Origin of the sequence: Streptomyces sp. NPDC093225, from assembly GCF_044753805.1 — a bacterium.
Classification (GTDB): domain Bacteria; phylum Actinomycetota; class Actinomycetes; order Streptomycetales; family Streptomycetaceae; genus Streptomyces.
On record NZ_JBIVNX010000019.1, the window covers coordinates 1 to 110891 of the forward strand.

105 protein-coding genes and 1 pseudogene are annotated in these 110891 nt (G+C 73.7%); 58 read left to right on the forward strand and 48 right to left on the reverse strand.

Going from position 1 to position 110891, the window contains the following annotated elements:
• Positions 1-284: 284 nt before the first annotated feature.
• The 6 genes from ACIQCH_RS18855 to ACIQCH_RS18880 all read right to left on the reverse strand — a co-directional run bounded on the left by ACIQCH_RS18855 (position 285) and on the right by ACIQCH_RS18880 (position 6127).
• The gene (locus ACIQCH_RS18855; protein WP_402582170.1) at positions 285-632 is read right to left on the reverse strand and encodes a hypothetical protein; all 348 of its coding nucleotides are present in this window, start codon (positions 630-632) and stop codon (positions 285-287) included.
• Positions 633-1523: 891 nt separating this feature from the next.
• Positions 1524-2375, reverse strand: coding sequence for a nucleotidyltransferase domain-containing protein (locus tag ACIQCH_RS18860; RefSeq protein WP_402582172.1), 852 nt, complete (start codon positions 2373-2375; stop codon positions 1524-1526).
• A complete protein-coding gene (locus tag ACIQCH_RS18865; RefSeq protein ID WP_402582174.1) occupies positions 2372-2815 on the reverse strand; it encodes a hypothetical protein in 444 nt (147 codons plus the stop codon). The genes ACIQCH_RS18860 and ACIQCH_RS18865 overlap by 4 nt, the downstream gene beginning before the upstream one ends.
• 1076 nt (positions 2816-3891) lie before the next feature.
• Positions 3892-4134: a hypothetical protein gene (locus ACIQCH_RS18870; RefSeq protein ID WP_402582176.1), complete on the reverse strand. Its 243-nt coding sequence runs from the start codon at positions 4132-4134 to the stop codon at positions 3892-3894.
• A gap of 434 nt (positions 4135-4568) precedes the next feature.
• On the reverse strand, positions 4569-5135 hold the full coding sequence (locus ACIQCH_RS18875; protein WP_402582177.1) for a GNAT family N-acetyltransferase: 567 nt from the start codon (positions 5133-5135) through the stop codon (positions 4569-4571).
• A gap of 53 nt (positions 5136-5188) precedes the next feature.
• On the reverse strand, positions 5189-6127 hold the full coding sequence (locus ACIQCH_RS18880; RefSeq protein ID WP_402582179.1) for a MerR family transcriptional regulator: 939 nt from the start codon (positions 6125-6127) through the stop codon (positions 5189-5191).
• Positions 6128-6294: 167 nt separating this feature from the next.
• Between ACIQCH_RS18880 and ACIQCH_RS18885 the strand changes: the two genes are divergently transcribed.
• On the forward strand, positions 6295-6750 hold the full coding sequence (locus ACIQCH_RS18885; RefSeq protein ID WP_402582181.1) for a VOC family protein: 456 nt from the start codon (positions 6295-6297) through the stop codon (positions 6748-6750).
• A gap of 247 nt (positions 6751-6997) precedes the next feature.
• On the forward strand, positions 6998-7525 hold the full coding sequence (locus tag ACIQCH_RS18890; protein WP_402582182.1) for a VOC family protein: 528 nt from the start codon (positions 6998-7000) through the stop codon (positions 7523-7525).
• 44 nt (positions 7526-7569) lie between these two features.
• Here the strand turns inward: ACIQCH_RS18890 and ACIQCH_RS18895 are convergent, their stop codons facing one another.
• Complete coding sequence (locus ACIQCH_RS18895; RefSeq protein ID WP_402582184.1) at positions 7570-8418, reverse strand: SDR family NAD(P)-dependent oxidoreductase; 849 nt, start codon at positions 8416-8418, stop codon at positions 7570-7572.
• A gap of 102 nt (positions 8419-8520) precedes the next feature.
• Here ACIQCH_RS18895 and ACIQCH_RS18900 point away from each other — a divergent pair, with 102 nt between their 5' ends.
• Positions 8521-9126 (forward strand): CGNR zinc finger domain-containing protein, encoded by a 606-nt coding sequence (locus tag ACIQCH_RS18900; RefSeq protein ID WP_402582185.1) that lies wholly within the window; start codon positions 8521-8523, stop codon positions 9124-9126.
• Positions 9127-9343: 217 nt separating this feature from the next.
• On the opposite strand, the gene ACIQCH_RS18905 is transcribed toward ACIQCH_RS18900, so the two are convergent.
• The 4 genes from ACIQCH_RS18905 to ACIQCH_RS18920 all read right to left on the reverse strand — a co-directional run bounded on the left by ACIQCH_RS18905 (position 9344) and on the right by ACIQCH_RS18920 (position 12250).
• Complete coding sequence (locus tag ACIQCH_RS18905) at positions 9344-9808, reverse strand: YdeI/OmpD-associated family protein (protein ID WP_402582187.1); 465 nt, start codon at positions 9806-9808, stop codon at positions 9344-9346.
• A gap of 122 nt (positions 9809-9930) precedes the next feature.
• Positions 9931-10344 carry a VOC family protein gene (locus ACIQCH_RS18910; RefSeq protein WP_402582188.1) on the reverse strand — a complete coding sequence of 138 codons (414 nt, stop codon included), beginning with the start codon at positions 10342-10344 and terminating at the stop codon, positions 9931-9933.
• 322 nt (positions 10345-10666) lie between these two features.
• Complete coding sequence (locus ACIQCH_RS18915) at positions 10667-11521, reverse strand: SGNH/GDSL hydrolase family protein (protein ID WP_402582190.1); 855 nt, start codon at positions 11519-11521, stop codon at positions 10667-10669.
• Between the two features lie 3 nt (positions 11522-11524).
• Positions 11525-12250 carry a hypothetical protein gene (locus tag ACIQCH_RS18920; protein ID WP_402582192.1) on the reverse strand — a complete coding sequence of 242 codons (726 nt, stop codon included), beginning with the start codon at positions 12248-12250 and terminating at the stop codon, positions 11525-11527.
• Positions 12251-12319: 69 nt separating this feature from the next.
• Between ACIQCH_RS18920 and ACIQCH_RS18925 the strand changes: the two genes are divergently transcribed.
• The gene (locus tag ACIQCH_RS18925) at positions 12320-12814 is read left to right on the forward strand and encodes a MarR family winged helix-turn-helix transcriptional regulator (RefSeq protein WP_402582194.1); all 495 of its coding nucleotides are present in this window, start codon (positions 12320-12322) and stop codon (positions 12812-12814) included.
• Between the two features lie 266 nt (positions 12815-13080).
• On the opposite strand, the gene ACIQCH_RS18930 is transcribed toward ACIQCH_RS18925, so the two are convergent.
• Genes ACIQCH_RS18930 through ACIQCH_RS18940 form a run of 3 tightly spaced genes read right to left on the reverse strand, consistent with a single transcriptional unit; the run spans position 13081 to position 15034 of the window.
• On the reverse strand, positions 13081-13905 hold the full coding sequence (locus ACIQCH_RS18930; protein WP_402582196.1) for a hypothetical protein: 825 nt from the start codon (positions 13903-13905) through the stop codon (positions 13081-13083).
• Complete coding sequence (locus ACIQCH_RS18935) at positions 13902-14807, reverse strand: sigma-70 family RNA polymerase sigma factor (RefSeq protein WP_402582198.1); 906 nt, start codon at positions 14805-14807, stop codon at positions 13902-13904. Before ACIQCH_RS18935 ends, ACIQCH_RS18930 begins: the two co-directional genes overlap by 4 nt.
• A complete protein-coding gene (locus ACIQCH_RS18940) occupies positions 14804-15034 on the reverse strand; it encodes a hypothetical protein (protein ID WP_402582200.1) in 231 nt (76 codons plus the stop codon). Before ACIQCH_RS18940 ends, ACIQCH_RS18935 begins: the two co-directional genes overlap by 4 nt.
• A gap of 455 nt (positions 15035-15489) precedes the next feature.
• On the opposite strand from ACIQCH_RS18940, the gene ACIQCH_RS18945 reads away from it, so the two are divergent.
• Positions 15490-15996 (forward strand): GNAT family N-acetyltransferase, encoded by a 507-nt coding sequence (locus ACIQCH_RS18945; RefSeq protein ID WP_402582202.1) that lies wholly within the window; start codon positions 15490-15492, stop codon positions 15994-15996.
• Between the two features lie 94 nt (positions 15997-16090).
• On the opposite strand, the pseudogene ACIQCH_RS18950 reads toward ACIQCH_RS18945, so the two are convergent.
• A pseudogene (locus ACIQCH_RS18950) lies at positions 16091-16450 on the reverse strand (hypothetical protein); the annotation flags it as partial.
• A gap of 233 nt (positions 16451-16683) precedes the next feature.
• Positions 16684-18138: a PLP-dependent aminotransferase family protein gene (locus tag ACIQCH_RS18955; RefSeq protein WP_402582204.1), complete on the reverse strand. Its 1455-nt coding sequence runs from the start codon at positions 18136-18138 to the stop codon at positions 16684-16686.
• Positions 18139-18191: 53 nt separating this feature from the next.
• Between ACIQCH_RS18955 and ACIQCH_RS18960 the strand changes: the two genes are divergently transcribed.
• Together ACIQCH_RS18960 and ACIQCH_RS18965 are read left to right on the forward strand one after the other, a co-directional pair.
• The gene (locus tag ACIQCH_RS18960; protein WP_402582206.1) at positions 18192-19739 is read left to right on the forward strand and encodes a DUF885 family protein; all 1548 of its coding nucleotides are present in this window, start codon (positions 18192-18194) and stop codon (positions 19737-19739) included.
• Positions 19736-20449: a LysE family translocator gene (locus ACIQCH_RS18965; RefSeq protein WP_402582208.1), complete on the forward strand. Its 714-nt coding sequence runs from the start codon at positions 19736-19738 to the stop codon at positions 20447-20449. The genes ACIQCH_RS18960 and ACIQCH_RS18965 overlap by 4 nt, the downstream gene beginning before the upstream one ends.
• A gap of 64 nt (positions 20450-20513) precedes the next feature.
• Here ACIQCH_RS18965 and ACIQCH_RS18970 read toward each other — a convergent pair whose 3' ends face one another.
• From ACIQCH_RS18970 to ACIQCH_RS18980, 3 genes are all read right to left on the reverse strand, one after another.
• Entirely contained in the window at positions 20514-20954 is a 441-nt protein-coding gene (locus ACIQCH_RS18970; protein WP_402582210.1) for a hypothetical protein, read from the reverse strand.
• Positions 20955-21067: 113 nt separating this feature from the next.
• The gene (locus ACIQCH_RS18975; protein ID WP_402582211.1) at positions 21068-21733 is read right to left on the reverse strand and encodes a CE1759 family FMN reductase; all 666 of its coding nucleotides are present in this window, start codon (positions 21731-21733) and stop codon (positions 21068-21070) included.
• Positions 21730-22830 carry an LLM class flavin-dependent oxidoreductase gene (locus ACIQCH_RS18980; protein WP_402582213.1) on the reverse strand — a complete coding sequence of 367 codons (1101 nt, stop codon included), beginning with the start codon at positions 22828-22830 and terminating at the stop codon, positions 21730-21732. The genes ACIQCH_RS18975 and ACIQCH_RS18980 overlap by 4 nt, the downstream gene beginning before the upstream one ends.
• A gap of 317 nt (positions 22831-23147) precedes the next feature.
• On the opposite strand from ACIQCH_RS18980, the gene ACIQCH_RS18985 reads away from it, so the two are divergent.
• Complete coding sequence (locus tag ACIQCH_RS18985; RefSeq protein WP_402582214.1) at positions 23148-23522, forward strand: hypothetical protein; 375 nt, start codon at positions 23148-23150, stop codon at positions 23520-23522.
• A complete protein-coding gene (locus ACIQCH_RS18990) occupies positions 23519-24202 on the forward strand; it encodes a nucleotidyl transferase AbiEii/AbiGii toxin family protein (RefSeq protein WP_402582216.1) in 684 nt (227 codons plus the stop codon). The genes ACIQCH_RS18985 and ACIQCH_RS18990 overlap by 4 nt, the downstream gene beginning before the upstream one ends.
• Positions 24203-24275: 73 nt before the next feature.
• On the opposite strand, the gene ACIQCH_RS18995 is transcribed toward ACIQCH_RS18990, so the two are convergent.
• The 6 genes from ACIQCH_RS18995 to ACIQCH_RS19020 all read right to left on the reverse strand — a co-directional run bounded on the left by ACIQCH_RS18995 (position 24276) and on the right by ACIQCH_RS19020 (position 30084).
• Positions 24276-25067: an ABC transporter permease gene (locus ACIQCH_RS18995; protein ID WP_402582217.1), complete on the reverse strand. Its 792-nt coding sequence runs from the start codon at positions 25065-25067 to the stop codon at positions 24276-24278.
• Positions 25064-26053: an ATP-binding cassette domain-containing protein gene (locus ACIQCH_RS19000; protein ID WP_402582218.1), complete on the reverse strand. Its 990-nt coding sequence runs from the start codon at positions 26051-26053 to the stop codon at positions 25064-25066. Before ACIQCH_RS19000 ends, ACIQCH_RS18995 begins: the two co-directional genes overlap by 4 nt.
• A gap of 117 nt (positions 26054-26170) precedes the next feature.
• Complete coding sequence (locus ACIQCH_RS19005) at positions 26171-27016, reverse strand: DUF4097 family beta strand repeat-containing protein (RefSeq protein ID WP_402582220.1); 846 nt, start codon at positions 27014-27016, stop codon at positions 26171-26173.
• Positions 27017-27130: 114 nt separating this feature from the next.
• On the reverse strand, positions 27131-27649 hold the full coding sequence (locus ACIQCH_RS19010) for a toxin-antitoxin system HicB family antitoxin (RefSeq protein WP_402582222.1): 519 nt from the start codon (positions 27647-27649) through the stop codon (positions 27131-27133).
• Between the two features lie 320 nt (positions 27650-27969).
• The gene (locus tag ACIQCH_RS19015) at positions 27970-29229 is read right to left on the reverse strand and encodes a serine hydrolase domain-containing protein (protein WP_402582223.1); all 1260 of its coding nucleotides are present in this window, start codon (positions 29227-29229) and stop codon (positions 27970-27972) included.
• 339 nt (positions 29230-29568) lie between these two features.
• Positions 29569-30084, reverse strand: a complete 516-nt coding sequence (locus ACIQCH_RS19020) for a hypothetical protein (RefSeq protein ID WP_402582225.1) — start codon at positions 30082-30084, stop codon at positions 29569-29571.
• A 121-nt stretch (positions 30085-30205) separates the two neighbouring features.
• Here ACIQCH_RS19020 and ACIQCH_RS19025 point away from each other — a divergent pair, with 121 nt between their 5' ends.
• Positions 30206-30874 carry a TetR/AcrR family transcriptional regulator C-terminal domain-containing protein gene (locus ACIQCH_RS19025; RefSeq protein WP_402582227.1) on the forward strand — a complete coding sequence of 223 codons (669 nt, stop codon included), beginning with the start codon at positions 30206-30208 and terminating at the stop codon, positions 30872-30874.
• On the opposite strand, the gene ACIQCH_RS19030 is transcribed toward ACIQCH_RS19025, so the two are convergent.
• Positions 30871-31446: a TetR/AcrR family transcriptional regulator gene (locus tag ACIQCH_RS19030; protein WP_402582229.1), complete on the reverse strand. Its 576-nt coding sequence runs from the start codon at positions 31444-31446 to the stop codon at positions 30871-30873. The genes ACIQCH_RS19025 and ACIQCH_RS19030 overlap by 4 nt on opposite strands.
• Before the next feature lie 98 nt (positions 31447-31544).
• Between ACIQCH_RS19030 and ACIQCH_RS19035 the strand changes: the two genes are divergently transcribed.
• Positions 31545-31988 (forward strand): anthrone oxygenase family protein, encoded by a 444-nt coding sequence (locus ACIQCH_RS19035; protein ID WP_402582230.1) that lies wholly within the window; start codon positions 31545-31547, stop codon positions 31986-31988.
• Positions 31989-32093: 105 nt separating this feature from the next.
• Here ACIQCH_RS19035 and ACIQCH_RS19040 read toward each other — a convergent pair whose 3' ends face one another.
• Both ACIQCH_RS19040 and ACIQCH_RS19045 read right to left on the reverse strand, forming a co-directional pair.
• Entirely contained in the window at positions 32094-33278 is a 1185-nt protein-coding gene (locus ACIQCH_RS19040; protein ID WP_402582232.1) for a calcium-binding protein, read from the reverse strand.
• 310 nt (positions 33279-33588) lie between these two features.
• Positions 33589-34185, reverse strand: a complete 597-nt coding sequence (locus ACIQCH_RS19045; protein ID WP_402582233.1) for a TetR/AcrR family transcriptional regulator — start codon at positions 34183-34185, stop codon at positions 33589-33591.
• A gap of 134 nt (positions 34186-34319) precedes the next feature.
• On the opposite strand from ACIQCH_RS19045, the gene ACIQCH_RS19050 reads away from it, so the two are divergent.
• A complete protein-coding gene (locus ACIQCH_RS19050) occupies positions 34320-35129 on the forward strand; it encodes an alpha/beta fold hydrolase (protein ID WP_402582235.1) in 810 nt (269 codons plus the stop codon).
• Between the two features lie 69 nt (positions 35130-35198).
• Here ACIQCH_RS19050 and ACIQCH_RS19055 read toward each other — a convergent pair whose 3' ends face one another.
• From ACIQCH_RS19055 to ACIQCH_RS19080, 6 genes are all read right to left on the reverse strand, one after another.
• Positions 35199-35387 carry a DUF6059 family protein gene (locus ACIQCH_RS19055; RefSeq protein WP_402582237.1) on the reverse strand — a complete coding sequence of 63 codons (189 nt, stop codon included), beginning with the start codon at positions 35385-35387 and terminating at the stop codon, positions 35199-35201.
• A gap of 62 nt (positions 35388-35449) precedes the next feature.
• The gene (locus ACIQCH_RS19060; protein WP_402582239.1) at positions 35450-36676 is read right to left on the reverse strand and encodes an MFS transporter; all 1227 of its coding nucleotides are present in this window, start codon (positions 36674-36676) and stop codon (positions 35450-35452) included.
• Between the two features lie 161 nt (positions 36677-36837).
• Positions 36838-37392, reverse strand: coding sequence for a telomere-protecting terminal protein Tpg (tpg, locus tag ACIQCH_RS19065; protein WP_402582241.1), 555 nt, complete (start codon positions 37390-37392; stop codon positions 36838-36840).
• An 11-nt stretch (positions 37393-37403) separates the two neighbouring features.
• A complete protein-coding gene (gene tap / locus ACIQCH_RS19070) occupies positions 37404-39698 on the reverse strand; it encodes a telomere-associated protein Tap (RefSeq protein WP_402582243.1) in 2295 nt (764 codons plus the stop codon).
• 104 nt (positions 39699-39802) lie between these two features.
• Entirely contained in the window at positions 39803-40846 is a 1044-nt protein-coding gene (locus ACIQCH_RS19075) for a ParB/RepB/Spo0J family partition protein (RefSeq protein ID WP_402582245.1), read from the reverse strand.
• Positions 40843-42075 carry a ParA family protein gene (locus ACIQCH_RS19080; protein ID WP_402582246.1) on the reverse strand — a complete coding sequence of 411 codons (1233 nt, stop codon included), beginning with the start codon at positions 42073-42075 and terminating at the stop codon, positions 40843-40845. Before ACIQCH_RS19080 ends, ACIQCH_RS19075 begins: the two co-directional genes overlap by 4 nt.
• 1257 nt (positions 42076-43332) lie before the next feature.
• Between ACIQCH_RS19080 and ACIQCH_RS19085 the strand changes: the two genes are divergently transcribed.
• From ACIQCH_RS19085 to ACIQCH_RS19100, 4 genes are all read left to right on the forward strand, one after another.
• Complete coding sequence (locus ACIQCH_RS19085) at positions 43333-44337, forward strand: bifunctional DNA primase/polymerase (protein ID WP_402582248.1); 1005 nt, start codon at positions 43333-43335, stop codon at positions 44335-44337.
• A 509-nt stretch (positions 44338-44846) separates the two neighbouring features.
• Positions 44847-46436 (forward strand): phage/plasmid primase, P4 family, encoded by a 1590-nt coding sequence (locus ACIQCH_RS19090; RefSeq protein ID WP_402582401.1) that lies wholly within the window; start codon positions 44847-44849, stop codon positions 46434-46436.
• Positions 46433-46825 (forward strand): DUF6009 family protein, encoded by a 393-nt coding sequence (locus tag ACIQCH_RS19095; RefSeq protein WP_030209603.1) that lies wholly within the window; start codon positions 46433-46435, stop codon positions 46823-46825. The genes ACIQCH_RS19090 and ACIQCH_RS19095 overlap by 4 nt, the downstream gene beginning before the upstream one ends.
• A gap of 291 nt (positions 46826-47116) precedes the next feature.
• The gene (locus ACIQCH_RS19100; protein WP_402582250.1) at positions 47117-48679 is read left to right on the forward strand and encodes an FAD-dependent monooxygenase; all 1563 of its coding nucleotides are present in this window, start codon (positions 47117-47119) and stop codon (positions 48677-48679) included.
• A 6-nt stretch (positions 48680-48685) separates the two neighbouring features.
• Here ACIQCH_RS19100 and ACIQCH_RS19105 read toward each other — a convergent pair whose 3' ends face one another.
• Together ACIQCH_RS19105 and ACIQCH_RS19110 are read right to left on the reverse strand one after the other, a co-directional pair.
• Positions 48686-49351 (reverse strand): ScbR family autoregulator-binding transcription factor, encoded by a 666-nt coding sequence (locus ACIQCH_RS19105; RefSeq protein WP_402582252.1) that lies wholly within the window; start codon positions 49349-49351, stop codon positions 48686-48688.
• 215 nt (positions 49352-49566) lie between these two features.
• Positions 49567-50517, reverse strand: coding sequence for a ScbA/BarX family gamma-butyrolactone biosynthesis protein (locus tag ACIQCH_RS19110; RefSeq protein WP_402582254.1), 951 nt, complete (start codon positions 50515-50517; stop codon positions 49567-49569).
• Between the two features lie 303 nt (positions 50518-50820).
• Between ACIQCH_RS19110 and ACIQCH_RS19115 the strand changes: the two genes are divergently transcribed.
• The 4 genes from ACIQCH_RS19115 to ACIQCH_RS19130 all read left to right on the forward strand — a co-directional run bounded on the left by ACIQCH_RS19115 (position 50821) and on the right by ACIQCH_RS19130 (position 54738).
• Positions 50821-51027 (forward strand): acyl-CoA carboxylase subunit epsilon, encoded by a 207-nt coding sequence (locus ACIQCH_RS19115; RefSeq protein ID WP_402582256.1) that lies wholly within the window; start codon positions 50821-50823, stop codon positions 51025-51027.
• A gap of 122 nt (positions 51028-51149) precedes the next feature.
• A complete protein-coding gene (locus ACIQCH_RS19120; protein WP_402582258.1) occupies positions 51150-52742 on the forward strand; it encodes an acyl-CoA carboxylase subunit beta in 1593 nt (530 codons plus the stop codon).
• Positions 52743-52753: 11 nt separating this feature from the next.
• Positions 52754-53374 carry a ScbR family autoregulator-binding transcription factor gene (locus ACIQCH_RS19125; RefSeq protein WP_402582260.1) on the forward strand — a complete coding sequence of 207 codons (621 nt, stop codon included), beginning with the start codon at positions 52754-52756 and terminating at the stop codon, positions 53372-53374.
• A 536-nt stretch (positions 53375-53910) separates the two neighbouring features.
• Positions 53911-54738 carry a BTAD domain-containing putative transcriptional regulator gene (locus ACIQCH_RS19130; protein ID WP_402582262.1) on the forward strand — a complete coding sequence of 276 codons (828 nt, stop codon included), beginning with the start codon at positions 53911-53913 and terminating at the stop codon, positions 54736-54738.
• 173 nt (positions 54739-54911) lie between these two features.
• On the opposite strand, the gene ACIQCH_RS19135 is transcribed toward ACIQCH_RS19130, so the two are convergent.
• The gene (locus ACIQCH_RS19135) at positions 54912-55871 is read right to left on the reverse strand and encodes a BTAD domain-containing putative transcriptional regulator (RefSeq protein ID WP_402582264.1); all 960 of its coding nucleotides are present in this window, start codon (positions 55869-55871) and stop codon (positions 54912-54914) included.
• Positions 55872-56045: 174 nt separating this feature from the next.
• Positions 56046-56273, reverse strand: coding sequence for a hypothetical protein (locus ACIQCH_RS19140; protein ID WP_402582266.1), 228 nt, complete (start codon positions 56271-56273; stop codon positions 56046-56048).
• A gap of 306 nt (positions 56274-56579) precedes the next feature.
• On the opposite strand from ACIQCH_RS19140, the gene ACIQCH_RS19145 reads away from it, so the two are divergent.
• The 5 genes from ACIQCH_RS19145 to ACIQCH_RS19165 all read left to right on the forward strand — a co-directional run bounded on the left by ACIQCH_RS19145 (position 56580) and on the right by ACIQCH_RS19165 (position 61506).
• Entirely contained in the window at positions 56580-57401 is an 822-nt protein-coding gene (locus ACIQCH_RS19145; protein WP_402582267.1) for a BTAD domain-containing putative transcriptional regulator, read from the forward strand.
• Positions 57402-57664: 263 nt separating this feature from the next.
• Positions 57665-58483 carry a thioesterase II family protein gene (locus ACIQCH_RS19150; protein ID WP_402582269.1) on the forward strand — a complete coding sequence of 273 codons (819 nt, stop codon included), beginning with the start codon at positions 57665-57667 and terminating at the stop codon, positions 58481-58483.
• Entirely contained in the window at positions 58480-59754 is a 1275-nt protein-coding gene (locus ACIQCH_RS19155; RefSeq protein ID WP_402582271.1) for a beta-ketoacyl-[acyl-carrier-protein] synthase family protein, read from the forward strand. Before ACIQCH_RS19150 ends, ACIQCH_RS19155 begins: the two co-directional genes overlap by 4 nt.
• Positions 59755-59861: 107 nt before the next feature.
• The gene (locus ACIQCH_RS19160; RefSeq protein ID WP_402582403.1) at positions 59862-61091 is read left to right on the forward strand and encodes a beta-ketoacyl synthase N-terminal-like domain-containing protein; all 1230 of its coding nucleotides are present in this window, start codon (positions 59862-59864) and stop codon (positions 61089-61091) included.
• 100 nt (positions 61092-61191) lie between these two features.
• Entirely contained in the window at positions 61192-61506 is a 315-nt protein-coding gene (locus ACIQCH_RS19165) for an acyl carrier protein (RefSeq protein WP_402582273.1), read from the forward strand.
• Between the two features lie 121 nt (positions 61507-61627).
• Here the strand turns inward: ACIQCH_RS19165 and ACIQCH_RS19170 are convergent, their stop codons facing one another.
• Positions 61628-61852 carry a DUF6059 family protein gene (locus ACIQCH_RS19170; RefSeq protein WP_402582275.1) on the reverse strand — a complete coding sequence of 75 codons (225 nt, stop codon included), beginning with the start codon at positions 61850-61852 and terminating at the stop codon, positions 61628-61630.
• A gap of 368 nt (positions 61853-62220) precedes the next feature.
• On the opposite strand from ACIQCH_RS19170, the gene ACIQCH_RS19175 reads away from it, so the two are divergent.
• From ACIQCH_RS19175 to ACIQCH_RS19210, 8 genes are all read left to right on the forward strand, one after another.
• Positions 62221-63399, forward strand: coding sequence for a hypothetical protein (locus ACIQCH_RS19175; protein ID WP_402582277.1), 1179 nt, complete (start codon positions 62221-62223; stop codon positions 63397-63399).
• A 353-nt stretch (positions 63400-63752) separates the two neighbouring features.
• Positions 63753-64706, forward strand: coding sequence for an aromatase/cyclase (locus ACIQCH_RS19180; protein WP_402582279.1), 954 nt, complete (start codon positions 63753-63755; stop codon positions 64704-64706).
• Between the two features lie 26 nt (positions 64707-64732).
• Positions 64733-66538, forward strand: coding sequence for an acyl-CoA dehydrogenase (locus tag ACIQCH_RS19185; RefSeq protein ID WP_402582281.1), 1806 nt, complete (start codon positions 64733-64735; stop codon positions 66536-66538).
• Between the two features lie 184 nt (positions 66539-66722).
• On the forward strand, positions 66723-67532 hold the full coding sequence (locus tag ACIQCH_RS19190) for a 4'-phosphopantetheinyl transferase family protein (RefSeq protein ID WP_402582283.1): 810 nt from the start codon (positions 66723-66725) through the stop codon (positions 67530-67532).
• A 183-nt stretch (positions 67533-67715) separates the two neighbouring features.
• Entirely contained in the window at positions 67716-69317 is a 1602-nt protein-coding gene (locus ACIQCH_RS19195; RefSeq protein WP_402582285.1) for a condensation domain-containing protein, read from the forward strand.
• Positions 69318-69351: 34 nt separating this feature from the next.
• Positions 69352-69501, forward strand: a complete 150-nt coding sequence (locus tag ACIQCH_RS19200; protein WP_402582287.1) for a hypothetical protein — start codon at positions 69352-69354, stop codon at positions 69499-69501.
• A 3-nt stretch (positions 69502-69504) separates the two neighbouring features.
• A complete protein-coding gene (locus tag ACIQCH_RS19205; protein WP_402582289.1) occupies positions 69505-69969 on the forward strand; it encodes a hypothetical protein in 465 nt (154 codons plus the stop codon).
• A gap of 105 nt (positions 69970-70074) precedes the next feature.
• Positions 70075-70491, forward strand: coding sequence for a pyridoxamine 5'-phosphate oxidase family protein (locus ACIQCH_RS19210; RefSeq protein ID WP_402582291.1), 417 nt, complete (start codon positions 70075-70077; stop codon positions 70489-70491).
• A 114-nt stretch (positions 70492-70605) separates the two neighbouring features.
• On the opposite strand, the gene ACIQCH_RS19215 is transcribed toward ACIQCH_RS19210, so the two are convergent.
• Entirely contained in the window at positions 70606-71106 is a 501-nt protein-coding gene (locus tag ACIQCH_RS19215; protein WP_402582293.1) for a nuclear transport factor 2 family protein, read from the reverse strand.
• 166 nt (positions 71107-71272) lie between these two features.
• Here ACIQCH_RS19215 and ACIQCH_RS19220 point away from each other — a divergent pair, with 166 nt between their 5' ends.
• The 10 genes from ACIQCH_RS19220 (at position 71273) to ACIQCH_RS19265 (ending at position 82111) form a co-directional block, all read left to right on the forward strand.
• Positions 71273-72745, forward strand: a complete 1473-nt coding sequence (locus ACIQCH_RS19220; RefSeq protein ID WP_402582295.1) for an FAD-dependent monooxygenase — start codon at positions 71273-71275, stop codon at positions 72743-72745.
• A gap of 47 nt (positions 72746-72792) precedes the next feature.
• Positions 72793-73491 (forward strand): antibiotic biosynthesis monooxygenase family protein, encoded by a 699-nt coding sequence (locus tag ACIQCH_RS19225; RefSeq protein ID WP_402582297.1) that lies wholly within the window; start codon positions 72793-72795, stop codon positions 73489-73491.
• 343 nt (positions 73492-73834) lie between these two features.
• Positions 73835-74164: a TcmI family type II polyketide cyclase gene (locus ACIQCH_RS19230; RefSeq protein ID WP_402582299.1), complete on the forward strand. Its 330-nt coding sequence runs from the start codon at positions 73835-73837 to the stop codon at positions 74162-74164.
• Positions 74161-75432, forward strand: coding sequence for a beta-ketoacyl-[acyl-carrier-protein] synthase family protein (locus ACIQCH_RS19235; RefSeq protein ID WP_402582301.1), 1272 nt, complete (start codon positions 74161-74163; stop codon positions 75430-75432). The genes ACIQCH_RS19230 and ACIQCH_RS19235 overlap by 4 nt, the downstream gene beginning before the upstream one ends.
• A complete protein-coding gene (locus ACIQCH_RS19240) occupies positions 75429-76643 on the forward strand; it encodes a ketosynthase chain-length factor (RefSeq protein WP_402582303.1) in 1215 nt (404 codons plus the stop codon). The genes ACIQCH_RS19235 and ACIQCH_RS19240 overlap by 4 nt, the downstream gene beginning before the upstream one ends.
• Positions 76644-76753: 110 nt before the next feature.
• Complete coding sequence (locus ACIQCH_RS19245; protein ID WP_389189223.1) at positions 76754-77023, forward strand: acyl carrier protein; 270 nt, start codon at positions 76754-76756, stop codon at positions 77021-77023.
• A 12-nt stretch (positions 77024-77035) separates the two neighbouring features.
• Complete coding sequence (fabG, locus tag ACIQCH_RS19250) at positions 77036-77824, forward strand: 3-oxoacyl-ACP reductase FabG (RefSeq protein ID WP_402582304.1); 789 nt, start codon at positions 77036-77038, stop codon at positions 77822-77824.
• 50 nt (positions 77825-77874) lie between these two features.
• On the forward strand, positions 77875-78819 hold the full coding sequence (locus ACIQCH_RS19255) for an aromatase/cyclase (RefSeq protein WP_402582306.1): 945 nt from the start codon (positions 77875-77877) through the stop codon (positions 78817-78819).
• Between the two features lie 2 nt (positions 78820-78821).
• Positions 78822-80348, forward strand: coding sequence for an FAD-dependent oxidoreductase (locus tag ACIQCH_RS19260; RefSeq protein WP_402582307.1), 1527 nt, complete (start codon positions 78822-78824; stop codon positions 80346-80348).
• Positions 80349-80599: 251 nt separating this feature from the next.
• Positions 80600-82111 (forward strand): FAD-dependent monooxygenase, encoded by a 1512-nt coding sequence (locus tag ACIQCH_RS19265; RefSeq protein WP_402582309.1) that lies wholly within the window; start codon positions 80600-80602, stop codon positions 82109-82111.
• Positions 82112-82265: 154 nt separating this feature from the next.
• Here the strand turns inward: ACIQCH_RS19265 and ACIQCH_RS19270 are convergent, their stop codons facing one another.
• The gene (locus ACIQCH_RS19270; RefSeq protein ID WP_402582311.1) at positions 82266-83351 is read right to left on the reverse strand and encodes a methyltransferase; all 1086 of its coding nucleotides are present in this window, start codon (positions 83349-83351) and stop codon (positions 82266-82268) included.
• Positions 83352-83632: 281 nt separating this feature from the next.
• Here ACIQCH_RS19270 and ACIQCH_RS19275 point away from each other — a divergent pair, with 281 nt between their 5' ends.
• From ACIQCH_RS19275 to pcaB, 12 genes are all read left to right on the forward strand, one after another.
• Entirely contained in the window at positions 83633-84718 is a 1086-nt protein-coding gene (locus tag ACIQCH_RS19275; RefSeq protein ID WP_402582313.1) for a ScyD/ScyE family protein, read from the forward strand.
• Positions 84719-84988: 270 nt separating this feature from the next.
• Positions 84989-86137: an inositol-3-phosphate synthase gene (locus tag ACIQCH_RS19280; RefSeq protein ID WP_402582315.1), complete on the forward strand. Its 1149-nt coding sequence runs from the start codon at positions 84989-84991 to the stop codon at positions 86135-86137.
• On the forward strand, positions 86134-87573 hold the full coding sequence (locus ACIQCH_RS19285; RefSeq protein WP_402582317.1) for an SCO3242 family prenyltransferase: 1440 nt from the start codon (positions 86134-86136) through the stop codon (positions 87571-87573). Before ACIQCH_RS19280 ends, ACIQCH_RS19285 begins: the two co-directional genes overlap by 4 nt.
• The gene (locus ACIQCH_RS19290; protein WP_402582319.1) at positions 87570-88418 is read left to right on the forward strand and encodes a sugar phosphate isomerase/epimerase family protein; all 849 of its coding nucleotides are present in this window, start codon (positions 87570-87572) and stop codon (positions 88416-88418) included. Before ACIQCH_RS19285 ends, ACIQCH_RS19290 begins: the two co-directional genes overlap by 4 nt.
• A complete protein-coding gene (locus tag ACIQCH_RS19295) occupies positions 88415-89026 on the forward strand; it encodes an EboA domain-containing protein (RefSeq protein WP_402582321.1) in 612 nt (203 codons plus the stop codon). Before ACIQCH_RS19290 ends, ACIQCH_RS19295 begins: the two co-directional genes overlap by 4 nt.
• Position 89027: 1 nt before the next feature.
• The gene (locus ACIQCH_RS19300; RefSeq protein WP_402582323.1) at positions 89028-89978 is read left to right on the forward strand and encodes a TatD family hydrolase; all 951 of its coding nucleotides are present in this window, start codon (positions 89028-89030) and stop codon (positions 89976-89978) included.
• 4 nt (positions 89979-89982) lie between these two features.
• Positions 89983-91152 carry a metabolite traffic protein EboE gene (gene eboE, locus ACIQCH_RS19305; protein ID WP_402582325.1) on the forward strand — a complete coding sequence of 390 codons (1170 nt, stop codon included), beginning with the start codon at positions 89983-89985 and terminating at the stop codon, positions 91150-91152.
• Complete coding sequence (locus tag ACIQCH_RS19310) at positions 91149-92624, forward strand: nucleotide pyrophosphatase/phosphodiesterase family protein (protein ID WP_402582327.1); 1476 nt, start codon at positions 91149-91151, stop codon at positions 92622-92624. Before eboE ends, ACIQCH_RS19310 begins: the two co-directional genes overlap by 4 nt.
• 106 nt (positions 92625-92730) lie before the next feature.
• Positions 92731-94209 (forward strand): FAD-dependent monooxygenase, encoded by a 1479-nt coding sequence (locus ACIQCH_RS19315; RefSeq protein ID WP_402582328.1) that lies wholly within the window; start codon positions 92731-92733, stop codon positions 94207-94209.
• A 156-nt stretch (positions 94210-94365) separates the two neighbouring features.
• Entirely contained in the window at positions 94366-95838 is a 1473-nt protein-coding gene (locus tag ACIQCH_RS19320) for an FAD-dependent monooxygenase (RefSeq protein ID WP_402582329.1), read from the forward strand.
• Positions 95839-96122: 284 nt separating this feature from the next.
• Complete coding sequence (locus tag ACIQCH_RS19325; RefSeq protein WP_402582330.1) at positions 96123-98150, forward strand: FAD/NAD(P)-binding protein; 2028 nt, start codon at positions 96123-96125, stop codon at positions 98148-98150.
• The gene (gene pcaB / locus ACIQCH_RS19330; RefSeq protein WP_402582332.1) at positions 98147-99589 is read left to right on the forward strand and encodes a 3-carboxy-cis,cis-muconate cycloisomerase; all 1443 of its coding nucleotides are present in this window, start codon (positions 98147-98149) and stop codon (positions 99587-99589) included. Before ACIQCH_RS19325 ends, pcaB begins: the two co-directional genes overlap by 4 nt.
• A gap of 116 nt (positions 99590-99705) precedes the next feature.
• On the opposite strand, the gene ACIQCH_RS19335 is transcribed toward pcaB, so the two are convergent.
• The 7 genes from ACIQCH_RS19335 to ACIQCH_RS19365 form a co-directional block, all read right to left on the reverse strand.
• On the reverse strand, positions 99706-100632 hold the full coding sequence (locus tag ACIQCH_RS19335; RefSeq protein WP_402582334.1) for a response regulator transcription factor: 927 nt from the start codon (positions 100630-100632) through the stop codon (positions 99706-99708).
• Between the two features lie 142 nt (positions 100633-100774).
• The gene (locus ACIQCH_RS19340) at positions 100775-101818 is read right to left on the reverse strand and encodes a C45 family autoproteolytic acyltransferase/hydolase (RefSeq protein WP_402582336.1); all 1044 of its coding nucleotides are present in this window, start codon (positions 101816-101818) and stop codon (positions 100775-100777) included.
• Positions 101815-102423: a GNAT family N-acetyltransferase gene (locus ACIQCH_RS19345; RefSeq protein WP_402582338.1), complete on the reverse strand. Its 609-nt coding sequence runs from the start codon at positions 102421-102423 to the stop codon at positions 101815-101817. Before ACIQCH_RS19345 ends, ACIQCH_RS19340 begins: the two co-directional genes overlap by 4 nt.
• A 78-nt stretch (positions 102424-102501) precedes the next feature.
• A complete protein-coding gene (purB, locus tag ACIQCH_RS19350) occupies positions 102502-103788 on the reverse strand; it encodes an adenylosuccinate lyase (RefSeq protein WP_402582340.1) in 1287 nt (428 codons plus the stop codon).
• Between the two features lie 112 nt (positions 103789-103900).
• On the reverse strand, positions 103901-105427 hold the full coding sequence (locus ACIQCH_RS19355; protein WP_402582342.1) for a glutamine synthetase: 1527 nt from the start codon (positions 105425-105427) through the stop codon (positions 103901-103903).
• 103 nt (positions 105428-105530) lie between these two features.
• Entirely contained in the window at positions 105531-107456 is a 1926-nt protein-coding gene (locus ACIQCH_RS19360) for a hypothetical protein (RefSeq protein WP_402582344.1), read from the reverse strand.
• Positions 107453-107782, reverse strand: a complete 330-nt coding sequence (locus ACIQCH_RS19365) for an ATP-binding protein (protein WP_402582346.1) — start codon at positions 107780-107782, stop codon at positions 107453-107455. The genes ACIQCH_RS19360 and ACIQCH_RS19365 overlap by 4 nt, the downstream gene beginning before the upstream one ends.
• A gap of 175 nt (positions 107783-107957) precedes the next feature.
• Here ACIQCH_RS19365 and ACIQCH_RS19370 point away from each other — a divergent pair, with 175 nt between their 5' ends.
• The 3 genes from ACIQCH_RS19370 (at position 107958) to ACIQCH_RS19380 (ending at position 110891) form a co-directional block, all read left to right on the forward strand.
• The gene (locus ACIQCH_RS19370; protein ID WP_402582348.1) at positions 107958-108887 is read left to right on the forward strand and encodes a sigma factor-like helix-turn-helix DNA-binding protein; all 930 of its coding nucleotides are present in this window, start codon (positions 107958-107960) and stop codon (positions 108885-108887) included.
• Between the two features lie 58 nt (positions 108888-108945).
• Positions 108946-109911, forward strand: coding sequence for an AraC family transcriptional regulator (locus tag ACIQCH_RS19375; protein WP_402582350.1), 966 nt, complete (start codon positions 108946-108948; stop codon positions 109909-109911).
• A gap of 134 nt (positions 109912-110045) precedes the next feature.
• Positions 110046-110891 carry a helix-turn-helix transcriptional regulator gene (locus tag ACIQCH_RS19380; protein ID WP_402582351.1) on the forward strand — a complete coding sequence of 282 codons (846 nt, stop codon included), beginning with the start codon at positions 110046-110048 and terminating at the stop codon, positions 110889-110891.

Here is a 110891-nt window from a genome sequence, read left to right on the forward strand (position 1 = left end):
CAGGAGCAGACCCACCCCCTGACCAGCACAAACGACACCCCACCCACGATCACAACTACCGCCGCACCCCAGTGACAACCACCCGCGGCGCCGCAGTATCCGGTGAGTCGGAGCAGCTGCCGGGCATGGCCTGGTGGATTGCTCGATCGAGCGGCTTCAACTTTCAGCGTGGATGATGGAGTTGGCGCAATCCATAGTCCGGTGGCAGCCACCCACTCTTCCTTCTGGCGATGGTCTTGCGGGTGTGAGGAGGCGGGTATGGGCAACCGCGCATCAGGTCGGGTTCACGCATCGCCCCGGCCAGTCTGCAGTGTCCGGCGCGTGAGTTTCGGTGCGAGCTCGTACAGCGAGGCGTTGACGGCGAAGGACTTGCCGTGGCCGGCCTGGCCGTAGATGCAGATCATGGCCTGCGCTGCGATCGGGGCCCGGATGTTCTCCCGGGCCGCCAGCAGCGCGCGGGTGGAGACGACCTGCGCGCCCGGCAGACGCATGAAGTGGTCCTCACGCGCAGCCGGAAGCCGGGCACGGCGGGGGGACCTCGGCAACGAGACGAGGAGCATCTCCTCCACCGCACCGTTGAGGGCCTCCACCGTGCCCTTGCGGTAGGGCTTGTACGCTGGCAAATCATCCACCGCCACAGCGAAGCCGCCCAGAGCGCGCGACACCGCCTTCGACAGGAAGTCCTTGCCCCGGTTCCACCCGCACCCGTCCCGGCAGGCCCCCGAACGGCCCGTACGGCTCCTGGCGGCTGATCCCGGTGCGCAGCGCGGCCAGGACCGCGCCCCGGGCCGGCTGATGCGGGGTGACCGCCACCCCCACGATCACCTTCGACGCCACATCGATGAACCACGTCACCCACGGACACAGCACCAACCCGTCCAAGCTCACCCTGACCGGGATCCGCTTGTGATCCCCCTCCCAGCACGCGTTCCGGTGCGTCAACGGGCGCTTGCCGTACACGTCGTACCGGCGGCGTGCTGCCTCCCCGCCCTTCAGACCGGCCCGCTCCCCCGCCGACAAGTCCTGACGCACGGCACGCTGCAGAGTCCGAAGAGAAGGAACCGAGTCCGGGACACCAGCCTTCGTCCCCTCGGCGACCAGCTCGCGGTGCACCGCGGCCACATTCCCGCCCACACCGCCAAACGCGCACGCAGATCCGCACTCACACCCACCCGCGACGGAGCTCGAGCAGACAGCCGGCCCTCACGCCAAGCCACAGCCACCCAGCTCCACACCGTCCGAAGCGACACCCCAAGAGCCTCAGCGACCACACGCGCGTGCTCCGTGGCCAACTCACCCCGGGAATCAAGAGCCACCAACCGCGCCACGGCGTCTTCACGCCCGGCGCCCCGCCACCACGGCATGTCCTCGTCGGCGGAAATCTGATCGGACACCCGCACCCCCAGCCCGAACCCGCACCATGCGGCTGTCCACGACCAGGACCATCCATCCCGACACGCCGACCGGGCACACACGAACGGATGAAGCAGATGCTCCACTTCCCCACACGCCCGAGATCGCGGCTATGCAGACGCCGACCGCCGCTGCGGCTCGATGAGCAGTGCATCCATGGGCTTGCTTCGATGCGGACGCATGACTTCCAGCCAGGTCACTCCACCGCCCAGGAGACGGCCCATACGCCCGAAGCCGTTCCAGCCCAGATCGATGAAACAGCGCTCGGCCTTCTGCTCCCGGCCGAACAGCCGCTGACCGTGCAACGTCACCTCGCCCAGATCTACGCCACGCTGCTCCAACGCCACCAGGGCGCACGTCGCTGCGCGGCGCAGAGGGCTCGTCTCCACCCAACGCAGCCGTACATGCCGGGCGGCTTCAGGGTCTTCGAGCTGCCCGTCCACCAGCCTCAGCGGCGTAATGCTGATCTTTCCCTTCGTGTGCCGGCCGAACAGCTCGATCCTCGCCGGGCGTGGCACGAGGCGCTCCAGCCCTTCGAACTCCGCAAGCATGTGGTCCCTGGGCGCCGTCCCGGCTTCCGGATCCGCGGCCAGGGAGGCAAGGCGCTCGCGAGCCAGGGAGAACGGCTCGCCCTTACGCCAGAGCACGAACAGCTCGAAGCCCTCGTCCTGCAGACTGCTACGGCCACGGAACTGGAAGGAGATCCCCCGGGTACGGCCCCTCAGGGCCTGCCGCATCCCGATGTACGCGTCACGCCCATTGATCGAGGCCTCCAGCGACTCCCCGAGCCAGCGCTTGTCCGTACCGTGCTCAATGACCACGTCGACATCGTTCGGCTCCAGCGCACCGCGCGCGTACGACCCGAAGACGTACACCTCGTCCACAAGGCGCAGCGGCCAGTCGCCGCCCTCGAGCCGCGTGATCATGTCCGCCAGCAGACGCGTCGCGCGCTCGCGCTTCACCGGGTCGCTCCCTCGGCGTAGGCGGCACGGAACTCCTGGGCCACCACAAAAACAGAACCCGGAACCGCACGCGGCTTCCCGTCCTGCCATGTCCGCCCGATCACCTCCGCCGAGGCCCTCCCCCGCGCCAACTGATACCCCTCGACAGCTACGGCGAACTCCTCAGGAATCTCCCGCCGGTCCACCACACCCGCCACAGCGGCCTGCGGGAAGGAACCACCGAACGTCTGCAGCCGCGACCACCCCAACGACCGACCCGCCTTCCGCAACGCCGAACGGATCAGATCGACCCCACCCAACTCCTCCGCCTCGTCAACACCGAGATGCAGCTCGTACGACCCACCGAAGCCACCCCCACCCGGCGGACACGAACGCCGCAACAACGGCACCAACACAGCGACAAGACGCTCATGACGCGGATCACCCACAAACGACGGCATCCACCGAGCCTAGACAGACACGACCCGCCCCCACCCAGCGCTCCGCCACACCCACCCACACGGGCGACAAACACCCCACACACCAAACGACAACAGCCTTCACCAGCAAAACGACACCCCAGCACCGCCGCACCCCAACCCAGCAGTGAAAACCCATGACGCACACCCAGCACACAGCACACGACGCCCATCACCCGGGTCGTGGACGTGGACGGTGACCGGCAGGTGGTGAAGGCAGCGGTGAACACCGCCATGGCCAGCTCGGCCACAGATCCGGGTACGCACCCGCGCGGTGCAGACGCCAAGCGACCTCCCTCTCGGTGATCTGCGGGATCACCGGCGGGAAGAAGTCCTCACCGGCTGCAAGCGGTGCGCGGCAACGGCAAGGGCGGATCGGCTCGACCAAGGCCCGCAAGCGGTCAAGGCTGGCAGGGCCATCCAGCGGATCGCCAAGGCGCGCTGCGGCGGGGCCGGCGGGGGCGGCGGGGGCGGCGGGGGCGGCGGGGGCGAGCATCAGCATCGGGCAGGAAGGCTGTGGCGTCGGCAAGATGGTCGTGGCGGACGCCGGACAAGACCGGTCCAGGCCAGCGGGCAGCCGCATGGTGTGGACGACCAGCGCCACATGCAGGCCGTTACGACGGCGTAGGAACAACAGAGCCTCCAGACGACGCGAGGTCACGAAAAGCACGCGAAGGATGAGCAGGTGCGCAGAGCCCGTCGCGAGGATCCAAGCCACGACAAGAATCCAGGCCGGCTCGGTGTCATGCCCGCGATACCCAGCGAGGGGGACGTGCTTGCCCAGGGCTGTCAGGACGTCGTGGGCGAGTGCCAGCGTGGAGTCGGTACCCGGACCCCCACCCACCCCGAACCCACCTGACCTCACAACAACACCAGCACAATCAGCTGCCGATACACCAACCACCACCCCCTCCACGCCACGCGGCCTGGCGGGCGTCGGGGCGGCCCACCGTCCCGGGACGCGGACCGGGCGGTGGTGCTGACTGGTGGTTGCGGGGAGGGGTGCTACGTAACTGCCGTACGGCCGGCCCCGTGTCGGCCCGGGGCGGCCGAGTGGGTCAGTAGCGGACCCAGAGGGTGATGATGTTCGGGCGGTCAGGGCTGAAGGGCTCGCAGAAGAAGATCGGGCCCCAGATGTTGTAGCCGGCCCGGCCAGCGGCCACGCATTCGGTGTACGACGCATGGTTACTGCGGGCATAGAAACCGGGGCCGGGAACGGCCTCGGCGGCGCCCGCAGCACCGAGCGCGAGGGCCCCAGCAGTGACGGCGGTGGCCAGGACGGCTGCAGTGCGGCGGTACATGGCATGTCCTCCTGAAAAAGCCGGGAATGCCCGGCAGAGTGCCCGACGATGCGATGCGATGCGGTACGTACAGGCTGCGCAGCCGGACACGAACGTACCGTCACGAACCAGGCCACACAATAGGTCTAGGCCAATATGCCGCGATCCCGTCTACGATCTCTCGGATTCGCGTCAACACGCCACCTGCAAGAATGCCGCCCCGCGTCACGGAACCGAGAGATCGCACCTCGGCGGAGCCCGTCGTCGTGCAGCGTTGTGAACAGGCACACCCACGACAGCCGATCACCCTCACGATCGGCACCCGGCAGCAGCAGTCTGGTCACCTCATGACAGCCATGATCACTACGCCTGCCTAGCCTGACCTGCAAACACCAATCCCACCCCGGCTGACGCCCACCCGGTGCCACCGCCGCGCCCATTCACAGAAGTGGATCTCAGGCATCCCTGCACCGTGTGTGCAGATGACCGTCGAGAGGGAAGGACGGCGGCGCCGCAGGCAGGACGCTGTCGAACTCGTACCGGCTCTTCTGCGCGACCCGGCACGAAGCGGGGTTGTCCACCTGGTGCAGGAGTTCAAGACGCTTCAGCCCGCCGGCCCCCAGGGTGTCGAAGGCCCAGCGAGTGAGGGCCTCGAGGGCGCGGGGCGCCACACCTCGGCCGCGAGCGTGCGCCGTGGTCCAATAGCCCACCTCGGCCGAGGGTTTACCGGAGGCGACTTCCTTGAGGACCGCATTGCCGACCAACTGCCCATGGGGCGATTCGGGTTGCGCTTCAAGGACTGCGAAGCCGAACCGGTCGCCCACTGCCCACCCTTGCTGCTGGGCCCGCACCCACCGCACCGCGTCGGCGTCGTTCTCCACGGAAAAGCTTGTCCAGTGTCGCAATGCGGGATCTCGGTATGCCTCGACCAGCGCGGGAACGTCCTGCATGGACCAGGGGCGGAGAACGAGCGCGGGAGCGGATGGCACCGCATCCGCACGCAGTATGACGGAGTCGTTCACCGGCCGATCGTACGCGTCGGGGTTCGGCCCAGGCGCGGCCTGTCCGTGGCCCACTACCGCTGCGTCCGAACGCGCATGGCCTCGACGGACCAGTCGAGTACGGGTTTCAGGCTCTCCGGAGCGGGCCAGCCGTTGATCACTGCGAGTAGCTGGAAGTACCGTTCCCTGCGCGGGTCGTTCGCGCTCTCCAGTCGAAGCAGCAACCGACGGCGAAGCTCGGCGTCGTCAGGGCGGCCGCAGATGTGCGCGTAGTGAGCCACAACCGCCGCGATGATCGGATCAGCCCGGTGCGAGGCCGGGCCAATTCCCGCCACCAAGGCCGGGGCGACCAGGTCACGGACAACAGCGGCGAAGTCGCGGCACGGGCCCGTTGTGTCGTCTCGCGCCCGGTCGGCTGCCAGATCCTCGGCCATTCGGCGCACGCCGGCACGGAAATCCGGGTCCAGGGTCAGTTCGGCCCACTCCACCCACGCCCGGGACTGCTCCGGCTCGGGGCTTTCGGGCAGTTCGGGGGTCATCGAACGCATGACTCCCGCGAATGCGGAGTCGGCGCCGAGGCCGTCGAAGACGGCATCGAGGAAATCACCGATGAGATCTCGGCGTTCGTCCTCGGACAGCCGGGCGAGCTGGTGCATGAGATCGGTCTCCTCGGGAGTGAGCCCGCGCTCGGCCACCGCGGTCAGCACCGCGTGCCGCAGGCGCAGGATGCGAATCTGCACCGCCAGTGCTTCGGCGTGCGTCGCGGCGACCTCAGGGAGCGAGAGCTCCCGATCGACGACCTTGCGGATTGTGGGAAGGCCGAGCCCCAGCTCCCGCAGGGTCCGCACGAGGTCCAGGCGCGCGACGGCATCGACGTTGTACCGGCGGTAGCCGGCCGGGCTGCGGTCTGTCGGCGTCACGATTCCGCGATCGGAGTAGAACCGAATGGTCTTGACCGTGAGACCGGTCCGTCGGGCCAGCTCGCCGATCGGGTAAAGAGTGTCGCCGTCCATGCCCATACCCTGACGCCTCCCCCTACGGGAGACTCAAGCCCCCCCCACGGTCGGAGGCGCCTCTCGTAAACGGACACGCCCCACCCCAGCAGCAGACGCCACCCAACGACGCCAGGGCCCTGTTGCGACGTGGATCGTCTGTCAGATCTGCCTGGGATGCTCCGAGCATGGAGATGACAATGCAGCTGACGATCGACTGCTCCGATCCGCAGAGAATGGTGACCTTCTGGGCCGAGGCGCTCGGCTACGTGCCTGAGCCTCCGCCGGGCGGGCACACCACGTGGCGTGCTTACTGGGCGGCGGTGGGGGTGCCCGAGGCGGAGTTGCCGGCCGGTGCCGGGGATGTTCCGGAGTCGATCATCGATCCCGCGGGACGTGGACCGAGGGTGTGGTTCCAGCAGGTTCCGGAGCCCAAGGTCGCCAAGAACCGGTGGCACTTCGACCTGAAGGTCGGTGGGGGGCGTGACGTCCCACTGGACGTCCGCACACAACGGGTCACGGCTACGGTGGAACGGCTGGTCAAAGCTGGTGCCACCGTGCTGCGGATCAAGGACGAGCCGGGGACGGGGCTCTACGCCGCCGCCATGCAGGACCCCGAGGGCAACGAATTCGACGTTGTCTGAGGGCCGGTGCGACGGTGCTGGTCACAGCCATTCGTTCATGACTGCGACCAGCGCCGTCGCCTCGTAGCGGACGGAGAGCTCGTCGTACCTCGGTACCCCGCCTGACCTCAGGACCGCCCGCAGTGACCCTCATATCGGTGGGGGCGTGGCGGCCTGATGGACCAATGCGGTGCGACTAGGACAGGAGCTGGCCTGGTTCGCTCTTAGTGTCGTCACGTCACCAGGAACCGGCAGACAGGACGTCCCGATGAAGCACACGGCGCCCGAGGGCTACACCAGCGTCGCACCGTGGGTCGTCACCGACGACACCGGCGCGCTGCTCGACTTCATCACTGCGGCGTTCGAAGGCGAAGAGCTCGCTCGAGTACCCGTCGAGGACGGCTCCATCGGACACGGTGAGATCCGCGTCGGCGACACGGTCGTCCTCGCCTTCGACCGCCGACCCGACTGGCCCGCGATGCCCGCGCTCCTGCGCATCTACGTCCCCGACGCGGACACCGCCATGGATGCCGCCGTCGCGCACGGGGCAACCGTGGTCACCGAGGCCACCGACAACGCATGGGGCGACCGGGGCGGCCGGGTACGCGACCCGTTCGGCAACATCTGGTGGGTCATGAGCCGGACCGAGGACGTCGCACCCGACCAGGCCTGGGAACGACTGTCCCAGCCGAAGTACGCACGGTCGATGCGCATCGCCCAGGAAACCCTCGACGCCGAACTCAGCGGACGCGAATCCGGAGTGTCCAGCGCCCCACGACATCCTGCCGCCCCCTGACCTCCCCACCCCGCCACGGTGGTGAGGTCCGCCGGGGTTCGGGGTTAGTTGTCGACGGCGTCGGTGACGTGCTGCCAGTTGTCCAGGTCTGCGATGCGTGCCTTCAGAGCGGGGCGCATGGCCGTCGTGCTGGAGGTGCCGAGGGCCAGGCGTAGCGGAGGGGTGGGGCTGTCGACCGCGGTTCGGATGCCTGCGGCGATCCGCGCCGCGGGGGAGAAGGCGGATGCCGGCAGCTCTCCGATGCCCTTCTGGACCTCGCGGACGGTCTGGTCGTAGTCGGCCAGGCCGGCTGTGACGTCGAGGTTGGCGAGGAAGGGGGTCGCGGTCAGGCCGGGCTGGATGATCGTGACCTTGATGCCGAGTGGGGCGACCTCGGCCGCGAGGGCGTCCGACAGTCCCTCGAGCGCGTGCTTGGTGGCGGCCAGCAGGCCCACGCCGGGGTGGGCGGACTGCCCGTAGACCGAGGAGCCCTGGAGGATGTGCCCGGACCGCTGGGCGCGGAGCACCGGCAGCGTGGCGCGGAGCACGTTGAGCGCTCCGAACACGTTGGTGTCGAACACGGCACGGACCTGCGTGTCGGAGGCCTCCTCGACGGCGCCGAACAGTCCGTATCCCGCGTTGTTGGCCACGACGTCGATGCGGCCGAACCGGGCGAGCGTGCCTTCCACCGCGGTCCGGACGGCTTGCTCGTCGCGTACGTCCGTCTGGATGAGGAGGAGGCGCTCGCCGTGTGCTTGCGCCAGTTCGTCCAGGGAGGAGGTGTCGCGGGCGAGGGCCGAGACGGTGTCGCCGTTCTCCAGTGCCTGGAGCGTCAGTTCGCGGCCGATGCCGGACGTTGCGCCGGTGATCAGCCATGTGCGGGGATGGGTCTGGTGGTTGGATGCTCCGTTCATGTTGCGACCGTAAGACGTTAGGTCGCAACTCGTCAACGCTGTGGCGGTTAGGGGTTGCTTGCTAGTTGGATTAGTGCTGTTTTGTTGATGTACTGTGGGGGGATGGTCAGTGCCCCTGGAACCAGCTCGCGCACCGTCACGCCGACGGTGGAGACCGTTCTCGCGTTCGTGAACACGCGCGCGGACGGATCGGGTCGCCGGGAGTTGTTCGGGGACGGGGACTCGTTCGCGGCGTGGCTGGCGGAGCGCGACGAGTTCGGTGGCGAGACCGTGGTGACCGATGCTGACGCCGCGGTCGCGCGCGAGCTGCGTGATGCCCTGGTGACCTTGCTGCTCGCGCACTCGGGCGACGAGGAGAGTCTGGGTGAGCCGCTGCTGCGTGCCGAGCGGCACCTGCGGCGTGTGGGGTCGCTCTACCCGCTGGCGCCCGTGGTCACGGCCGGCGGTGTGGAGCTGGCCTCGCCGCAGGTGGGGGTGCCGGGCGTGTTCGGGACCGTACTGGCCGCGGTGACGACGTTTGCGCAGAGCAGCGACTGGGGGCGCATCAAGGCGTGCCGGAACCCCCCGTGCCATTTCGGCTTCTTCGACCGCACCCGCAATGGGGGAGGGTTGTACTGCAGTACCGGCTGCGGGTCTCAGGTGTCCATGCGCAAGCACCGGCAGCGGCAGCGCCATGGTCGTGCTGGTGGTGCGTCGGCTGAGGGGTGACCGTCCCTGTCACGGGTGGATCCACGTGGTGGTCGGCGGGTGCGGCTCCGCTGCCTGCCGGGTGGACCGGTGCGGGGTCCACCGCGTGGGTCGATCTCCACGGCGTCGGTACTGCCCCGTCGGACCCCCGGTCTCCCGGGCTCAGTCACAGCTGGTGTGGCTGAGTCCGAGAGTGGGCGGCGGACGGCCCTTCGGTCGCGACGTGCCGCGGGGCTTGTCAGCCCCGCAGGGTGGCGATGGCCTTTTCGATGCGCCGCTGGCGCGTCTCGGGCTTCTTCGCGCTCTCGATGGCGCGCACGTGCTCGCGCTTGCGGCTGAGGGTGAGATTGTCGTAGGCGGCGCGGGCGGCCGGCTCGTCGTCCAGGGCCTGGGCGAAGTCCGCCGGCTCGACGACGACGCGCGGCTCGGTGTCGAGCTCGACCTCGACCTCGATCTCCTCGCCGATCTCGACCTCCGCGGCCTCCCGGTTGGCGTGGCTGAGGCCGATCAGGTGGCGGCCGCGGAGGTGGGCGATGCGGCTCCTCCAGGTGTGCCCGTTGATGGTGATCGTCACCGGCGGCCGGGAGCCCTCGCCGAGCGCTGTCACCACCTCGAGCGGGACTTCCAGACCCCGCATGGGCTCGGGCGGCTCGACGTAGGTGCGGAACTTCAAGGTCTTCTCCTGTTCGTCCTGCCGGTTCACCGCGGATCCCGCCCGCCCGGCTCCGATCGCCGCTCCCGATTCCCGCACCCGGGTCGCAGCGGTCCGGGACGGTAGCGGCACGCGCCCCGCCGTCCCGGACGGCTGTGAGGGGGAGTTCGCGGCTACTCGGCGTAGGGCTGGTCGGTTCCCTGGGCACTGTAGCCGAGGCTCCAGATGTAGCCGTCCGGGTCGGCGAAGGTGCCGCCGTACCCGCCCCACGGGAGGGCGGCGGCGGGCTTGAGGATCGTGGCGCCGGCCTCCTTCGCCTCCGCCATGACCTCGTCGACGCGGGCCTCGCTGCGGACGACGTAGGTCAGCACCAGTCCGCTGAAGCCGCTGCCTTCCTGGTCCGTGCCCACCTGGTCGGCCAGGCCTTCGCGGCTGTAGAAGCCGACGGGCGAGGCGCCGTCCGATTCGAAGAACACCGAGATGCCGAAGTCGTTCCGGATCTTCCAGCCGAGCCCCTCGGTGTAGAACCGCTTGGCCCGGTCCATGTCCCGGACGCCCAGAAGGATCGAGCTGACGTGCGCCTTCATGTCTTACTCCTTGCACTGAAGATGTGTACGTACGTGCCGGACATCCGGGCCCCGGCCCGGATGTCGCCTCGGCGCGTGTTCGCCGGTCAATCGGTATGAAGGGGCCCGGAGTCAGGACGGTGTCGGGGCGAGCGACGCGTCCGGGTCGTCATACGGAGAGGAAGCCGTGCGAACCGTGAGGTCCATGTTCAGCAGGCTAGGGGCGGCTCCGTGGACCGCGCTTCTCGAATCCTGACCGATCCGGATCCGGTCCGGGTGGTCGTGGGGGGTGCAAGGTCAGGGTTGTGGTTCCGGTCCCGTCAGGGCTGCGGTTCCGGTCCCGTCAGGGCTGCGGTTCCGGTCCCGTCAGGGCCGTGTTCTGGTCGGGCCTGGTCGGTGACGTGCCGAGGGCTTCCAGTACGGCTGCTGCGACGCGTTGTTGGCCGGCCGGGGTGAGATGGAGGCCGTCCTCCTCCAGGTGGTCGTGTGCGGCGGCACGGGTGTCGACCGTGGCCTCGGGTTCCGCCAGGAGGAGGTCCGCGACGGCGTCGAGGTCCGCCGCGGCCCAGGCGAGGCCGGCCCGGCGGAAGTGCACGTACTGCGCCACGCGCTCGGGGTGGACGCCGGTCGGGGTGAGCCAGATCCAGCGGGCCCCGGTCCGGCGGACCGTCAGGTCGCGCAGGGCCCGCAGGGCGCGGCGGGTCTCGGCGGCGGCGACCAGGGGGATCCCGTCCAGTCGCTGGACGTCGTTGGCCCCCAGCATGCACAGCACCCAGTCGGGGCGGTGGGACGCGAGCCGGGGGACGTTCGCGAGGGCTTGGGTGGTGGTGCTGCCGGATACGGCCAGGTTGGTGCAGCGGACGCCGTCCGGGAGCAGGTGTCGCAAGATCTCGAACCAGGAGAGGCGGTCGGCGGTGGTGCTCTCTCCGACGGCCACGACGTGTTCGCCCGGCCGGAACGGCAGCCCTGCGAGGTGTGCGGCCGCCCCCGGCGCGGCGGCGAGTGCGGCGGCGGCCGTGCGGTTGTGCTCGTCCAGGCGGTTCAGGCGCGTCCGGTAGTCGGCCGGGTCGAGTCCCAACAGGGCCGCGAGCCCGGCCTGGTCGGGGGCGGGGCCGAGGTGGCTCAGGGTCTTTTCCGGCTGGTGGAAGCGGAGCATGCGCTCCGTCGGGTCGGGGGTGGGGGTGGTGGCGGTCGTCATGGGTCAGGCCTCCGTACGGACACGGCGGCGCGGCAGCAGGAAACCGGCCGCGACCAGCCACAGCAGGCCCGCGAAGCGGGCGACGGGCAGGAGGAGGGCGGCGGCGTCGGTCAGCAGGACCAGGGTGGACAGTTCGGCGACGGTCGCGACGGCCAGGCCCGTCAGGGCGAGGGGGCGGGGCAGCAGGCCGGCGAGCAGGCCCGGTACGGCGATGCCGGCGACGAGCAGCCCGAGGAGGACGACGTGGGCGGGCCCGCCGAGCCCGAAGGCCAGGTACTGCAGGGGCCGTACCGCGTCGGGGTGCTCTGCGACGGCGGGCTGGGACAGCACCCAGGTGACCAGTCCTGAGCAGGCGAGGAAGGCCGAGGCGAGGACGCCCCCGGCGAGGGCGATGGTGGCTCCGGGGGCACGGATCCCGAGTTTGTGCAGTCGTGCCGAGACGGTGGCGGCGTAGATCGCGAGCGGCACCGAGGCCGCGAACTGGAGGGTCCCGGAGACCCGGACCGCGCCGCTGTGGTCGCGGAAGTAGGAGGTCACCGTGTCGGTGGAGCCGAAGGGCGAGGGGAAGGTGTCCCCGCCCGCGAGGAGGGTGGTGAGGACGAGCCCGGCGAGGAAGAGGGCGGTGAAGACCACGGCGAGGATGCCGGGTGGCGGTCCGGCCTGGGGGTCTCGACGGGTGCGGGTGGCTTCTGGAGTGGTGGCTTCTGTGGCTTCTGCGTGGGCGGGCACGGCGGGATCCGTTCTCTATAATTAATCGTTCAGCGGAGAGAATCATTGCCTGTGGCTTACGATAGGTCGGTGAACAGTTCCCGGCAACCGCATACGACGGACACCGCCGCGGCCGCCGGGCCGCGCGGAGCCGCGTTCCTCCTCGCCCAGATCGGCGCGCACGCCGCCGAACGCTTCGCCGAACGCGTCGGGCACCTGGGGCTGACCCCGGCGGACGTCGGGCTGCTGCGCATGATCGCCGGACGGCCGGGGCGCAGTCAGCGGGCCCTCGCCGAGGACCTGGGGGTCGTACCGAGTCGGGTCGTCACGCTCATCGACGGTCTGGAGGGCCTCGTCGAACGGCGGCGCAGCGCCGAGGACCGCCGCAACTACGAGCTCCACCTCACGGCGGAGGGCGGGCGCACCCTGGGCGCCGTCTCCCGCGCGGCCGCGGCCCACGAGGACGCCCTCCTCGCCGCCCTCGACCCGGACCAGCGCGCCCTCCTCCTCGGCCTCCTCGAGCGCGTCGCCGCCGAACAGGAGCTGACGCCCGGAGTCCACCCCGGCTACCGCGCCCGCGGCTGAAGTCCGCTCGGGTCGGCTGCTTCGTAGCCGCCCGGGGCACGGTGCGCGGTCATCCGCGCCGGGTGGTCGTGCGGTTGCCCGTGGTGCGGTTCGTGGATGATCATGCAGGCCGGTCGGCCGTACGTCCGCCGGGTGCAGGTACGGGGGAGATACCGCTCATGCGCATCATCCGGTCCGCCAAGGTCGCCTGATCCCGGGGTCACGCGGGTCCGCCCCGGCGGGGGCCGGGGCGGATCGGCGGGCGGGGCGCGGGGCGGTCCGGTGGGTCAGCGGGTCGCGGCCTCGTCGACCCGTCGGTGGGCGCGGCGGGCGGCCCGGTCGGCGTCCCGCCTCAGGACGGGGCGGGTCTGGGGGCGGGCCGGGAGGTCGCTGGAGCCGTCGGGCCGGTGGGCCGCGGCGGCCAGCAGGGTGCGGATCCTGCCGGCGAAGTCGGGTCCGGGCAGGGGCAGCTCGCTCTCGGGTTCACGGAGGTAGCCGACGGCCACCGCGGTCGGCATGTAGGTCATCAGCTCGGTGACCAGGGCGGACCGGGGTCGGCTGACGTGTCTGGCCAGGTGGCGCATGACGCGCAGGAGCGTGGTGCTGGAGGCGCCGTCGCCGTGGTGGAGGACCATCGAGGCGCCCTCGCAGCGGATGGTGGTGTGCACGGGGGGTGCGTCGGGGCCGGCCTCGTCGGGGTACGTCTCGTCGGTCTGGGTGTGCCACCAGCGGGCGGTGTGGGTCTCGCCGAGGGCGAGGTGGTGGAGGTAGAGGCAGTAGGCGGCGGCCGGGTGGCCGGCTCCGGCGGCGTACTGCCACCAGAACCGGGCGCCGTCGTCGGTGTCGGTCAGTTGGAGCACGCAGGCCAGGATCAGGGCGCTGCGGGGTTCCGGGACCTGCTCGGTGACGAAGGCGGCGACCGTGGTGGCCGGGGTGTGGTGGACCAGGGCCTCGCACAGTGCGCGCAGTTCCTCGGCCGCGGTCGTGTTCGGGAGCTCGACCGCGACCGGGCGGGTGCGGGGGCCGGGGTCGCGGGGCGGGACGGTGTCGCGGGGCACGGATCGGTCGGGGGCGAGCCGGGCCCTGGACAGCAGGTGTGCGAGCGTGGTCATGGGGTGGGTCCTCCGGTTCGGGGCGGCAGCTCGATGGTGTCGTCCAGGAAGCGGTTGGCGTGGCGTTCGTCGGACCGGACGGCGGCCAGGGGGATGCCGAGGAGGTCGGAGACGTGCTCGGGCGGGAAGCCGCACAGGCGTCGGAGCACCATGACGTCGAGCTGGGCGTCGGGCAGCCTGCTGATCGCGGTGAACAGTTCCAGGCTCTCGGCCAGCTGGGCGGGTTGCTCCTCCGGGCGGGCGTCGCGCAGGGCGACGGTGTCGAAGGCCGCTTCGGCCAGCACGGGGCGTTCGTCGCGGTAGTCGGCCTTGGCCTTGACGGTGGCGCGCAGGATGTTCCAGGCGTAGCGGCGGATGTCGGCGCTGGCGAGGGCTTCGTCGAAGCAGAGCCAGAGGATGGCGAAGGTGTCGTCCACGGCGATCCTGCGGGTGTCGTCGGGGAGGAAGACTCCTGCGTAGGCGAGGTAGCCGTCCCCGACCATCTGGCACAGGGCCCCGTGTTCGAGGGGCTGGCCGGAGCGGGCGGTGGCCACGGCGGTCGTGCCCTCGGTGGAGCGGTCGACCCAGTCCCGGCTCTTGCCGGCGTCCATGGCCGCCTGCTTCCACAGTCGGTAGAGGGGCCAGCCGGGGATGTCCAGTTCGCCCGCGAGGCGGTGGATGACCTCCCAGCGCGGGTAGTGGCCGACGCCGCGCAACAGTTCCGACAGCTTCGACTTGGCCAGCAGGACGTCGAGGCTGAGGTCGCTGAGGGTGCGGCCGCTGGCGAGGTAGCACCTGCGGGTCGGCTCCAGCCAGGCGCGGTGCGAGCTGCTGACCGTGTCCGCGATGGGGCCGAGCTTGCGGCCGGGGCGGACCGGGACCGGCTCGGAGGCCGGTCCCGGCGCGTTGAACGACGTCGTCACGGAGCGCCGTCCTCCTTGTCGGGCACCGCCGCGACGCGGTGCCCGGAGGCCGGGGCGGTGCGCGAGCGGGCGCCGCGCACCACCTGGGTGACGGTCAGTCCGAGGACCGGGGCCAGCCCGGCGATCAGGCCCGCGTGGCCCATCGCGGCCATCGCCGTGCTCCAGCCGAACACCACCAGCAACACCACTGCGACGGCCACGACCGCGGATATCTGTTTTCTGCTCACACGTGCTCCTCGATGTCGTGCCCACGGATGCGGAAGACCCCGCCGGGGATGGGCGGGGCCTCCAACGAGCGGGTGCCGAGCCGCTGTTGGAGGAGCATCAGCATGGACCGGCATGTCCGGATCACGCGATGTGATCAAGGAATCACGGAACATTAGGAGTCGGAGACGGTCGGCGCGCGGCCGGAGATGACCGTTCCGTTGCACGTAGAGCACACCGGGAGCGGCCATCGGATGAAGTTCCCGGTTTTCCTTGCAATCCCACCCCGGCACCCCGTCATATGGAGGCAGGACACCTCGGTGTCGGCCCTTCCTCACGGAAGAGGCGTGCTCCCCGTGCCGAAGAAGGGGAGCGTGCCACGCGCCCTCGCCCGGCCTGAGTTGGAGGCCGGGCGGGGATCGCGCGTCCCCCAGCAGGGGGAGATGACGGTAGCGCAGGCCACTGACAGGATGCGTCCATGGACATCCGAGCCGCGCGGTTGCACGAACTGCCCCTGCTCCAGGACATCGAGAGGGCCGCCGGGTGGTGTTTCCGGGACATCGGCATGCCGGAGGTCGCCGATGACGAGCCGCTCCCGCTCGATGAGCTCGCCGGCTACTGCCACGCCGGGCTGGCCTGGGTCGCGGCCGGCGGGGGCGACGTGCCGGCGGCCTATCTGATCGCCGACCGCGTGGACGGCAACCTCCACGTCGAGCAGGTCTCGGTGCACCCGGACAGCTCGCGTCGCGGCATCGGCCGGCTGCTGCTGGACCATGTGGCGGACCACGCCGTGCGTACGGGGGTGCCCGCCCTGACCCTGACCACCTTCACCGAGGTCCCTTGGAACGCCCCCTACTACGCACGCTGCGGGTTCCGGCTCGTGGACGACGGCAGCCTGACGCCCGGTCTTCGGGAGATCCGCGAGCGCGAAGCGGCACACGGCCTGGACCGGTGGCCGAGGGCCTGCATGCGCCGGGAGCTGTGACGTCGGGCGCCGTGACGTCCGGCGCCGTGAGATCCGGGCGGGCCCGGCGGCTACGGTCGGGCGGCGGGGGCAGGAGCAGGCGCGGGGCCAGCGCCCGGACGAGGGCCAGGGTGCTGAGGGCGAACATCACCACGCCCAGGGGGACGTGGAACGAGGACATGTGGGCGATGCCCAGCACGACCTGTACGGAGGCGAGGAGCAGGAAGCCGGTGGCGTACAGCACCGTGCGGGGTGAGCCGCCTCCGGGGCGCCAGGCCAGGACCGCGGCCAGGAGGTGGAGCATCGACGCGCCGTACATCACGCGCGAGCCGACGTGGTGCACCTCCCCGGCGAGCGGCGAGGTCAGCAGCATGCCCGCGGTGACGGCCTGGAAGAGCAGGGTCAGGGTCTGCAGGGCGACCGCGGTCCTGAGGAAGGCCTGGCCTCGTGGTGTGGCCGTGGCTCGTCCGGTCATGGTGGGGCTCCTCCGGTGTTCGGTGGTCTGACTCAAGACCCCGCGCGGGCGGCGGGTGTGACAGCGCGTGCGGCGGGTCACCGCTTCCGTTCGGGCCCGCGGCGACGGCGCGGCGCTCGACGCCCGGCCGGCGAGGACCACCGGCGGAGTGCGCGCGCCGGCGGACGGCACGCCCCCTCTTCTTCCGGGACCAGGTCGCGAACGCCTGCCCCGCGGCGTCGGGGCGGCATCCCTCAGCGGGTGTGCGGGAGCGACGTCCAGGCGGCGGCGAGGCGGGTGACGAGTTCCGCCGCGGTGTCGGGGGCGAAGGAGTACGGCAGGCGGAGGAAGTCGTCGTGGGCGCCGGTGGGGTCCATGCTGGCGCCCGGGACGACCTCGGCGCCGTGGCGCAGGGCCAGTTGGGCGTACGTACGGGCGTCGGTGGCCGGCGGGAGGCGGATCCACAGGGCGGAGCCGCCCTGCGGGGGGTGCCAGTGCCAGGCCGGGAGGTGTTCTTCCAGGAGCCGGGTCATGGTGGCGAGGCGCTCGCGGCGCAGGCGTTCGCGTTCGGCGGCGAGGCCGGGGAGGCCCGGAAGCAGGCGTGCGGCCAGGGCCTGGTCCAGGAGGGGGCTGCCGAGGTCCTCGAGCGCCTTGAGGCGTGCCAGGGGCTCGACGGCGTGCCGGGGTGCGCGGATCCAGCCGATGCGCAGGCCGCCCCAGATGGCCTTCGACAGCGAGCCGACCGTGAGGACCGTGGCGCCGGCGGGGTGGGCGGCGATGGGGGGTGGGGTCCGTCCGGGGGCGAGGGCCGCCGCGTGCGCGCTGTCCTCGACGACGGTGACGCCGTGTTCGGCGGCGAGCTGGGCCACCCGGCGGCGGCGTCCGGCGGACATCAGGGTGCCGGTGGGGTTGTGGAAGGTCGGCATCGTGTACAGCAGTGCGGGCCGGTGGGAGCGGAGTCGGGCGGCCAGGCGGTCGATCCGGATGCCGTCGGAGTCGAGTTCGACGCCCACGAGTCGGGCGCCGGCCGCCCGGAGGACGTCCAGGCAGCCGGGCCAGCCGGGAGACTCCACGACGGCGGTCGAGCCGCGCCCGAGGTGCAGGCGGGCGATCAGGGCGACGGCCTGGGTGGCCCCGGTGGTCACCACCACCTGGTCGGGCGAGGTCGGCAGGCCGTGCGCGCGGTGGTGGTCGGCGATCGCCGCGCGCAGCGCGGGCAGCCCGGCCGGGTGGTAGCCGGCGTCGCGCAGCAGGTCGGGCAGGTCCTCGCGGGCCAGGTCGGTGAGTGCTCCGGCCAGGTCGGGGCCACCGGCCTCGGCCGCCCGGCCCAGCGAGATGAGGTCCGGCGGCTGCGTCACCAGCCGTTGGATCACGGCGGTCCCCCGGCCGTCGCGCACCCGGCCGTCCGCCGGGGTGCGGTGGGCGGCGGCGGCCGCGGTCACCCGGGTGCCGCTGCCCCTGCGGGTGTCGACCAGGCCCGCGGCGCGCAGGGCGTCGTAGGCGGCGACCACCGTCGCCCGGCTCACCGAGAGCGCGTCGGCCAGCTTCCGCTCGGGCGGCAGGCGGTCGCCGGTCCGCAGGTCCCCGGACCGTACCGCGCGGACCAGCGCGCCGGTCAGGCGCTGGTAGAGGGGACCGGCGGCCGCATTCCACTCCCCCAGGAGGTCGATCAGCACGGCGGGGTCGGAGGCCCCCCGGTTCCAGTCCACTTCGCCCTCCATTGGCACGGGATCGCGCGTCGGCGCCATCCGAGGCTAAGGGCATGACGATCACGACGATCACCCCTGCCCCGGACCCCCGACTGGCCGCCGTGTGCGCGCTGTCCGTGCCGGCCGCGCGGGACGGCGCCGGGCGGCACGAGTACGACGGCACCGTGCAGGACCTCTCCCCCGACGGGGTGCGCCGCGGCCTCGCCGCCCTGGGCGGCCCGCCCGGCACCGCGCCGTACCCGGACCCGCACGACGAGGCCCACGCGACGGCCGCCGAGCAGGCCCTCCGGGTCCGCTTCGGCGAGCTGGAGCTGCACCGCAGCAATCCGCTCTGGCACATCGAGAACCTCGAACTGTCCGGCTACGACCGTCCGTACGCGCCCCGGCCCGAGCGGGACGCGGCCCGGCAGGCGCATCTGCGGCAGTGGCCGGACGCCGTGGACGCGGCCGTCGAGGCGCTCGACCGGGTGCCCGCGCCGCTGGCCGGGGCGACCCTGCCGCTCGCCCGGGGCCTCGGGTCCCTTCTCGACCCCGAGGGCGGGCCGGTCCACATGGCTGCCGCGCGGGCGCACGCCCGGCTGGTGGCCCACCTGGAACGGGCCGCCGCCGACGGCCCGCCGTCCGCCGCGCTCGGCGGCCCCGCGCTCGCCCGGCTGCTCGGCGCGGCCGAGGCCTGCACCGTGGACCTTCCGGCGCTGACCGCCAGGGTGGACGCCGAACGGGACCGGCTGCGTGCGCTGCTCGACGAGGCGCTGCGCCGCGTCGACCCCGGGGCCGCGCCCGCCGACACGGTGCGGGCCCTGCAGGCCGACCACCCCGATGCCGACGGTCTGCTCGCCGAGTTCACGGCACTCGTGGCGGAGGTGTCCGACTGGACCGCCGGGCTCGACCTGGTGCCGCACCACGACGTCGAGGTCGTCGTCGAGGCCATGCCCGACTCGCAGCGCCGGGCGCTGGCGGGCCTGTTCGCGTCCGCTCCGTACGAGGCCGACGCCCCCGCGGGCTTCCGCGTCTCCCTCCCGGGCGACGGCTGGCCGGAATCCGAGCGCACCCAGTGGCTGGCGACCGGCTTCAACCGGACCCTGATGCCGAACATGGCCGTGCACGAGGTCGCACCCGGGCACGCCAGCCACGGCCTGGCGCTGCGCCGGGCCCCGAGCGCGGTCCGCCGTACCCTCCACTCCGAGGCGTTCGTCGAGGGCTGGGCTCACTACTGCGAGGAGCTGGCCCTGGAGCAGGGCTTCCGGGCGGGCGATCCGCGGGTGGCCGTCGCGGTCGCCCAGGACGCGCTGCGCCGGGTGACCCGCTTCGCCTGCGCGATCGGACTGCACACCGGGGCGATGACCGTGGCGGACGCCGCGGCCCGGTTCACCGCGGACGTCTCGCTGGCCGGTCCCGCCGCGCGGCACGAGGCGCAGCGCGGGCTGTTCGACCCCACCTACGGCCGGTACACGTGGGGCAAGTTCGCCGTGCTCGACCTGCGCGAGGAGGCAGCGGAGCGGTGGGGCAGCGGCTTTTCGCTGCGCCGGTTCCACACCGCCCTCTTCGACCTCGGCGCCCCACCGCTGGGGCTGCTGCGGACGGCCCTGGAGCGCGGGTGACCTCGCTCGCCGGGTTCGTGGCGGCCGCGCTGGTGCTGGTCGCCGTGCCCGGGCCGAACCTGGTCTACATCGTCACGCGCAGCGTGCAGGACGGCCGGCGGGCCGGACTGGTCTCGGCGCTGGGCGTGGAGACCGGGACGTTGGTGCACGTCCTCGCCGCGGTCGGCGGGGCGGGCACCCTGATCGCGGATCATCCGCTCGCGTTCGCCGTGCTGCGTCGGGTGGGTGCCGGGTACCTGGCGTACCTGGGGGTGCGGGCGTTGCTCGGACGGCGGGGTCGTGTCGGGGGCGACGGTGGGGGTTCTGGTGGTGGTGCCGGTGGGGCCGATGAGGACAGTGGGGTCGGTGCTTCGGAAGGGGGTGCGTCCGGGGTGGGGGCTTCAGGGGCGGGGCGTCCCGCTCGGCGCCGGTTGCTCCGGGTCTACCGGGACGCGGTGGTGGTCAACGTGCTCAACCCCAAGGTGATCCTCTTCTTCCTGGCCTTCCTCCCGCAGTTCCTGCCGTCCGACCTGGCTCCCGGACAGGCCCGGGTCCGGATGCTGCTCCTCGGCGTGGTCTTCCTGGCCGTGGCGCTCGTGCTGGACCTGGGGTACGCGTTCCTCGGTGCGGCCCTCGCCGGCCGGCTGCACGGCACCCCGCGCCGCGAGCGGCGGCTGCAACGGCTGGTGGGCGGCGTCTACCTCGGGCTGGCGGCCCTGGTGTCCGTATGACACCGGGTCCGTGCGGGACGACCCCGGGTCCGTGCGGGGCGGGCCGGTTCCGCGCCGCACGCGGTCAGCGGCCCCGGGGGAAGGCGGCGCGCAGGACGGGGCCGCGGGTGAGGAGGGCGACGCGCAGGACGGGCAGCATGCAGACGGTCTGCATCACCGCGTACCAGAGCGGGCAGACGCCCGGGACGAAGTCGACGCCGATGATCGCGATCGGCATGACGACGGTGACGGCGCTCACGCGCTCGTAGGCCCGGCGGGAGCCGCGGGAGGCGGCGACGGTGACCCGGTGGACCAGCAGGGCGGTCAGGGGCAGCAGGGCCGCCCGGACCCACATGAAGCCGTTCACGGTGTGTCCGCCGCCCGCCACCACGACGACCGCCAGCAGGGCGGCGGCGGTCAGGGCGCCGTAGAGCGTGGTGCAGCGCTTCGCCATGGTGAACGCCTCGTGGGTGCGGGGGGTGTCGAGGGCGGCCGGGCCGGTCGTGGTGTGCGTCTCGGTTTCCATGGCATCGACGCTAGGGAGCACCGGAAAGGTCCGGTACGGGCCTGGCCCCACGGGTGGGTGGGGCCAGGCCCACTGCGCGGGGGCCCTGGCTTGCGGTTCGTCCGCTCGTCCCGTCACTCGGCCCGTAGGGCGGCCAGGCGTTGCTCGAAGGGGATCAGGGTGGCGGCGGTCGTGGCGTGGAGCGAGGTGATCGCGCCCGTGAGGGAGCGGGGGGCGATCGCGGCGGCGGTGTCCACGTCCGGGGTGGTGGGGTGGCTGGTGGGGTGGGCCGCGGGGGACATGAAGCGGGCCAGTTCCGCGCCGGCGCGGGTGATGCGCCGGGCCAGGCCGTCCTCGCCCCAGTCCTCCGAGGCCGCGTAGACCGCGGTCGGCAAGACGAGCGCGCGCAGGTGGCTGAAGAGCGGGCGCAGGGCGTGCTCGGTGACCAGGGAGTGGCGGGCGGTGCCGCCGGTCGCGCCGAGGAGCACCGGCTTGCCGGTGAGGGCGTCCTTGTCGATCAGGTCGAAGAAGGACTTGAACAGGCCGCTGTACGAGGCCGCGAAGACCGGTGTCACGGCGATCAGGCCGTCCGCGGCCGCCACCGCGTCGAGCGCGGCGGCGAGGCGGGCGGGCGGGAAGCCGGTGACGAAGTGCTGGGCGATCTCCGTGGCCAGGTCCCGCAGCTCGATCACCTCGGGTTCGGCGTCCACGCGGGCGAGGGCGGCGGCCGTGAGGCGGTCGGCGAGCAGGCGCGTGGAGGAGGGCGAGCTCAGTCCTGCGGACACGACGACGAGCTTCATGCCCGGGCCTCCTTCCGGGTGGTGTCCTGGGCGGCCGCCACGCGGGCGGCGTGGGTGGGGGCGTCCGGTACGCCGGCGGGGCGGAGGTTGGCGAACTCCTTGCGCAGGACCGGTACGACCTCTTCGCCGAGGAGGTCGAGTTGCTCCAGCACGGTCTTCAGGGGCAGCCCCGCATGGTCCATCAGGAACAGCTGGCGCTGGTAGTCGCCGGCGTACTCGCGGAAGGACAGGGTGCGCTCGATGACCTGCTGCGGCGAGCCGACGGTCAGCGGGGTCTGGGAGGTGAACTCCTCCAGGGAGGGTCCGTGGCCGTACACGGGCGCGTTGTCGAAGTACGGGCGGAACTCGCGCACCGCGTCCTGCGAGTTCCTGCGCATGAACACCTGGCCGCCGAGTCCGACGACGGCCTGCTCGGGGGTGCCGTGGCCGTAGTGGGCGTAGCGCTGCCGGTACAGCTCGACCATCTGCTTGGTGTGGGAGGCGGGCCAGAAGATGTTGTTGTGGAAGAAGCCGTCGCCGTAGTACGCGGCCTGCTCGGCGATCTCCGGCGAGCGGATGGAGCCGTGCCACACGAAGGGCGCGACGCCGTCCAGCGGACGGGGGGTCGAGGTGAAGGACTGCAGCGGGGTACGGAACTTGCCCTTCCAGGTGACGACGTCCTCGTCCCACAGGCGGCGCAGCAGCGCGTAGTTCTCGACGGCGAGGTCGATGCCGTCGCGGATGTCCTTGCCGAACCAGGGGTAGACCGGTCCGGTGTTGCCGCGGCCCATCATGACGTCGACGCGGCCGTCCGCGACGTGCTGGAGCATCGCGAAGTCCTCGGCGATCTTGACCGGGTCGTTCGTGGTGATCAGCGTCGTCGACGTGGACAGGATCAGGTTCTCGGTGCGTGCGGCGATGTAGCCGAGCATCGTCGTCGGCGAGGAGGGGACGAACGGCGGGTTGTGGTGCTCGCCGGTGGCGAAGACGTCGAGGCCGACCTCCTCGGCCTTCTGCGCGATGGCGAGCATCGCCTTGATGCGCTCGTGCTCGCCGGGCACGCGTCCGGTCGTCGGATCGGCCGTGACGTCACCGACGGTGAAGATCCCGAACTGCATGGCTCCCCTTCCCAAGGTTGTTTACGATTCAACTATACCCGGGAACGGGAGGTGCGGTCGGGGTATTCCCGAGGGGGAGGTTGCCGGTGGAGCAGATGGAGGCCTTCCTCGGTGCGTGGGATCTTGAGCCCGTGGCGGCGCGGGTGGCGGCCGAGCGGCTCCACGGCCGCGGGCGTCGCCACCGGTCGGGGGCATGACGGCGACCACGGTCGCGATCCCGCCCCTGCCCCCGCCCGCGGGGGGACGCACCGGTCGGGCAACCGCGGGCGGGTGTTCGGGGATGTGTGGGGCGGGGGCGGCGGGGGATAATCGGCCGCATGATCGTGCACGGCGGTGGTGAGCAGTCCCGGTCCGACCAGCAGGTGCTCCGGGAGCGGTACGCGCGGCGACTGCCCGCGTCGCTGGACAAGCTCGCCGGCCCCCGCGGCGGCCTGGTGGAACTGCCCGGGCACGTGGCCTGGTCGGGGCTTCGGACCTTCGACCTGGACCGGCCCAAGCTGCGGATGGGGATGTACCGCGTCGTACTGGCCGAGGGGCAGCACGAGGACCTCCTCCACCTCCTGGACCGCGACCTGCTGATCGAGCAGTGGCCGGTGCTGCGCACGCTCGTCAGCCGGCACGTCCGCGCCGTGTGGGAGGACGCCTTCCCCGACCTCTCCCCCGCCGGCGGGGCGGGGCCCACGGCTGCGTGAGGCTCACCGACCTGCACGCACGGCTCCTCGCCGCCGTCGTCGACATCGGCTCCGACTACCCCCTGGTCCTGGCCGGCGGCTACGCCGTCCAGGCCCACGGCCTGGTCAACCGGCTCAGCCAGGACCTCGACGTGGCCACCCAGGACCCCACCCCCATGGCCGACATCGCCGCCCGCCTGGAGTCCGGGCTCGTCCGGCGCGGCTGGCGGGTGCGGGTGATCGACGTCGACCCGCTCGCCGCGAGGCTGATGGTCACCGACGGGGAGGGCGGCGAGGACTGCGAGGTGGACGTCCTCAAGGAGCACTTCTGGACCGCCCCGGTCGACACGGAGCACGGGCCCGTCCTCGCGCTCGACACCGTGATCGGCACCAAGGTGCGCGCCCTCGCCGACCGCGGCACGCCCCGCGACCTGATCGACGTCCACGCCGCGAACCGGCTCCACGACCTGCGCGAGCTCGAACGCCTCGGGGCCCGGCACGCCCGCGACGACGGCTTCCACCTCGAAGACCTCCACGACCGGCTGGCCGGCGCCGACTGGATCGACGACGAGGAGTTCGCGCGCCACGGCCTCGACGGGCACGGCATCACCCGGCTCCGGGCCTGGGCGGCGGACTGGGCCGCCGACCTCGCGCGACGTCTCCCCGACGATTCCGGCGCCCACGACTCCGGCGCTGCCTGAACGGCCGCCGGGGCGGCGCACACCGGCGGGGTGCCGGGGACGCCGCCCGCGGGGGGGGGAGCGGAAGGACGGATCAGCTGGGGTCGCGGTCGAAAACCGTCTTGGACCAGCGGTAGCCGAGGGCCGCGAGGGCGAGTGACCAGGCGAGGGCGAGCCAGCCGTTGTTGCCGATCTCGGTGCCGAGGAGGAGGCCGCGGAGGGTCTCGATGGCCGGGGTGAAGGGCTGGTACTGGGCGATCGGCTGGAACCAGCCCGGCATCGCGTCGATCGGGACGAAGGTGCTGGAGATGAGGGGCAGGAAGATCAGCGGGAGGGCGTTGTTGCTGGCGGCCTCCGCGTTCGGGCTGATCAGGCCCATGCCGACGGCGATCCAGGTGAGTGCCAGGGCGAAGAGCACGAGCAGTCCGAAGGCGGCGAGCCACTCGAGGGCGGTGGCGTCGGTGGAGCGGAAGCCGATGGCCACGCCGACGGCGCCGACGAGGACCACGCTGGCGACCGCCTGCAGGACGCTGCCGACGACGTGCCCGATGAGGACGGAGCCGCGGTGGATCGCCATGGTGCGGAAGCGGGCGATGATCCCCTCGGTCATGTCGTTGGAGACGGAGACCGCGGTGCCGATCGTGGTGCTGCCGAGGGTCATCAGCAGCAGGCCCGGGACGACGTAGGCGATGTAGTCGGAGCGGTCGGCACCGCTGCCGCCGATGCCGGCGCTCATCACGTCCCCGAAGACGTAGACGAAGAGGAGCAGCAGGACGATCGGGGTGAGGAGGAGGTTGAGCGTGAGGGAGGGATAGCGCCGGGCGTGCAGGAGGTTCCGGCGCAGCATCGTGGTCGAGTCGCGTACGGCGAGGGAGAGGGAGCTCATCGGGACTGCTCCTTGGGCTGGTTCGGCTGGGTGGGGACGGTGGCGGCGGTCAGGGCGAAGAAGACGTCGTCCAGGTCGGGGGTGTGCACGGTGAGCTCGTCGGCCTCGATGCCGGCGGCGTCGAGTCGGTCGAGGACGGCGCGCAGGTCGCGCTGGCTGCCGTCGCTGGGGAGTTGGAGGGCCAGGGACTCGTCGTCGCGGGCGGCGTCGGGGAGGGCGGCGGCCGCGTGGCGGTGGGCGGCGGGATCGGAGAAGCGGAGGCGGACGTGGCCGCCCGGGACGAGGCGCTTGAGCTCGTCGGCGGTTCCTTCGGCCACGATCCTGCCGCCGTTCAGCACGGCGATGCGGTCGGCGAGTTCGTCGGCCTCCTCCAGGTACTGGGTCGTGAGGAAGACGGTGACGCCGTCGGCGACGAGCCGGCGGATGATCTGCCACATGGTGTGGCGGGAGCGCGGGTCGAGGCCGGTGGTCGGCTCGTCGAGGAAGATGATCCGCGGGTTGCCGACCAGGGTCATCGCGATGTCGAGGCGGCGCTTCATGCCGCCGGAGTAGGTCGAGGCGGGCTTCCCCGCGGCCTCGGTGAGGTCGAAGCGGTCGAGGAGTTCGGCGGCGACCCGCCGCCCTTCGGCCTTGGAAAGGTGGTGCAGGTCCGCCATGAGGAGCATGTTCTCCTCGCCGGTGATCAGGCCGTCGACGGCGGAGAACTGGCCGGTGACGCCGATCGCGGCGCGGACGGACTGCGGGTCGGTGGCGATGTCGTGGCCCGCGACCTGCACCTGTCCGCCGTCGGCGGTGACGAGGGTGGACAGGATCTTCACGGCGGTGGTCTTGCCGGCGCCGTTCGGGCCGAGGAGCGCGTACACCGTCCCTGCCGGGATGCGCAGGTCGATGCCGTCGAGGACGGTCTTGTCGCCGTAGGACTTGCGCAGGCCGAGGGCGGAGACGGCGGCCGGGGACGAACCCCTGGGGGTTGATGGCGTGGGCATGACAGAAGTCGGCACGGGGGCCTCCGTTCGAAGGCTGGGGCGGGTGGGGTGGGCTGGTGGGTCGGTGGGCCCCGTGGCGCGTGGGGGCCGGTGGAGCGTGGGGGCCGGAACGGGCGGTCAGGCCTTGGCGCGCAGGAGGTCGATGTTGCCGTGCCGGGTGCGGGCGTGGATCTTGACGGTGTCCTCCGTCTCCCCCGGCGTCTCGGCGGCCGTGAGCATGTTGCGCACCTGCCCGGAGCCCGAGCGGACGTCGAGCCAGGCGGCCGTCCCCTGGCGGATGCCGACCTCGATGGCGCCGTAGGAGGTCTCCAACTGGACGCTGCCGCGGGCCACCTCACCGACGCGCACGGTGCCGTGGGCGGTGGTGGCGGTGACCGAGTCCTCGGCGCGCCGGATCTCGATGTCGCCGTGCGCGCCGCTCACCCGGAGCTCGCCGGTCGCGGCCCCGACGGTCGTGGTGCCGTGCGAGTTCTTCAGCACGGCGGGGCCGTCGAGCAGGCCGACGCGCAGGCTGCCGGAGCTGGTGGTGATCTCGGCCGGGCCCTCGACGCGGTCCAGGGTGATCGAGCCGTGCGAGGCGGTCAGCTTCAGCGGCCCGGTCTCGTCGAGGCGGACGTCGCCGGACGAGGTCTTCACGGTGACCTCGCCGAGCAGGCCCTCGCCGAGCACCTGGGCCCAGGCACCGGTCATGTCGACGCGTGAGCCGGCGGGCAGTTCGACCGTCACGTCGACGGTGCCGGGGCGGCGGAGCGAGTTGCGCTCCTTGGGCGTCCGTACGGTCAGGACGCCGCCGGCGTAGGCGACCTCGGTCCGGTCCGCCGTCCGTACGTCCCGGTCCTTCTTCGGGTCGCGCGGCTGCACCTCGACGACGGTGTCGGTGCGGTCGCCCGCGGTGAAGCGGATGGAGCCGGCCTCCACGTGGGCGGTGACCGAGATCGGTGCGGGCGTGTCGAAAGAAGGCATGGCTGTCCCGTCCTCTTGGGTCGTGGCGACGTCCCTGCTGGTGGGACGTGGTGTGGGTGGGCGAGTAGAGCGGGTGGGCGAGTGCGCGGGGCGGGGTGGCGGTGCGGGTGTCCGCTAGCGCACCCAGCCGGTGATGCTCTGACCGACGGTCTGGGTCCTGTTCGTCGTGCGCGGCCTGCCGCCCTCGTCGACCGCGGCGGAGACGGCCCGCACGAGCCACGCGTTGACCGACAGGCCCTCGCGGGCCGCCGCCTCCTCGGCGCGGGTCTTGAGGTGCGCCGGCAGCCGCAGGTTGACGCGGGCGGTGCCGCCCTCGTCGGCCTCGGTCGGGAGGGCGGCCCTGAACGGTTCGGCGGGCGCGGCCGGCTGCGCGGGGGCGCCGCCCTCGTCGGGCGGCAGCGTCACCACGAAGTCGGGGTCGAGACCGCGCAGTCGTACGTCGACCGAGCCGGGGGCGAGTTCGCGGGTGATCTCGTCCATCGCGGCGGAGAGCACGTTGAGCAGGGTCAGCCGGGTCGCCGACTCCAGAGGAGCGGTGAGCCTCTCGGCCAGCTCGCGGGCGTCCTCCCCGCCGGCTTCGGCGGCCACCGCGAGTTCGCGGCGCAGGGTGTCGACATACGGGGTCAGGTCCATGGCGTCATGATGGCACCACAATGGCGCCATGCGCAAGCCCTTGCGGTGTCACGCGGGAGCGAGCGGCGCCAAGAAGGGTCTTGACCTGCGGAAACGAAGGGACGGATGGGTGCATTGATGCGGTCACGGGGGTGCGCCGCCCCCTCGGAAGGCGCGGGAATGGCGCCACGTGATGCCAGGTGATGCCACATGGCGCCATTCGGTGCCATGCGGTGCCACTCGGCGCCGCATGGCACCAACCGTGGGCGGCCGGCGCCATGCGGCGCCGGTGGGTGCCGGTCGCGGCGCCGGCTCCGCCAGCCCCGCCGGCACCGTGCGGGTCAGCCGAAGTCGGGGATCGGGTGGTCGGGGGTCAGGGCGGCGGCGATGCGCTGGGCGATGGTGTGGGCGGTGTGGCCGTCGGGGGCGTCCGGGCCCTGGGTGGTGGAGACGGCGATGGCGAGGTGTCGGGACGGGAGGTAGGCCATGGAGGCGGAGTAGCCGAAGAACAGCGGGTGCTGGGAGATCCAGTCGCCCAGGACGACCACGCCCATGCCGTAGTGGGTGGCCTCGGTCTGCGCGAGGCAGATCGCGGCGGGGCACTTCTTGGTGGCGTGGCCCAGGCCCACCGTCCCCGGGTCCAGGAGTTCCCGGTACGAGGCCGGCGAGAGCAGCTCGCCCGAGCCGATGCCGACCGCCGAACGGGCCAGGTCGCAGATGTCGGTGGTCTCCACGGCCCCGGGGGCGGTGGTCCACGAGGGGTTCCAGAAGGTGGACTCCTCGTAGGTGCCGCGGTCGTCGGTGAAGGCGTGCAGGACGGGCCTCGGGATGTCGGGCGTGAAGCTGTTCGCGGTCTGGTGCAGGCCGAGCGGGCGCAGGATCTCGCGCTGCAGGAGGAGGTCCAGGCGGGTACCGGTGATCTTCTCCAGCGCGGCGCCGAGGAGGACGAAGTTGGCGTGCGAGTAGTTCCAGTTGGTGCCCGGGTCGTACCAGGGCTCCTGGCCGGTCGAGATGGCGACCAGCTCGTCGGCCGTCCACTGGCGGAACGGGTTGGCGCCGACGGCCTGCTGGAAGCTCGGGGTGGTGACGTAGTCACGCAGGCCGGTGGAGGAGTTGGCCAGCATGCGCAGGGTGACCCCCTCGGTGTGGGGGATGCCGGGCAGCCAGCGGGAGATCGGGGCGTCGAGGTCGGCCCTGCCCTGGTCGACCAGGCGCAGGAGGGCGGTGCCCATGTAGCTGATGGCGATGTTGCCGTTGCGGAAGTGCATGTCGGGCTCGGCGGGAACGCCCGTCATGGACTCGCCGAGCGCGGTGGTGATCAGCTCGCGGCCGTTCTCGGTGACCCGCAGGACCACGGACTTCAGGTCCATCTCCTGCCGGGCCTGCTCGGCGATCCGCAGGACCTCGGCGGCCCGGCCGCGGGCGGGCCGCCGCGAGTCGGCACAGTGCCGGCGGTGGTCGCCGTCGCCCGCCGGGGCGCCGGCGGCCGTGACCGGGGCGCTGAGGGCGAGGAGCGCGGTGGCCGTGGTCAGCGCGGCGAGGGCGGTGCGGGCCGTCGCGGTGGCACGGCGCGGTCGTGAGGTCCTGCGGGTGGGGCTCATGGCCGGAGTATCGGGCGGCCGTGGCGCCGCGTCGGCCCCACCGCGGACCGACCCGCGTGAACATCACCCGTCAGGACCGCGGCCCTGGTCGGGGGGCTACGGGGTGGTGAGGAGGGCGTCGAGGGCACGCATGTCGTGGGAAGACGGTGGTGGCGGGGCCGGCGAGGCGTTCGGGCGGGGTGGGACCGGCCGCGTACGCGAAGGCGCGCATGCCGGCGGCGTCGGGGGGCGGCCCGGGGGGCCACCGCGTCGACGGTCAGGGGGGCGGCGAGGGTGGGCGGGCGGGGGCTGCGGCGGGTGGTTCGGGGCGGTGTCCACGCTGCCGGGCCGGGGCGGTGGTCAGAAGGCGAGGGTCAGGGCGGCGAGCGCGCCGGCGAACACCACGACGTGGCGGGCCTTCTGGAGGATCCAGACCCAGGCGGGGAAGCCGGACTCGGCGGCCTTGAGGAGGGCGGGGACGTCGATGCGGGCGAGGGCGGGGTCGTTCTTGCGGGCGAAGGCGGACCGGACGGACTGCGCGGCGGTCAGATTGCTGTAGAGGATCACGACGTTGACGGCCAGGATGACCGCTCCGACGATCCAGGCGGCGGTGCCGGCCCAGGAGACGCCGGCGAGGGTGAGGACGCCCGAAGCGGCTGCCGCGGTGGCGATGGTGACGGGGGCCCAGGTCTCGTGGCCGCCGGCGTCGAAGCGCATGCCGTTCTCGGCGAGCACGGTCCTGCGGACCCCCTGGCGGTCGAGTTCGGCCTCGGCGCGGGCGGTGGCGGTGGCGCCGTAGCGGCTGCGGACCAGGGGGATGCTCAGGAAAGCGGCGGCGACGAGGAACTGGAGCACGGCGATCAGGGTGGTGTTCATGGCGGGCCTCTCTCCGGCGACTTGAACTAAGTACAAGAGGAGGGTAGGTGCGCTCCTGAACTAAGTGCAAGACCTTTCTTGAACTTTGTGCAGGGCGAGGTTCGGCGCCTATCGTGACGCCATGGCACGCGAGAGACTCACCAAGGAACAGATCGTCCGCACGGCCGTGGAGCTGCTCGACGAGGAGGGCCTGGAAGGCCTCAACATGCGCAGCCTGGGCAAGCGGCTCGGCACCGTGGCGACGGCCGTCTACTGGCACGTGAAGAACAAGGACGAGCTGGTCCTCCTGGCCGGGGACGCGGTGTGGGACGAGGTCTCGCTGCCGGACCTGGACGTGGTCGACTGGCGCGCGGCGGCCGAGGCGATGGCGCAGGGGCTGTACGCGATGCTGGTGCGACACCCGTGGCTGGTGCAGGCGTTCGGCTCGTACCTCTTCTACGGACCGGGCAAGGCGCGGCACGACGACCACACCCTGGCCGTGTACGAGCGGGCCGGCTTCACGGGGGCACCGGCGGACCGGGCGGCGGCCGCGGTATTCACGTTCGTCCTCGGCAACGTGCTGGGCGCGTCGGCCTCGGCCTCGCTGACCCGGCGGCTGGCCCGGGAGGGCGATCCCGCGGAGCTCGTCAAGGACACGCTGGCCAGGGCCGCCGAGGTGGCGGAGGGGTACCCCCGGCTGCGGGCGAGGCTCGGCACGGCGGCGGCGGAGTACAACGCGGCACCCGAGGAGACCTTCGAGCAGGGCCTTCGGATCCTGCTCAACGGGCTGGAGGGGGAGCTGACGGACTAGCCCGTCACGAGGCGGGACAGGAGGAGGTCGAGGCGGCGGGGGGCGTCCGGGGCGGGGAGGCGGCCGGAGCGGGTGAGGGCGGCCAGGCCGTGGAGGGAGGACCACACGACCTCGACGAAGAGCGCGGGGTCGGCGTCGCCCGCGGCCGGGGCGAGGGTGTCGAGGAGGGCGGCGAAGGCCTCGCGCAGGGGGGCGGGGGTGGCCGCGTCGGCGAAGGGCAGGCCGGTGTCCATCAGGAACATGGCGTCGTAGAGGGCCGGGTTGCGCCCGGCGAAGTCGACGTAGGTCCGGGCGAGCGCGGCGGCCGCCGGGGGGCCGGGCGGGGTGTCGGCGACGGCGCGGCGGATGGCCGTGGCGAGTTCCGCGAAGCCCTCCAGGGCCACGGCGGCGACGATCTCCTGCTTGCCGCGGAAGTGGCTGTAGAGGACGGGCTGGCTGTACTCGATGCGCTCGGCCAATCTGCGGGTGGTGACGGCGTCCCAGCCGTCGGCCTCCGCGAGTTCGCGGGCCGTGGTGATGATCAGCTGATGGCGGTGGGCCCGCTCGCGTTCCTTGCGCTCCTGGACTGACATGCCTTCATGCTAGCACCGCTAGACATCAGAGCACAGGTAGGTCTAGTGTCGATACAAGACCTAGCGTTGCTAGAAAATGTCCTTGGAGGGGCGTTGTCATGGGTGTTCTGAGTGTGGTCACCGTGGTCGTGGTCGGGATGCTGGTGGGCGTGGAGTTCGCGGTCGCGGCGTTCGTGAACCCGATCCTGAGCCGGCTCCCCGCGGAGCACAGCCTCGCCGCCCGCAGCGACGGGGCACGGCTGCTCGGCAGGGTCATGCCGTTCTGGTACATCGGGTCGATGGTGCTGGGCGGCGCGTGGGCGGCCGCTGCGTGGGGCGGCGGCGGGTCGGGCCTGGTGATCGCGGCCACGGGGCTGCTCGTGCTGAGCGTGGTGATGTCGGTCCTGCTGCTGGTGCCGATCAACTCCCGTGCGGCGCGGTGGAGCGAGGGGGACGTGCCGGCGGACTGGCGGGAGCAGCTGGGTCGCTGGGACCGCCTCCACTTCGTCCGGGTGGCCGTGATCGTCGGGGCGTTCGTCCTGCTGGTGGTCGGGCTGGTGTGAGGCGGGGGCCGGCGGCCGTTCGGGGCGTACGGATCGGTCGGGTCGGCCCGCGTGCGGGGCACCGCGGGCCGACCCGGCGGGTCCGGAGCAGTCGTGGGACCGCTCCTACGCCTCGCAGTTGAAGACGGTGTCCGCGGTGCCCGGCCCGGCGTCGCAGGTGTCGGTGTCCGTCCCGCCGTCGAGGAAGTCGGTGCCGGGGCCGCCGTAGAGGGTGTCGGGGCCGGCCTGGCCGCGGACGACGTCGTTGCCGCCGGCGGTGCCCACGGGGGCGTCTCCGTCGAAGTTGGCGTTGTCGCCGAAGACGGCGTCGGCGCCGCCCCCGGCATCGATGACGTCATGGCCGGCCGAGGTGACCGAGGCGTCGGCGACCGAGCTGTCGCCCACGAGGATCTCCCCGGCGGCCCCGCCGACGATGCGGTCGTTGCCCGCGCCCCGGGCCCGGCCGCCCGCGTCCGGGTCGCCGATGTTGTGGTCGCCGAGCGCGAACACGCCGCCGTCGGGCCCCATGTCCAGCAGGTCGTCGCCTCCGGCACCGGAGGCCCCGGTGATGCCCTCGCTGTCGCCGATGAGGTTGTCCCCGGCGCCGCTGCCGCCGCGCAGGACGTCGTCGCCCGCGCCGGTGGCGGACCCCTGGAAGGGGGAGGCCGAGTCGCCGAGGAGGCCGTCGTCCCCGGCTCCGCCGTCGATGAGGTCGTCGCCGCCGCCCACCGCGTCGCCGCCGAAGGCGACGCTGTCCCCTGTGATGTGCTCGTCGTCGCCGGCACCGCCGTAGATGCGGTCGTGGCCGCCGCCGCGGGCGGTGCCGCCGGAGTCGCTCTGGGAGTCCCCGACGAGGTAGTCGGCGCCGGGACCGCCGTCGACGAGGTCGTTGCCGCCGCCTTCGGCGTCGCCGCTGCCGGTCAGCGAATCGCCGATCAGGTCGTCGTCGCCCGTGCCGCCGCGCAGTTCGTCGTGGCCGCCACCGCGGGCGGGGCCGGCCTCGACGGCGAGGTCGCCGCGGAGGGCGTCGTCGCCCGCGCCGCCGTCGAGGTGGTCGTCGCCGGCACCGCCGATCAACACGTCGTCGCCGTCCAGGCCGCAGATGCGGTCCCGTCCCCCGCGGCCGTCGATGGTGTCGGCCGCGGCGGAACCCACGATGACGTCGTCGCCGGGGGTGCCCGTGAGGGTGCCCGTGCCGGTGAGGGTCGCCGGCAGGCCGAAACAGGTGGGGGGTGCGGCCGCGGCGGCCGTCGGCAGGGCGGCGCCGAGCAGCGCCGCGGTGAGGAGTCCGGCCGTGAGGGTGCGGGGCATGGGGGTCCTTGACGGTGCGTCGGAGGAGGTGGGTCCGGGGAGGTTGCCCCGTCGCCGGTCCGGTGCATGCCGCGGCTGGGCCGGTCGGACCGGCTCTCCCCCGGTTCGGCGTACGCACGGGCCGCCGCAAGGGGGGCGTCGGCGTGGCGTGCCCGCCCGCCCCGGGGCCCTCCCACGGCCCGACTCCCCCACCGGTACGACCTGGCCGACGGCGCATCCGCCGGGGCGGAACCCCGCCGCCGTGACGGGCGGTTCGGGGAGCACGCGGTGCTCGAGCGCCCGGAAGGCGACCGGTGCCCCGCTGCGGACCCTAGGGCGCCCCTTCCGGGTCGACGACGCGGGCGAGGGCGCGGAGGCCGGCGACGACCTCGGCGCCCGTGGGGGCCCGGTCGGGGTCGGTCAGGCACTGCGTCATGAGGCCCGTCATCAGAGCCATCTGGACGGTGCCGAGCGTGCGGGCCGTCGTGTCGTCGACCGCCCGTTCCTCGGCGCCGGTGAGGACGGCCGCCACACCGCGCCGGCCGCCGTCCTGGCCCCCGGCGAGGTAGCGGCGCAGTTCGTCGGAGTGCTCGGCCTGGACGAGCGCCTCGAGCGAGGCCAGCCACAGGGCGCGCCGGGTGCCGAAGGACTCGATCAGCGCGTCCCACAGGGCCGCGTACCGCTCGGCGGACGTGGCGCCGTCCGCTCCGAAGGCGGCCAGGGTGCGGCCGGTGTGCGTGGCCCATTCGTCGATGGCCTCGATGAGCGCCGCGTTCAGCAGTGCCTCGCGGGACCCGAAGTGGTAGCCGATGGCGGCCATGCTGACCCCGCCCGAGGCGGTGGAGATGTCCCGGACGGTGGTGCGGGCCCAGCCCTTGTCCTCCAGACAGCGGCGGGCGCCGGCGAGCAGGTCTTCGCGATTTCCCATGGTCCGGATGCTAGTCCGGCCTCGGGCGACCGCATCAGGCGCTCGCCTGAGACATGAGATCTATACAACTGTATTGCGCGTATGCCCAAGTCGTGTCTACGCTGGTGGCACACCAAGCAGACGGGGGAAACGAAATGACCGAGCAGAGCACCGCGCCCACGACCGGTACCGCCACCCGCGCCGAGCTGTCCCTCGCCGGACGCCGGCTGTCGTACGTCGACTTCGGCGGCACCGGCCGCCCGTTGGTCGCGCTCCACGGGCACCTGTCGGAGGGCGCCACGTTCGCCGGACTCGCGGCGGCGCTGGGCCCCGAGTGGCGGGTCATCGCCCCGGACCAGCGGGGGCAGGGCGAGTCGGAGCGTGCGGCCGACTACACCCGCGAGGGCTACCTCGCCGACCTGGAGGCCCTGCTCGACCACCTGGGCCTGGCCGACGTGGTGCTGGTCGGGCACTCGCTGGGGGCCGTCAACGCCTACCAGTACGCCGCCCGCCGCCCCGAGCGGATCCGCGCGCTGGTGAACGTCGAGGGACCGGTCGAGCTCGGCCTGGACGGGTCGCACCCCCTCGCCTTCCTCCTCGGGCTGGCGTACGGGGCGGCCACCCGCGAGGCACTGGTGGAGAAGCTGGGCCCGGCGGCCCCGTTCTTCGCCGACCGGCTGCGCCGGACCCCCGACGGCGGCTGGCGGCTGCCCTTCCACCCGCGGGACATGTACGACTCCGAGGAGAACGTGCACGGCGACCACTGGGCCGACTGGACCGCCACCTCCTGCCCCGCCCTGCTGGTGCACGGCACGAGCGGCGTGATCCCGGCCGAGCAGGTGCGCGGCATGGTCGAGCGGCGGCCCGGCACCGCGGCGGTGGAGCTGGCGGGCGACCACCTGGTCCACCTCGGCGCGGCGGAGGCCTTCGGCGCCGAGGTCCGGGGGTTCCTGGCCGGGCTGTGACACCGGTCGAGCAGCGCCGGCGCGGCGCGGCGGGCGGCCTCGGCACGACGGGCGGCCGCCGTGGCCGGGTCAGTCGCGCAGGGCCGTGAGTTGGCGGAAGAGGGCGAGTTCGGTCTCGTCGAAGGGGACGTCGGGGCGCAGGCGTTCGGGGTGCCCGGGCGCCGGCCCGCACGGTTCCACCGGCGGGGTCCACACCCACATGGCGCCCGCGGCGGCCAGGGTCCGGTAGACGGCCCGCAGCGGTCGGATCGGAATCATGGGCGGGGTTCTCCCTCGGGTGGCCGGGATCGCGGTTCGGGACCTCGCGATCCTCACTCGGCTCACTCGACGTACTGCGGAGACCTGCTCGAGGTCTCCTTGCGCGTGCGGCGCTGCGCCCACAGCGCGACCACGGCGGCCAACAGCGTGACCAGGCCTCCCGCGTACAGGCCGGAGCGGGCGCCGAAGTGCTCGCACAGCTGCCCGATGAGCAGCGCGCCCAACGGGGTGGTGCCCTGGAGGATCAGGGTGTACAGGGCCATGACCCGGCCGCGGAAGGCCGGGTCGCTGCCCAGCTGGATGCGGTGGTTGGCGGTCTGGGCGAAGGACACCGAGGCGAAGCCGGTGGCGGCGAGCAGGACGACGGCGGCCGGGAAGGACGGCGCGAGGCCGGCGGCCGTCTCGAAGACGCCGAAGGCGAGGGCGGATCCGGTGACGAGGGCGGCGCGCGGACGCCCGCGGCGGGCGGTGCTCGAGATGGCGCTGAACAGGGACCCGATGGCCACGGCAGTGGTCAGCAGGCCGAAGCTCGCGGCCCCGGTGTGGAACACGGTCTTGGCCATCAGGGGCAGGGTGAGGGGGAAGTTGAAGCCGAACAGGCCCACGACCGCCGCCAGGGCCAGTGGCATGACCAGGTCCGGCCGGCTGGTGACGTGCCGCAGGGCGTCGGTGATCCGGGCGTCCTGGTGGGAGACCGGCGAGCGGTGCAGTTCCTCCGGACGCATCATCAGCAGGCCGACCACGGTGGCCAGGTAGCTGAAGGCGTTGAGGAGCATCACGGTGCCGACGGAGCCCGTGCCGCTGATCAGCAGACCCGCTATGGCAGGGCCGATGATCCGCGCGGCATTGAAGTACGCGGCGCTCAGCGCCGAGGCGTTGGGCATCAGGTCGGAGCCCACGAGCTCGGCGACGAACGACATGCGGGTGGGCATTTCCACCGCGGCGACGGCGCCTAGGGCGGCCGCCGCGACGAGGATGACGCCCAGGCCGGCCCGGCCGGAGAGGACGGCCAGCGCGAGCAGCAGTGACACGGCCCCGGCGGCGAGGTTGGCCATGACCAACAGCCGGCGCTTGTCGTAGCGGTCGGCGAGCCGGCCCCCGTAGAGGGTGAGCAGGAGCGTCGGGGTGAACTGCGCGACGGTGACGAGCCCGAGGGCCGTGCCGGAGTCGCCGGTGAGGGACAGGACGAGCCAGTCCTGGGCGACGATCATGATCCACGTGCACATCACGGACACCAGCTGGCCCATGACGAAGAGCCTGAAGTTGCGGACGGACAGGGAGCTGAACACGGCCGGGCTCCGTGGTGTGGGTTCCGAGGACGGGACAGGACCGACCGTCTCCAAGACGACCGGAGATCGGCTGGAAGACCGGTCGAGACGAGGTGGTGGCCGGGGTGGCGTCGAGGGGCTCACGCCTCTCGACACTCCCCCGGTCCCGCCCCGGCCGCCACTCAGAAGTCGAACTCGACGTAGTCGATGTCCGTGAACTCGACCAGCAGGCCCGGCGCCCGGGTGCCCTGGTCCTTGAAGTACAGCTCCTGCAGGCCTTCCGCGGCGATGCCCTGCAGCGTGGCCTCCGCGGCCCCGGCCTCCTGGGCGGCGAAGAGCCGACCGGCGTACTCGGGGGGAAGGTGCTGGGTGATGCGGCGCATGCGGCCGTCGTCCGAGGTGCCGGGGGCGGCTGTGAACCCGAAGCGGGCCCTGGTCTCGATGACGAGGCCGGTCCGGGTCGCTGCCCGGTCCCGGGCGCGCTTGCGGACCAGGGGCTGCCAGCGGCGGCGCACCTCGGTCTCCAGACGGGCCGCCAGGGCCGGCTTCGGCCGCCGGATCTGGTCGGCGACGTAGCGCTCGACGGTGCGTTGGGAGATGCCGAGCAGGGCGGCCACGGCGCGCGTCGTCTTGAGCCGCTTCACGAGGAAACGCATCTGTGCGCCGGCCGACTTGGGGATCGGGCGGGTGAGGTGCTGTTCGTCGGCTCGGGTCAGGCCATCGCTGATGTCTGCCATGTCCTAATCCCCTACTCCCCGTACGCGGCCGCGTCGTGGCCCTTGATGTGGCGGGCGGGGTTGTGGCCCTCGTCGAGCATGCCCACGGCCCACAGCAGCGGCTGGGTCCCCTCGTGCTTCACCATGCCGGGGCTGACGCCGAGGCGGAAACCGCCGGGGAGCGGCTTGCCCTCCGGGGTGCGGGGCAGGAAGTCCAGCGGGCTCGGGCCGTCGGAGAGGTACACCGCGCAGTCCGACAGGACGGCGACGGGATGGAGGCCCGCAGTGGCGAGCCGGAGCATCTTGCGGTGCATGTTGACGCGGGCCGTGGCGATGACGGCGGCCCGGATGTCGGGGCGCCAGGTGGGGCGTTCGAGGGCGGGCCAGGGCTCGCCGGGGCGGTAGCCGATGCCCTGGGGGCGCTCGCGGAGCTTGCCGATGCCGCCCTTGACGGTCGCCTTGACCGCGGCCAGCACGTTGGCGAGGGCGGGGTCGCGGGTCTTGTGGACCGTCATCGCGTCGAGCAGCTCGGCCTCGGAGAGGTCCGCGGTCACGCCCAGATCCGCCATCGTGGCCAGGTAGGCGTCGCGCAGCCGGGCGTACCAGGGGTCGAGGTAGGCCGTCGGCTCGTCGCGGAGGTAGGCCTCCTGGGGCCGTACTTCGTGGCCGAGCTCGACGGCGTACGCGACGGTCGGGGTGGCGTACCAGGCGGGGCCTGCGGGGCGTTGCCCGGAAGGTGTGAACGGGCTGGGCAGACGGGGGTCGAGCTCGATGCCGGAGAGGTCGACGAGCCAGCTGCCGGGCTGCTTCGGGTGGAAGCGGGGCGAGCTGACGTGGGTGGCCGGGCCGAGGCCGACGGTGAGGCGGTTGGCCGCGGCGGCGAAGGCCATGTTGACGTCGATGCCGACGGCGTGGGTACGGGCGCACTCCTCGTCGGTGAGCAGCTCGGGATCGCGGATCCAGTCGTACGCCTCCTCGTCGAGCACCTCGTCAGGGGTGCGCCGATGGGCCCGCGGATAGCGGGAGGCGACGACCGGGTGCTCGTCGGGCGCCTCGGGCAGGGCCGGGTCCACCGCGGCGGTGAGGGTGCCGGAGACGGGGGCGGAGACCCAGGTGACGGTGCCGTCGGGCCGGTCCTGGCGCAGCGCCCGGGTGGGCGGGCGCAGGGCGGTCATGAGCTCCAGGCCGCAGACGGCGGTGGAGCCTCGGGGTACGAGGACCCGGGAGGCGTACGTGCCGAGGACCCGGGCGATCTCGGGGGCGGGGAAGGTGTCCGTGTCTCCCCAGGAGCGGGTGTCGAGGGCGCCCCAGGGCAGGACCGCCAGTTGGACGCAGGCGCGGCGGGTCCCGCTCCGGCGGTCGTCGCCCTCGGCGGGGGCCACGGGGGTCGGGGGGCGGTAGACGCGGGCCCAGGGGCCGAAGCCGCGCCGGGTGAGCTTCCAGCCCGCCTTGGTCAGCCCCTTCACCACGGGGTGGGCGTCGGGCAGGCGCAGGGCTCGGCGGTCCTCGAGCTCGAGGGGCAGGCCGAAGCGCTCGGCGGCGGGGGCCGTCAGGACGAGGAGCGGGTCGGCGTCCTTGCCGTTGGGGTGGAGGCGGGGGGTGCCGAGGCCCGCGCCCAGGGCCCAGGTGAGGAGGGACGGAAGGTCCTTGGCCGGGCAGTCGAGGAGCAGGCCGCCGGGGGCGTGGGCGGTCGCGGTGGCGTCCAGGACGACCAGGGGGGCGGGGGCGGCGTTAACGGCGTTAACGGTTCGGAGGGCGGGGGAGGGGGTGCGGGCGCTCGCGCGGGCGGGCCGGGCAGCCGCGGTGGGCCGGGCATTAACGGCGTTAACAGTGCCCGCGGCGGAGACGGGGGGTGCCGGGGCGTCGACGGCGTCAGCGGGTGTCGGCTCGGGGACGGCCCGGGGGGCCTCGGCGTTAACGCCGTTAACGGTCGGCGGGTCGGCCGCGGGCGGCGGCTCCGGAGCGGGGTCCGTATCGGGGGCCGGGGCGGCGTCGGGGGCGGGGGCCGGGGGCTGGGCGTTAACGGCGTTAACGCCGACGGCGGGATCGGCAGGGTCGAGGGGCCCGATCGGGTGGAGCTCGGAGAGGCCGTCGAGGAGGCGGACGTACGCCGCCCGCTTGGGGGGCCGGGGCTCGGTGCGACCGGCCTCCCAGGAAGTGACCGTCTCCCGGCGTACGGAAAGGGCCTTGGCGATCTGCTCCTGGCTGAGGCCCGCGGCCTCGCGCAGGCGTCTGCGCTCGTCCGGGTGGGGGAGGGCGTCCTTGGCCGCTGCCTGCTGGAGAAGGGCGTCGACGGCTGCGAAGAGCCTGCCCTGTTCGTGCTGCACGCCTTCACCCTAGCCCCGGTCGCACCTTGGATCGCACGTGAAACGCACTGGGGGACCGTTAACGGCGTTAACGGTCCCCCTGTGCGTGAGGCGTTCGGGGCCACTCAGGGCAGTCGGGCGACGAGGTGTTCCGTCAGGGCCGCGAGGTCCGCCGGGGAGAGCTCCCGTGCGAGGGCGGCGGCGAGCTCTTCCGGAGAGCCGGCGGGCAGCGTGAGGGTGGACGCGCCGGGCACCCCGTCGACACCGTCCGCCCGAACGGGCTGACCGGCCGGCCTCGCGGACGGCTCCTCGGTCGGGCCGGAGGGCGTAACGGGCGCCGGGCGGTCGGCCGGCCGGGCGTACCCACCTGCAGGAGGCTCGGTGTCCGCGGCGCCGTCGGGCCGGACATCGTCGGGTGCGGATCCCACCCGGAGGTCCGGGGCGGGGCGGCTGCGCTGGCGCGGGGGAGTGTGGGCGCTCTCCTGGGCCGCCGCCTCCTGGGCCTCCTGCGGAAGCCGTCCGATGCGTCGGGCCGGCTCCACCTTCAGCTCACCCGTCTCGACCTTCTCCTGAAGGGTCGGGGTCAGGTTGAGCAGGGCGAGCCTCTGGGAGACCCACGCCGGGGTCTTGCCCAGGCGCTTGGCCACCTTGGCCTGCGAGCCGTGGACGTCCACGAGCTCCTGGAGGGCCCGGGCCTGGTCCATCGGGGCGACGTCGGCCCGGTGGATGTTGGCGATCAGTGCGGATTCGAGGATGTCGGCGGCGCTCGCCGACAGGGCGTCGTTGACGTGGATGTGCATCGTCGTCAGCCCGGCGAGGCGGGCGGCGGCGAGGCGGCGGTTGCCGTCGATGACCACGAACGGGGCACGGCCCAGCCCGTCGATCTGGCCCGGGTGGGCCTCCATGAAGGCCATGCGCGTGGCGACCGCGAGGGGCTGCAGCTGGCCCCGTACCCGCAGCGACTCGGCCAGCTCATCGAGCTCCGTGAGTTCTTCGCGGAGGTTGAAGGGGTTGTGGGTGAGGGCCTCGATGGGGACCTCGGAAGGCGGGATGACCCCCGAGGTCGGCGCTCCGGTCGCCTCGGCGATGGCCGCGCGGCGGGAGCTGACGGTCACGGGCTGCGCGCGGGCGAAGGAGGCCGAGACGCCGAGCTTGTCTGCCTTGCTCATGAGATCTCCCGGGCGAGAGCGCGCAGGACGACGGCCTGGTCTCCCTTGGGTGCGTACACGAAGAGGGGTTGCTTGAGGCGGACCGCTTCCCGCTGTTCCTTGAGGTCGGGGACGATCGCCACGACCCGCGGATCCTTTATGTCCATCCAGGCCTGGAGGGATGACGTCGCGATGTAGCCGCGGCGGCCGTCGTAGAGGTTGACCACGAGCCCGAGGTAGTCGATGTCGAGGGCGAGGTCGTCGCGCAGGTCGTTGATCTGCGAGGTGAGCAGGTCGTAGGCGTCGGCGGAGGAGTCCTCGGCCTGGACCACGATCAGGGCGCCGGAGGCGCCGGGCTCCTCGCCCGGGCGGCGGCGGCCGTAGTAGATGGCCGCGTCCATGCTCAGGCCCAGGCTCGGCGGGCAGTCGACGAGGATGACGTCGTACTCCGACTCCAGCGGGGAGAGGGCCCGTTCCAGGGCGGCTTCCCGGGCCCGGACGGTGGAGAGCCGCACGTCCAGGAGGAAGGCGTCCGTGCAGGACGGCAGGAGGTGGAGGCGGTCGCCGAAGCGCCCGTCGGGGACCGGCACGACGATGTCCTGGAGCGGGCCCTTGCCCTCGCCCGCCATGTGGCAGGTGAGGCTGTCGCCGCCGATGGGCATGGGCTGCTGGCCCAGCTGCTTCGTGAGGTGGCCCTGGGGGTCGAAGTCGACCAGCAGGACCCGCAGGCCCAGGCCCGGGAGGTCCTCGCGGTCCAGCGCCGGGTCGTCGTCGGCGAGCCGGGCCAGCTGGCGGGCGATGCGGACCGGGTACAGCGAGTTGGAGTCCTCGGCCAGGGCCTCTCCGGTACCGGCGGTGATGGCGGTCTTGCCGACGCCGCCCTTCTGGTTGCACACGACGATGCGGCGGACCACGGACGGCCGCTGGACGGTGGGCGCCGGGTTCTTCTCGAGCCACAGCCTGACGGACTGGGCGAGGCCTTGGATGAGCGAGACTCCGCGGTCCCTGGCATCGGCCCGGAACGCCTCCCACTGACCGGCGGGCAGCCAGGTGGAGAAGGACTCCGCGCCGGAGGTGTCGACGGGGGAGGGGGCGGAGGCGAGGGCACTCCAGTCCGCGATGCCCTGGTGGACCGCATCCTGGATGTCGATGCGGAGTTGGGCGGTACGGATCTTCAACTCCTGACGGAGCCAGGGGGGCAGCTTCGAGACGACCTTGTCACGGTCGCTCGGGGAGGCGGGCGAAGTCATGGAAGGGACTTTACTAACGTCCGGGGCAGTTGAGGGACGTGACACGCCATCTTGCTAACAAAACGCTTGAGGAGCATGGCGTTTTCGGGTGGTTTGAGAGGCCCAGGTGGCGTTAACGCCTGGTCCGAGGGGCGGGTGAGGACGCGTCAGCCGCCGGGCGGGGCATCCGTCAGTGGGCCGGCCCGCCTCGGCCCGGGCCGCCGCAGAGGATCCGTTTCCCGAGGGGGCCCGGCCGCCGCACCGCTCTCCCGCGAGGCGGCGACCGGTCGTTTTTCGGCCATTCGTTCTCTGTACTCGGACATCGTTCGACGCACCTGAGTACGTCGCACCTCAGTACGGCGTACATAGATACGAGAAGACGCACGTCTGTTCTTCGCACGGGAGCCCGATCCCGGGGGGCGGATGCCGTCTCGGTCGTACTTGTGTTTGATTCCGGAGCCCGGACGGGGGACGGTCAGGGACGCCGGCAGGACCCGGAGCGACTGAAGGGGACGGCCTCGACAGAGCTCTGACCTGCGACGGGTCGGAAGCAGCGACCGAAGCGACCGAAGTTGCGGGTTTTCGTACAACCGCTCGGGGCGGGCTCGACACGCGCTGCGGAGTCGCTTGAGTCGCTGCCAGCGACCGAAGGGGCTTCGGTCGCTGCAGGTCAGAGGCGCCGTTCGGGCGGTCCTGGGGGCCGGGAAGGGGCTCAGCGACTGAAGAGGAGCGACTGAAGCTTGGTTCAGTCGCTGTGAGTCGCTCGAAGAAAGCCCAGGTCAGACGGGGTGTGGCGGGCAAATAGCGACTGAAGCGACTCAAGGTCCGGGTATATGGAGTGCAACGCACGTGTGTGCGCGTGCGCCTGTGTGCGTCATATATTCAGTCGCTGAGTCGCTTCAGTCGCTGTTTGGGTTACGAAAACCGGTCTGACCTGCTGTTTTTTACAGCTACTGTGGGAGCGACTGAAGGTGCTTCAGTCGCTGGGCGCGGGTGTCTTCAGTCGCTGAGTCGCTGAGTGACCCTTGTGTCTCTGGTGGCTGCAGATGCTCTCTTCCTCAGATGACCTTCGCTAAGGTATGTCCGTCGTTGAGTCGCTTGGGTCGCTGACGGGGGATGGGCATGGCTTCTGAGCTGCGGGATTCGCGCAGCGACTCAGCGCACCCCCCGAGTGGAATCTCAGGTTCCGGGTCTTGCCGTGACCAGGCTCGCCCGGTCGGCCGCACTCCTGGGCAGGCTCTGGCCACGGCTCGGTGGTGCGCCAGCAAGGGCTGGCCCGTGCACCCGCTCTCGCCGGGCCGCAAGACGCCCGCCGGGAACTGCGAGGCCTGCCGGGCTCCCGGGCACACCTCCAAGGACTGCGCCTGCCTGCGGGCCGGTCGCTGGTGCCACGGGTTCCACGCGGCCACCCTGGACTTCGCCCGCATCGAGCAGTGGTGGGGCGCCCACCCCGGGCTCGGGGTCGGGATCTCCTGCGGGCCGGCCGGCCTCGTCGTGATCGACATCGACGCCCACGAGCAGCCGCTGCCCAGCCGGGACCGCCTGCTGCCGGGCATCCCCGTGGCCGACAGCGTCGACCTGCAGGGCCTGGCCAACGGCTTCCACACGCTCGGCGTGCTGGCCGCGCTGCGGGGCGAGACGTCCCCGGCGGAGGACACCACCACGCTGCGGGTCCGCACGCCCTCCAACGGCCTGCACGTCTGGTACCGGGCGAATCCCGGTCACCGCTGGCAGTGTTCGGCGGGTTCGTCCGGCTCCACGCGTGCGCTCGCCTGGCAGGTCGACGTACGGGCCCACGGCGGCTACATCATCGCCCCGGGCACCGTGACCGACGCCGGGGCGTACGAGCCGGTGGGCCCCGTCAGGGAGCCGGCGCCCCTGCCCCCGTGGCTGGCCAGGGAACTGGAGCGCACCGGGCACCTCCCGCCCGCGCACGTTCCCGCGCCGCGCCCCGTACCGCCGCGGGCCCAGCAGGCCGTCGTGGCCGCGGGCGGCGGCGGGCGCGGCATGGCGGGCCGCGTCCTGGGCGCCGTGCTGGCCGAGGTGGCGGCCTGCGCCGCCGTGCCCGAGGGCGCGGCGTTCTCCGAGAAGCTCAACCGGGCCGCCTACACCGCCGGAGGGCTGGTAGCCGCCGGGCTGCTGCACCCCTCCGATGCGGAGCGCGCCCTGAGGGACGCGGCGGAACACGCCAGACCCGGGCAGGAACGGCGCTGCGGCGCGATCATCCGCAGCGGTCTGAGCGCGGGCTCCCACCGTCCGCTGACCCCGGGGGGCCGCCCGTGACCACGGACCGCCACAAGCGCCTCGCGGAGGCGCGGCTGGACGACTCGTACGACCGGCTCTTCGGTGCTGCCCTGGACAGGTCGCCGGACCGGCCGGAGAGGCCCGCGGAGAGGTCGCTGGGCACCTCCCAGGGCACCCCTGGCTACCGGCTGGGGGACGGCGTCCTGGACGAGTCCTTCGACGACGCCTTCGAAGGGCCCATGGACCATCCCTCCGTGGAGGGGGCCGGTGACGGGTCCTCCGACCACGAGTTCGGTCCCGGGTCCCGTCCCGGAGCCGGTCGGACGCCCGGGCACGCGCCCCTCGGCGGCTCTCTCGACGGCTCCTACGGCGACGGGCCGTCCGGGGCCGGGGACGTGCTGGGCGCCGGGGCGCTCGACGAGGACGAGCTGCCCGGCGACGGCCCGGCCGCGGGCATGCTGCCGTTCGGCGACGGGACGTCGCGGTCCTTCGAGGAGGGAGCGACCGTGACGTGCGGCGAGGAGGCATCCGTGGGCTTCCCGGACGAGGTGTCGGACGGTGCCCCCGCAGGGGGCGGGGCCGTTCAGGAGGCGCTCGTCGACTTCGACCCGCAGGCCGTGGCGGCCCAGATCCTGGCCCAGACGGCCGCTGTGCCCGCGCAGGGGACCGCAGGGGGCTCCGGGGCGGTTTCGGTCGCGGTACGGCCCGCGAGGGCCGCAGAAGGGCACACAGGGCCTCGGGGGACCGGGGAGGTGACGGCGGACGGGCTCCTGCCCGACACGCTGACCGACCGCGGCAACGCCAAGCTGTTCGTCAAGCTCTACGCCAACGACTACCGGCACGTGCCGGGCCTGGGCTGGTACCGCTGGGACTCGACGCGCTGGCAGATCGACGAGGACGACACCATCCTGTGGGCCGCCGGCGACCTGGCCGAGTCCATCGCCACCCAGGACCCGCGCGGCCTCCACACGCCGGCGTCCCTCCAGCAGCACCGCCGCCGGGCGCTGAGCACCAGCGGCATCAACGCCATGCTCGTCCAGGCCAAGTCGGCCCCGGGCATGGTGCTGAACGCCGCGCGCCTGGACGCCGACCCGTACGCCCTGTGCACGCCGGCCGGGATCGTCGACCTCCGCACCGGGCGGATCAGGCCCCCCGAGCCCACCAAGGACTTCCACTCGCGCTCCACCACGGCCCCGCCGCAGCCGATGCCGACCCCGCGCTGGAACCGGTTCCTGACCGACACCTTCGGGGACGACCCCGAAGGCGCCGAGATGGTCGGTTTTCTGCAGCTGCTCCTCGGCTACTCGGTCACCGGGGACGTCGGCGCGCAGGTCATGCCCTTCCTGTTCGGTTCCGGCAAGAACGGCAAGTCCGTGCTGCTGGACGTCCTGATCAAGCTGCTCGGCGACTACGCGGACGCCGCACCGCCGGGCTTCCTGATGGCCCGGCCGTACGAGGGCCACCCGACGGACCTCGCCGAGCTGCACGGCCGCCGGGTCATCGTGTGCTCCGAGGTCAAGCCGGGCGACCGCTTCGACGAGGCACGGGTCAAGCTGCTCACGGGCGGTGACCGGATCAAGGCACGTCGGATGCGCCAGGACTTCTTCAGCTTCGAGCCCACGCACAAGCTCTGGCTGCTCGGCAACCACCGGCCCGAGGTGGGCACCGGCGGCTTCGCCTTCTGGCGGCGCATGCGCCTGATCCCGTTCGAGCGGGTCGTCTCCGACGACCGCAAGATCGACAACCTGGCGGACATCCTCGTCACCGAGGAGGGTCCGGGCATCCTGAACTGGCTGATCGAGGGCGCGCGCCGCTACCTGGGCGGCGACAAGGACCTCAGCGGGCCCGAGCGGGTGCGGATCGCCACGACCGCGTACGCCGAGACGGAGGACCACACCGGCCGCTTCCTCGGGGAGTCGTGCCGGATCGAGCCGGATCTACGGGCGGAGCAGGCCCAGCTCTACGCGGCCTACCGCAGCTGGTGCCAGAATGAGGGCGCCCCGGCGATTTCCTCCCGGGCCTTCGCGGCACGTGTCCGCGAGGTGGTGGGACTGGAGTCTCCCAAGGAGATGATCCTGTCCAACCAGCGCAAGTACTACCCGGGCATCGGCCTGCTCGCGCACGAGGAGACAGCATGAGCGCCCTCATCGGCGAGGACGAGATCATCCACGAGACCGCCCTCGTCTGGCTCGAGGACATCAGCCGGCTCGACTACGTCCGGCAGAGCCTGGACCGGCTGCCGACCCGGCGGGGCAAACCCGCGTACCACCGCGACGGCCGGATGGTCGGGTACGCGCAGCTCGGGCCGGGCGCCAAGCCGTCCCGCTCGTCCGGGACCTTCCGGCGGCGGGTGTTCTGGCTGCTGCCGCACGACCGGGACACCGAGCCGGACGGACTGTACTCCACGGGAGCTCCGGCGGAGGCCGTGGACACGCGGACCCTGGCGCCCGGGCACAAGGGGCGCAAGACGGAGCGCTCCGAGGGCGGGCCGCTGCGGTCCGCGGTGGCCCGGCAGCTGCCCGCCTAGGGGCCCCTCTGCCGTGGAAGTGCCGGTCCCGGCCCCTCGGTGAGGTGCGGGACCAGCCCGGTCGGCCCGTGGTGGACCGGGCGTTCGTCATGCCCGTGTCCGGCCCCCGTGCCCCCGCCCCCGTGCCCGCGCACAAGGCCGGCCGCGAGGTGTCCCTTCGTCCCACCTGAAAAAGAACAGGGCACCCGGTATATTTTCGGCTCCGCGGTGCCTCCGGGCGCTGTGAGGTGCGGCGGGGGCCGTCGGGAGCGGGAACCGCCGGGGGCGGTGGGGTGTGGGGGAGGGGGCGCGATGCGCGCGGAAGTGGTGGTGGTCGGCGGGGGGCCCGTGGGGCTGCTGATCGCGACGGAGCTGGCCGCCTACGGGGTCGACACGGTGGTCCTCGAGGCGCAGGGCGCGGTGTCGGAGCGGCCCAAGGCGACCACCCTGCACGCCAGGGCGGTGCAGTGCCTGGCGAGGCGGGGGCGCCTGCCGGGGGCGGGCGGCGAGGGGTCGGTTCCGGCTCAGGAACGGGCTGCGCAGGATCCGGGACCGGTTCCTGCGGGTGCGGCGCCGTTCCACTTCGCCGGTGTGCAGGGGCTCGTGGTGACGGCGCCGGCGACCGAGCCCGTCCCGATCCTGAAGTGCACCCAGGCCGACCTGGAGCGGCACTTCGAGCGGCAGGCCCTGGAGGCCGGGGCGCGGGTGTTGCGCGGCCACCGGGTGACGGGTCTCGACGAGGGGCCGGACGCGGTGGTGGTCACGGCCGACGGGCCGGAGGGTCCGGTCCGCTGCACCGCGCGGTACGTGGTGGGCGCGGACGGGGCGCGCAGCCTCGTACGTGAGACGGCGGGCATCGCGTCCGACGCGTACCCGGCGACGGTGTCCGCGCTCGCGGGCCGGGTCAGGGTCCTCGATCCGGAAGCGGTCCGGCCGGGCTGGCACCGTACGCCGCGCGGCTGGATCGTGGCCAAGCCCGCCGCGGGCGGCGCGGTGCACCTGCGTGCCCTCGACCTCACCGGCCCGTCCGCCGACCGCCGTCGGGAGCCGACCCTGGACGAGTTCGAGGGCACGGTGTCCCGGATCGTCGGGCGCGAGGTCCGGTTGGCGGAGCCGCGCTGGCTCACGCGGTTCAGCGACTTCACGCGGGTGGTCCGGACGTTCCGCTCGGGGCGGTTCCTGCTGGCGGGGGACGCGGCGCACGTGCACTTCCCGATCGGCGGACAGGGCCTGAGCACCGGTGTGCTCGACGCCGTCAACCTGGGCTGGAAGCTCGCGCTGACGGTGCGCGGTGAGGCGGGGCCGGGGCTGTTGGACTCCTACGACGGGGAACGCCGGCCCGCGGCGCTGCGGGTGGTCGACAACACGCGGGCCCAGCTGGGGCTGATGAGGCCGGCGCCGGAGGCGGACGCGGTGACGCGGGTGCTCGGCGCGGTGGTGGCCGCCCAGGGGGAGGGCGGGCCGCTGGCGGACATGGTCAGTGCGCAGGACACGGTGTACGGGCGGCGGGGCGCGGGGTCGGCCGCTTTGGAAGGAACGTTTCTTCCGAACGTGGTGCTGCGGACCGGGTCGGGTCCGGCGGACCTGATCGGGCTGCTGGCGCAGGGACGGCCGCTGCTGCTGGTGTTCTCGGGCGCGGGGGGTCCGGCGTCCGGGACGGACCACGAGGAGCAGGCGCGGCCCTGGGCCGGCACGGTACGGGTGGTGCACGCGGAGGCGCCGGCCGAGGTGACGTACGGGGCCGTGCTGGTGCGGCCGGACGGGTACGTGGCGTGGGCCGGCGGCGGCGCGGCCCGGGGCGCCGGCCCGGTGCCGGACCCGTTGGTGGGGGCGCTGACGGCGTACTTCGGTGAGCGGGGGGCCGACGGGCGGTAGCCCGGGTTACGTGAGGGCCACCGCTTCGCTGTCGGTCAGGTGCGCGGAGGCTTCGCCGAAGACCGTGGAGCCGCGGGACTCCGTGAGGTCCAGCGAGGCCAGGACCGACGGGACGACGAAGCTGGGCATCAGGTGCCGCAGGAGGGCCGCGACCCGGCGGGTCAGGTCCTGGTAGTCGTTGATGGCCTGGGACATGGACTGGATGCCGGCGAAGGCACCGACGACGACGTCCGACGTCTCGGTGGGCACGACGTGGGGCAGCAGTTCGCCCTGCGCCTGTGCCTGGGTGAGCAGTGCGTGGCCGACCTCGCTCCAGCGCAGGAAGGGGCCGCTGCGGTCGAGGCCGGGCTGCTGGTCCATGGAGAGTCGGACGCCCGCGCGGACGAGGGGGTCGGTCTGCAGCCGGTAGGCGTGCAGCATCACGATGTCGACCATCTCCTGCACCTTCGACTGGCGCTCGGGCACCAGGAGGCGCTGGTCCTGCTCGGCGAGGACCCCTTGGGCCAGGTCCTCCTTGGACTGGAAGTGGAAGTACAGCGCGCCTTTGGTCACGCCGGCGGCGGCGAGGATCTCGGCGATGGTGGCGGCCCGGTAGCCGCGTTCCTCGAAGACCTTGGCGGCGGCCGTGAGGATGGCGCGCCGGGTACGGATGGCCCGGACCTGCTCGGCCATGGTGCCTCTCCTCCCCTCCGTCGGGTGTGCGTGTGTCCGAAGTGGAGGGTTGTCAGTAAGAAACCGCCCAGTCTGTATCTTACAGTGGCGGACGACCTCGCACAGCCCTCGGAAATATGGGAAGGGTCTGGCCCTTCATCCGTTCAAAGGGGATTTCGGTGATCTCGGGTGGGATCCGTCCCGCTCCGCCCGTCGGCGGAGCGGGACAGGGCGGCTCAGGCACGGTACGGGAGTGCCGTCACGTTCCCGGTGAAGGAGAGTCTGCCTTCCTGGTGGCACGTGACCAGGACCTTGGGGTTCGCCCCGCGGGTCTGCTGCGGCAGCCGCACGGCGGTCACCTGGCAGGGGCTGTGCAGTTCGACGTACCGGTGGAACTCCGCGGAGATCGACAGCGGCATGAGGGAGGACCGGCCGAGCGTGCCGGCCGCGGCCTGGCGGGCGGCCTCCATCAGGAGCATGCCCGGCACGTGGTCGACCGGGTGGTCGAAGAGCACCGGATGGCGGGTGTCCACGCGCAGCTGCCAGGTGTCGCGCTCCCCGATGGGCGAGAGCACGACGTCCGTGGGGGACATCCGGCCGACGCTCTGGGGGGCGGCCGGGGCGATGAGCGTGGGCTGGCCGGCCGCGTCGCTGAGCGGCCGGGACGCGCGTATCCGCTCGTAGACGGGCTGGGTGAGGCAGCTGAACGAGCCTCCGCCGGTGGCCACCACGTGCCCGTCGCGCCGGATCACGGTCTCGACCCGCAGACCGGTCAGAGCGCCCCGGTGGCGCTTGATCGTCGCGCAGGTGAGTGCGATGTCGATCGAGGCGGGGGAGTGACCGACGGCCATGTGCTCGGGGTGCACGGCGACACGGAGGTCGTGCACGAGGAACTGGCGGTCGAGCGGGACCCCGAATTCGACGTGGGCGACGAGGATGCCGGCCTGGCGGATGGTCTCCGCGGCCAGCAGCGGGTCGTGCCGGCCGTCCTCCACCGGGGTGAAGAAGCTGTGGCTGCGGGGCCACTGGCCGGTGAGGGCGACGTGGGTCTCGTCCTCGCGCCGCCAGTCGGTGAGCATGACCTCGGCGACCGAGGCCCGATGCACGAACTCCTTGGGGACGGTCGTGGTCAGGTTGAGGTGCCGGAGGTCTGTAGTGCGTTCTACGCCGAACGTGCTCGCAGTCATTGGCTTCCTCTGGGTCGCTGTAGCGAGATGGAACGGAACAATTCCGACGGGGTGGCCCGGCGCCCAAAACATACATACCAACCGGTTTAACCTCTACCGGAACCAGAACCTCCTCCCGGCCAGGTTGCGGACTCCCTGATTCCGGCCACGCGACCCTCCTCGTCGGTGCCGTCTTGTCCCAGGTCGGAGGGGGTGGGCGGAGGCGATGGTCCGGACGGCAGATCCAGCCAGATCTCAAGCAAGGCAACAGCGGTCCTTGAGGTGCGTGGCGGACGGTGGGTGACCAGGCCGGAGGAGGGGCGAATGGTTGAAATCGACACCGCGTGGCCCACGTTCCGAGTGGAGCGCGGGAGCGCCAGCGACGAGGAACTGGCGGCGGTCACCGTCGTGTTGTGCTCGCTGCTGGCCGCGCGGGACGAGGAAGCCGGCGACGACCAGTCGCCCGACGCTCCGCTGTGGCGGCCCGAGCGGCCCAGTGCGGGTTACCGCTCTCCGTACAGCTGGCGTTAGAAGCGCCGGGTTCACCTGATGGCTGATTCGTGTGCGCGCCAAGCCGCACCACGTAAACCGCATATGCGGTTTGTTAGGGTGGGTTGTCGATCGGGCCGCACCTTGAGAGGGAGGGACGTGTCGTGACGATTACGAATGACATTCCTCGGGCCTCTGTGGAGGCGGCGGACGCTCACGGGCGTGTGGCCGAGCTGCACGCGGTCCGTGCGCAGGCGGTCAGCGGCCCGAGCGAGAGGGCCACCGAGGCGCAGCACGCCAAGGGCAAGCTGACCGCGCGCGAGCGCATCGAGCTGCTGCTCGACCCGGGGTCGTTCAGTGAGGTGGAGCAGCTGCGCCGGCACCGGGCGACCGGCTTCGGCCTGGAGGACAGGCGCCCGTACACCGACGGTGTCATCACCGGCTGGGGCACGGTCGAGGGCCGTACGGTCTTCGTGTACGCGCACGACTTCCGGATCTTCGGTGGTGCGTTGGGCGAGGCCCATGCGACGAAGATCCACAAGATCATGGACATGGCCATCGCGGCCGGTGCCCCGCTGGTGTCCCTGAACGACGGTGCGGGTGCGCGTATCCAGGAGGGCGTCTCCGCGCTCGCCGGGTACGGCGGCATCTTCCAGCGCAACACCCGGGCCTCGGGTGTGATCCCGCAGATCTCGGTGATGCTCGGCCCGTGTGCGGGTGGTGCCGCGTACTCGCCGGCGCTGACGGACTTCGTGTTCATGGTCCGGGAGACCTCGCAGATGTTCATCACCGGGCCGGACGTGGTCCGCGCGGTGACGGGTGAGGAGATCACCCAGAACGGCCTCGGCGGCGCCGACGTGCACGCCGGCACCTCGGGTGTCGCGCACTTCGCGTACGACGACGAGGAGACCTGCATCGCCGAGGTGCGCTACCTCCTCTCGATGCTGCCGCAGAACAACCGCGAGTACCCGCCGTGCGTGCCGTGCTCGGATCCCCAGAGCCGCCGCTCCGAGGTGCTCCTCGACCTGGTGCCGGCCGACGGCAACCGCCCGTACGACATGGCCGCGGTGATCGAGGAGGTCCTCGACGACGGGGAGTACCTCGAGGTCCACGAGCGCTGGGCCCGCAACATCATCTGTGCCCTGGGCCGCCTGAACGGGCAGGTCGTGGGGATCGTGGCGAACCAGCCGCAGACGCTGGCCGGCGTGCTGGACATCGAGGCGTCGGAGAAGGCCGCGCGGTTCGTGCAGATGTGCGACGCGTTCAACATCCCGATCATCACGCTGCTGGACGTGCCCGGCTTCCTGCCGGGTGTCGACCAGGAGCACGGCGGGATCATCCGTCACGGTGCCAAGCTCCTGTACGCGTACTGCAACGCGACCGTGCCGCGGATCTCGCTGATCCTGCGCAAGGCCTACGGCGGCGCGTACATCGTCATGGACTCCCAGTCCATCGGCGCGGACCTCACCTACGCGTGGCCGACGAACGAGATCGCGGTCATGGGTGCCGAAGGCGCCGCCAACGTCATCTTCCGCAAGCAGATCGCCGAGTCGGACGACCCCGAGGCCACCCGGGCGCAGATGGTCAAGGAGTACAAGGCCGAGCTGATGCACCCGTACTACGCGGCCGAGCGCGGCCTCGTCGACGACGTCATCGACCCCGCCGAGACCCGCGAGGTGCTCGTCAACGCCCTCGCGATGCTCCGCAGCAAGCACGCCGACCTGCCGTCCCGCAAGCACGGCAACCCCCCGCAGTAACGGAGTACTCGATGGCACGACAGCAACGCGCGTTGCGAACCCGGGAAGCCCTGATCAGGTCCGCGGCCGAGGTCGTCGACCGGGACGGCTTCACGGTCGCGTCGCTGACCGAGATCAGCACGCGGGCCGGGGTGAGCAACGGTGCGCTGCACTTCCACTTCGGCAGCAAGGTCGCCCTGGCGGAGGCCGTCGAGGCGGCCGCGGTGAGGCGGCTGGAAGCGCTGATCGGCGAGGCGTCGCCGGGTGCCGGGAGCAGGCTGCAGCGCCTCGTCGACGTCACGCACGCCCTGGCGCGCGGGCTGACGTCGGACGTGGTGCTGCGGGCCGGGTTCGTGCTCTGCAGCGACGCGGCCTGGGTACCGGCGGCCGACCCGCGCACCTACTGGCAGCAGTGGGTCGAGGGACTCGTCCGGGAGGCCGGTGAGGTGGGCGAGCTGCGCTCCGTCGCCGAGTCGGAGGGGATCGTGACGGCGGTGGTGGGGGCGACGGTGGGCTTCGAGGTGCTCGGGGCCCGGGATCCGGCCTGGCTGGCTCCCCGCACGATCACGCAGTTCTGGGAGCTGTTGCTGCCGACGCTGGCGTCGCCGGAGCTGCTCGCGGTGCTGAACGCCAAGGGAACGCAGGGAGCGTGAGGAGACCCCTGGCGGCCTGAGAGGCCCAAGAGGTGGTTGTGGGGCCTGTGTGGCCCCTGGTGGACCCGCTAAGAGACCGTACGGTCTCTTAGCGGGTCCTCTCCATGATGCCCCTGGAGGGGCCTGTTAGCTGCCAAGAGGCCGATTTCCAGGGGGAGATGGGTCGATTGCCCCGAGATCTGCGCGCTGCGCAGGCCTCGGGGCTTTTGTTTGAAGCCGCAACGGTCGTTCCGGCCACGTCGTGCTGGCTTGCTTTCGTTGGCGACGGGCGATTCGTGGCGGTAAAGGAACGGTATATGCCGCTGAAATGACCGATTTCATCACGTATGAACCCGGTCGTATGCGATCAGAGAATGGCTGGATATGGAGGTCGCGATCCTGGCGTGAAGTCGGTGGGATTGACAAACCAACTGCGCTGTTTTTTTATCAAGTGGTCCGGTCGTGCCGTCGCGACCGGACCCCGACAGAGCGGCCAACGCAGGACGGGAAACGCGGCGGGCCGGGCATCGGCCGCCAGGCGACCTTTGGGGGAGTACGTGGACATCAACCTGCTCGGAGCGCTGTCGGTCACCGAGAACGGCCTGTCCGTCACGCCGACCGCCCCGAAGCCGCGTCAGGTCCTGGCCCTGCTCGCGCTGCACGCCGATCAGATGGTCCCGGTCTCCACGCTGATCGAGGAGCTGTGGGGCAAGAACCCGCCGCGCAGCGCCCGCACGACGCTGCAGACCTACGTGCTCCAGCTGCGCGAGCTGATCGGCGAGGCGCTCGGCCGGGGCGAGAACGAGCGCTGCACGGCCAAGGACGTCCTGGCCACCCTCCCGGGCGGCTACCGGCTGGAGTCCCGCGGCGGGACCGTGGACTACCGGGAGTTCGAGCGCCGGGCCGGCGCCGGCTACCGGGCGATGGACGCCGACGACCACCAGGGCGCCTCGCGCCGGCTGGCGGACGCCCTGTCGCTGTGGACCGGCCCCGCCCTCACCGACGTCCAGGTCGGCAGCCAGATCCAGATGGAGGTCCAGCGCCTGGAGGAGGCCCGGCTGTGCGCGCTCGACCAGCGCATCGAGGCCGACCTCCGGCTGGGCCGGCACCGCGAGCTGCTGTCGGAGCTCACCGTCCTGGTCAACCAGTACCGGATGCACGAGAGCCTGCACGGCCAGTTCATGCTGGCCCTGCACCGCTCCGGGCGGCGCGGTGAGGCGCTCAACGTCTACCAGCGGCTGCGCACGACGCTCGTGTCGGAGCTGGGACTGGAGCCCTCCGCAGCCCTGAGCCGGCTGCAGCGGTTCATCCTCACGGCGAACCCGGAGACCGTGTCGTCGCCCGCGGCGGCCGGGGCTTCCGGGGGGCGGCTCGTGGCCCGGTGAACCGACGGTGCGGCGGCGGGCGCGGACCGGTGCGGTGGCCGTCCTGCCCACCGGCGCCCGGTGCCCTGCAACCTTCGGAGCCCTTCCTCCGGCCCGCCTACCGCGGGTCCGAGGAAGGGCTCCGGTGTTTCCGCGCGGTCTCGTGCCGCCGGGCGCCCGCAGGACGGGCGGCGTCAGGACCTGGCCGCGTGCGCCGCGGTGAGGGCCTCCAGGCGGCAGACCAGGTCCCGCTGTTCGCGGGTCAGGCGCTCGACGTGGCGGCGCAGGCTGGCGAGTTCGGTGTGCAGCAGGCTCACGCTCGGCCCGTCGCCCGCCGCGGGCGCCGGCGCCGGCCCTGCGGCCGGGGAGCCGACGGGCCGGGCCGTGGCGGGGTCCTGATGGTGCAGGACCGCCTCCATGCGGCCGCGCAGGACCGGGCCCGGCTCGACGCCCAGGTCGTGGACGAGCCGACGGCGCGCGCGCTCGTACACCCGCAGCGCCTCCGCCTGGCGCCCGCACCGGTACAGCGCGGTCATCAGCAGCTCGTAGAAGCGCTCGCGCAGCGGGTGGGAGGCGATGAGCTCCTCCAGCTCGCCCGTGATCTCGCCGGCCCGACCGGCCCGCAGGCACGCGTCGTACAGCGACTCCAGGGCGACGATCCGGCTCTCCTCCAGCAGCGAGGCCTCGACGGAGCAGATGGCGCCCCGGCCGCTGCCCTCCAGGGCGGGGCCGCGCCACAGCGCCAGGGCTCGGCGCAGCACGTCGGCGGAGCGGCCGGGGTCGGTGTGGGCGAGGTCGCGCCCCTCGGCGGCGAGCCGCTGGAAGTGCCGGGCGTCGGTGTCGGCGTCCCCCAGCCGCAGCACGTAGCCGAGCGGCCGGGTCACCAGCCACTCGCGGGGCGGCTCCCCGGCGACGGGGGGCGGGACGGACAGCAGCCGGCGAAGCCGCGCCACATGGGCCTGGAGGGCGTTGGCGGCGTTGGCCGGCGGGTGCTCGCTCCACAGTTCGTCGACGAGCCGGTCGGCGGAGACGACCTGGCCCGCCTTTACGACGAGAGCTCCGAGCAGCGCGCGCTGTTTGGCTCCCGCCGGCACGACCAGAACACCGCTTCGTTCGTCGAAGGCCTGGACGGGCCCCAGGATCCGAAACTTCATCTCATCCTCACACGGGAAGGCTTGAGAGGTCTGCTGCCGGAGATCTGCCGCCGGTATTCCCTTCGGAATATCCGCGGGCCCTTCCTCTCCCATCGGAGCGTAGGTGCTTTCGCGGCACGACGCCCGATGCCCGTCGCCCCCGTCGGGAATCGTGGAGGGTTTCTCGAGCCCCTTTCAGGCTGCGGGCCTGGCCGGGAGGCGGGGCCGGAAATGTTCGGCCGTGAGATCGGGGAAGCCCACCTGGACCCCCCGGCCGTGCCAGGTGCCCAACATGCCCAGCAGGACCTGCGGCTCGGGCAGCCCCGGCAGAGCCGGCAGTCCCGCGGTAACGCCCGGGCCGGCCGGGCCGAACAGGCCTCGGGTCAGCGGGTCGGCGCAGCGCGCCGTCGTATCGGTCGCCATGGCCGGAAAGCTAACAGCGCGCACGGTGCGCGGAAAGGTACCGGGAAAACCCGATGACTGCTCACCGAGTGCCCGTCAGTGCTTTGTCAGTGCCTTGTCAGCGACGTTTCGTCGACGCGTCTCGGTATTTCTTGGAGAGGGGCTCGAGCCGTGCTTGACCATCGGAGGGGAGCGGGTTGTCGAAGGATATGGTGCCCCTGGCCTTAGGTCCACGCCCATGACAGAAAAGGCCGGAATGCGGCAGTGTCGAAAGGTTTACTACCGGCCGGAAAGTGATGGCGGCCTGACAAGGCTGGGAGGGGAATCATGAAGATTAAAGTTCTGGGCCCATTGGATGCCGAAGTCAACGGGGTGTCCATCGTCCCGACCGCCGGCAAGCCTCGCCAGATCCTGGCGCTGCTCGCCCTCTACCCGGGCAGGGTCGTGCCCGTGCCCACCCTGATGGAAGAGATATGGGGCGCCGACCTGCCCCAGAGCGCGCTCACCACGCTCCAGACGTACATCCTCCAACTGCGCCGCCGCCTGGGCACCGCGATGGGGCCGGACGTCCCGGGCTCCGCCAAGGACGTCCTGGCCACCCGCTACGGCGGCTACCTGCTCCAGGTACCGGCCGAATCCGTCGACGTGCACGCGTACGAGCGGCTGGTGGCCGAGGGCCAGCAGGCCTTCGAGAACGGTGAGGACGGGCGGTCCTCCAAGTGTCTGCGCGAGGCCCTCGACCTGTGGGAAGGGCCCGCGCTGGTCGACGTGCGCGTGGGACCGATCCTCGACATCGAGGTCATGCGCCTGGAGGAGAGCCGGCTGGTGACGCGCGAGCGCCGGATCGACGCGGACCTGCGCCTGGGCCGCCACGTCGAACTGATCGCCGAGCTCACCGATCTGATCGCGCGTCACCCCCAGCACGAGGGGCTGCACTCGCAGGCGATGGTCGCGCTCTACCGGTCCGGCCGGCAGGCGTCCGCGCTCGACGTCTACCGCCGGATGCGCCAGCGGCTGATCGACGAGCTCGGCGTCGAACCGTCGCCGCAGCTCCAGCGGCTGCACCAGGCGATGCTCGCGGTCGACCCGCGCCTGGACGTGGTCGCCGGGCCGCGCCACACCTCCACCTTCGACCTGTACGCGGCGTGAGCGGACGTCCGGGCGGGGGACGGACCGTGCTCGCGCCCGCGGGGTGACCCGCGGCCGCGAGCGCGATGCCGGCTGAGGGCGCGAGCGGGACGCCGGCCGCGGGTGCGTGCGGAGTGTGGACCGTCATTCCGCGCGCGGCCCCGGCCGGTGCGCCGTACCCGGCGGGAGTCGAGTCCCGCTCCAGCCGTGATGGCGAGACTCGGCCCGCAGCCGGCGCGCTGCCCGGCGGTACGCCGGAACAGTTTCCCGGAGGAGGGCGACGCATGGCTTCCCTGACCACGGCCGACGAGGCGGTGGAGCAGCGGGTTCGGCTCCACTGCCTCGCCCACGCGGGCGCGGGCGTGGCCAGCTACCGCCGCTGGCCCGTCGCGGCCGGCCCCGCGGTGGACGTGGCGGCGCTGCTGCTGCCCGGCCGCGACAACCGCCGGCGCGAACCGCGCGTCACCGACCGCTCCGGCCTCCTGGCCGACCTGCTCGGCCCGCTGCTGGAGGCGGCGCAGGCCGGCCCGTACGCGCTGTACGGCCACAGCCTCGGCGCGCTCGTCGCCTACACCCTGACCCGCGCCCTGGCCGACGAAGGGGCGCCCCCGCCCCTGTTCCTCGCGGTCGGAGCCTGCCTGCCGCCGCACGCGACGGCCGCCCTGATGAGCGCGGCGGAAGCCCCGGACGAGCAACTGCTGCCGCTCCTCGGAGACCTCGGCTCGCTGCCGAAGGGGGAGGCCGCCCGGCCCGGCGGGCTGTGGCACCGCTCCGTCCTGCCCGTCCTGCGCGACGACCTGCGGCTGGCCAAGGCCCTGCGGCAGGCGGCGATGGACCCCGCCACCGGAGGACCCGTGAACGTACCCGTGCTCGTCTTCGCGGGCAGCGACGACCCGCTGGCCGTCCCCACCGCCCTGCAGGAGTGGCGGGAGTGGACCACCGGCCCCATCACGGTGCGCACCCTGGTCGGCGACCACTTCTTCGCGGGGGACGAGGCGCTGCCGGCGCTGATCGGGGCCGCCTGCCGGGAGCACGTGGCCGTCGCACCCGGTACGCCCGGACCCGGGCCGGTCGCGGTCCGCACCGCGGGCGGTGTCCGGTGAAGCGCGTCGTCATCACCGGTGTGGGCGTGGTCGCCCCCGGCGCCATCGGCACCGGCGCCTTCTGGTCGCTGCTCACGTCCGGGCGTACGGCCACGCGCGGCGTCACCCTCTTCGACGCGTCCGGCCACCGCTCGCAGGTGGCGGCCGAGGTGGACTTCGACGCCACCGCGCACGGCTTCACCCTCGCCGACACCGAGCGCCTGGACCGGGCCGCGCAGTTCGCGCTGGTCAGCGCACGCGAGGCGGTGGGCGACAGCGGCCTGGCCGAGGTCCTGGCGACGGGGAACCCGCTGCGCACCGGTGTGAGCCTGGGCAGCGCGGCCGGCTGCACCACGGGGCTGGCCACCCAGTACGCGCTGCTCAGCGACTTCGGTGCGACCTGGACGTTGGACCACTCCAAGGCCGCCGAGCACCTCTACGACTACCTCGTGCCCAGCTCGCTCGCGGCGGTGGTGGCGCGGGACAGCGGGGCGCAGGGTCCGGTGGGCGTGGTCTCCAGCGGCTGCACCTCGGGTCTGGACGCCATCGGCCACGCCGCCGAGCTGATCCGCGAGGGCAGCGTGGACGTGATGGTCGCAGGTGGGGCGGAGGCGCCGATCTCCCCGATCGCCATGGCCTGTTTCGACCGGATCCAGCTCACCAGCCCGCGCAAGGAGGACCCGGCGACCGCCTGCCGGCCCTTCGACCGGACCCGCGACGGGTTCGTCCTCGGCGAGGGCGCGGCCGTGGTGGTCCTGGAGGAGCTCGAGCACGCCCGGCGGCGCGGGGCCCGGGTGTACGCGGAGCTGTCCGGCTTCGCCTCGTACAGCAGCGCCCACCACATGACGGGGCTGCGGCCGGGCGGCGAGGAGATGGCCGACGCCATCCGGGCGGCGCTCGACGAGGCGCGGTTGAACCCGGTGGACGTGGACTACGTCAACGCGCACGGCGCGGGCACGCGGCACAACGACCGGCACGAGACGCACGCCTTCAAGCTGGGCCTCGGCGACCACGCCCGGCGGGTACCGGTCAGCTCCATCAAGTCGATGATCGGACACGCGCTGGGAGCGGCGGGCGCCCTGGACGTGGTGGCCAGCGTGCTGACCATCCAGCACAGCACGGTGCCGCCGACGGCGAACCTGCGGGAGCCGGACCCGACCTGCGACCTGGACTACACGCCGCTGTTCGCGCGCGAGCAGCGCACCAGCACGGTGCTGAGCGTGGCCAGCGGCTTCGGGGGCTTCCACGCGGCGACGGTGCTGACCCGGCCGCGGCTGCGGGAGGCGGCGTGAGGGACGGGAGTGGCGTGTGGGGTGGCAGCAGCGTTAACGGCGTTAACGGTCGGACCGGTCCGCCGGGTGCCGACGGGCCGGGCCCCGATGATCTGGAGCGGTTCGACGTGCCCGCCGAACGGCCGGCCGCCGAGGTGGTCGTCACCGGCATCGGCGTGGTCGCCCCCAACGGGCTCGACGCGGGGGCGTGGTGGCGGGCGCTGCTGGCGGGGGCCAACGGCATCCGCCCGATCAGCCGGTTCGACGCCTCCGGCTACCCGGTGCGGATCGCGGGCGAGATCACCGGGTTCGTCGACGAGGACCACATCCCCAGCCGGCTGCTGCCCTCCACCGACCGGGTCACGCGCCTGGGCCTGGTCGCGGCGAAGGAGGCGCTGGAGGACTCCGGCGCCGACCCGGCCGCCCTGTCCGGCTACGGCGCGGGCGTCATCACCGCCAGTTCCGCCGGGGGCACCGAGTTCGGGCAGCGCGGGTTGGAGGCGCTGTGGGGCAAGGGCACCAAGTACGTGAGCGCGTACCAGTCCTTCGCGTGGTTCCACGCCGCCAACACGGCCCAGATCTCCATCCGGCACGCGCTGCGCGGCCCGGGCACCGCGCTCGTCAGCGAGCAGGCCGGCGGCATCGACGCCATCGCCCGGGCCCGTCGGGAGATCCGCAAGGGCGTGAGCCTGATGGTGACCGGGGGGATCGACTCGGCGCTGTGCCCGTGGGGCTGGGCGGCTCACCTGGCCGACGGCCGGATGACCACGGTCCCCGATCCGGACCGCGCCTACCTGCCCTTCGACGAGGCCGCGGGCGGCCATGTCGTGGGCGAGGGCGGGGCGCTGCTGGTCCTGGAGGACGCGGCCGCCGCGGCGGCGCGCGGGGCGACGGCGTACGGGGTGGTGGCCGGCTGCGCCGCGACCTTCGACGGCGGACCGGACCTGCCGCGGCTGCGGGAGGCGGCCGAGCTGGCGCTCGCCGACGCGCGGCTGGCCCCGCACGAGGTGGACGTCGTGTTCGCGGACGCGGCCGGCGAGCCGGCCGCCGACCGGGCCGAGGCGGCGGCGCTGGAGGCGCTGTTCGGTCCGTACGGGGTGCCCGTGACGGCGCCGAAGTCGATGACCGGGCGGCTGGGCGCGGGCGGCTCCTCGCTCGACGTGGCGGCGGCGCTGTTCGCGCTGCGCGCGGGGGTCGTGCCGCCGACGACCGGGACCGTACGGGTCGCTGCGGACTACCGGCTGGACCTGGTGACCGGGGCGCCGCGGCGGCTGCCCGGGCTGCGTACGGCGCTGGTGCTCGCCCGCGGGCGGGGCGGGTTCAACTCCGCCGCCGTGGTGCGGGCCGTGGCGGCCTGACGGGCGGTCCCGCACGGGACCGGATGGTGGCGGCCGGGTCCCGCGGCGGACCCGGGTGAGGTCCGGGTCCCGTCGGGGGACTCCGGCGAGGGGAGGACCAGTGGAGCACTTCGGACCGGACGAGCTCTTCGCCATGCTGCGGAGCTGCGCGGGCGCGGACGAGGGCCTCGACGGCCTGGAGGAGTCCGCGGGGGAGGTGCTGGACGTGCCGTTCCTGGAGCTGGGGTACGACTCCCTGGCGATCCTGCAGCTGACCGGCGAGGTCGAGGCGCGGTACGGGATCACGCTCGACGAGGAGGGCGTGGACGAGGCCGAGACGCCCCGGCGGTACGTCGGCCTCGTCGGGCGTGCGCTCGCGGAGCACCGGGCCGGGGCGGCCCGGAACCCCGGGGCCGCGGCCGCCGCCCCGGCGTAGCTCGGCGGGCAGTCCGGCATGGCGGGCCGTCCGGTTCGGCGGGGCGTCCGGCAGGGCGCGGCGTCCGGCGCGGCAGGGCCTCCGGCGCGGCGGGCCGGCCCGGCCCGTGGGCCCGCCCGGCTCAGCCTCCGGCGCGGGGCGCGCGCCGCAGCTCGCGCCGCAGTCGGCGTTCCAGGGGGCTCAACGGCACCTCGGGGCACAGCCGTTCGGGGTGGCCGAGCGGCGGGCCGCCGGCCGCGGGGCCGCGGTCCGGGCAGGGCTCGGGCGGGTTCTCGCCGACGGTGTGCAGGAGCCCGAGGACGGCGAACCCGTCCCACAGGGCGCGGACGATGCCGATCGGGTTCACGGCACTCACCTTCAGTGGTCGGCCGCCGGTCGGCGGGGCGGGGAGCGGGGCGGGGAGCTGCGGCGCGGGAAGGTCGGCGCGGCAGGGGCGGCACGCTCGCCCTGGAAGAACGGGCCGCGGCGCGCGGGACGGCCGGGCGACGGCCGCCGGGCCGTGGCGCGCGGTACCGCGACGAGCCGCGTGCGGCCACGGTCCGCCCGTGTGCTCGAGGCCCGGTCCGGGCCCGGTGGAGCGGGACCGGACCCGGGTGCGGGGCCAGCGGGGCTCCAGCCGAGCTGAACCGGCGTGCGGACGCTGAGGGGCAGACGGGCGCCCCGGCCGCGTGGCCGGTCGGGTCGCGACCCGTGGGACGACGAGGAGGACACCGCATGACCATCGACGGCTTCGAAGAGGCCCGCCCGGCGCGGCTCGTGCCCGCGGACGCGGGGTGGCGCGGCTGCGCCGACGACGTGACGGTGGAGGACATCGAGGACCTGGTCGCCGAACTGCAGCTGGCCCGGGCGGGCGTGGCGGGCGCCGACGCCGGCCGTGCGGCGCTGCGGGCGGAGCGGTTCGCCGACGAGATCGCGTTCCTGGGGCTGGGGCGGCTGGTGGCCCGACTGGTGCGGACGCCGCCCGGCGGCCCGCAGGACGCGTTGGACCGACTGGCCGCGCGGTCCGGCGGGCCCGATCACGGGGCCGGCTTCCCGGCCCCGCCCGAGGTGGCGCTGCCGCGGCTCGGGGACCTGCTCACCGGGCTCGTCGGCCAGGCCCGCGGGTACGGTCTGCTGCCGCCCGCCCACAAGGTCAAGCTGCTGCGCCGGCCGGGGCTGGACCCGGCGGTCACCCCGGTGCGGCTGCCCGGGTTCTCGGTGCTGTCCCTGCCGACGGAGGTCGGGCCGGAGGCCGTCCGGTACGTCCAGCACGCGGTGGCCCGGCTCGCCGAGCACGCGCTCCGCCCGGCCGGCGAACCGCTCGCCGCGCGCTGGGAGTTCGACCCGGTGCGGGCCCGGGGCTGGGAGCTGCTGCTCGGGCTGCTCGTCCAGGAGCCGGAGCTCCTCGGGCGGCTGGGACTGGCCCGGGACGACGCCGAGGCGGTGGCGGGCTGGCTGCGCGCCTGCGAGCGGGAGGCCGAGCGGCGGGCGCGGGCCGACCGGGAGGCCGGCACGGCGGACGGGGCGCTCGGGGCGGCGGCGTACGAGTGGCGGGACGCGGTACGGGCCGTACTGGCCGGCGGCTTCGGGGCCCGCTGGTGGCGGCACGCGCAGGCGTGGGAGCTGCTGCGGCGGGCGATGGCGCGGGAACTCCGGGCCGACGGTTGCCACCGGGCGCTGGTGCAGGACGTGGCCGCCGTCGCGGGCCCGCCGGTCCGGGCGGACCGGGTCCCCGCGGCCGGCCGGGCGGGCGCCGCGGCGCCGGCCGGTGCGGTCGGCGCCGGGGAAGGGCGCCCGGTGCCGCCCACCGGGACGGGGGAGGCCGGGTGGGCGGCCGGGACAGCGGGCACGGCCGGAGACCGTGATCGGCTCCGGGACGGTGTCGGCGGCGCCCGTCAGGGTGACGCCGCCTGAGCGGCCCGCCGGACGAGTCTGCGAGCTCCGGCTGGAGGAACGCTCAAGCCCCGGGCCGGGCGGGACCGTGTGCCCCGCCCGCCCGAGCCGGGCCCGGTGCGGATTCGACCGGGACCCAGGCGGGCCGCGAGCGGTTCCGGACAGGGTCGTTGACACGCCCGCCGGCCGAGGCGGAGTCCGGCAGTACCTGCCGTGGGCCTCGACGCGCGGCGGACGGGCGTGCCGGTGTGAGGTCACCGGCACAGGTGGATCCGTGCCGGCCGGGGGTCGGAGCCCGACCGGCACGGCCACGGCGCCCCGCCCGCACGCGGTGGTCGCAGCCGGCCGGAGTACTGAAGAGGAGGGTGTGGAGGATGTCGGATGCACGAGTGCACCGCACGGTCCACGAAGTGATCGCGGAGGCCCCGGCCGGTGTGCTGTACGGGCTGATCGCGGACGCGACACGGTGGCCGCTGTTCTTCCCGCCCTGTGTCCACGTCGAACAGCTCGACTTCGACGGGACGCGGGAGCGGCTGCGCATGTGGGCCACGGCGGGCGACACCGTCAAGTCCTGGATCTCCAGCCGCCGTCTGGACGTGCAGCGGCTGCGCGTGGAGTTCACCATGGACGTGCCCGCCGCCCCGGCCCGGACCATGGGCGGGGTGTGGACCGTGGAGCCGCTCGGCGACCGCTCCCGGGTGATCCTGGAGCACTCCTTCACCGTCGACGGCGACGATCCCGCCGCCGTCGCCTGGATCGAGGACGTCACGGCCGCCAACAGCAGCTCCCAGCTCGACCGGCTGGCGGAGCTCGCCCGGTCCTGGACCCGGCTGGACGACCTGGTGTGGTCTTTCGAGGACACCATCCGCGTCAACGCCCCCGCCGAGCTGATCTTCGAATTCCTGTACCAGGCGGAGGACTGGCCCGCCGAACTGCCCCACGTCACCCGCCTCGACCTGGTCGAGGACGAGCCCGGCGTGCAGCTGGTGTCCATGGGCAGCATGTCCATCGACGGCGGCGCGCACAGCACCGAGTCCGTGCGGATCTGCTTCCCCGCCGCCCAGCGGATCGTCTACAAGCAGACCCGGACCTCGCCGCTGCTCACCGCGCACGCGGGCGAGTGGGCCATCGAACCCGACGAGACGGGCGTGAACCTGACGGCCCGCCACCACGTGCTGCTCGACGAGGACAGCATCGAGCGGGTGCTCGGCGAGGGCACCGACGCCGTCGCCGCCGGTCACCACCTGCGCGACGCGCTCGGCCAGGCCGGCCTGTCCGTACTGCGGTACGCCACGCAGTACGCCCTCGGCGCGGTCCGCGTCCTGTGAGCGCGGCCGGGACCGACCAAGCCCCCGTGCGGGACACCCACGCCCCCGCACGGGACACCCCTTCCGGTACCGCAGCCGGCACCGCCGCCCGGGTACGGGCCGCGGCGCCGGGGACCGGTACCGCCGTGGGCCCGCCGCAGGCCACCGAGCCGCTGCGGGCGGCCCGGCTGGAGGCCGCGCTCGGCGACCCGTTCGACCCCGCGAACCCGCACGGGCACCTCGCCCTGCTCCGTGCCGACGAGGCCCGCGAGACGCCCGAGGCCACCGAGGAACTGCTCGCGGAGGCCGGGATGGCCGCCGAGTTCGTCCCCCGGGACCTCGGCGGTCGGCTCGCCGGCCTGGAGGAACTGGCCCGCGTCCTGCGGCCGCTGTTCCGCCGCGACCTGGCCCTGGGCTACGGCTTCGGCATCACGTCCCTGTTCGCGGCCTCGTCGGTGTGGACCGCCGGGGACGAGGGCCAGCAGCGCTCCCTGGCCGACGTGCTCCTCGGCGGCGGCCGCGCGACGATCGTGCACCGCGAGGTGGCGCACGCCAACGCGATCCTGCGCAACGAGATGGGCGCCGAGCGGCGCCCCGGCGGCGGATGGCTGGTCGACGGCCGCAAGGACGTGGTCATCAACGCCCACCGCGCCGACGCGTTCGTCATGTACGCCCGCACCTCCCGCGAGGACGGGCCCCGCAGCCACTCCGTGCTGGTGCTGGGCCCCGGCGAGCCGCCGGCCGGCGAGGTGCGCCGGCTCGGCCGGGTGGAGATGCCCGGCATGCGCGGGGCGCACTTCTCCGGCCTCGAACTCGCCGGCGTGGCACTGCCGGACGACGCGCTGGTCGGCACGGTCGGCGACGGGGTGTCGCTGGCCCTGCGCAGCTTCCAGACCAGCCACTGCCTGATTCCCGGCACCGTCCTCGCGGGCGTCGACAGCGTGCTGCGGTCGGCGGTGCGCGCGGCCACCGAGAACCGGCCCGACGGACGCCCCTCCCGCCGCTGGCAGAAGGTGCTCGCCGGGGTCTTCGCCGACGTGCTGGCCTGCGACGCCATGGCGGTCACCGGGATGCGGGCGATGAGCCTGATGCCCGAGGAGTCGTACCTGCTGGGCGCGGCCGTGAAGTACACCATGCCGGACCTGCTGCGCGAGGACCTGGAGGAGCTGGCCACGGTGCTCGGCGGCCGCGGCTACGACCGCGGTCCGCGGTACGGCGGCTACCAGAAGCTCGTGCGCGACCTGCCGGTGGCCGGCCTCGGGCACGCGGGCACCGCCGTCTGCCAGGCGGTGATCGTGCCGCAGCTGCCGGCCCTGGCCCGGTCGGCCTGGTTCCGTACCCCGGAGCCGCCCGCCGAACTGTTCCGGCCGGGCGCGCCGCTGCCCCCGTTCGACCACCGGCGGCTGGCCCACTCCGGCACGGACGACCTGCTCACCGCCACGCTGGTGGGGGTCGCGGGCCGTCTGGAGGGCCGCACCGGGCAGGGGCCGATCGAGGCGGCACTGGCCGACCTCGCGGGGGCCTTCGTGGCGGAGCTGCGGGTGCTGCGCGCCCGGTGCGCCGCGCTCAGCGGGGCCTTCGACCCGCAGGCCTGCGCGCTGGCCGACCGCTACGCACTGGTGCTGTCCGCAGCCGCGGTGCTGGGGGTCTGGGAGGGGCAGGCAGGAGCCGGCGACCCGTTCCTCGGGAATCCGGCCTGGGCGGTGCTCGCCCTCAGCCGCATCGGGCGCCGGCTGGGCGTCACGGTGGCGGACCTGCCCGACGGGGTCGTCGAGGAGGTGCTGGGCGAGGCGCTGCACCGCTGCCGGCAGCGGCGCAGCCTCGACCTGTACGGGACGCAGCTCGCGGGCTGACGGGACGTCGGGCCCCGGGCCCGACGGGCTCCGGCCGCCACGCGCGGCCCGCCCCCTGCGCCCTGCCACCGCGCACGGACGTGCCCCGCCGCGCGGGGCTCCGCCGGGGCGTCGGACGAGCGCCTCGGCCCGACGCCGGCCGCCGCCGCGGGACGGGGCGGCCGGCACGAGATGGGAGGCGACGATGAACCAGGTGACGTGTGCCGTACCGGTGCACGTGCCACGGCCGGACGGGCCGTGGCACGGAGTACGGGAGAGCCTGGCGGAGCTCGGCAACGCGGTGGTCTACACGACGTGGACCGAATGGCTGCCGAGCGTCCTGACGGCCCCCCGGCTGCGTGAACTGCTGGGCTCGGACTGGGAGCGCTACCGCCGCACCCCCGACCCCACCGTCCGCTACCGCTTCGCCGCCGCCCGGCTGCTCATCAAGTGCACGGCCGGCGAGGCCCTCGGGATCGAGCCCGAGTACCTGGACCTGGCGTACCGGCTCGGCGGGCGCCCGTACCTGCGCGGCTTCGACCAGATCGAGCTCAGCCTGTCGCACACCGGGGACCTGATGGCCGTGGGGCTCAGCCGCACCGGCCGGATCGGGGTGGACGTGGAGCCGACCGGGCGCACGGTCCGGCTGGACCTCCTGGAGGCGCAGATCCTGACCGCCACCGAGGCGGCGGAGATCGCGGGGCTGCCGGAGGAGCAGCGGGTGCCGCACGCGCTGAGACTGTGGACCCTGAAGGAGGCGTACACCAAGGCGCTGGGGCAGGGGCTGCGGCTCGGCTTCAAGGAGTTCGGCTTCGGGCGGGGCCTGAAGCTGCACGCCCCGGACGGCAGTGCCGCCACCCGGGGCGAGTGGGGCTTCGCCACGCACGAGGTGATGGGCCGCTACCTGGTGAGCACCGCCTGCCACGACGCGGGACTGTGCACCGCGGACGACACGTCCGCCGGCACCATGCTCGACCAGGGGTTCCTGTCGGCGATGAGCCTGAACGGGCGTTGATCCGGCGGGTTTCCGGCGATCCTGCGGCGCAGTCCTAGCCGTGTCAGCGATCCGTCAGCGGCCCGGCAGCGGGGTGCGCCACGGTAGGCCCGGGAGTTCCGCGCCCTCCGCGGCCGGCTGCTCCCCGGGCCCCGGCCGGACGGCCGGCCGGCCCGTACGGGACGAGCGCCAGAGGAGGCGGACATGGCGATGCCCAGCCGCCCGGGCGCGGAGCAGGGACGGGACGGCCACGGAGCCTGCGCCGCCGGGGCCGCCGCCTCCTCGCCTCCGCGGGCCGGCCGCCCGGTGCAGCCGCCCGGCCTGTCGGTGACCTGGCAGCAGCACGACCTGCTGCTGGACTCGTTCGAGCACCGCGGCACCGGCCGGCACGTCGAGCAGGTCTCCTGGCGCTGGCGCGGGCCGCTGGACGCGGAGCGGTTCACGGCCGCCTGGCAGTCGGTGGTCGACCGGGAGACGGTCCTACGGGCCGCGTTCGCCTGGGAACCCGAGCCGCACGTGGTGCTGCACGAGCGGGCCGCCGCGGAGGTCGTGCGCCACCCGGCCGGCAGCGTCGGCTGGGACGAGCTCGTCGAACGCGACCGGCTGCGCGGGTTCGACCTGCGCCGCCCCGGCCCGCTGCGCGTCACGCTGCTGGACGAACCGGCCGACGGCGACGGCGCCGGGCCCGCCGGGGGCCCCGGTCCGTCTTCCGGTGCGGACCGGGAGCCGGACGCGGCCGCCACCCGGGTGCTGCTCACCTTCCACCACGGGCTGCTCGACGCCTGGAGCGTGTTCGTCCTCATCGACGAGTTCTACCGGGCGTACCTGGCCGGCGGCGCGCTGCCGGGCCAGGAGCGGCGCCCCGACCTGCGGGACTGGTCCCTGTGGCTCAGCCGCCAGGACCCGGGCCCCGCCCGGGAGTTCTGGACCCGGACCGTGCCGGCCGGGACCCCCGCCGTGCTGCCCGCCGCGCCGGGACCCGACACCCTCGAGAGCGGCTGCGGGCGCGCCGAGGCGCGCCTGACCGCAGTCGAGGCCGACCGGCTGCACCGCTGGGCCGCCGCGCAGGCGCTGCCCGACTCCACCGCGCTGCAGGCCGTGTGGGCGCTGCTGCTCTACCGCGCCACGGGCGCGTCCGGTCCCGCGCAGGTCGGCTTCGGCGTGACCGTCTCGGGGCGCGGGATCACCCTGGACGCCGTCGAGCGGCTGCCGGGTCCGCTGCGCAACTGCCTGCCGATGTCGGTGCAGGTCGATCCGGGGGAGCGCTTCCTGCAGCTGCTGACCGAGCTGCGCGACCGGGCCCTCGACATGGCCGCGTACGAGTGGGTGTCGGCCGGCCAGATCCACGAGTGGACCGGCCGCGCCTCCCGCGGCGGCCGGCTGCTGGAGAGCGTCGTCGCGGTCGAGAGCGCGCCGCGCCGGGAGCCGGACGCGCGCACCGAGCTGGCCGCCGGCGGCGTACGGGTGGACCCGCCGCGGGCGAGCGGGGTGCACACCGCGTTCCCGGTGGCCCTGTTCGCGCACCGCGAGGCGGACGGCGCGCTGACCCTGAGCGCGCTGCACGACCGGGCCCGGATCTCGGCCGCCGACGCGCGCCGGCTGGTCGGGCACTGCGTGCGCCTGCTGACGGTGCTGCCGCGCACGGACGAGCGGACCACGGTCGCCGAGGTGCTCGCCGCGCTGGCCGGCCACGCGCTGCCGCGGATCGCCGTGCGGCGCCGTCCGGCCGCCGAGCCGGGCGCCCGCCTGCGGACGCACTCGATCGGCGGCCGAGCCGCTGTCGAGCCGCTGTCGAGCAGATCTTGACAGCGTGGGCGACCACACCGTGAAGGAGTCGCCCATGTGTCCCATGCACACCGAGGAGCATCGCGAGATCGAGATGGCCGTGTTCGGGCTGGTCCCCGTGGGCACGGCCCCGCCGCTGTGGCTCGCCGGGGCGGACGACGAGGACAACGCCGAGTCCTTCACCTTCGTCCGCGGCATCGACTAGCCGATGTCCCAGCTGTCTCCGCCGGCGGAGGCGTTCGTCGGCCACCTCGTCTTCCTGCCGCGGGAGGCGCTGCACGGCGCCGGACGCGGGCCGGTGACCCGTCCGGCGTACGCGGCGTTCCAGGCGGGCAGGGCGTACCCGGCCTTCCAGGCCCGCGCGGCGCACCCGGGCGCTGCGGACCGGCTGCCCCGGACCGTGCGTCCGGTCGGCGGGGCGTACCCGGCCCTCCCGCCGGCGGACCAGGCCGTCGTGGCCCTGCGCGTGGCCGGCGCCCGGCTGCGCCGGGTCGCGTGGCGCATCGTGTGCGGCCCGACCCGGCCGGCTCCGTCGCCGGCCGTCTTCACCGCCCGGTCGGCCGCCGGCGGCGGGGCCGACGCCGTCACCGCGGTGGGGGAGGCCGTCCACCACGACGCGTCCTCCCGGCTGCCCGCCTCGGCCTGGTCGCCCTTCTCCTGGTCTTCGCCGTGAGGCCCGAGCGGTCTTCGCCGTGAGGCCCGACGACCCGGGCCCGGCCCTGATCCCCCGGACATTCCCCAGGACCCGATGAGCTCAGAGGAAAGGATGACCCGCACGATGTCGCTGTCAAAGCAGGGCCGCGGACCCGAGGTGTCCGCCTCGGTCGAGGAGTTCCTCGGCGCCCCCCAGCACGTGGCCGCGCTCACCACCGTCCGGCCCGACGGGACGCTCCACATGGCGCCCGTACGGTTCACCTGGGACGCGGCCGCCGGTCTCGTCCGGGTCATGACGGTGGCGTCCTCGCGCAAGGCGAGGAACCTGCTCGCGGCCCCGGGCGGCCGGGTCGCGCTGTGCCAGGTGCACGGGTTCACCTGGGTCACGCTGGAGGGCACCGGCACGGTCGTGTCGGACCCGGCGCGGGTGGCCGAGGGCGTCCGGCGGTACACCGAGCGGTACTGGTCGGCGCCGCCGAACCCGCCCGGCCGGGTGGTCATCGAGATCGAGGTGGACCGGGTGCTCAGCCTCAACGCCTGAGCGGGTTCCGGACGCGGCCGGCGGGCACCGTGCGCGCGGCGGCGCCGGGAGCCTCCCCCGGCGCCGCCGCGCGTCGTGTTCCGTTCCCTTCCCGGGCGCCCCGGCCCCCGGGCCTCACGCGTCCTTCGGGGGCGGGGTGCCGTCCGCCCAGAGAAGGCGGAAGGACAGCAGCGTCAGCCGCCAGCCCTCCGGGGTGAGCCGGGCCTCGCCGTCGACGAACGTGCCGGTGGCGAACAGCGGCGGCAGGTCGCCCTGCGGGCGGGCGTGGTACGGGTGGTGCACGTGCGTGGACAGCATGTTGGCCCGCAGCGTCGCCCGGTCGCCGTCGAGGACGACCAGGGCGGGGGAGCCCAGGTGCTGGGTGGCGGCGAAGGCCGACAGGGCGGTGCTGTGGAACTCCGCCATGCCCTCGGCGCCCTGGTGGCGGCTCATCGGCGGGAAGGCGACGACGGCGTCCGGGGTGAACAGCTCCGCGGCCCAGGCGTCGTCGAGTTTCTCGTCGTCGAGCGAGAGCAGGTAGCGGTCGAACAGGGACGCCACGAGGGCCCGGGACTCCGCCGCGGTCTCCGCAGCGGATCCGGTGGCGGAACCCGCGGGGGTGTGAGTGGAGGTCATGCCCGAGAATGCGCCCGCGCGCACCCGTGCGGGCAACCCCGCCTGACAAAGATCTGACGTAGCGGACCTTTTTCTGTCATTGCTTTTCAAAGGCCTGTACAGCTCGCTATTTACGCCCTGATCGGGCCCTCGCGATACTGGGCGCACACCAGTGGGAAGAGGGCAGATGAGCACCTTTGATACGGACGTCATTGTCGTGGGAGCCGGTCCCACCGGACTGATGCTCGCGGGCGAACTGAGGCTCAACGGAGTCTCCGTCGTCGTCCTTGACAAGCTCGCGGAGCCCATTCGAGAATCCCGCGCCCTCGGATTCTCGGCACGTACGATCGAGGAATTCGCTCAGCGCGGCCTGATTTCCCGTTTCGGTGAGGTCGGTGTCATTCCCGTCGGCCACTTCGGCGGCGTGCCGCTCGACTACCAGGTGCTGGAGGGCGGGTCGTACGGAGCCCGCGGCATCCCGCAGGCCCGTACCGAGGGCGTCCTCGGCGGCTGGGCCCGGGAGCTGGGCGCCGAGGTCCGCCGCGGCGTCGACGTCGTCGGTCTGGAGCAGGACGCGGACGGCGTCACCGTGACCGGCGTGACCCCGGACGGCACCGTGACCCTGCGCGCCCGCCACGTCGTGGGCGCCGACGGGGCCCGCAGCGCCGTGCGCAAGCTCGCCGGTATCGACTTCCCCGGTACCGAGCCGGCCATCGAGCTGCGCTTCGCCGACGTCGCCGGCGTCCAGCTGCGCCCGCGCTTCAGCGGCGAGCGCGTCCCCGGCGGCATGGTGATGGTCATCCCCATGGGGCCGGACCGCGCCCGCGTCATCTACTTCGACAGCGCCCAGCCGCTGCGCACCGCCGACGGCCCGATCACCTTCGACGAGGTCGTCGAGGCCTGGCAGCGCCTGACCGGCGAGGACATCTCCGGCGCCACGCCGGTGTGGGTCAGCTCCACCACCGACAACTCCCGCCAGGCCTCCGAGTACCGGCGCGGCCGGATCTTCCTGGCCGGCGACGCCGCGCACATCCACCTGCCCATCGGCGCGCAGGGCATGAGCGCGGGCGTCCAGGACGCGGTCAACCTCGGCTGGAAGCTGGCCCTGGACGTCAAGGGCCAGGCCCCCGAGGGCCTGCTCGACACCTACCACGCCGAGCGCCACCCGGTCGGCGCCCGCATCCTGACCAACACGCTCGCCCAGCGCATCCTCTACCTCGGCGGGGACGACATCACCCCGCTGCGCGAGGTCTTCACCGAACTGGTCGAGAACCACGAGTCGGTCCGCCGCCACCTGGTCGGCATGGTCACCGGCCTCGACATCCGCCACGCGACGGTCCCGGGCGAGCACCCCCTGCTCGGCCGCCGCCTGCCCGACCGCGAGCTGGTCGTCGACGGGGAGAAGACCTCCGCGTTCGCGCTGCTGGCGGCGGGGCGGGCCGTGGTGCTGGAGCTCGGTGACGGCCTCGGCCTGCGCGAGGCGGCCGCGGGCTGGGCCGACCGCGTCGACGTGCTCCGCGTCGACCACCCCGACTGCGCCGCGCCGGTGGACGCCATCCTCGTCCGCCCCGACGGCTACGTGGCCTGGGTCGCGCCCCTCGGCACCGGCTCCGAAGGCCTCGTCGACGCCCTCTCCCACTGGTTCGGTCCCGCCAAGTAAGCGCGTTCCGTCCGGTCTCGTCCCACCTTCAAAGGAAGCGAAGAAGAATGCCTTTCATCTCCGTCGAGGACAACCACCTCACCGTTCTCAACCTCTTCACGACCGACAAGCCCGAGAACCAGGACAGCCTGATCCAGGAGATGACGAAGATCGTCAACGCGGCGACGTACGAGGGCTGGATGTCCTCGACCGTCCACGCGGGCGTCGACCTGCCGGGCACGGCGAACTTCATCCAGTGGCGCAGTGGTGAGGACCTGGAGAAGCGCTACCAGGGCGACGAGTTCAAGCACCGCACCATGCCGGTCTTCTCCGAGATCACCACCTCGATCCGGCTGCTCCAGAACGAGGTCGCCCACGTGCTGACCTCCGACGAGCTCGGCGGCAAGGTCGAGATCGGCCCGCACCGCGACGACTACACCAGCATCACCGTCTTCACGGTCAAGGCCGACGGCCAGGACGAGGCCGTCGACGCCCTCGGCGCCGGCCAGGAGTTCATCAAGGACTTCCCGGGCTTCCGGTCGAACGTGGTGCTCAAGGGCCTGCGCGCCCGCGGCCTCGAGGGCACCTTCGTGGTCACGTACTCGCAGTGGGACAGCAAGGAGGCCTTCGAGGCCTTCCGCGACCAGGACCCGGAGCAGCACTCCGAGGCCCGCAAGGCCGCCGTGGCCCGGCTCCGCGCCGTGCTCGAGGGCGCCCCGACCACCAACACCTACAAGGTGGTGCACACCCGCGCTGCCGGCGAGTGATCCGGCGCGCCGACCACGGCGCGACCGCCGGCACACGCCGCTGCCCGCACACGCCCCGGACGCCCGGTTCCCCGCTTCGGGGGCCGGGCGTCCCGCGCACCCGCCCGCGCCGCCGCGTACCGCGTACGCCCGACAGGCCCGGCCGCGTGCACGACCGTCCGCCGGAGCGTTCGGCGGGCGCCGCGCCGTCCCGCTCCGGTGGAATTCGAGAATCCTCCGGGCGTGGCCCTATCGGCATGCGGGACCGTCGAGGTGGCTGGCGAATGCAATTTCGGCCACGGAATCCCAAGGCCTCGGCCTGACCGCGATCCCCTCCCACGCAACCGCTGAGGAGCTACACCGTATGCACAGCACGCTGATTGTCGCCCGGATGGCAGCGGCATCCGCCACCGATGTGGCCAAGCTGTTCTCCGACTTCGACGCGACGGAAATGCCTCACAGGATGGGGACGCGCCGCCGCCAGCTGTTCTCGTACCGGGGCCTGTACTTCCACCTCCAGGACTTCGACGAGGACAACGGGGGCGAGCTGATCGAGCAGGCGAAGTCCGACTCGCGCTTCGTCCAGATCAGCGAGGACCTCAAGCCCTTCATCGAGGCCTACGACCCGAAGACCTGGCGCTCGCCGGCCGACGCCATGGCGCAGCGCTTCTACACGTGGGAGGCGAACGCGTGAACCGGCGACGCGTAGTCATCACCGGAATCGAGGTGATCGCGCCGGGCGGGGTCGGCAAGGAGAAGTTCTGGAATCTGCTGAGCGAGGGCCGTACGGCCACCCGCGGGATCACCTTCTTCGACCCGGCGCAGTTCCGCTCCCGGGTGGCCGCCGAGGTCGACTTCGACCCGCACGCGCACGGCCTGACCCCGCAGGAGGTGCGCCGCCTGGACCGGGCCGCGCAGTTCGCGGTCGTCGCCTCGCGCGGTGCGGTCGCCGACAGCGGCATCGACCTCAGCGGGTACGACCCGCACCGCATCGGCGTCACCGTCGGCAGCGCCGTCGGCGCCACGATGGGCCTCGACCAGGAGTACCGGGTCGTCTCCGACGGCGGCCGGCTCGACCTGGTCGACCACACGTACGCGGTGCCGCACCTGTACGACTACATGGTGCCGAGCTCCTTCGCGTCCGAGGTCGCCTGGGCCGTCGGTGCCGAGGGCCCCTCCACCGTGGTCTCCACCGGCTGCACCTCCGGCATCGACTCGGTGGGCTACGCCATCGAGCTGGTGCGCGAGGGCACCGCGGACGTGGTGATCGCCGGTTCGTCCGACGCGCCGATCTCGCCGATCACCATGGCCTGCTTCGACGCGATCAAGGCGACCACCCCGCGGTTCGACGAGCCCGAGCGCGCCTCCCGTCCCTTCGACGGCACCCGCAACGGCTTCGTCCTGGGCGAGGGCACCGCCTTCTTCGTCCTGGAGGAGCTGGAGAGCGCCAAGAAGCGCGGCGCCCACATCTACGCGGAGATCGCCGGCTACGCCACGCGCTCCAACGCGTACCACATGACGGGCCTGCGGCCCGACGGCGTCGAGATGTCCGAGGCCATCAACCTCGCGCTCGCCGAGGCCCGGCTGAACCCCGAGGCCATCGACTACATCAACGCGCACGGCTCGGGAACCAAGCAGAACGACCGCCACGAGACGGCCGCGTTCAAGCGCAGCCTCGGCGACCACGCGTACCGCACGCCGGTCAGCTCCATCAAGTCGATGGTCGGGCACTCGCTCGGCGCCATCGGTTCCATCGAGATCGCCGCGTCGGCGCTGGCCATGGAGTACGACGTCGTGCCCCCGACGGCCAACCTCACCACGCCCGACCCCGAGTGCGACCTCGACTACGTCCCCGTCACCGCGCGCGACCAGCTCGTCGACGCGGTCCTCACGGTCGGCAGCGGATTCGGCGGCTTCCAGAGCGCCATGGTGCTGGCCAGTCCCGAAAGGAGCCTCGTATGACCACGTCGGTGGTGGTCACCGGCCTGGGCATCGCCTCCCCCAACGGGCTCGGTGCCGAGGACTACTGGAACGCGACCCTGGGCGCGAAGAACGGCATCGGCCGGATCACCCACTTCGATCCGGCCGGCTACCCGGCCAAGCTGGCCGGCGAGATCCCCGGCTTCACCGCCGAGGACCACCTGCCCAGCCGCCTGCTCCCGCAGACCGACCGGGTCACGCGGCTCGCGCTGGTCGCCACGGACTGGGCGCTGGCGGACGCGGGCGTCGACCCCAAGGAGCAGCCCGAGTTCGACATGGGCGTCATCACGGCGTCCGCGGCCGGCGGCTTCGAGTTCGGCCAGGGCGAGCTGCAGAGCCTGTGGGCCCGCGGCAGCCAGTACGTCTCGGCGTACCAGTCCTTCGCCTGGTTCTACGCCGTCAACAGCGGCCAGATCTCGATCCGCAACGGGATGAAGGGCCCCGCCGGCGTCGTCGTCAGCGAGGGCGCCGGCGGTCTCGACGCGGTCGCCCAGGCCCGCCGCCAGATCCGCAAGGGCACCTCGCTGATCGTCACCGGCGGCATCGACGCCTCGGTCTGCACCTGGGGCTGGGTGGCGCAGCTGTCCACGGGCAAGCTCAGCACCAGCGACGAGCCCACCCGCGCCTACCTGCCCTTCGACCGCGAGGCCCGCGGCTACGTGCCCGGCGAGGGCGGCGCGATCCTCATCGCCGAGGACGCCGACGCGGCCCGCGCCCGCGGCGCGCACATCTACGGCGAGATCGCCGGCTACGGCGCGACGATGGACCCCAAGCCGGGCAGCGGCCGCGAGCCGGGCCTGCGCAAGGCGATCCAGATCGCGCTGGTCGACGCCGGGGTGCCGTCCAGCGACGTGGACGTGGTCTTCGCCGACGGTGCCGGAGACCCGACCCTGGACCGGATCGAGGCCGAGGCGATCAGCGCCGTCTTCGGACCGCGCGCCGTCCCGGTGACCGTGCCCAAGACCATGACGGGCCGCCTGTACTCGGGCGCCTCGCCGCTGGACCTGGCCGCCGCGTTCTTCTCGATCCGCGACGGGGTCATCCCGCCGACCGTGCACGTCGACCCGTGTCCGGACTACCCGCTGGACCTGGTCCTCGGGGAGCCGCGCAAGGCCGCGGTGCGCACCGCCCTCGTCCTGGCCCGCGGCAGCGGCGGCTTCAACTCCGCCATGGTCGTCCGCGCCGCCGACTAGCCGCGCAGCCGACCGGCCGCCCGGGTCCCGTCGCCCCCGCGGCCGGCCGGCGCGGCGCCGTACGCGCCCACCGAACCCACACCAGCTCACGGATGAAAAGGACTTCCACCATGGCCACCAAGGCGTTCACGCTCGACGACCTCAAGCGCATCCTGCAGGAGGCCGCGGGTGTGGCCGAGGGCGTCGACCTGGACGGCGACATCCTCGACACCGAGTTCGACGTGCTCGGCTACGAGTCCCTCGCGCTGCTGGAGGCCGGCAGCCTCATCGAGCGCGAGTACGGCATCTCCCTCGACGAGGAGGCCGTCAACGACGCGAACACCCCGCGGGCCTTCATAGAGGTCGTCAACGCCCAGCTCGTTCCGGCCCCGGCCGCCTGAGGAGATCCGGACATGACGCAGCACACCACCACCCGGGTCGCCCTCGTCACCGGCGGCACCAGCGGCATCGGCCTCGCCTCGGCGCGGCTCCTGGCCCAGCAGGGCCACCAGGTGTACGTCGGCGCCCGCAACGCCGACAACATCGCCGAGACCGTCAAGGAGCTCCAGGCCGAGGGCCTGGACGTGGACGGCGGCGTCGTCGACGTCCGCGACACCGCGTCCGTCGACGCCTGGGTCCAGGGCGCGGTCGACCGCTTCGGCTCCGTCGACGTCGTGGTCAACAACGCCGGCCGCTCCGGCGGCGGCCCCACCGCCGACATCGCGGACGAGCTGTGGGACGACGTGATCGACACCAACCTCAACAGCGTCTTCCGCGTCACCCGCGCCGCCCTGACGGTCGGCGGGATGCGCGCCAAGGACCGCGGCCGGATCATCAACATCGCCTCCACCGCGGGCAAGCAGGGCGTCGTCCTCGGCGCCCCGTACTCGGCCTCCAAGCACGGCGTCGTCGGCTTCACCAAGGCCCTCGGCAACGAGCTGGCCCCGACCGGCATCACCGTCAACGCGGTCTGCCCCGGCTACGTCGAGACCCCGATGGCCCAGCGCGTGCGCCAGGGCTACGCGGCCGCCTACGACACCTCCGAGGACGCCATCCTCGAGAAGTTCCAGTCGAAGATCCCGCTGGGCCGCTACTCCACCCCGGAGGAGGTCGCCGGCCTGGTCGGCTACCTGGCGTCGGACACCGCCGCCTCCATCACGTCCCAGGCGCTCAACGTCTGCGGCGGCCTCGGCAACTTCTAGCAGGGCCCGCCCCCACGCGCCCACCGAACACCACTTGAGGAGAACCCGCCATGACCACGCGTGAGGTCGAGCACGAGATCACCATCGGCGCCCCGGCCGCCGCCGTGTACCAGTTGCTCGCGGACGTGACCAACTGGCCGCGCATCTTCCCGCCCACCATCCACGTGGACCGGGTCGAGGCCGAGGGCGCCGAGGAGAAGATCCGGATCTGGGCGACCGCCAACGGGCAGCCGAAGAACTGGACCTCGCGCCGCACCCTGGACCAGGAGGGCCTGCGCATCACCTTCCGCCAGGAGGTCCCGGCGGAGCCCGTCAAGCACATGGGCGGCACCTGGATCATCGAGCCGCTCGGCGAGGCGGAGTCCCGCGTCCGGCTGCTGCACGACTACAGCGCCATCAACGACGACCCGCACGACCTGCTGTGGATCGAGCGGGCGGTGGACAAGAACAGCACCTCCGAGCTGGCCGCCCTCAAGGTCAACGTCGAGGCGGCGCACGCCGCGGAGACCGAGGAGCTGACCTTCTCGTTCACCGACACCGTCCAGGTCGCGGGCTCCGCCAAGGACGTGTTCGACTTCATCAACGAGGCCCAGCTGTGGGCCGAGCGGCTCCCGCACGTGGCCGTGGTGCGCCTCGCGGAGGACACCCCGGGCCTGCAGGAGCTGGAGATGGACACCCGCGCCAAGGACGGCTCGGTGCACACCACCAAGTCGTACCGGGTGGTCTTCCCCCACGACAAGATCGCCTACAAGCAGGTCACCCTGCCGGCGCTGATGACCCTGCACACCGGCGAGTGGACCTTCGTCGAGAACGGGGAGGGCGTCGCCGCCTCCTCGCAGCACACCGTCACCCTCAACACGGAGAACATCGCGCGCATCCTCGGGGACGAGGCCACCGTGGCCGACGCCCGCGCGTACGTGCACACGGCGCTGTCCACCAACAGCTGCGCCACGCTCGCGCACGCGAAGGCCTACGCCGAGTCGAAGGCCTCCTGAACATGGCGACCGACCCTGCAGCGGGCGGTGTCGAACCGGCACCGGGCGGCGCGGGCCGCCCGGACCGGCTCGACACCGAGGTCCTGGTCGTCGGGGCCGGCCCCGTCGGCCTGATGCTCGCCGCCGAACTCGCCCGCGGCGGCGTGGACGTGGTCGTGGTCGAGAAGCGCAAGGCCCCCTCCACCGAGTCCCGGGCCTCCACGCTGCACGCCCGCACCATGGAGATCCTCGACGCGCGGGAGCTGCTGCCCGACATCGGCACCCCGCCCAACGAGCCGCGCGGCCACTTCGGCGGACTCCCGCTCGACCTCGGCCTGCCCAGCACCCACCCGGGCCAGTGGAAGGTGCCGCAGACCAAGACCGAGGCGGTCCTGGAGGAGTGGGCGATCTCGCGCGGCGTCGACATCCGGTGCGGCCACGAACTGGTCGCCGCCGGAGAGGTCGGCGAGCACGTCGAGGCCGAGGCCGTCGGACGGGACGGCGTCCTGCGGCTGCGCGCCCGCTACCTGGTCGCTTGCGACGGCGAGGACAGCACCGTACGGCGGCTGACCGGGGTGGACTTCCCCGGCCACGACGCCGGCCGGGAGCTGCTGCGGGCCGACGTCGAGGGCATCGACATCCCCGACCGGCGCTTCCAGCGCCTGGAGCGGGGGCTGGCCATCGCGTGGCGCAACGACAAGGGCATCACCCGCGTCATGGTCCACGAGTTCGGCTCGACGGCCCACCCGCGCACCGCGGACGCCTCGTTCGAGGAGGTCGCCACCGTCTGGAAGCGGGTCACCGGAGAGGACGTCAGCGGCGGTACCCCGCTGTGGGTGAACTCCTTCGGCGACACCTCCCGGCAGCTCGCCTCCTACCGGCACGGGCGCGTCCTGTTCGCGGGGGACGCCGCCCACCGGCAGATGCCGGTCGGCGGCCAGGCCCTCAACCTCGGTCTCCAGGACGCCTTCAACCTCGGCTGGAAGCTCGCGCTCACCGTGCGCGGGCTGGCTCCCGAGAGCCTCCTCGACACCTACCACGAGGAGCGGCACGCGGTCGGCCGCCGGGTCCTGGCGAACATCCAGGCCCAGGCCGTGCTGCTGCTCGGCGGCCCCGAGGTGGAGCCGCTGCGCGCGCTGGTGGTCGAGCTGATCGGACTGGAGGAGGCGCGGGCCCACCTGGCCGGGATGATCAGCGCGCTCGACGTGCGCTATCCGGTGCCCGGTCCCGCGCACCCGCTGCTCGGTGCCCGGCTGCCGCACACCGTCGTACGGTCCGGCGGGCGCGAGTGCGGCAGCACCGCCACGCTGCTGCGGGCCCGCGGCGGCCTGCTGCTCGACCTGGGCGGGACCGGCGTACGGGTGCCCGACGGCTGGGCCGACCGGGTCACGGCGGTCGCCGGAGACCCGGAGCCCGGCTCGCTCCCCGGTGAGCCGGGGGCCCTGCTCGTACGGCCCGACGGCCACGTGGCGTGGGTGGGCCGGGACGAGGGCGGGCTCGTCGAAGCGCTCGACCGCTGGTTCGGTCCGGCCCTCCCCCCGACCCGCTGAGGGCCGGGTCCGGGACCGGGCGCCCGGCCGTTCACCGGACGCCGGCCGGGCGTCCCGACCGCACCGGGGACGCGCACGCCCCCACGAGCACGCGCCCCCCACGAGCACGCCCCGCACGTACCCCCCCCCACGAGTACGTCCCCACCCCGTACGTCCCCACCCGTACGTCTGCACCCGTACCTCCACACCCCTCCCGCACACCCACACACAAGCCAGTCCCCAGTGATCCCCACTGCCAGGAAGGACAACCCATGGAAGGGACAGCGGCGGACACCGACGTCGTCGTCGTCGGCGCCGGCCCGACCGGACTGATGCTCGCCGGCGAGCTGCGCCTGGGCGGAGCCCGCGTCGTCGTGATCGAGAAGCTGGCGGCGCCGACCGGTCAGTCCCGTGGCCTGGGCTTCACCGCCCGTGCCATGGAGGTGTTCGACGAGCGCGGGCTGCTGCCCCGGTTCGGCCAGGGCGAGACCCTCGCCACCAGCCCCGTGGGGCACTTCGGCGGGGCCCAGTTCGACTTCACCGTCCTCGAGGACGCCCACTTCGGCGCCCGCGGAATCCCGCAGGGGGAGACCGAAGCCGTCCTGGAGGGCTGGGCCGTCGAGCTCGGCGCCGACATCCGGCGCGGCTGGGAGTTCGTCTCCCTCGCCGACGGCTTCCTCGACGGGGACCACGCCGAGATCACCGTCCGTACGCCCGAGGGCGACGAGCAGCGGCTGCGCGCCGCCTACCTGGTGGGCGCCGACGGCGGCGCCAGCCGTGTCCGCAAGGCGGCCGGCTTCGAGTTCCCCGGCACCGACGCCACCCAGGGCATGTACCTCGCCGACGTCACCGGCTGCTCCCTGCGGCCGCGGTTCCTCGGCGAGCGCCTGAACAACGGCATGGTGATGGCGGCCCCGCTGGCCGAGGGCGTGGACCGGATCATCGTCTGCCCCGACGGCCGGCCGGCGCACGACCGGGAGCGGACCGTCACCTTCGAGGAGGTCGCGGAGGCCTGGCAGAGCATCACCGGCGAGGACATCTCGCACGGCGGCGCCGACTGGGTGTCCTCCTTCACCAACGCCACCCGGCAGGCCTCCGAGTACCGGCGGGGCCGGGTGTTCGTGGCCGGCGACGCGGCGCACATCCACCTGCCGGCCGGCGGCCAGGGCCTGAGCACCGGCGTTCAGGACGCGGCCAACCTCGGCTGGAAGCTGGCGGCCGTGGTCCGCGGCGACGCCCCCGACGCGCTGCTGGACACCTACCACGCCGAGCGGTGGCCGGTCGGCCGCCGCCTGCTGGCCAACACGCGTGCCCAGGGGATCGTCTTCCTCGGGGGCGCGGAGTCGGACCCGCTGCGCGAGCTGCTCGGCGAGCTGGTCCGGTACGACGACGTCAAGCGGCACCTGGCCGGGGCGGTCAGCCACCTCGACATCCGCTACGACTTCGGCACGGGCGAGGACGCCCACCCGCTGGTCGGCCGCCGGATGCCGCCGCGGCTGCTGGTCGGCGCCGACGGCGAGCAGCGCATCGCGCGGCTGCTGCACCCGGGCCGGGCCGTGCTGCTCGACTTCGCCGACGACGCCGCGGCGCGCCGTACGGCGGCCGGCTGGCAGGGCCGCCTCGACGTGCACACCGTGTCCGCCAAGCCGGTCGACGGCCCGGACGTACTGGCCGGCGTGCCCGCGCTGCTGGTCCGCCCCGACGGGTACGTGGCCTGGGCGGGCGAGCCCGAGCGGGGCCTCGCGGCCGCGCTGGAGCGGTGGCTGGGAGCCGCTTCCGCCTGACCTCCTCAGGGCACCGCGGCCCCCGTCCCGCCGACCGGCGGGGCGGGGGCCGCGGCGTGCGGGCTGCGGGGCGACGTACACGGGCGGGCACGCCGAAAGCCCCGGCTCCGCGTCGGGGGAAACACGGAACCGGGGCAGCTCGGGGGGCGGTGCGTCAGACCGCGACGGCCTCGACGACCGACACGGCCGCGGCGGTCTCCACGACCCGCTCCAGCTGGAAGCCGGCCTTCGCCACCAGCTCCGCGTACTGCGACCGGGTGCGCTCCTTGCCGCCCACCAGCAGCAGCAGCCACAGGTCGACGAGCTTGCCGGAGTGCGGGGCGTCGCCCTCCTCCGGGACCACCATCTCCACCAGCAGCAGCTTGCCGCCCGGCTTGATCGCGGCGCGCACGTTCCGGAGGATCTGCAGCGCCTGCTCCTCCGGCCAGTCGTGCACGATGTGCTTGAGGACGTACGCGTCCGCGCCCGACGGCATCGGCTCGAACAGGTCCCCGTCGGCCAGGGTCACGCGGTCCGCGACGCCCTGCGACGCCAGGAACTCCGCGGCGCCGTTCCCGGCGACGCGCGGGTCCGAGAGGATTCCCTTGGTCTCCGGCGCGCTGTTGAGGATGCCGGCCAGCAGCGCGCCGTTGGCGCCGCAGAAGTCCAGGACCGTGCCGAACTGCGAGAAGTCGTACGCGGCCACGACCGGCGCGGTCTCGGTGGCGGACATGTTCCCCATTCCGCCGATGAACACCGCACCGTATTCCGGGTTCTGCATGAGGTATTCGAAGGCGCCCATGCCGCGCCGCTTCGGCAGGCTCGGCTCGCCGGTCCGCACCGCGTCCAGGAAGCCGTTCCAGTCGTCCCAGTGCGTCGGGTGGCCCATCAGCACGCAGAGGTCGCGCATCGTCACCGGGTGGTCGGCGCGCAGCGCGTCGGCCATCGGCGTCAGCGCCCAGAGGCCGTCGTCCTGGCGGGTGAACACGCCCTGGGAGGCGAGCAGGCGCAGCACCCGGCCCAGCGCCCCGGCGTCCGCGCCCACCTCCGCCGCCAGGTCCTCGATCGCCCGCGGACCGGCCTGCAGGGCCTCGGCCACGCGCAGTTCGGCGGCGGCGTACAGGGCCTGGGTCACCATGGAGCCCATGGCCAGCTCGAGCAGCGCGAACGGGGGCGGAGCCAGCTCCCGGACCTGCTTCTGCAGATCCGCCCGGGTCTTCTCCGCGGCGCGGACGACTTCGGGGGGCGGCAAAGCGGGCATGTCTTTCCTCCATGGCAGAAAGCGCGAATTCTGTCCCAACCGCCGGAAGGGACCCGTCCCGCCACGGTAAGGAAAAGCGATGGACCCGTCCTGGAACGCGGCTCGGGCGTACCTGGAGCCGGGGGCCCGTGCCTCGTGCGCCCCTGGAGTTCTGCTCGCCTTTCCGTCACCCCGCGAATTCGCCGGTTCTACGGCCCGAATTTCTCGCTTACTGTGGCGCAGGTTTCGAGCCTGCTCCCGAGGAAATGGGGGGAGCGCGCGACACACGGCGAGGGAGAGAAATGACGTCAGGCAAGAACTGGAAGAAGGCGGTCCTGGCGGCGGCCGCCGCGGCCGTCGCCGCCGCCCCGCTGATCGCCGCGCCGGCACACGCGGAGGGCACCCCCGAGGCGACCCTCGAGGTCATCGCCACCGGCCTGGCCAACCCGCGCGACATCACCTACACCTGGGACGGCTCCCTGCTCGTCGCCGAGTCCGGCGCGGGCAAGCCGGGCTGCGCCGTGGGCGAGAAGTGCCTGGGCACCACCGGCGGCATCTACAAGGTCAAGGGCGGCTACAAGGGCCGCGTCGTGTCGGGCCTCGCCTCCACCGCCGTCGGTGCCGCCGCCGGCACGCCCGTCATCGCCTCCGGCCCGGTCCAGGCCGTGCCGGACCCGAACGGTGGCTACACCGTCCTGAGCAACCTCGGTGGCACCAACGAGTCCCGCGCCGCGCTCGGCGCCGGCTCGAACACCCTGGGCACCCTCTTCCGCACGCGCGACGGCAAGGTCCTCGTCGACCTCGTCGACCACGAGACCCGGCTGAACCCCGACGGCGGCGACGTCCACGCCAACCCGTGGGCCTTCGTCCGCAGCGGCTCGGACTACCTCGTCACGGACGCCGGCGCCAACACGGTCGTGCGCGCCAAGCAGGACGGCACCACCTCCACCGCGGCCGTGTGGCCGAAGGCCGAGGTCAACGGCCAGAGCGTCGAGGGCGTCCCCACCGGCATCGCCAAGGACTGGTGGAGCGGCACGGTCTACGTCGCCGACATGCCCGGCATGCGCCCGGGTGCCGCCCGCATCTTCAAGATCGAGCCGGGCCGGAAGCCGGAGCTGCTCGTCACCGGGCTGACCAACCTGATCGACCTCGAGGTCACCCCGGACGGCAACCTGCTGGCGCTGTCCTACACCCGCGGCTTCGGGCCGACCGGGCCGACGCCGGGCTACCTCGCCAAGATCGACGTGGACACCAAGCAGGTCACCGAGATCAACACCGGTGACCAGCTCACCACGCCGACCGGTCTCGAGGTCGACCCGTGGGGCCGTACCTACGTGACCATCAACTCCGTGAGCGGCGACGGCAAGCTGGTGCGCGTGCGCTACTGACGCGTGCGCTCCCGAGCCGCCGCCCCGCGGCGCGCGGCGTGACGGCCCCACCGGTCCTCGGACCGGTGGGGCCGTCGGCCGTTCGGGCCGCCGGTGCCGGTGCCGGTGCCGGTGCCGGTGCCGGTGCGCGGTGCGGGTCGGCCTCCGGCTGGGGACGGCTCGGCGGTCGCTCGACCCGGGCCGGAGCAGGGCCCGTTCGGGACGGAGCACTCGGCATCCTTGGCCTGGCATCCCCTTGCGCAGTACGACGACCGTCCCTGGAGGCTGTCCGTGTCCCTTCACGCCGAGACCCCCGTTGCCGGTGCCCGGACCGGTGTGTGGTTGGTCGGGGCCCGCGGCTCTGTCGCCACCACGGTCGTGGCGGGCTGCGCCGCCGTCGCCGCCGGACTGGTGGCGCCCACCGGCCTGGTCACCGAGACCGAGGCCTTCGCCGGGGCCGGCCTGCCGCCGCTGTCCTCCCTGGTGTTCGGCGGCCACGACGTCGTGACCACCCCGCTGCCCAAGCGCGCCGAGGAGCTCGCCGGGCAGGGGGTGCTGCCGCACTGGGTGCCCGATGCGGTGCGCGCCGAGCTGGCCGCCGCCGACGAGCGGATCCGCCCCGGCGGGCCGGTGCCGGGCGAGGAGCGCGACTGCGAGACGCTGATCAAGTCCTTCGCCCGGGACATCCGCGAGTTCGCCCGCGAGACGGGGGTCGCCCGGGTCGTCGTGGTGAACGTCGCCACCACCGAGCCCGTCGCGGACGCCGAGGTCCTGCCGGCCAGCACCAAGTACGCGGCCGCCGCCCTCCAGGCCGGCTGCGGCTACGTGAACTTCACGCCCTCGGTGGGCATGCACCACCGGGTGCTCGCCGAGGCCGCGCGCTCCTCCGGCCTGCCGTACACCGGGCGCGACGGCAAGACCGGGCAGACGCTGCTGCGGGCCGTGCTCGCGCCGATGTTCCACCAGCGGGCCCTGGAGGTCCGGGCCTGGTCCGGTACGAACCTGCTGGGCGGCGGCGACGGGGCGGCGCTGGCCGACCCGGCCGCCGCGGCCGCGAAGAACGCCGGCAAGGAGCGGGTGCTCGTCGACAACCTCGGCACCGCGCCGGAGGGCGAGGTGCACATCGACGACGTGCCGGCGCTGGGCGACTGGAAGACGGCCTGGGACCACGTGGCCTTCGACGGGTTCCTCGGCACCCGGATGGTGCTCCAGACGATCTGGCAGGGCTGCGACTCGGCGCTCGCCGGGCCGCTGGTGCTGGACTTGGCCCGGCTGGTGGCCCGCGCCCACGAGCTCGGGCTGTCGGGCCCGCGCCCCGAGCTCGGCTTCTACTTCAAGGACCCGGACGGCAACTCCGCGGCCGCCCTGGCGGAGCAGTACGCGGCCCTGCTCGGCTTCGCCGAGCGCCTGGCGGGCGACCCCGCGGCGGCCCGGCGATGACCGCCCCCACCCCGGCCCGCCACCGGCCCCGGGCCCCCCACCCGGCGCCGCGCGCCTGGGCGGACCGCCTCGGCACGGCCGCCCGGGCGCGCCTGCGGTCCTGGGCGGCCCCCGGCCCCGCGGCCGCCCCCGCCCCCACCGCGGCCCCGGCCGAGCAGGTGCGGGTGTGGGCCGAGCTGCTGGGGTTCGGGCCGGCCGCGGCGGACGGGGGCGGCGCTGGGACCGCTCCCGTCCGCCGCGGTGGGCCCGCGCCGGTTCCGGCGGCCGCCGAGATCGCCGCCACCGGGCGGGGCGCCGTACCCGCGGCCGCGGTCCGGCCGGCGGCCGCCCCGGCCGGCCACCGCTCCCCGACGGGCCGGCTGCGGGCGTGGGCGGAACTGCTCCGCCTGCCGGCCGTGTTCACCGTGCCCGGGGACGCACTCGCCGGTGCGGCGGCCGCCGGGGTGCGGCCCGGCCGCCGCACCGGTCTGGCCGTCGCCGCCTCGCTGTGCCTGTACGAGGCGGGCATGGCCCTCAACGACTGGGCGGACCGCGACGAGGACGCCGTCGCCCGCCCGCACCGCCCGCTGCCCTCGGGGCGCATCCGCCCCGGCGCCGCCCTCGCCGCCGCCGGTGCGTTCACCGCGGCGGGCCTCGCCCTGGCGGCCCGGGCCGGCCGGCCCGCGCTGGCCGTCGCCGCGCCGCTGGCCGTCACCGTGTGGGCGTACGACACCAAGCTCAAGCACACCCCGGCGGGCCCCGCGGCCATGGCCGCCGCCCGCTCCCTGGACCTGCTGCTCGGCGCGGCCGCCTCGGCGGGCACCGTGCGTCCCGCCCTGCGCCCGGCGATGCTGCTCGGCGGGCACACGTACGCCGTCACCCAGGTCTCCCGTCGCGAGGCCGAGGGCGGCTCCACCGCCGCCCCCCTCGCAGCCCTGGCCGCCACCACGCTGCTGGCCGCCCTCCTCGGCCGCGGTCCGACCGCGCGGCGGACCTCGGCGGCATCCGGGCCGGCCGCGGCCGAGTCGACCGCATCCGAAACGGCCGCATCCGAAACGGCCGCATCCGAAACGGCCGCATCCGAAACGGCCGCATCCGAAACGGCCGCGACCTCGTCCGCCGGCGTCAGCGCCGGCCGGTCGGGTGCGACGGTCCGCCCGGCGGTGTCCGCCCCGGAGTCCGGGGGCACCGGCCGGCCGGCCCGCTCCGGGGCCGGCGACCTGGTGCGGGTCGGGATGGCGGCCGGGTACTGGCGCGGGTTCGCGAAGCCGCTCGGACACGCCGTGCTCAACCCGTCGCCCGTGCTCACCCAGCGGGCCGTCGGCGGCGGCATCCGGGCCGTGATCCCGCTCCAGGCGGCGCTCATGGCGGGATCCGGGGCGCCCCTCACCGGGGTCGCCACCGTCGCGCTCGCGCCCGTCGCCGCGCGGCTCGCGCGGAAGGTGAGCACCACGTGACCCACGGACTCCGCCTCGGGTACGGCACCAACGGGCTCACCGACCTGCGCCTCGAGGACGCCCTCGCCCTCCTCGCCGACCTCGGATACGACGGCGTCGGGCTGACCCTCGACCACATGCACCTCGACCCCTACGCCCCGGACCTGGCCGCCCGTACCTCGCGCATCGCCCGCCGGCTCGGCGAACTCGGGCTCGCGGTCACCGTCGAGACGGGCGCCCGCTACGTGCTCGACCCGCGCCGCAAGCACGGCCCGACCCTGCTCGAGGCCGATGCCTGCGACCGCTGGTCCCGGATCCGGATGCTGGTGCGGGCGGTGCGGATCGCCGCCGACCTCGGTGCGCACGCCGTGCACTGCTTCAGCGGGATCCTGCCGCCGGGCGAGAGCGCCGACGACGGCTGGAAGCGGCTCGCGGACGGCCTCGGCGTGGTCCTCGACGCCGCCGAGGAGGCCGGCGTACCGCTCGCGGTCGAGCCCGAGCCCGGCCACCTCCTCGAGAGCCTCGCCGACTTCCACCGGCTGCGCGCCGACCTCGGCGACCCGGCGCCGCTCGGCCTGACCCTCGACATCGGGCACTGCCAGTGCCTGGAGCCGGCGTCCCCCGCCGACTGCGTACGCGACGCCGCGCCCTGGCTGCGGCACGTACAGATCGAGGACATGCGCCGCGGCGTCCACGAGCACCTGCCCTTCGGCGACGGCGAGATCGACTTCCCGCCGGTCCTGGCGGCCCTCGCCGACTGCGGCTACCAGGGGCTGACCGTGGTCGAGCTGCCCCGCCACTCCCACGCCGGCCCCGAACTCGCCGCGCACTCCCTGCGGTTCCTGCGAAACGGAGGCACCCGATGACCGCTCCCGCCCCCGTCCCCACGACCGCCCCCGCCCCCACGACCGGCGCCGGCCACCCCGAGCTCGGTGCGCTCGCCGCCGCCCTCGACGCCGAGGGCCGCGTCTGGCTGGCGGCCGCCCGCGCCGACGCGGCCTGGGAGCGGCGTTTCGCCGAGGCCGGCCGCCGCACCGGCGCCCCCGACGAGGCCCGCATCCTGCTCCTGCTGGCCGTCGGACCCGCCGACGACACCGTCGTCCGCCTCTACCGCCAGGGCACCGCCGCCGAGCGGCGCGCCGTCCTGCGCGCCCTGCCGCACCTCGACCTCGACCCCGCCCACGGGGTGCCGCTGGTGGAGGACGCGCTGCGCGCCAACGACACCCACCTGGTGGCCGCCGCCGTCGGGGCGTACGCCGCCCGCCACCTGACGGCCCACGCCTGGCGGCACGCCGTCCTCAAGTGCCTCTTCACCGGCGTCCCCCTCGACGCCGTCGCAGCCCTGGCCGACCGGGCCCGCGGCGACGCCGAACTGGCCCGCATGCTCACCGACTACGCCGCCGAACGCACCGCCGCCGGCCGCACGGTCCCCGCCGACCTGCGCCGCGCCCTTGCCCTGACCGAGGAGCCGTAACGTGCGCATCTTCGACCCACACATCCACATGACCTCGCGCACCACCGACGACTACGAGGCCATGTCCGCCGCCGGGGTGCGCGCCGTCGTCGAGCCGTCCTTCTGGCTGGGCCAGCCCCGCACGTCGCCCGAGTCCTTCTACGACTACTTCGACGCGCTCCTCGGCTGGGAGCCGTTCCGCGCCGCCCAGTACGGCATCGCCCACCACTGCACCATCGCGCTCAACCCCAAGGAGGCCAACGACCCGCGGTGCACCCCGGTCCTCGACGAGCTGGACCGCTTCCTCGTCAAGGACCAGGTCGTCGCGGTCGGCGAGATCGGGTACGACTCGATGACGGCCGCCGAGGACACGGCCATGGAGCGCCAGCTCCAGCTCGCCGCCGACCACGGCCTGCCCGCCCTCGTGCACACCCCGCACCGCGACAAGCTCGCGGGGCTGCGCCGCACGATCGACGTCGTGCGCGCCTCCGCCCTCGACGTCGGGCACGCCCTGCTGGACCACCTGAACGAGGCCACCGTCAAGGAGGCCAAGGACAGCGGCGCCTGGCTCGGCTTCTCCGTCTACCCCGACACCAAGATGGACGAGGAGCGCATGGTCGCCGTCCTGAAGGAGTACGGACCGGAGAAGGTCCTCGTGAACTCGGCCGCCGACTGGGGCAGGAGCGACCCGCTGAAGACCCGCAAGGTCGGCGAGGCGATGCTGGCGGCCGGCTTCGACGAGGACGCCGTGGACCGGGTGCTGTGGCGCAACCCCGTGGCCTTCTACGCGCTCAGCGGCCGGCTCGGCCCGGGCACCCCGGTGGCCGCCCCGGACGCCACCCACGAGGGCAACTCGATCCTCCGCGGCGCGCCGAAGGGCGCCCCGGAGGCCACCGCAGGAGTCGTGCCCGCCGCGCCCCCGCGCGAGGCCGCCGGGTCCGCCGCCGCCCGGCCCGCCCCCGCCCGGGTGTAGCCCCATGCGCTTCCGCCACCACGACGGCACCACCGTCCACCTCGCGTACTGCACCAACGTGCACCCCGCCGAGACCCTCGACGGGGTCCTCGCCCAGCTGCGCGCGTACTGCGAGCCGGTACGCCGCCGGCTGGGCCGGGAGCGGCTCGGCATCGGGCTCTGGCTGGCGGTGGACGCCGCCCGCAGCCTCGACGCCGACCCCCGCGCCCTCGCCGCCCTGCGCGCCGAGCTGGACCGGCGCGGCCTGGAGGTCGTCACCCTCAACGGCTTCCCGTACCAGGGCTTCGGGGCCGAGCAGGTCAAGTACCGCGTCTACTACCCCGACTGGGCCCACCCCGACCGGTACGCGTACACCCTCGCCCTCGCCCGGATCCTGGCCGCCCTGCTGCCGGAGGACGCCGAGGAGGGCACCGTCTCCACCCTCCCGCTGGCCTGGCGCACCGTGTACGACGACGACCGCGCGGCGCGCGCCCGGGCCGCCCTGACCGAGCTCGGCCACCGCCTCGACGACCTCGCCGAGGCCACCGGCCGCTCCGTGCGCATCGCGCTGGAGCCCGAGCCCGGCTGCGCCGTCGAGACCACCGCCGACGCCATCGCGCCGCTGCGCGCCATCGGCCACGACCGGATCGGCGTCTGCGTGGACACCTGCCACCTGGCCACCTCCTTCGAGGAGCCGGGCCCCGCGCTCGCCGCGCTGGCCGCCGCCGGCGTCCCGGTCGTCAAGAGCCAGCTGTCGGCCGCCCTGCACGCCGAGCACCCCGACCGGCCCGAGGTCCGCGAGGCCCTCGCGGGCTTCCACGAGCCCCGGTTCCTGCACCAGACCCGCACCCGCGCCGCCGACGGGCTGTGGGGCACCGACGACCTCGGGCCCGCCCTGGCCGGCGGCGTGCTGCCCGAGACCGGGCCCTGGCGCGCCCACTTCCACGTACCGCTGCACGCGGCCCCCGCCGCGCCCCTGACCGCCACCCTGCCGGTCCTGGACGAGGCGCTGGAGCACCTGGTCGGAGGCGAGCGCGCGCTGACCCGGCACCTGGAGGTGGAGACCTACACCTGGCAGGCCCTGCCGCCCGCGCTGCGCCCGCACACCGCGGACGACCTCGCCGACGGCATCGCCGCCGAACTCGCCCTCGCCCGCGACCTGCTGACGGCCCACGGCCTGAAAGAGCTGCCATGACCACGGCCCCCGCCGCCCCGGCGGCCCCCGGTACCCCGACGGCCGCCGCGCCCGCGCGGCCCGCCCCGCTCCTCGTCCTGGACGTCGTCGGCCTCACGCCCCGCCTGCTGGCGCACATGCCGCACCTCGCCGAGCTCGCCGCGGGCGGCTCCCGGGCGGCCCTCTCGACCGTGCTGCCCGCCGTCACCTGCTCCGTCCAGGCCACCTTCCTGACCGGCGCGACCCCCGCCGAGCACGGCATCGTCGGCAACGGCTGGTACTTCCGCGAGCTCGGCGAGGTGCTGCTGTGGCGGCAGAGCCACCGGCTGATCGAGGGGGAGCGGGTCTGGGACGCCGCCCGCCGCCGCCACCCCGGCTACACCGTCGCCAACATCTGCTGGTGGTACGCGATGGGCGCCGACGTGGACTGGACCGTCACGCCCCGCCCCGTCTACTACGCCGACGGCCGCAAGGAACCCGACTGCTACACCCGCCCCGCCGCCCTGCACGGTGAACTGACCGAACGCCTGGGCACCTTCCCCCTCTTCACCTACTGGGGGCCCGGCGCCGGCCTGCCCTCCTCGCAGTGGATCATCGACGCCACCCGGCACGTCATGGCCACCCGCGACCCCGACCTCACCCTCGCCTACCTGCCCCACCTGGACTACGACCTCCAGCGCTTCGGCCCCGACGACCCGCGCTCCCACCGCGCCGCGGCGGACCTCGACGCCGCCCTGGCGCCGCTGCTGGCCGACGCCCGCGCGCAGGGCCGTACCGTGGTCGCCCTCTCCGAGTACGGCATCACGAACGTCCGCCGCCCCGTCGACGTCAACCGGGCGCTGCGCCGGGCCGGCCTCCTGGAGGTCCACACCCAGGACGGCATGGAGTACCTCGACCCACACGCCTCGCGCGCCTTCGCCGTCGCGGACCACCAGATCGCCCACGTCTACGTGCGCCGCCCCGAGGACCTGCCCGCCGTCCGCGAGGCCCTCGCCGGACTGCCCGGCCTGGCGCGGCTGCTCGACGAGGAGGGCAAGCGCACCCACGGCCTGGACCACCCCCGCTCCGGGGAACTCGTCGCGCTCGCCGAGCCCGACGCCTGGTTCACGTACTACTACTGGCTCGACGACGACCGCGCCCCCGACTTCGCCCGGCTCGTCGAGATCCACCGCAAGCCCGGCTACGACCCCGCCGAGCTGTTCATGGACCCCGAGGACCCGTACGTACGCCTGACCGCCGCCACCGCGCTGGCGCGCAAGAAGCTCGGCATGCGCTACCGCATGTCCGTGGTGCCGCTGGACCCCGCACCGGTGCGCGGCAGCCACGGCCTGCTGCCCGCCGACCCCGCCGACGGGCCGGTGCTGCTGTGCTCCGCCCCCGGCGCCGTCGCCGGCACGGTCGCGGCCACCGACGTCAAGGCGCTGCTGCTCGACCTCGCCGCGGTGGGCACGGCACCCGCCGCGCACCGCGCCCGGGCGGCCGGCGCGCGGTGAGCGGCGGACCTCAAGGATCGCTTGAGCGATCCTGCGGTCCCGCTGCACCGCCCTTCGACCCCCCTGCTCTTCCCTGGTGACCAATCGTCTGTATGGAGGAATCGACATGGCAAAGAGCGCGATCATCGTGGGCGCCGGACCGGTCGGTCTGATGCTCGCGGGTGAGCTGCGGCTCGGCGGCGCGGACGTCGTCGTCTACGACAAGCTGCCCGCCCCCAGCGGCGAGTCGCGCGGCCTCGGGTTCACCAGCCGTACCGCGGAGGTCCTCGACCAGCGCGGACTGCTCGAAAGGCTCGGCGACATCCGCTGGGGCAAGCAGGGCCACTACGGCGGCGTCCGCATCGACTTCTCCCTGCTGGAGGAGAGCCACTTCGGCGTCATGGGCCTGGCCCAGTCCGTCACCGAGGAGGCGCTCGGCAACTGGGTCGCCGAGCTCGGCGTCGAGGTGCGCCGCGGCTACCAGCTGACCACCCTGACCGAGACCGGGGACGGCGTGGTCCTCGGCTTCCAGGGCCCCGACGGGTACACCGAGGACACCGCCACGTACGTCGTCGGCTGCGACGGCGGCAAGTCCACCGTGCGCACCCTGGCCGACATCGACTTCCCCGGCGACGAGGCCACCCGCGGCATGTACCTGGCCGACGTCGTCGGCGCGAACGTGCGCATGCGCCCCATCGGCGAGCGCATCGAGGGCGGCGGCATGGTGCTGTCCGTCACCCTGGAGCCGGGTGTGGACCGCATCGTCATCCACGAGGCGGGCGTCCGCCCGCACCACGGTGAGGGCGAGCTGGAGTTCTCGGAGCTCGCCGACGCCTGGCAGCGCCTGACCGGCGAGGACATCCACGGCGCCGCCGCCTCCTGGATGTGCGCCCTGACCAACGCCACCGGCCTGGCCGCCCAGTACCGCAAGGGCCGCGTCTTCCTCGCCGGCGACGCCGCCCACGACCACGCCCCGCTCGGCGCCCAGGGCGTCAGCGTCGGCCTCCAGGACGCCGTCAACCTCGGCTGGAAGCTCGCCGCCGTGCTCGGCGACCGCGCCCCCGAGTCCCTGCTCGACACCTACCACGCCGAGCGCCACCCGATCGGCGAGCAGCTGATGCGCGACGTGCACTCCATGTCGATGCTGTACCTCGCCGGCGACGAGATGGAGCCGCTGCGCGCCGTCGTGCGCGAACTCGTCACGCTGCCCGAGGCCGCCCGGCGGCTCGCCGGCCGCGTCTCCGGCCTCCACATCCGGTACGACATGGGCACCGAGGGGCACCCCTCGCTGGGCCTGCGCCTGGCCCCGCACCGGGCCGTCGAGCTCGCCGACGGCACCCGCACCAAGGTCGCCGAGCTGCTGCACGGAGGCCGCGGCGTGCTGATCGTCACGGACGGCGACGGCGGCCCGGCCGAGCTCGCCGCCCGCTGGGCCGGCCGCGTGGACGTCGTCACCGGCGCCTGGGCCGACCAGGAGGCCGACCACCAGGACGCCCCGCAGGCCGTGCTGGTCCGCCCCGACGGCTACATCGCCTGGGCGGCGCCGGTCGGCGGCGACCTCGAGGCCGCCCTCACCCGTTGGTTCGGGGCGCCCGCGGCCGCCTGACGGCCCGCCGCACGACACCCCCGCCCCACCCCGCAGCGGGACGGTCGCCGAGGCGACCGTCCCCCTGTCGGGCGTCGGGTCCCGCCACACGTACGCGACCACCGCCGACCCGGCGCTGCCCCATGCGCGGCGGCTTTGATGTTTGAGGAGTAGGACATGGCAAAGGGCGCGATCATCGTCGGCGCCGGGCCGGTCGGGCTGATGCTCGCCGGCGAACTGAAACTGGGCGGCGCGGACGTCGTCGTCTTCGAGAAGCTCCCCGCGCCCAGCGGAGAGTCCCGCGGCGTGGGCTTCACCCGGCGCGCGGCCGAGGTCTTCGACCAGCGCGGCCTGCTGGAGCGCTTCGGCGAGGTCGAATGGGCCCAGGGCCACTTCGGCGGGGTCCACATCGACTTCTCGAAGCTGGACGACAACCACTTCAGCGTCCGCGGCATCCCGCAGTACCGCACCGAGGAGATCCTCGAGGGCTGGCTGACGGAGCTGGGCGTCGAGATCCGCCGCGAGCACGAGGTGCTCGGCTTCCGCGAGACCGAGGACGGCGTCGTCGTCGAGTACGAGGGCCCCGCCGGCCGCGGCGAGGAGAGCGCGGGCTATCTGATCGGCTGTGACGGGGCCCGCAGCATCGTCCGCCGGCTCGCCGGCATCGACTTCCCCGGCTGGGAGCCCACCCGCGGGATGTACATGGCCGACATCGTCGGCGCGAACGTGCGCCAGCGCCCGATCGGCGAGCGCGTGCCCGGCGGCATGGTCATGGCCTTCAACCTGGAGGACGGCGTCCACCGGATCGTCATCCACAACGAGTCGCTGCGTCCGCCGGAGGACAAGAGCGGCCTGACGTTCGAGACCATCGCCGACGCCTGGCAGGACATGACCGGCGAGCGCCTGCACGACGCCGATGTCCGCTGGATCAGCTCCTTCACCGACACCACCCGGCAGGCCGCCCAGTACCGCAAGGGCCGGATCTTCCTGGCCGGCGACGCCACCCACATCCACATGCCGGCCGGCGCGCAGGGCATGAGCGTGGGCGTGCAGGACGCGGTCAACCTCGGCTGGAAGCTGGCGGCCGCCATCACGGGCCGGGCGCCCGAGGGCCTGCTCGACACCTTCCAGTCCGAGCGGCACCCGGTCGGGGAGCTGCTCATGCGCAACACCCGCGCCCAGACCAAGCTCTACCTCTCCGGCGAGGAGATGGAGCCGCTGCGCGCGGTCATCCAGGAGCTCGTCCAGGACGTCCCGGTCGCCCGCCACCTGGCCGGCCAGGTCTCCGGCCTCGACGTCCGCTACGACATGGGCCCCGGCAGCCACCCGCGGCTCGGCCTGCGGCTGCGCCCCGACACCCCGCTCAAGCTCACCGACGGCAGCCCCGCCACCGTGCGGGACCTGCTCAAGCCGGCCCGCGGCGTGCTGTTCGTGACCCCCGCGGCGGCCGACTCCGACGCGCTGCGCGCCACCGCGGCGCGCTGGGGCGACCGGGTGGACACGGTCACCGGCGACTGGGCCGAGGGCGGGGCGGACGTGCCGGACGCCCCGCACGCGCTGCTGGTCCGCCCCGACGGCTACATCGCCTGGGCCGCCCCGGACGAGGTGGGCCTGCAGGAGGCGCTGGAGCGCTGGTTCGGCTCCGTCTGAGACGTCCGACGACTCCGCCGGGACCGCCCCGAGAGCACCCCCCGCGCCCCGCGGGGGGTGCTCTCGCGTGGGGCGCCGTACGCGTGCCCGAGCGGCCGGGAAGGCGCCCCAAACCGGTCCAGGACGGGTCTTCCACCCAGATCCGAGCCCTGGTTGAGCGGCGGGACCGACCGTTGGCGGACACCACCCTGACCCCCGGGGAGCAGGCCGGGCCGGCACACCGGCGGGGCCGACGCGGCGGCGCCGCGGTCCAGCCGTCCCCCGTCTCCTGAGCGGAGTGCTTCGTGAGCAGCGGACGTATGGAAGTGTGCCTTGTCGGCGCCGGACCCCGCGGGCTGTCCGTACTGGAACGGCTCTGTGCGCAGGAGCGGAAGTCCCCCCGCTGGGACCAGCTGACCGTGCACGTCGTGGAACCGGACCCACCGGGCTCCGGCCGGGTCTGGCGGCCCTCCCAGTCCCGGCACCTCCTGATGAACACCGTCGCCTGTCAGGTGACGGTCTACACCGATGCCAGCGTGGCCATCGAAGGGCCGCTGGAGGAGGGCCCGAGCCTGTACCAGTGGGCCAAGGCGCTGGGCCCCAGCGCGCTGACGCCCGGCACGGGCCTGCCGTACGACGACGAGACCCTTGCCGAGGCCCGCGACCTGGGCCCGGACACGTACCCCACCCGCGCCCTGTACGGCCAGTACCTGACCTGGGTGTTCGGCCGGGTGACCGCGAGCGCGGCCGCGCACACCACCATCCGCGTGCACGCCTCGCGCGCCGTGGCCCTGGAGGACGCCGAGCCCGGCGCGGGCCCCGGCGGGGCGCAGACCGTGCTCCTGGAGGACGGCACCCGGCTGACGGGCCTGGGCGCGGTGGTGCTCGCGCAGGGCCACGTGCAGGTGCGGCCGACCGACACGGAGCGGGAGTTCGCCGCGTACGCCGACCGGCACGGGCTGACCTACATCGCGCCGAGCAACCCGGCGGACGTCGACCTGTCCGCCGTCTCCCCCGGCGAGACGGTGCTGCTGCGCGGCCTGGGCCTGAACTTCTTCGACTACATGGCGCTGTTCACGCACGCCCGCGGCGGGCTGTTCGAGCGCGTCGACGGCCGTCTGGTGTACTGCCCCTCGGGCCGCGAGCCGCGGCTGTACGCGGGCTCCCGCCGCGGCGTGCCGTACCAGGCGCGCGGCGAGAACGAGAAGGGCGCGCACGGCCGTTACCACCCGCGGCTGCTGACCACCGACTTCGTGGCGGCCCTGCGCGCCCGGGTGCGGGACGGGGAGCCGATCCGCTTCGGCACCGAACTGTGGCCGCTGATCTCCAAGGAAGTGCGCACCGTCTACTACGAGACGCTGCTCGCGCAGCGCGCCGAACCGGCCGCGGTGGCCGCCTTCGCGGAGGCGTTCCTGCGGGCCGGTGAGGGCGGGGCCGAGGACGCGCTGCTCACCGCAGCCGGCATCGGCGACGACGAGCGCTGGGACTGGGACACGGTCGCCCGGCCGTACGGCGAGCGGACCTTCCGGGACCTGGCCTCCTTCCGCGGCTGGCTGCGCGGCTACCTCGACGAGGACGTGCGCCGGGCCCGGGAGGGCAACGTCAGCGGCCCGTTCAAGGCGGCCCTCGACCTGCTGCGCGACCTGCGCAACGAGCTGCGCCTGGCGATCGACCACGGCGGCCTCGACGCCGACTCGCACCGCGACGAGCTCGACCGCTGGTACACGCCGCTCAACGCCTACCTGTCGATCGGTCCGCCGGCCTCCCGCATCGAGGAGATGGCCGCCCTGATCGACGCGGGCGTCCTCGACGTGACCGGTCCGGGGCTGCACGTGGCCGCCGACGCCCTCGACCCCGCGGGCCCGGCCTTCGTCGGCACCTCACCGGACATCGCCGGCCTGCGGGTGCGGGCCACGGTGCTGATCGAGGCCCGGCTGCCGGAGATCGACCTGCGGCGCACCGCCGATCCGCTGATGGACCGGCTGCTGAGCACCGGTCAGGCCCGCACCCACCGTGTCGCGGGCGCGGACGGTTCGTCGTACGAGACCGGCGGCCTGGCCGTGTCGGAGCGCCCGTACCACCTGCTCGACGGGCAGGGGGCGCCGCACCCCAGGCGGTTCGCGTACGGGGTGCCCACCGAGGCCGTGCACTGGGTGACCGCGGCCGGCATCCGGCCGGGCGTGGGCTCGGTGACGCTGGAGGACTCCGACGCCATCGCGGCGGCGGTGCTGGCGCTGCCGGAGCCGCGCCCCGCGCTGCGGCTGCCCGGGGCGCCGGCGGTCGCGGCGGGGCGGGCGCTGTCCGGCAACGCGGGTGCGGGAGCGGTCGCGTGAGCCGGGCCGCCGACCGCCCCGCGGGCCCGGACACGGGGCTGCTGTCCCCGGTCCGGGCCGGCACCCCCGTCGAGGCCGCCGTCGCCGACGAGGCCTGGGTCCAGGCGATGCTCGACGCGGAGGCCGCGCTGGCCCGCGCCCAGGCGCGGTGCGGCACGGTCCCGCCCGCGGCGGCCGCCGCGATCACCGCCGCCGCCCGGGCCTCGGACTTCGACACCAGGGAGCTGGCGCTGGCCTCGCGGGAGACCGCCAATCCGGTGGTGGGCCTGGTCGCGGCGCTCACCGCCCGGGTCGCGGCCCGCTCGCCGGAGGCGGCCGAGTACGTGCACCGCGGCTCCACCAGCCAGGACGTCTTCGACACCGGCGCGATGCTGGTGGCGACCCGGGCGCTGCGGCTGATCGTCGCGGACCTCAGGGCGGTGGCCGGGGCCCTCGCCGGCCTGGCGGCCGACCACCGGGACACGGTGATGGCGGGACGCACCCTCGCCCTGCACGCCGTGCCGACCACCTTCGGGCTGAAGGCGGCGGGCTGGCGCCAGCTGGTCCTGGAATCCGCCGAGCGGCTGGAGCGGCTGGCCCGGGGCGGCCTGCCGGTCTCCCTGGGCGGCGCGGCCGGCACGCTGGCCGGCTACCTCCAGTACGCGGGCGACGACGCCGACCCGGCGGCCGTCCTGGCCGAGCTGGTGGCCGCGTTCGCGGACGAGACCGGGCTGGCCGCACCGGTGCTCCCCTGGCACGCGCTGCGCACGCCGGTCGCCGACCTGGGCGCGGCCCTCGCGCACACCGCCGGGGCGCTGGGGAAGATCGCCGCCGACGTGCTGGTGCTGGCCCGCACCGAGATCGGGGAGGTGGCCGAGCCGGCGGTGGCCGGACGGGGCGCCTCCTCGGCGATGCCGCACAAGCGCAACCCGGTGCTGTCGACGCTGATCCGCTCCGCCGCCCTCCAGGTCCCGGCGCTGGCCGCCGTCCTCGCGCAGTGCCTGCCGCACGAGGACGAGCGGTCGGCGGGGGTCTGGCACGCCGAGTGGCAGCCGCTGCGCGAGGCGCTGCGGCTGACCGGCGGGGCCGCGCACACCGCCGTGGAACTGGTCCGCGGGCTCACCGTGGACCCCGAGCGGATGGCCGGCAACCTGGCGGCCACCGGCGGGCAGCTCGTCTCCGAGCGGGTCTCCGCGGTGCTCGCCCCGAGGCTGGGCAAGGCGGCCGCGAAGGAACTGCTGACCCGGGCGTCGCTGCGGGCCGCCGAGACCGCCCGCCCGCTGGCCGAGGTGCTGGCGGAGTCCGACGCGCTGCGGGGGGTGCTCACGCCCGCGGAGCTGACCGCGCTGCTCGACCCGGCCGGCTACACCGGCACGGCCGGCCCGCTGGTCGACCGGGCGCTGGCCGGCTCGGCACCGGTGCCCCGGAAGACGGTGGGCCGTACCGCCTGCGTGGTCTGAGGACGGGATCGCGGTGTCGCCGGCCCGTTCACGGGCCGGCGACACCCGCGGCAGCAGGGCCGTGCCCCTTGGGGATCCGGTGCACGGCCGCGGGAGGCGGGGGCGGAGGCGGGGGGTCAGACGGTGCCGAGGCGGAAGCCGACCCCGCGCACGGTGACGATCCAGCCGGGGTCGCCCAGCTTCCCGCGCACGCTGCTGACATGGGTGTCCACGGTGCGGCGCGACCAGGAGTCGCCCCACACCTGCTGGAGCAGCTGTCTGCGCGGCACGACGGCGTCGGGATGCTGCGCCAGCAGGCACAGCAGGTCGAACTCCTTGCGCGTGAGGGTGACCGGCGTGCCGTCGACGGTCACCTCGCGGGAGCCCACGTCGATGCGCAGCCGGCCGTGCCGGAGGATCTCCTGGGCCGGGACCGCGGCGGCGGCCGGCTGCCACTGCACGCGGCGCATGACGGCCTCGATCCGGGCCATCAGCTCGCGGATCCCGAAGGGCCTGGTGACGTAGTCGTCCGCGCCCGCCTGGAGTCCGAGCACGCAGTCGATCTCGGACTCGCGGGAGGTGACGATGATGAGCGGCACCCGGCTGACCGACCGGATCGCCCGGCACACCTCCAGCCCGTCCAGGTCGGGCAGTTCGAGGTCGAGCAGGACGAGGTCGGCGCTGCCGTAGGCCTGCAGGGCCGCGCCGCCGTGGGCCGCCCTGGTGCAGGTGTGGCCGTGCCGGCGCAGCTGGTTCGACAGCCCGTCACCGGCGTCGGCGCCCACGACCAGGATGCGGCGCCCGGAGACCGCGGGCGCCGGCCGCGGGGCGGCCCCGCCCAGTACGTCGCGCAACGAGGTCTGGCCGAGGGCGCCCGGTGCGGGGGCGCTCTGGACGGGCCCCCGCTGGCCGAGCACGTGCGGGGCGGGCGGCCACGGGCCAGGGGATCCGGGGCTCGGCGGCCGCGCTTCCCGTACCGGCGGGCGGGCCCGCGTCCCCTCGTGCTCGGGGTGCGGAGCGGACGTCTGGTGCTCCGGCAGTACCTGCGCCTGAACCTGACTCATGCCTCCCCCGGGGGTCGTGGCGGGTCCGGACCGGTCCGGACGCCTCCGGCCCCGACGCTAGCGGCACGTGGTCGAATCCTGGTGCAGTGCCGGTCCACGGGTACCCGCCGCTCGCCGGTACGGTCCGCGGCCGGCACCCGCCCTACACCGCGAACACCTCGGTGGCGCTGTGGTTGGGGTCGCCCGCCCGCAGGTGCAGCTCGCCCGCCCCGGGGAGCATGACCACGGAGGCCACCGTCCGCTCCAGGCGGAAGTCCCCGTGGGCGGCGATGCAGACCGGTGGCCGGGACAGCACGCCGAAGTGCTCCTCCGGGGCGGCCTGCGGGCCGAGGCCGGCCAGCCCCTCGGCCACGGCCTCCAGCCGCTCGTCGGAGTTGACCCGGTCGGGGGCCGACTGCCGGTCGAGCGGGGTGAAGTCCTCGTGCAGGTAGTGGTTGGTGTGCACGGCCTCCCGCGCGGCGGGCTCGGTCACCCGCAGCTCGGTCCCGCACATCTCGGCGTACACCGCGCGCCGCCGGTCGCACAGCACCAGGTTGCGCGAGCTGGACAGGGTGAGCCCGGCCAGCATCTCCAGGGCCTCGTCCACGCTCCCGGCACCGTCCAGCAGGTGGCGGATGGCCAGATAGGGGGTGATGCCCGGCCGCCACTGGCCGTCGGTCACGAGGTTCAGCCCGATGGCCAGCCCGTCGCTGTTCATGCCCAGGTAGCCGAGCAGGCCCGCGAAGCTGAGCACCGTCACCCGGCGCGGCGCCCCCGCCCGGGCCAGCGACAGCACCGCGATGTGGCTGTCGATGTCCGCGTTGAGGTCCACCGTCTGCGCCAGCACCGGCCGGGCGGCCGGCCCGGTGCGCGCGTACGACGTGCAGTCCCCGGCGGTGGGCACCCCGGTGTAGCCCATCACCTCGCGGCGCAGCTGCAGCAGCCACGCCTCGTCCTCGGAGATCCCGGCCCCCGCGGCCAGCCCCGCCACCTCCTCGGCCAGGTCCGGGACCGCCGCCGCGATCGCCGCCCGGTACGCGGAGATCGACGGCAGCAGCCCGGTGAACGTCAGCGGCCCGTCGGTGAGGTGGTCCAGCCGTGCCAGGCCGTCGTCGAGGAACGCCCGCAGCGGGCCGGCGAGTGCCGCCCCGTGGGCGTGCCCCAGCTCGAAGGGGGTGCCGACGGCCTTCACGTACGCGACGCTCATGCGGGGGTGGCCGCCTTCTTCGGGCCTTGGGAGAGCGCGTCGAGCACCTGCGGCCACTCGGCGCGCAGGATGCTGTAGAAGACCGCGTCGCGGCGGCGGCCGCCCGGCATGTAGTTGAAGGAGCGCAGGGTGCCCTCCTCGGTGGCGCCGATGTTGCGCAGGCCCTTGCGGGCCTGGACGTTGAGCTGGTCCGTCTTGAACTCCACCCGCTCGGCCTCCAGCACCTCGAAGGAGTGCTGGAGCAGCAGCAGTTTCGCCCAGTGGTTGATGCCCTTGCCGCGGAAGTCGTGGCCCAGCCAGGAGGCCCCGATCTCCAGCCGGCGGTCCTTCTCGGCGAAGCTCAGCAGGCTCATGCTGCCCGCGATCCGGCCGCTCTGCTTGTCCCGGATCACGTAGACGGCGCGGCGGCCGGCCGTGTGCTCGGCGAGGTTGGACTCGAAGAACGCCTCGAAGTCGGCGTCGTCGCCGACGACCACGGTGAAGTAGCGCCAGATCTCCGGGTCCAGTGCCACCGCGCGGACGCCCTCCCGGTCGGCCTCGCCGATCGGGGTCAGCAGGACGTGTTCGTTCTCCAGGGTGGTGGCGACTTTCTCGGACCAGCTCATAGGGGGCTCCGTGTGGCGAGTTGCGGACAGAAGGTCAGTGTGGACGGCCGGGGAGACCGTTCCAAGAGCACTCGGTGATCACTCAGCCAGCTTGCGAAGCTGCTCCAACCGGGTGTGCACCACACCGTGGTTGACGAGGAAGTCGTCGGGCGTCCGGGCGCTGGTCTCGATGCCCTCCTCGGCCAGCGCCTCGCCGAAGTTCTGCCCGTACTCGGCGGTCTTGCGGGCCGCCGACTGCACCGCCCGGTAGGCCTGGTCGCGCTCGACGCCCGCCTCCAGCAGCTCCACCAGCACCGACGAGGAGCACACCAGGCCGTGGGTGGCGGCCAGCGAGTTGCGCATGTGGTCCGGGTTGATCCGCAGGTTCTCCAGGATCTCGGCGGCCTTGACCGTCTGGAAGTGCGCCACGGTCATCGCGTCGGGCAGCAGCACCTTCTCCACCGCCTGGTGGGCCAGGTCCCGCTCGTGCCACAGCGCCACGTTCTCCAGCGCCATGTTCGCGTACCCGCGCAGCAGCCGCGCCAGTCCGCACAACAGCTCGCTGCCGGTCGGGTTGGCCTTGTGCGGCATGGCGCTGGAGCCCTGGTACGCCTCCACCCGCTGCTCCTCCACCTCACGCACCTCGGTGCGCTGCAGCAGCCGCAGTTCCAGCGCGATCTGCTCGATGCAGGCGCCCAGCGCGGCCACCGCCTGCAGCAGCTGCGCGTGCCGGTCGCGGGACACGACCTGGCTGGGGGAGGGCTCCACGCCCAGGCCCAGCTGCTCGCACACGTACTCCTCGACGGCCGGGTCGATGAGCGAGTACGTGCCGACCGCGCCGGAGACCGTCCCCACCGCGACGGCCTCGCGGGCGGCCACCAGCCGCTCCAGGGACCGCTCGACGGCGAACGCGTAGCCGCCCAGCTTGTGGCCGAAGGTGGTGGGTTCGGCGTGCACGCCGTGGGTGCGGCCCACCATCACGGTGTCCCAGTGCTCGAAGGCCCGCTCGACCAGCACCGCGCGCAGCCGCCGCCCGGCGGAGAGGAGGACGTCGCAGGCCTGCGCCAGGGTGAAGCCGAGGGCCGTGTCGACCAGGTCGTAGCTGGTCATCCCCAGGTGCACCCAGCGGGCCGAGGACTCCGGCATCTGCTCCGTGTAGGCCGTGAGGAACGAGAGGACCTCGTGGTCCCGCTCCTTCTGGATCTCCACGACCCGGGACGGCAGCGGGGTCTTGGCCGCACGCATGTCGTCGAGGACCGCGGCGGGTACGCGGTCGAGCCGCACCTGTGCCTCGGTCGCGAGGATCTCCACGCGGACGTAGGTCTCGTACCGGTACTCGTCCGAGAAGAGGCTCGCCATCTCGGGCAGGGTGAAGCGAGGAATCATGGGACAGCCTTCGTCGGGTTGTGGTGGTGGTGGCCGACGGGGCGGCCACCGTGCGGGCGGCGGACGGTGGGGCGGCGGTGCGCGCCCACCCCGCGCGACGGGTTGCGGGGTGTCAGAAGGCCGCGAAGTACTCGCGCTGCTCCCATTCGGTGACCTGGCCCGGCACCGGCGCGGCGTGCCGGGCCCAGGCCTCGTACCGGCGCACCTCGCTCTCCTTGAGCTTGGCCAGGCAGGCGGCCAGCGGTTCGCCCAGCAGCCGGGCGGCCCGGCCCGCCGTGAACGCCTCCAGCGCCTCGCGCAGCGACTGCGGCACGATGTCGCGGCCGGGCTCCCGGCCTCCGGCCGGTCCGGCCGCGCCCTCCGGGCCCTGCGGACCCTCCAGGGACTCCAGGCCCTCCAGGCCCGCGAACAACTGGGCGGCGATGTTCAGGTACGGGTTCGCGCTCGGCTCGCCGATGCGGTTCTCGATGTGCGCGCCGGCGCCCGAGCCGACCACGCGCAGCATGGCCGTGCGCGACTCCAGGCTCAGGTCCACCCGGGTCGGGGACAGGGCGTGCTGCGTGCCCAGGCGCTGGTAGCCGTTGACCGTGGGCACCGAGAGCAGGAACAGGTCGCGCAGCCAGTCCCGCAGGCCCTCGGCGTACGCCTTGCTCGTGGGGGAGAGCCCCACCGAGAGGCCCTCGGCGCTGAAGACGTTGCGGCCGGTGGCGGTCTCCAGGACGGACTGGTTCAGGTGCCAGCCGCTCGGGTCGGCCCCGGCGATCGCCGGCTGCGACATGAACGAGGCGTGCAGGCCCCGGGCCGCGCACCAGCGTTTGGTGAAGACGCGGAAGAACAGCATGGCGTCCGCCGTGTCCAGCGCCGACATGGGGTCGAAGGTGGTCTCCACCTGCCCGGGGCCCATCTCGTGCTCCATCGACCGCACCGGCAGCCCCAGGCCGAGCAGGGCCAGGGCCAGCGGGTCGGTGACCGGGGCGACCGTGTCGTACGCGGCGTCCAGGTTGAACTGGTAGCCCGCGTTCATGGCGGCCACCCGCGGGGCCGGGCCCTGCAGGCCGAAGCCGTTGCCCTCGTTGCCCGGCTCGTCGTCCAGGCGGCGCGCCAGGTACCACTCGACCTCCAGGCCGAGTACGGGCGCCAGCCCGCGGCCGGCGTACCGGTCCAGCACCCGGTGCAGCACGTGCCGCGAGGACAGCGGGTGGGGGCGGCCGTCGCGCAGGTACTCGTCGCCGATCACCCAGGCGGTGCGCGCCCCCTCGTCGGGCAGCACCAGGAAGGTCAGCGGGTCGGGCACCAGCACGAAGTTGCCCAGGCCGGCGATCTCCTCGACGCCGATGCCGTGCTCGCCCCGGTAGTCCACCGCGGTGGTGCAGGCGGTGTCCTTCAGGAACGGGCCGGGGCTGTAGTTCATGCCGTTGCGCAGCACGCCCCGGAAGGTGCGGGCGGTCAGCGTCTTGGAGCGCACCAGGCCGTGCGGGTCGCCCCACACCAGGCGGACGAAGTCGATCCCGTCCAGTCCCGCCTCGATCCGCTCGGCGGCCGCGAGCCGGGCGTCGTCCCAGAGCCCGTGCTCGGCGACGAACGCGGGGCTCCCGACGCTGCCCTCCGCGGCGGGGGTCGACCATGACCTGGAATACATGACGGGGAGCGTCCTTTCGTCAGGGGCCGACGGGGGCCGCCGGGGAGGGGGTCGCCCCGGCGGGCCGCCGGGGCGTCGACTCGACGCGGGGCTAGACGCGGGGCTAGACGCGGGGCCGGGCCGGCTCGGTACCGGCGCGCTCGACCGGGGTGCCGGTGACGGACGTCCAGTGCCAGCCGGAGTCGAAGGCCGTCACCTCGGCCTGCTCCCCCTGCTCGGCGAGCGCGGCCGCCTGCTGCGTCATCCGGGCGATGAAGGCGGCCACCTGGTGCGCCGCGAGCATCTCCTGCTCGGTGTACGGCTCGCCGTCGGCGCGGACGATGCGCAGGTCCATGAACCCGTTGAAGGGCCGGCCGCACACCTCCACCGACTGGGGGCTGCGGATCGTGAAGCGCACCATGTTGTTGACGTGCCCGTGGTGGTGCTGGTCGGAGAAGTGGGCGATGTCGGGGATGGTGGGCGGCACGAAGTGGTCGCGCTCCAGGACCTTCTGGGTCCGCGGCAGGTTGCCGGCGATGAAGTGCCAGGAGTTGTACTGCATGCGCGAGGACATCGCCCAGGCGGTGTCGGCGAGCGTGGCGAGCGAGTCGCCGTAGTGCCGCCGGGCCTCCGGCGCGGGGACCACGCAGCAGAAGAAGTCCGTGATGCCCCAGGTGGTGATCTCGTCCCAGGCCTCCGCGCGCAGCGCGCGGACCAGCTCCGGCAGCGACCGGATGCCGCGGCTCATCGAGAAGTCGGCCTTGAACGCGGCGGTGGTCGCGGCGACCGCCTCGTACACGGCCGCCTCCAGACCGGTGCCGAACCCGCCGTACGGCCGGGCCAGCCAGGCCGGGTCGGCGTCGTCGGCGAGCCGCAGCTCGGCCAGCCGGTCGCCGACCACGGGCAGCGCGGCGCGCAGGTGCTCGGTGACCTGGCGGTCCCGGTCCGCGGCCACCTCGCCGTACGGGGCCGCGACCTTCTCCACCTTGTGGATCAGGGCGCCGTGGATCTCGCGGTACAGCTGGACGGTGCGGGCCACCTCGGGGCGGTGCGCGCCCAGTGCCGTGGCCAGGTCCATCAGCGCGTCGATGCCGGCGTCGGGACCGGCCGCGGGGATCCGCTCCCCGCCCAGCGCGCCGTTGTAGTTGCGGCGGGTGTGCTCCAGCAGGCGGCCCACGTTGTCCGGGGTGAGCTGCGAGCCGTTGGCCTCCTCGATCCGGCCGTACCCGGCCGAGCGGATGAGCAGGGTGATGCCCACGACCAGCAGGGCGTCGTGGTCCGACCACAGCTCCAGCGGCAGGCCGGCCAGGCTGCCGAACACGCAGTCCGGGTGGCCCGGCCACAGCGTCTTGCCCACGACCGTGTTGGTGTCGCGGAAGTTCGTGTACTGCTTGTCCTCGATGTAGAGCATGAACGGGGCGGTGCGCTGCGCGGCCTCGGTCAGCTGCGCCAGCAGCGCCGTGCGACCCTCGTCGCCCTGCTCCGCCAGCCAGCGGCGGCTGTCGGCCGCGTAGTCGGCGAACCGCTCCTGAGCCGTCGTCACCTCGTGCCGGTAGGCGTCCAGGTGGCCCTGGGTCCACGGCACCCGCAGCACGCCGGCGACCAGCCTGTGCTGCTTGGCGAGCGGCTGCTGGGACGGGACGCGGACGACGACCCGGCCGCCGGTGGTCAGGCCGATCTCCCCGAGGAACGCGGTGCGCTCCACGGAGTCCGCGACCGCCCCGGCCGGTTCCCGGGCGTCGCCGGCCAGGCCGGCGACGACCTTCAGCGCGGCGGCGTCCGCGGTGCGCAGGCCGCCCGCCTGGACCTCCGCGGGCACGTGCCCGTCGAGCGTGAGCAGGGTGTCCAGGGCCGAGCGCAGGTCGGCGGCGGCCGACGCCTTGCGCCACACCCGGGCCAGCAGCCCGGGGAACCCGGCGTCCTCCTCGCGCACCCGGTCCGGCTTGGGCGTGGCGCCGGCCGCCAGGCCCAGGCGGCTGGGCCGCCGGCTCTGGCGCTTGCGGGCGTTGGCGGCTCGGCGGGAGCCGTCGCGGTCTACGGGCGCGGTCATGCGGCACCTTCCCCGGTGAGTGCGATGTGGCTCCACATCGCGTCGTCGGTGGGCGTCCAGTCCTCGTCGACGTAGATGCAGTCGACCGGGCACTCGAGGACGCAGACGGGGCAGCCCGAGCACAGCTCGGGGATGATCACGACGTCGAGCCCGCGGTCGAAGATCGCGCCGAACTTCTCCGGACAGCTGCGCAGACAGGTGTCGCAGGTGATGCACTCGGACTTCTCGATGCGGCGCGGGGGCTTGCTCCAGTTGCCGTCGCGGCTGCGCGTGGCGATCCTCAGGTCTCGCCCGGACGGCGCATCCGACGAAGCGTTGTTTTCCACGGGCGGCATGGGACCCCTTAGACGTCGTGTCGATGACGGCTCGAACGGACGCTCCGAGCATCCTGGGGTCCTCTCGACCAACTCCTGAACCCCGGTCGGGGCGTGCTGGAGCGCGTCACATCCGACCGGGCGGCCCCGTCACTGCGGTGAGGGCCGGGAAACGAGAGGTGGGTACATGGACCAGCAGGAGTTCCTCGCAGGGCTCTTCGAGCAGCACCGGGGCCGCCTGTGGGAGGCGGCCCACCGGATGCTGGGCTCGGCACCGGAGGCGGACCGGGCCCTCGAGCGGGCGCGGCGGCGGGTGTCGGGTGGCGGCACGGACGGCGGCTCCGACGACGTCGAGGGCTGGCTCACCGCGGTCGTCGTCCGGGTGTGCCTGGACGCCCTGCACCGGCGGCGCGCGGCCGCCGCGGACGGCCCCCCGCGCGGGAGCCGGGACGCCGTCGCGCCGGCCGGGCAGGAGGCCCCGGACCGGGGCCGGCACCCGCGACCGGCGGAACCGGCCGGGTCCGCCGACGGGCCGGGCCCCCGCGGCCGGCTGGCCGACGCCGTCGGGGCGGCGCTGCTCGTGGTCCTCGACGGCCTCGACCCCGCGGAACGCCTCGCCCTCGTCCTCCACGACGTCTTCGGCACCCCGTACGAGGACCTCGCCGACGTCCTCGACCGCTCGCCCGCCGCCGCCCGGCGGTTGGCCGACCGGGCCCGCCGGCGGGTGCGCGGCGGCGTGCCGACCCCCGAACCCGACCTGCACCGCGAGGTCGTCGACGCCTTCCTCACCGCGGCCGGGGGCGGGGACGTCCGCGCCGTGCGCGACGTACTCGCCCCCGACGTCGTGGCGCGCAGCGACGCCGATCCCGTGCACCCGGGACGGCCGACCGCGGTCCGCGGCGCCGAAGCCGTCGCCCGGCACGCCTCGGCCTTCGCACGCCCGGCCCGCTCCGCCCAGGCCGCGCTGGTCGACGGAGCGCCCGGCGTCGTCGCGGCCGACGGCGGCGCGGGCTACCGGGTGATGGCCTTCGAGATCGAGGACGGCAGGATCCTCGACATCGAGATCATCACCGACCCGGTCCGGCTGGGGCACCTCACCCTCGCGCCGCTGGACTGACCGGTACGCGACCCGGGTCCCGGCCCCGCCGGGGCGTCCGGCGCCTACAGTGAGGGGGATGGACACCCTGACCGGCCTCCTCGACGGGCCCAAGGCGCGCGGCGCGTTCCTGCTCAAGTCGGTGTTCGACCCCGGCTGGTCGGTGCGCATCGAGGACCGGGCGCCGATCTCCGTCGTCACCCTGGTGCGCGGCACCGGTTGGGTGGTCCCCGACGGCGGTGACCCGGTCCCCCTCGGGCCCGGCGACGTCGCCCTCGCCCGCGGCCCCGAGCCGTACACCCTCACCGACACCCCCGGCCTCGCCCCGCAGGTCACGGTCGGGCCCGACCAGCGGTGCCACACGGCCGCGGGCGCCGACGTCAGCGAGTCGATGTCGCTGGGCGTGCGCACCTGGGGCGCCGCGCACCCCGGCGCCGACGCGGCGGTCCTGCTCAGCGGCACCTACCTCGCCCCCGGCGAGATCGGCCGCCGGCTGCTCGACGCCCTCCCGCCGCTGCTGGTGCGGTCCGTCGACACCGCCGACCGCACGCTCGTACGGCTGCTCGGCGAGGAGATCGACAAGGACCGGCCCGGCCAGGAAATCGTCCTGGACCGGCTGTTGGACCTGCTGCTCATCGGCGTGCTGCGCGGCTGGCTCGGCGACCCGGGCAGCGGTTCGCCCTCCTGGTACCGGGCGTACGGCGACCCGGTGGTCGGCCCCGCGCTGCGGCTGCTGCACGAGGAGCCGGCGTACGGCTGGACGGTGGCGGCCCTCGCGGGGCGCGCCGGCGTCTCGCGGGCCGCGCTGGCCCGCCGCTTCACGGAGGTGGTGGGCGAGCCGCCGATGGCGTACCTGACGGGGTGGCGCCTGGCGCTCGCCGCCGACCTGCTGCGCGCCGAACCGGACGCGACGCTCGCCCACGTCGCCCACCGGGTCGGCTACGGCAGCGCCTTCGCCCTCAGCGCGGCCTTCAAGCGCATCCGCGGCACCAGTCCCCAGGAATTCCGCACGCGCACCCCCGCCGTGGCGTCCGCAGCGGGGTAGCACCCGCGGTGCGGGGCGTCGCAGTGCATGGAATCGGCGGCTCCGGATCCCTAGCGCCATTCGAGCTGAGCGCGATGTGCACGCGCCAGGCTGCTGCTCGGTCTACACGTAGCGAGGTGCGCATGGATACGGCGGTGGAAAGGGCGATCGCGTGTATTCGGGAGCATTACGGTGAGCCCCTGGCCCTGGCCCGGATCGCAGAAAGCGCCCTGCTCAGCCGGTTCTATTTCACACGGCTCTTCAAGGAGGAGACCGGGCTCACCCCCGGCAGGTTCCTGGCCGCGGTCCGCATCCACGAGGCCAAGCGGTTGATCGAGCAGACCTCGATGAGCATCGCCGAGGTCTCCCGCGCGGTCGGGTACAACAGCCTCGGCTCGTTCACGAACTACTTCACGGCCAGCGTGGGAGTGTCCCCCGGCCGGTTCCGCCGGCTGGCGCGGGACGGCGGGGACGGACTGCCGGCCCCGGTGCCCGGCCCGTGGCCGGGACTGGGCGCGGTCGGCGGGACGATCAGCCTGCCGGAGGGTCTCGGGAACGCCCGGGTGTTCCTGGGGGCCTTCGCCACGCCCGTCGTCCAGCACCCGTGCGTCGCCTCGGCCGTCCTGGACGTGCCGAGCGGCCGGCCGTGCTGCTACTCCCTGCGGAACGTCCCCGAGGGGAGCTGGTACCTGCTCGCGGTGGCGGTGGCCGACGGACTCGGACCCGATCCGACGGCCCACCGGACCCCGCTCGTCGGGGGACGCGGCGTGCTGCCCGTGACGGTGACCGCCGACGGCGCCACCAGCGCGGCGGTGCGGCTGCGCCCGAGCCGGCCGACCGACCCACCGGTCCTGCTGGCGGTGCCCGAGCTCGTCCCCCCGCTCACCTTCGTGCCGCCCCCCGGGTGTCCCTCCACCGCCGCCACCCCGCTCGACGGCACCGACGACCGGCGCCGGGCCGCGGGCCACCTCCGGCTGGTGTCCGCGGCGCCCGCGCCGTGA

What these genes read in the sequence shown, in the direction of transcription:
- ACIQCH_RS19320 (WP_402582329.1), top strand. Translation starts at nt 94,366, where the DNA reads ATGGCAAAGGGCGCGATCATCGTCGGCGCCGGGCCGGTCGGGCTGATG.
- ACIQCH_RS19195 (WP_402582285.1), top strand. Translation starts at nt 67,716, where the DNA reads ATGGCGATGCCCAGCCGCCCGGGCGCGGAGCAGGGACGGGACGGCCAC.
- tpg (WP_402582241.1), bottom strand. Translation starts at nt 37,392, where the DNA reads ATGGCAGACATCAGCGATGGCCTGACCCGAGCCGACGAACAGCACCTC.
- ACIQCH_RS19275 (WP_402582313.1), top strand. Translation starts at nt 83,633, where the DNA reads ATGACGTCAGGCAAGAACTGGAAGAAGGCGGTCCTGGCGGCGGCCGCC.
- ACIQCH_RS18870 (WP_402582176.1), bottom strand. Translation starts at nt 4,134, where the DNA reads ATGTACCGCCGCACTGCAGCCGTCCTGGCCACCGCCGTCACTGCTGGG.
- ACIQCH_RS19100 (WP_402582250.1), top strand. Translation starts at nt 47,117, where the DNA reads ATGCGCGCGGAAGTGGTGGTGGTCGGCGGGGGGCCCGTGGGGCTGCTG.
- ACIQCH_RS18970 (WP_402582210.1), bottom strand. Translation starts at nt 20,954, where the DNA reads ATGGAAACCGAGACGCACACCACGACCGGCCCGGCCGCCCTCGACACC.
- ACIQCH_RS18890 (WP_402582182.1), top strand. Translation starts at nt 6,998, where the DNA reads ATGAAGCACACGGCGCCCGAGGGCTACACCAGCGTCGCACCGTGGGTC.
- ACIQCH_RS19345 (WP_402582338.1), bottom strand. Translation starts at nt 102,423, where the DNA reads ATGAGCTGGTCCGAGAAAGTCGCCACCACCCTGGAGAACGAACACGTC.
- ACIQCH_RS18865 (WP_402582174.1), bottom strand. Translation starts at nt 2,815, where the DNA reads ATGCCGTCGTTTGTGGGTGATCCGCGTCATGAGCGTCTTGTCGCTGTG.
- ACIQCH_RS19340 (WP_402582336.1), bottom strand. Translation starts at nt 101,818, where the DNA reads ATGAGCGTCGCGTACGTGAAGGCCGTCGGCACCCCCTTCGAGCTGGGG.
- ACIQCH_RS19150 (WP_402582269.1), top strand. Translation starts at nt 57,665, where the DNA reads ATGGCTTCCCTGACCACGGCCGACGAGGCGGTGGAGCAGCGGGTTCGG.
- ACIQCH_RS18885 (WP_402582181.1), top strand. Translation starts at nt 6,295, where the DNA reads ATGGAGATGACAATGCAGCTGACGATCGACTGCTCCGATCCGCAGAGA.
- ACIQCH_RS19040 (WP_402582232.1), bottom strand. Translation starts at nt 33,278, where the DNA reads ATGCCCCGCACCCTCACGGCCGGACTCCTCACCGCGGCGCTGCTCGGC.
- ACIQCH_RS19370 (WP_402582348.1), top strand. Translation starts at nt 107,958, where the DNA reads ATGGACCAGCAGGAGTTCCTCGCAGGGCTCTTCGAGCAGCACCGGGGC.
- ACIQCH_RS19310 (WP_402582327.1), top strand. Translation starts at nt 91,149, where the DNA reads ATGACCACGGCCCCCGCCGCCCCGGCGGCCCCCGGTACCCCGACGGCC.
- ACIQCH_RS19210 (WP_402582291.1), top strand. Translation starts at nt 70,075, where the DNA reads ATGTCGCTGTCAAAGCAGGGCCGCGGACCCGAGGTGTCCGCCTCGGTC.
- purB (WP_402582340.1), bottom strand. Translation starts at nt 103,788, where the DNA reads ATGATTCCTCGCTTCACCCTGCCCGAGATGGCGAGCCTCTTCTCGGAC.
- ACIQCH_RS19215 (WP_402582293.1), bottom strand. Translation starts at nt 71,106, where the DNA reads ATGACCTCCACTCACACCCCCGCGGGTTCCGCCACCGGATCCGCTGCG.
- ACIQCH_RS18910 (WP_402582188.1), bottom strand. Translation starts at nt 10,344, where the DNA reads ATGAAGGCGCACGTCAGCTCGATCCTTCTGGGCGTCCGGGACATGGAC.
- ACIQCH_RS19105 (WP_402582252.1), bottom strand. Translation starts at nt 49,351, where the DNA reads ATGGCCGAGCAGGTCCGGGCCATCCGTACCCGGCGCGCCATCCTCACG.
- ACIQCH_RS19240 (WP_402582303.1), top strand. Translation starts at nt 75,429, where the DNA reads ATGACCACGTCGGTGGTGGTCACCGGCCTGGGCATCGCCTCCCCCAAC.
- ACIQCH_RS18900 (WP_402582185.1), top strand. Translation starts at nt 8,521, where the DNA reads ATGGTCAGTGCCCCTGGAACCAGCTCGCGCACCGTCACGCCGACGGTG.
- ACIQCH_RS19000 (WP_402582218.1), bottom strand. Translation starts at nt 26,053, where the DNA reads ATGCCCACGCCATCAACCCCCAGGGGTTCGTCCCCGGCCGCCGTCTCC.
- ACIQCH_RS19050 (WP_402582235.1), top strand. Translation starts at nt 34,320, where the DNA reads ATGACCGAGCAGAGCACCGCGCCCACGACCGGTACCGCCACCCGCGCC.
- ACIQCH_RS18915 (WP_402582190.1), bottom strand. Translation starts at nt 11,521, where the DNA reads ATGACGACCGCCACCACCCCCACCCCCGACCCGACGGAGCGCATGCTC.
- ACIQCH_RS19335 (WP_402582334.1), bottom strand. Translation starts at nt 100,632, where the DNA reads ATGAGTCAGGTTCAGGCGCAGGTACTGCCGGAGCACCAGACGTCCGCT.
- ACIQCH_RS19080 (WP_402582246.1), bottom strand. Translation starts at nt 42,075, where the DNA reads ATGACTTCGCCCGCCTCCCCGAGCGACCGTGACAAGGTCGTCTCGAAG.
- ACIQCH_RS19115 (WP_402582256.1), top strand. Translation starts at nt 50,821, where the DNA reads ATGGTTGAAATCGACACCGCGTGGCCCACGTTCCGAGTGGAGCGCGGG.
- ACIQCH_RS18930 (WP_402582196.1), bottom strand. Translation starts at nt 13,905, where the DNA reads ATGACCACGCTCGCACACCTGCTGTCCAGGGCCCGGCTCGCCCCCGAC.
- ACIQCH_RS18960 (WP_402582206.1), top strand. Translation starts at nt 18,192, where the DNA reads ATGACGATCACGACGATCACCCCTGCCCCGGACCCCCGACTGGCCGCC.
- ACIQCH_RS19295 (WP_402582321.1), top strand. Translation starts at nt 88,415, where the DNA reads ATGACCGCTCCCGCCCCCGTCCCCACGACCGCCCCCGCCCCCACGACC.
- eboE (WP_402582325.1), top strand. Translation starts at nt 89,983, where the DNA reads ATGCGCTTCCGCCACCACGACGGCACCACCGTCCACCTCGCGTACTGC.
- ACIQCH_RS19315 (WP_402582328.1), top strand. Translation starts at nt 92,731, where the DNA reads ATGGCAAAGAGCGCGATCATCGTGGGCGCCGGACCGGTCGGTCTGATG.
- ACIQCH_RS19230 (WP_402582299.1), top strand. Translation starts at nt 73,835, where the DNA reads ATGCACAGCACGCTGATTGTCGCCCGGATGGCAGCGGCATCCGCCACC.
- ACIQCH_RS18995 (WP_402582217.1), bottom strand. Translation starts at nt 25,067, where the DNA reads ATGAGCTCCCTCTCCCTCGCCGTACGCGACTCGACCACGATGCTGCGC.
- ACIQCH_RS19270 (WP_402582311.1), bottom strand. Translation starts at nt 83,351, where the DNA reads ATGCCCGCTTTGCCGCCCCCCGAAGTCGTCCGCGCCGCGGAGAAGACC.
- ACIQCH_RS19200 (WP_402582287.1), top strand. Translation starts at nt 69,352, where the DNA reads ATGTGTCCCATGCACACCGAGGAGCATCGCGAGATCGAGATGGCCGTG.
- ACIQCH_RS19010 (WP_402582222.1), bottom strand. Translation starts at nt 27,649, where the DNA reads ATGGACCTGACCCCGTATGTCGACACCCTGCGCCGCGAACTCGCGGTG.
- ACIQCH_RS19360 (WP_402582344.1), bottom strand. Translation starts at nt 107,456, where the DNA reads ATGACCGCGCCCGTAGACCGCGACGGCTCCCGCCGAGCCGCCAACGCC.
- ACIQCH_RS19055 (WP_402582237.1), bottom strand. Translation starts at nt 35,387, where the DNA reads ATGATTCCGATCCGACCGCTGCGGGCCGTCTACCGGACCCTGGCCGCC.
- ACIQCH_RS19030 (WP_402582229.1), bottom strand. Translation starts at nt 31,446, where the DNA reads ATGTCAGTCCAGGAGCGCAAGGAACGCGAGCGGGCCCACCGCCATCAG.
- ACIQCH_RS18895 (WP_402582184.1), bottom strand. Translation starts at nt 8,418, where the DNA reads ATGAACGGAGCATCCAACCACCAGACCCATCCCCGCACATGGCTGATC.
- ACIQCH_RS19180 (WP_402582279.1), top strand. Translation starts at nt 63,753, where the DNA reads ATGTCGGATGCACGAGTGCACCGCACGGTCCACGAAGTGATCGCGGAG.
- ACIQCH_RS19095 (WP_030209603.1), top strand. Translation starts at nt 46,433, where the DNA reads ATGAGCGCCCTCATCGGCGAGGACGAGATCATCCACGAGACCGCCCTC.
- ACIQCH_RS19145 (WP_402582267.1), top strand. Translation starts at nt 56,580, where the DNA reads ATGAAGATTAAAGTTCTGGGCCCATTGGATGCCGAAGTCAACGGGGTG.
- ACIQCH_RS18980 (WP_402582213.1), bottom strand. Translation starts at nt 22,830, where the DNA reads ATGCAGTTCGGGATCTTCACCGTCGGTGACGTCACGGCCGATCCGACG.
- ACIQCH_RS19125 (WP_402582260.1), top strand. Translation starts at nt 52,754, where the DNA reads ATGGCACGACAGCAACGCGCGTTGCGAACCCGGGAAGCCCTGATCAGG.
- ACIQCH_RS19035 (WP_402582230.1), top strand. Translation starts at nt 31,545, where the DNA reads ATGGGTGTTCTGAGTGTGGTCACCGTGGTCGTGGTCGGGATGCTGGTG.
- ACIQCH_RS19025 (WP_402582227.1), top strand. Translation starts at nt 30,206, where the DNA reads ATGGCACGCGAGAGACTCACCAAGGAACAGATCGTCCGCACGGCCGTG.
- ACIQCH_RS19225 (WP_402582297.1), top strand. Translation starts at nt 72,793, where the DNA reads ATGCCTTTCATCTCCGTCGAGGACAACCACCTCACCGTTCTCAACCTC.
- ACIQCH_RS19245 (WP_389189223.1), top strand. Translation starts at nt 76,754, where the DNA reads ATGGCCACCAAGGCGTTCACGCTCGACGACCTCAAGCGCATCCTGCAG.
- fabG (WP_402582304.1), top strand. Translation starts at nt 77,036, where the DNA reads ATGACGCAGCACACCACCACCCGGGTCGCCCTCGTCACCGGCGGCACC.
- ACIQCH_RS19005 (WP_402582220.1), bottom strand. Translation starts at nt 27,016, where the DNA reads ATGCCTTCTTTCGACACGCCCGCACCGATCTCGGTCACCGCCCACGTG.
- ACIQCH_RS19135 (WP_402582264.1), bottom strand. Translation starts at nt 55,871, where the DNA reads ATGAAGTTTCGGATCCTGGGGCCCGTCCAGGCCTTCGACGAACGAAGC.
- ACIQCH_RS18975 (WP_402582211.1), bottom strand. Translation starts at nt 21,733, where the DNA reads ATGAAGCTCGTCGTCGTGTCCGCAGGACTGAGCTCGCCCTCCTCCACG.
- ACIQCH_RS19255 (WP_402582306.1), top strand. Translation starts at nt 77,875, where the DNA reads ATGACCACGCGTGAGGTCGAGCACGAGATCACCATCGGCGCCCCGGCC.
- ACIQCH_RS19205 (WP_402582289.1), top strand. Translation starts at nt 69,505, where the DNA reads ATGTCCCAGCTGTCTCCGCCGGCGGAGGCGTTCGTCGGCCACCTCGTC.
- ACIQCH_RS19045 (WP_402582233.1), bottom strand. Translation starts at nt 34,185, where the DNA reads ATGGGAAATCGCGAAGACCTGCTCGCCGGCGCCCGCCGCTGTCTGGAG.
- ACIQCH_RS19265 (WP_402582309.1), top strand. Translation starts at nt 80,600, where the DNA reads ATGGAAGGGACAGCGGCGGACACCGACGTCGTCGTCGTCGGCGCCGGC.
- ACIQCH_RS19260 (WP_402582307.1), top strand. Translation starts at nt 78,822, where the DNA reads ATGGCGACCGACCCTGCAGCGGGCGGTGTCGAACCGGCACCGGGCGGC.
- ACIQCH_RS18985 (WP_402582214.1), top strand. Translation starts at nt 23,148, where the DNA reads ATGATCGTGCACGGCGGTGGTGAGCAGTCCCGGTCCGACCAGCAGGTG.
- ACIQCH_RS18880 (WP_402582179.1), bottom strand. Translation starts at nt 6,127, where the DNA reads ATGGACGGCGACACTCTTTACCCGATCGGCGAGCTGGCCCGACGGACC.
- ACIQCH_RS19285 (WP_402582317.1), top strand. Translation starts at nt 86,134, where the DNA reads ATGACCGCCCCCACCCCGGCCCGCCACCGGCCCCGGGCCCCCCACCCG.
- ACIQCH_RS19140 (WP_402582266.1), bottom strand. Translation starts at nt 56,273, where the DNA reads ATGGCGACCGATACGACGGCGCGCTGCGCCGACCCGCTGACCCGAGGC.
- ACIQCH_RS19175 (WP_402582277.1), top strand. Translation starts at nt 62,221, where the DNA reads ATGACCATCGACGGCTTCGAAGAGGCCCGCCCGGCGCGGCTCGTGCCC.
- ACIQCH_RS19015 (WP_402582223.1), bottom strand. Translation starts at nt 29,229, where the DNA reads ATGAGCCCCACCCGCAGGACCTCACGACCGCGCCGTGCCACCGCGACG.
- ACIQCH_RS19375 (WP_402582350.1), top strand. Translation starts at nt 108,946, where the DNA reads ATGGACACCCTGACCGGCCTCCTCGACGGGCCCAAGGCGCGCGGCGCG.
- ACIQCH_RS19355 (WP_402582342.1), bottom strand. Translation starts at nt 105,427, where the DNA reads ATGTATTCCAGGTCATGGTCGACCCCCGCCGCGGAGGGCAGCGTCGGG.
- ACIQCH_RS19020 (WP_402582225.1), bottom strand. Translation starts at nt 30,084, where the DNA reads ATGAACACCACCCTGATCGCCGTGCTCCAGTTCCTCGTCGCCGCCGCT.
- ACIQCH_RS19220 (WP_402582295.1), top strand. Translation starts at nt 71,273, where the DNA reads ATGAGCACCTTTGATACGGACGTCATTGTCGTGGGAGCCGGTCCCACC.
- ACIQCH_RS19110 (WP_402582254.1), bottom strand. Translation starts at nt 50,517, where the DNA reads ATGACTGCGAGCACGTTCGGCGTAGAACGCACTACAGACCTCCGGCAC.
- ACIQCH_RS18945 (WP_402582202.1), top strand. Translation starts at nt 15,490, where the DNA reads ATGGACATCCGAGCCGCGCGGTTGCACGAACTGCCCCTGCTCCAGGAC.
- ACIQCH_RS19190 (WP_402582283.1), top strand. Translation starts at nt 66,723, where the DNA reads ATGAACCAGGTGACGTGTGCCGTACCGGTGCACGTGCCACGGCCGGAC.
- ACIQCH_RS19075 (WP_402582245.1), bottom strand. Translation starts at nt 40,846, where the DNA reads ATGAGCAAGGCAGACAAGCTCGGCGTCTCGGCCTCCTTCGCCCGCGCG.